Genomic DNA, 115,343 nt, shown 5'->3' on the forward strand with positions numbered 1-115,343 from the left:
GCAGACCGCCTCCGAACTGGCTTCGGCAGAGGCTCGGGCGGAGGCGCTGTCTCTCGGTACCGCCTTGGAAGCCGACCTCGAAGACATCGTCAACGCCGATCTGCCGGGTGTCGGCTCCGCCGTGACTGAACGGCTGAGCGTGGCCAACGGGTTCGAAATGGCCGTGGCGGCAGCCCTGTCGAACACGGTCTCCGGTGTGCTCGTCGACTCCGGTCAGGTGGCACTGACCGTGCTCGACCACCTCGGCGAAGACACCAATGTCCACCTCACGATCCCTGCAGGGGCGAGGGCCGGTGCGAGCACAGCCGCCGGCGCAGGCCAGGGGAAGGGCGCGAACCAGGCGAGTGGAGCAGACTCTGAGACACAGGCACTGCCCACGCTGAGTGGGACTGGCGATGGCGAACCGTTCGTGCGGTGGCTGACCGACGTGGTCAGCAGCGATGTCCCGGAACTGACCGAACTCCTCAACTCCGCACTGGTCTCGGTCGTGTGCGTCGACGACGCTGCCGGCGGGCTGTCCATCATCGACTCCCATCCCGAACTCACGGTGGTCACCCTCGGCGGTGAGATCCTCACCGCGACACGGGTCAGCAGGGCCCGCACAGCCTCGGGCACCCGCCTGGCCTCACAGACCGCGCTTGAGGAGACCCGCTCGGCTATCACCGAACTGGACAAGACCCGCACCCGAATCGAGGCGGACATCGCCCAGATCGAGGCGAAGCTGGCCGCGGCGAAGACAGCGGCGGCCGCAGCCCTCGAGGAACTGCACTCCTCGGACGCGGCGATCATGGCCGCCGGGGAAGAGGTCTCGCGAATCACGGGCGACATCACCACCGCCCAGACCCGCCTGCAACGGGCCAAGGACAACGAGGTGGAGCTCGCGACACGACTGGAGACTGCCGAACGCGAGGCCCACACGGCCGAAGCTGCACTCGCCGGGGCAGACGACGTCGAAGAGGTCGTCGACACCTCCGACCGGGATGAGCTGAGCCGGCAGGTGTCCCAGTCCTCTGAAGACGTCATCGAAACCAGGATCAGCCACAAGGCGGCCACTGACCGGGCACGGTTCCTCTCAGACCGGGTTGACTCCCTGCTTCGCCAGGCGGCGGCAGAGGAGACCGCGCGCGAGCAGACCCAGCGAACGATCTCACGTAAGAACAGGTCAGCCGCTTCGGCGCTGCTCATCGTCGACACTGCACGCAACGCCGCGTCGGCTGCGGAGACGACGGTGACCGAACTCGGCTCCCAGATTCAGGTCCTCGTCGACGAGCGCGGGCAGCTGCGGGAGGAGAAGGGCCACCTCGGCGAAGAACTGGGCACCACACGCACAGAACTGCAGCGGCTCAAAGACGCTGCAGCCGAAGCCGAACTCGCACAGGAGCGGTTCCGACTAAAACTCGAAGAGATCGAGAATCGAGCAGGGGAGGAGACCGGACTCGGACTCGAACGACTGGTCGAGCTCTACGGTCCTCATCTTCCGGTCCCTGCCTTCGACGAAGGCGAGGAGGAGCGCCCCTATGTGCGGGCCGAGGTTGAGAAGCGGCACAAGCAGGCAACCGCTGCCCTCAAGCGCATCGGCACGGTCAATCCTCTGGCACTCGAGGAGTACGAAGCGCTCAAGGAAAGACACCAGTTCCTTGAGAAGCAGATCACCGACATCGAGTCCTCGCGGAAGGACCTGATGACACTCGTCGATGAGGTCGACCGGCACGTCGAACGGGTCTTCGCCGAGGCCTATGCGGACACCGCGCGGGAGTTCGAAGACATCTTCTCCCGCCTGTTCCCCGGCGGTGAGGGCTCTCTGAGCCTGACCGATCCCAACGACATGCTGACGACCGGCGTCGACGTCCACGCCCGGCCTGCAGGCAAGAAGGTCAAACGGCTGTCCCTGCTCTCCGGCGGTGAGAGGTCACTGGTCGCCGTTGCCATGCTGGTGGCGATCTTCAAAGCCCGGCCCAGTCCGTTCTACGTCATGGACGAGGTCGAGGCTGCACTCGACGATCTCAACCTGTCCCGCCTGCTGACCGTGTTCGAGGAGCTGCAGGACTCGTCTCAGCTCATCGTCATCACCCACCAGAAGCGAACAATGGAGATCGCCGACGCGCTCTACGGGGTGACGATGCACGGAGATGGTGTGTCCAAGGTCATTTCGCAGCGGATCCCATGAGCGGCAACCGTGGGCGAAAGGCCGATTCGGCAGAGTTGCCCAGGGGAGTCCCAGGGAATTCTCCAGCAGGCACACGACCCCTGAGCGCAAATGTCGTAGGTGCAGACGATAGACTTGACGACAGGGAAGCATTGTCGAAAAGCTTGAGGAGCGGGACGTCCATGGCCGAGTCGGCGCAATCACGAGGTGACTCGCGAGCATGAATGCAGTACTCGTCGTCATCGTCGGACTCGCCGTATCGTTCGCCCTGGCCCTCATCGTCGTACTCCTCGTCGCACTGCCGGGGCTGAGGGCTGAAGGTCGCCTGAAGTACTCTTCCGATGTGCAGCGGTTTCGACTGCCGGGGCAATGGACCGGATACGACGATGAGGTCCACGAATTCTTCGGACATGATGACGGCACCTCCCATCTGGCGACTCGGGAACAGGCTGCCGTCACCGCGATCCGGGACCATTCCTATGTCCTCAGGCCGCAGCCGCGCCGGCACGCCGCGCCCTCACTGCTGACAGTGAGGCCGCGCACCCGTCATTGGAAGATCCCTGAATCCGGCACAGGGTGGAGAACCACAGCCGGTCTGCTCTTCGGCAGCCGAGGTTCCTGACCGGAGCACACGACACCATCACACGCGCCCCGAGACAGCGGGGTGCTCGGGTGCGGGCCAAAGGAACGCGACAACGGTCTCGAGCCGATGCGCGCAACACGACCGGCACAGCACCCTTGACCGGCGGTCGCCGCGTGAGAGCGTGGGGCCAGCGAAGGTAAACAAAGGAGGACGCACGTCATGGATCAGCCGATCGTATTGCTCATCGTCGCAGCCATCGTCTTCATGCTGGTCGTCGGGCTGGGCTTCACCCTGCGCGTCAACGCCAAGCGGAAGGGGCTGCGCGACCGGCGCAGCATCGACGCCGATGTCACCGGCGAACTCAAGATCGACGACATCTCCGAGGCGGTCGCCAAGGAGAAGGAGGCGACTCGCGGCTCCGAGGTTCCCACCGAACCAGCGAACCGACTCGTTCGCCTCCGCGAACGCCTGGCGAAGTCCAACTCCGGCCTGGGCCGCGGACTGCTCAGTCTGCTCTCGCGTGACAACCTCGACGAATCGACGTGGGAGGAAATCGAAGACACGCTCATCCTCGCCGACGTCGGAGTCGATCCGACCACCGAACTCGTCGACCGGCTGCGCGAACGCGTCAAGGTCCTCGGCACCCGCGAACCCGAAGAGGTCAGAGGGCTGCTGCGCGAGGAGCTCATCAAGCTGGTCGACCCCACCATGGACCGCGAGCTCGCGGTCTCAGGCACCGGCGACGACCCAGCAGTGATGCTCGTGGTCGGCGTCAACGGCGCCGGCAAGACCACAACCGTGGGCAAGATCGCCCGCGTGCTCGTCGCCGAAGACCAGACCGTGCTCCTGGGCGCAGCCGATACGTTCCGCGCCGCGGCTGCAGAGCAGCTGTCGACCTGGGGTGGACGGGTCGGAGTCGAGACCGTCCGCGGTGAGGAGGGCGCAGACCCCGCCTCCGTGGCCTACTCCGCTGTCGAACGCGGCAAGTCGGAGAACACCGACGTCGTGCTCATCGACACGGCCGGACGCCTGCAGAACAAGATCGGCCTGATGGACGAACTCGGCAAGGTCAAACGTGTCGCGACTCGTCCCCTGGGCGAGGGACACGAGATCGACGAGGTGCTCCTGGTCCTCGATGCCACGACCGGTCAGAACGGAATGCAGCAGGCGAAGGTCTTCGCCGAGGCGGTCAACATCACCGGCATCGTGCTTACGAAGCTCGACGGCACGGCCAAGGGCGGAATCGTCGTGGCCGTTCAGCGTGAGCTCGGAGTTCCCGTCAAGCTCATCGGCCTCGGTGAGGGCGCCGATGATCTGGCACCATTCACCGCTGAGGGCTTCGTCGACGCACTCCTCGACTGACTCCGCTTCGTCGCAGAGACTCCGTCGTCGCGGTGACTCAATCGGCACTGCGCAGGCTCCATCATCTCCGCAGGCGAATGCGGCAATATCCCCCTGTGAGAGCGTCCGTGTAACATGTTGGAAACATGATCGACTCTCAGGTGTGACATCCGTCATGGACACTGTCACTGTTCGGTTCTAATCGGAGCCGACAGAGACACGAAAGAGACGACATGGAACTCGACGCAGTGAATGTATGGATGATGGTCGCGGCCGGTCTGGTCCTGCTCATGACCCCCGGTGTGGCCTTCTTCTACGGCGGAATGACCCGAATCACCTCGAGCATCAACATGATGATGATGGTGTTCTCGGCAATGGCGATGGGCGGGCTCGTCTGGGTCCTCTTCGGATATGGGTTGAGCTCCGGTGACTCGGTGCTGGGGATCTTCGGCAATCCGCTGTCCCAGATCGGCCTCGCCGACGCAGTCGCCAACGAACCCGAAGCCCTCATCTCCATCGGCTATGGCTCCACTTTCGCAATGATCGCGATCGCACTCATCGCCGGTGCCGTGGCTGATCGGGCGAAGTTCTCCACCTGGTTGGTCTTCGCCGGGCTGTGGGTCACCCTCGTGTACTGCCCTCTGGCCTTCATGGTCTGGGGTGACGGACTGCTCAGCGAATCGGGTGCGATCGGCAGCGCCTTCGGGCCCGCGATCGACTTCGCCGGTGGCACGGTCGTGCACATCAATGCCGGGATCTCGGCCCTCGTGCTCGTCGTCGTCATGGGCCGCCGGGCCCGCTATTCGACACCGCACAAACCCCACAACATTCCGATCACAGTTCTCGGTGCGGCGCTGCTGTGGTTCGGCTGGTTCGGATTCAACGGGGGAGCCGCTTCGACGATCGAACAGGCCGGACTGATCTGGGTCAACACCCTGGCCGCCCCTGCCGCCGGAATGATCACCTGGATCGCAATCGAGCGGATCCGGGCGACTCGACCCAGCAGCATCGGCAGCGTCTCCGGCGCGATCGCCGGTCTCGTGGCCATCACCCCCGCCTGTGCGAACGTCGAACCGTACGCAGCGATCATCATCGGAATTGCGGCGGGCGCAGGAGCCGTGATCGCTGTGGAGGCGAAGAACCGCCTCCGCTACGACGATGCTCTCGACGTCGTCGGCGTCCACCTCGTCGCCGGTGTCATCGGCACTGTGATGATCGGACTCTTCGCGGTTCCGAGTCCAGATTCGGCCGCCGGCCTCTTCCACGGTGGAGGACTCGGGCTCCTCATGTCGCAGATCGTGGCCACGGTCGTGGCCCTGATCTACGCCGGAGGCGTGACCCTGGTGATCGCTCTGGTCCTGCGGAAGACGATGGGGCTGCGCATCGATCCCAAAGACGAGCTGGCGGGCATCGATGCCTTCGAACACGCGGAGCAGGCCTACTCGTTCCGCTGAATCCCGAAACCTCCCGCCAGGGGGCCGGCCGGTCTCTCCGGCCGCCTCGGTGAGGGGGAGTGCGTGAGCGTACTCACCGATCGCCTCGGTGGGGTGGAAGCAGCCACCCCGCCGAGGCGATCGGTCATTCAGGGCCCATCGACAGGTTCTGGGATGAGACGGTTGTGGGCGCTTTCCCAGCTTTCTCGGTTTCAGTCGGACACCGGTGAGTTGTTAGGCTAGGGAGTCGACCAATTATCGTGAAGAAGGCTTGTACGTGTTTAATTCTCTTTCCGACAGGCTCACCGCGACGTTCAAGAACTTGCGCGGCAAGGGCCGGCTGTCCGAAGCCGATGTGGATGCCACCATCCGCGAGATCCGCCGCGCTCTGCTGGACGCCGATGTCGCCCTGCCAGTCGTCCGTGCATTCACCGGACGCATTCGCGATAGGGCGCTGTCCGAAGAGGTCTCGGGTGCACTGAACCCGGGCCAACAGGTCGTCAAGGTCGTCAATGATGAACTGGTCGGCATCCTCGGCGGTGAGACCCGTCGCCTGAACTATGCGAAACGCCCACCCACTGTCATCATGCTCGCTGGCCTGCAGGGTGCAGGTAAGACCACGTTGGCCGGAAAACTTGCCTACTGGCTGAAGTCCGAAGGCCACCGCCCGATGCTCGTCGCGGCGGACTTGCAGCGGCCGAACGCGGTCAACCAGCTCGAGATCGTCGGCGAACGTGCCGGCGCCTTCGTCTATGCACCAGAACCCGGCAATGGCGTCGGCAATCCAGTGCAGGTGGCCACAGACTCACTCGAGGTCGCGAAGTCCAAGCTCCACGATGTCGTCATCGTCGACACCGCTGGTCGTCTCGGCATCGACGAAGAGCTCATGCAGCAGGCCGCTGACATCCGTTCGGCGGTCAACCCCGATGAGGTTCTGTTCGTCATCGACGCGATGATCGGTCAGGACGCGGTGAAGACTGCGCAGGCGTTCCTCGAGGGCGTCGACTTCACCGGTGTCGTGCTCTCGAAGCTCGATGGTGACTCGCGTGGTGGTGCCGCGCTGTCCGTCGCCGAGGTGACCGGAAAGCCGATCATGTTCGCATCGACCGGTGAGTCGATGAAGGAGTTCGAACAGTTCCATCCCGATCGGATGGCTGACCGGATCCTCGATATGGGCGACATTATGACCCTCATCGAGCAGGCCGAGAAGAACTTCGATGAGAAGGAGACTGCGAAGCTCCAGAAGAAGGTCGAAGCCGGTGAGGACTTCGATCTCAACGACTTCCTGACTCAGATGTCGGGCCTGAAGAAGATGGGCTCGATGAAGAAGATGCTGGGCATGATGCCCGGCATGAGCCAGTACAAGGATCAGCTGGAGAACTTCGACGAACGCGAAGTCGACCGCGTCGAAGCCATTGTGAGATCGATGACACCGGCCGAGCGCACCAACCCGAAGATCCTCAACGGATCACGCCGGGCGCGCATCGCCAAGGGAGCCGGCACCACTGTGACCGCGGTCAACCAGCTGATGGAACGTTTCACTCAGGCGCAGAAGATGATGCGCGGCATGACTCGTGGCGGCGGTATGCCCGGAATGGGTGGAGGCGGCGGCATACAGGGCATGGGCGGTATGCCTGGAATGGGCTCAATGCCCGGCGGCGGCGCCAACCGCAAGAAGAAGGCCGTGACCAAGAAGAAGGGCCGCAAGGGCGGTCAGTCGGGCAACCCCGCCAAGCGCGCGCAGCAGGCTCAGGCACTGGAGGACAAGAAGTCCGGCAAGACGAAGGACCCAGTCGGCTCGGCCTTCGGTGGAGTCGATCTCGACGGTGAAGACGAGTTCGATATGAAGAATCTGCCGAAGGGCTTCGGCGGGATGTTCCCAGGTGGAAAGTAGTAGGGCTTTCTGGCACAATTGAGTCTTGTACTTTTGCTTCCGACGTGGGCCCTCTCTTCCGCGTTGAGGCGATAGTCCAGGTCACAGACTCCGCTAGGTCAACCCCACGATTCTTCTGGAATCTCTGTGCAACAAAAAGACAAAAGGAGACACCACTAAAGTGGCAGTCAAAATTCGCTTGACCCGCATGGGCAAAATCCGTGCACCGCACTACCGCGTCGTCGTGGCCGATTCGCGCACACGTCGCGATGGTAAGGCCATCGAACAGATCGGCATCTACCATCCGACCCGCAACCCTTCGGTCATCGAGATCGACTCAGAGCGTGCGCAGCACTGGCTCTCCGTCGGTGCTCAGCCGACCGATCAGGTTCGCACCCTGCTGAAGCTCACCGGCGACTGGCAGAAGCACACCGGCATCGGCGAAGCAGTGAACACTGTGAAGCCGCAGCCGGAGAAGGAAGCCTACGTGGCTCCCACTGCCGGATCGGTGATCAAGGAGGCTATCACTCCTAAGGGCTCGGACAAGGCTGCTGAGCCTGCTGAGGAAGCAGCTCCTGCTGCTTCCGAAGAGAGCGCTGAAGCCTGACATGTTGGCTGATTCGCTCGAACACCTGGTCCGCGGCATCGTCGATCATCCAGACGATGTTGCTGTTCGATCCCGCTCGTCACAGCGCGGGACCACGCTCGAGGTTCGGGTTCACCCGGAAGACCTCGGTCGTGTCATCGGTCGCGCTGGAAGAACCGCAAAGGCTCTGCGCACCGTGATCAACTCTCTTGCCGGCCGTGAGTCGGTGCGAGTGGACCTCATCGAGGCGTAACACCTTCATTAGGAAAGGGGGACGCGGCGTGTCATCGCCGCGTCCCCCTTTCCTGTATTCACTGATCTGCTTGTATTCACTGTTCTCTTGGTGACGAAGGACGCTGTCATCCGGATGCGGCGCAGATATAACCGAATCAGCCGACTAAACTGTGTGCGTGACGAGAATGCGCACCCGCATCTTCACTTTCACACGGATCGTCACACGCACGAGCCTGAGCACTTTCATGAACACGAGGAGCAGTATGGACACGGTGATCGCCCGGTTGGGCAAACCGCACGGCATCAAAGGCGAATTCACCGTCGAGGTGCGCACCGACAGGCCGGACGAACGGCTCGTGCCTGGTCAGACGTACTCCACCGATCCCGACATCGGTGAGCTGACGCTGACGTCGGCGAGATGGCACCGGGACCGTCTGCTGCTGACCTTCGACGAAGTCCCCGATCGGAATCGGGCTGAGGAGATCCGCAACACCCTCATCCTCAGCGACCAGGAGGAAGACGGCGAGGTTGAGGACGACGCCTGGTACCTCGAAGACCTCATCGGGCTTCGAGTCCTCGAGGGTGAGACACGCGTCGGCGAGATCGTCGACGTCACGAACGGCACCGCCCAGGACCTGCTCCATATGAAGCACGTCGACGGTCACCAGGCGCTCATTCCCTTCGTCACTGAGATTGTGCCCGAGGTCGACGTTGAAGCCGGGTGGATCAGAGTCACGCCTCCGGCTGGTCTCTTCGACGTCTCGTGAGCCCAGGCATGAAGATTGACGTCGTCTCCATCTTTCCGGAGTACCTCGCTGGGCTTCAGCTCTCCCTCATCGGCAAGGCCGTCGATCAGGGGCTGCTTCACATGAACGTCCACGACCTGCGCGACTTCACCTTCGACCGGCACAACACCGTCGATGACTCACCCTACGGTGGGGGCGCTGGAATGGTGATGAAGGCCGAGCCCTGGGCGTTGGCGCTCGAGCACATCCTCGGCGGGGAATCTCTCGGGACGACCGTTGACGAGCAGACGGTGACTGGAAACTCTGTCGACGCGGAATCCGACGCAGCTGTGAAGCCGATTCTCATCGTGCCCAGCCCCGCTGGACCCGTGTTCAATCAGCGCATCGCCGAGGAGCTCTCTGGTGCCGAGCACCTCGTATTCGCGTGCGGGCGATACGAAGGGATCGACCAGCGGGTCATCGACTGGTCAGCCGACCATTTCGACCTGCGGCCTATGAGTATCGGAGACTATGTGCTCAACGGGGGAGAGGTTGCCTCAATGGTGATGATCGAAGCAGTCAGTCGCCTCATTCCCGGAGTCATCGGCAACCCTGAGTCGCTGACAGAGGAGAGCCACGAGGACGGACTCCTCGAATATCCGATCTATACGAAGCCCTCCAGCTGGAGAGACCGGGAGGTGCCCGAGATTCTGCTCAGTGGAAACCACGGCGCGATCGCACGGTGGAGGAGGGATCGGAGGCTCGAACGCACAGCCGAGGTCAGGCCCGATCTGCTTGCAGAACTCCCCAGTCTCGACAAGCATGACCGTGCCGTTGTGGAACGGTTTGAGTCCCGAGATGAATCCATGAAAGAATAGATCGTCGCGTTTGTTGGCATCCACCTGCTTCAGGGGGATGGATGCCCAAGACCGTTCTCCGATGACGACATCGGAGAATTTCGGGGAGTGATCCCGACAGACGATCCAATCACCGGTGAAACCGGTCCGATATGCGTGTCCTCGACCTGAAGCTGGGGACACATGGAGAAACACAATGCAGAAGCTTGATGTTGTTGATGCAGCCTCGTTGAAGACTGACGTTCCTGAGTTCCGTCCAGGCGACACCCTCAACGTTCACGTGCGCGTGATCGAAGGATCGCGTTCGCGTATCCAGGTGTTCAAGGGAATCGTCATTCGTCGCCAGGGCGACGGAATCCGCGAGACCTTCACCGCTCGTAAGATCAGCTTCGGCGTCGGCGTCGAGCGCACCTTCCCAGTGCACTCGCCCATCGTCGAGAAGCTCGAAGTCCTCGCCCGCGGTGACGTTCGTCGCGCCAAGCTGTACTACCTGCGCGAACTGCGCGGCAAGGCTGCACGCATCCGCGAAAAGGCCTGATTATTGCCTGGCACTGTGGGCAATGATCACGCTGTGCCGAAGAATCAAGAAGACGCGACCTTCGGGTCGCGTTTTCTGTATTCGGGCCGCATCTGGAAGATCGTCGCTGTGATCGCGATCCTCATCATCGTCATCGGCGGGTCGGTTCGCGGGTTCGTCATCCAACGGTTCACAATCCCCAGCGCATCGATGGAACCGACTCTGGACGTCGGCGATGACATCACAGTGTGGCGCCCCGACGCGCTGCGTTCACACATTCAGCGCGGAGACATCGTCGTCTTCGACGGTCGTGGCTCCTTCGTCGACGATGCCCTGCCGACCCCGCTGCAGAAGGTGGGATCATGGGTTGGGCTCGGAAGCCGAGACGTCTACTACGTCAAACGCGTTATCGCGGTCGGCGGAGACACACTCCAATGCTGCGACGCGCAGGGACGGCTGTTACTCAACGACGAACCCCTGAACGAGGACTACGCGCCACACCCTGCCTCAGCCATCGAATTCTCGATCGAAATTCCAGCCGACACTATGTGGGTGATGGGTGACAACAGGAACAACTCCGCAGACTCGCGCGCACTGATGGGCAAACCCGGGGGCGGATTCATCCCCTTCGACCGTGTCATCGGACCCGTCATCGGGCATGGTTCCTCGGTCGACTGACCGGTCGACTGACCGGAAGACCGAGATGATCGCTGCCTGAAAGGCGCCGCGACGGGGTGCTGGTACGCTCATTCCAGCCCCTCCGCGGAACCTGTGGCCCGATGCGAAAGCGAACGAATGTCAACCGAATCAGAAGCTTCCCCGCCTTCAGCCTCGAAGAGGTTCCTCCGCGGCCTGCTCGAGACCGCAGCGATCATTCTCGTCGCCATTCTCATCTCCACCGCACTCAAGACCTGGGTCGTCCGCTCGTTCTACATCCCTTCGGGATCGATGATGGAGACCCTGCAGATTGATGACAGGGTCCTTGTCAACCAGCTTGCGCCCCGGTTCGGACCAGCCAATCGCGGGGACATCATCGTCTTCGACGACCCCGACCATTGGCTGAGCCCTGAAGAGGTCTCGGAATATGAGCCCAACCCTCTCCTCGAATTCGTTGGACTGGCTCCCGCTGATGGGGGCAATCAGTTGATCAAACGTGTCATCGGCGTCGGCGGCGACACCGTCGAATGCTGCGACGCGCAGGGACGCATCCTCGTCAACGGTGAACCCATCGATGAGACATACCTCGACGATGGCACTGCTCCCTCAGAGATGGAATTCGATGTCACCGTCCCAGAGGGCCACTACTGGGTGATGGGGGACAACCGCGGCAACTCCGCAGACTCCAGGTACCACGTCGACACACAGCCCTATGTGTCCGAAGACAACGTGGTGGGCACGGTCTTCCTCATCAACTGGCCCTTCAAACACTTCAGCTGGATGTCCACCCCGAAGGCGGTCTTCGCCGACGTCCCCAATCCCGAGGGAATCACCGGCAGCTGATGGCACAGATTGGATTGCACGACCTCAGCCTGGAACGCGCCCTGCTTGCAGAAGGCTACGAATTCGTCATCGGCATCGACGAGGTCGGCCGTGGGGCACTGGCAGGACCGGTCAGCGTGGGCGCAGCGCTCTTCGACCTCAGAGTCCTCACCGCCGCCGAGGTGCCCGAGGGCATTCATGATTCGAAGCAGCTGAGTGCGCTGTCCCGGCAAACCGCGACCGATCGTGTCAATCGATGGGCGCGCGCCACAGCAGTGGGGTCGACGACGCCGAGTGAACTCGACGAACTCGGGATGACCATGGCTCTGAACCTGGCCGGCCGTCGGGCACTGTCTGACCTGCTGATGGCTCTCGTCGGCTCGGCGGTCTTTCCGCCTTCGACGATGGTGCTCCTCGACGGCAAACATGATTGGCTTTCTGCACCACTCACGCTCGACTGCCTGGGGATATTTGGGCCCGCAGCGGACCTGGATCTGCCCCAGGTGCGGACCGTGATCAAAGGTGACGGCAGTGTTCCGGTCATCGCCGCGGCAAGTATTGTGGCAAAAGTGCACCGTGACGAGGCGATGATCGTACTCGCGAAGGCGCACCCCCAGTATGGTTGGGAGTCGAATGTCGGGTACGGAACCATCAGACACCGTCGGGGCATCGCCGACTTCGGCCCCAGCATTCACCACCGGAGAAGCTTCCGCCTGCAAACGACGCACGATGCGAAGGAGGGATCGTCATGAGCACTGATGATCTGGACGATTACGAAGCTCAACTGGAGCTGCAGCTCTACAAGGAGTATCGCGATGTCGTGGGACTCTTCGCCTACGTGGTGGAGACTGAACGACGTTTCTACTTGGCCAACCACGTTGATCTCAAGGCCCACAACGACGCCGGAGACGTCTATTTCGAACTGACGCTGCGCGACGCCTGGGTGTGGGACAGTTACCGATCGGCGCGTTTCATCAAGACGGTGCACGTGCTGACCTTCAAAGACGTCAACATCGAGGAGATCGCCAAGAGCGATCTGGAACCGCCGACATCAATCAGGGGCTGAGAGCAGATCAGGAGCCGTTCGCAGATCAGGGGCTGTCAGCCGGGCAGAGGTTGACAGCAAGCCGGGGTTGACCGTGAGCAGGGGTTGACTGCGATCAGCGGGTGCACAGCGAGAGTTTCTGGTTCACGATAACCACTCACCCACTCCTTACCTGTGGACCGGACCCCGACCCGCGCGTGATCGGCCTGTGGACGAGGAAGCGCCGTCCACAGGCCGGTCGTCTGCTCTTGTCGTGTCTGCAGTGCCGGTGGTGGTCTGTCTGTCATGGGACCAACATCTGGCAAACGGAGCACAATGACACAGGGAATGCGTCAGCGCTCTCTGGGGCAGACAGGGGAGGACCTGGCTGCAGGTTTCCTGCAACGGCAGGGAATGGTCATCATCGAACGCAACTTCAGATGCCCACGGGGAGAGATCGACATCATCGCTCGAGACGGTGACACCATCGTCTTTGTCGAGGTGAAGACCCGCAGAACCCTGGCGTTGGGGTCTCCGCTCGAGGCCGTGACCAGAGCGAAACTGAAGCGGATCAGAATGCTGTCGGGAATCTGGCTGCGTGGGCAGAGTGACTTCTTCGCCGCCATCCGCGTCGATGCCCTCGGCATCGTCATGGAACCCGAACCCGACTACTCTCATCGCTGCAACCTGCAGGTCGACTCGTGAGCGAAGAAGCGAAGCTCAACGTGATCGGACGCTCCTCCGCCGTCGCACTCTGGGGCCTGACAGGCAAGATCGTGTCCATCGAAGCCTGCGTCAGCGCTGGCCTGCCGGGTATCGACATCGTCGGTCTGCCCGATGCCTCCGTGAGCGAATCCCGGAAACGACTTCGCGCCGCACTCGCGTATCTGGGGATCCCCGTTGCCACTCAGCATCTGACGATCAACCTCACTCCTGGAACCGTGCCGAAGATCGGTACGGGTTTCGACCTGGGAATCGCCGTAGCCGTGCTCAAAGCTCAAGGCATCATCACCGAAACGGACACAGAATCGATCATCCACTGCGGCGAACTCGGCCTCGACGGGCGCATCCGCCCCGTCAACGGTGTGCTGCCGAGCCTGCACAGCGGTCTCCAAGCCGGCTTCGAAAGATTCGTCGTGCCTGTGGGCAACAGCCGGGAAGCATCACTGTTGGGTGGGGCCAGGGTCACAACCATCAACTCGTTGGCCGAACTGATCAACATCTATGGTGGAGCACTCAGCGTCCCGATGCTGCCACCGGTCTTCGACTCCGACACTGCCAACCTGGAAATTTCCGAACGCCACGACCTCGCCGAAGTCCAAGGGCAGGCCGAGGCGCGATTCGGACTCGAAGTCGCGGCAGCTGGTGGACACAATCTGCTGATGCGAGGCACACCGGGGGCCGGGAAGACGCTGCTGGCACAGTGCCTGCCGGGAATACTTCCACCATTGGACGACCCGCAAGCCGTCGAGGTAGCGGCGGTGCGCTCACTGCGGGGAGAGCTGAACAGCGGGGACGGGCTTGACCATCGGCCCCCGTTCGAGGCGCCCCACCACCGCAGCACCGCCTCGGCGCTCATCGGCGGGCGCAGGCCGGGGTCGATAGGAATTCTCAGCAGAGCTCATCGTGGCGTCTTGTTCATGGACGAAGCGCCCGAGTTCTCGCGGGATGTTCTCGAAGCACTGCGACAGCCGATGGAGGCTCGACAGGTCCACATCCACCGGGCCTGGGGCTCGATGGTTCTTCCGGCATCGTTCCAACTGGTGATGGCGGCGAACCCATGCCCCTGCGGAGCTGGAATGCGCGGAGCCGAATCCACCTGCCGATGCACGCCGATGGACAAACGTCGCTACCGCAACAGACTCTCCGGACCCTTGCTGGACCGAGTCGACCTGCAACTCGAACTGTTCCCCGTCTCACCTGCCGACATCCGCCTCGGCGGGGTACAGGAGGACAGTGCACCCGTCGCCGAGCGGGTCAGACGCGCCCGACAGCGGCAGGCCGAGCGATACGTCGACTGTGAGTGGACGCTGAACTCCAACGCACCCGGGGCCTGGCTGCGTGAGCACTTCTCCCTGAGTCCGAACAGTCTGCGCGACCTGGACCGCGCGCTCGACACCGGAAGGATCACCATGCGCGGATACGACCGAGTGCTGAGGGTGGCAACGACCCTGGCTGACCTTGAGGGGGCAGCCGCGCCCACTCCCGACAAGATCACGACGGCGCTGGCGCTGAGGACACAGGACTCATGAACGACGTCGGCAGTGGAGACATTCGGGCGGCTGTGGCTGCCCTGCTGAGGATCGGAGAACCCGGGGACGGGCTGCTCACGGGTCTCGTTGACGAGATTGGTCCTATTGCAGTGCTCGAACTGATCCGGGCAGTGGCAGCAGGAACGTCATCAGCAGCCGAGGCCGCCGACAGCCTGTCGTCGATCGTGACTGCGGTCGCCGGCAGTGGGCAGCTTGGAGAGGCATTCGACCGGTGGGCCGTGCGTGGTGCGGATGCACAAGGACACCGTGACCTCGAAGCAGTGCACAGACTGGGCGGGCGACTCGTCATCCCCAGCGACGACGAATGGCCGACTGCCCTGAGAGACCTCGGAACAGCGGCACCACTGGGACTGTGGATCCGAGGCACCGTGGCGCTGAACGCAGCACTGCAGCGGGCGGTCGCCATCGTCGGAGCGCGAGCGGCCAGCAACTACGGCACCAAATGTGCCTCCGATCTTGCCTGGGACCTGGCCGCGAGGGGGCTGACCATCGTCTCCGGTGGAGCCTTCGGGATCGATGCGGCAGCCCACCGGGCAGCCATCGCCCGTGAAGGCACCACGATCGCGTTCATGGCTGGGGGAGTCGACCGTTTCTATCCGGCTGCGAACACCGAGCTGTTCCACCAAGTGCTCGAGTGTGGTGCGATCGTGTCCGAAACCGCTCCCGGGATGACGCCTATGCGGCACCGCTTCCTGCTTCGCAACCGCCTGATCGCCGCCTCATCCCAGGTCACTGTCATCGTCGAAGCCGGCTGGCGCAGCGGAGCCCTCAACACCGCCCGACACGCTCTCGAGCTTTCGCGTGAAGTCGCGGCCTTCCCCGGATCCGTGTATTCGGCTTCGTCGACGGGAACCCACAGACTCATCCGACACCATGAAGCGCAGCTGGTGACCAGCTGCGAGGACGTCATCGCGCTCACCGGTGGTGTGGAACCGGCGCTGTTCAACGATGGGAGCCTCCCCTCCGAAGACCCCCGCCTGCCCTCCGAAGACCCGAACCGCTCATCACCCGATCCGACCGATGACCTGGCCGAACGAGAGAAGATCTGCCTCAATGTGCTCTCAGCGACCAAGGCATTGGCTGTCGGAACCGTGGCAGCACGGGCCGGACTGACGGTGCCGAACACTCTCTCCGCGCTCGCCGTCCTCGAACTTGCCGGAATGAGCGTCCGCCGCGAATCCGGGTGGGTCAAGATGCGCAGACAGGTGTGAGTCTTCGCTCAAGATCCATCGCGAGGCTCAGACGATCGCGTAACCTGGGGTTGTGACCCTTCCGAGAACCATCGCCGAGGTGGTGTCCGGCTATGCCGACCACTTGAGATCGCGTGACGTCTCCGCCCACACATCGCGGGCCTACATCTCCGATGTCACAGACTTCTTTGCCCATGCGGCCCACTCTCCAGCTGCCCGCACCCGGTCCCGCACCGCTGAGCCAGTGGTGGATGACATCGATCTCAACGATCTGCGTTCGTGGCTCATCGCCCTCGACGACGCCGGAGCGGCGAAGTCGACCGTGGCCCGGAAGATCGCAGCTGTGAAGTCCTTCTTCGCCTACTGCGTGAACCACCAGGGGCTGACGAACAATCCGGCGGCACGGCTGCGGACTCCCAAGAAGGACTCTCGTCTTCCCACCGTGCTCAAACCCCAACAGGCCGCCGATCTCGTGTCCCGAGAGCGCACTGCTCCCACCGAGGCTGAGCGCAGCGATCCCATCGAAGCAGCCAAACGGGCCAGGGACTCAGCCATCCTGGAGATGCTCTATGCCACGGCAGTGCGCGTATCGGAGCTGACCGGGCTGAACCGCAGCGACGTTGACCATCAGCGTTCGATGATCACTGTGCTGGGCAAGGGCAACAAGGAACGACGCGTCCCCTTCGGAACACCCGCGCGGTCGGCGTTGCAGCAGTGGCTGAACCTGCGGGAGACGTTCGTCTCAAATAGCAGCGGCGATGCGCTCTTCCTCGGTGTCAGAGGCGGTCGCATCGGAGCCAGGCAGGTGAGGGAACTCGTTCATCGGTACGGGTCCGATGACCCCAGCGCACCTGATATCGGCCCGCACGGACTCCGGCACTCGGCGGCTACACACATGCTCGACGGGGGAGCGGACCTGCGGCAGATCCAGGAGCTTCTGGGGCACTCGACTATGAGCAGCACACAGATCTACACCCACGTCTCGATGCAACGATTGCAGGAGACCTATCGGCAGGCACACCCCCGGGCCTGAACTCACTTCGCCGAGAGTCGTCTTGGCTCCGCCTTCTGGTCGGGTTGTTCATGGGACCAGCAGTGTCATCACCTTCGGAATTCCCAGTGCCACGGCTCAGGCAGAGAACCAGACTGGCGGGCCCAGCCTGGATGGATCCAACCGAACTTCGGTGCGTTTGCGCGCATCCACTGGTGCTCGGCGCTGCCAAACGAGTTGATTCCGCCGCCGAGGTCGACCGCCAGCGCCCAACCGTGGTTCGAGGTTCCGGGCCTCGCTGCCATCCGACCCTTGCGTCTTTTCAGGATGACCTGGGTGTCATAGTCACGGTAGGCATCAGTCACGGAGATTGGAGTCGAGAATCTGGCTTCGTAGGCGTGGGACATTCGGTCGAACGCCGCTTGGGCATCGCAGCGCAGCATCTGTCCGGGTGCCGACTTCACCGGGCACATTGCCGCGGCGGGAATTCGGCCATTGCGATGCCCGCCCCAGGCACCTGCCCCTGATCTCGTGGAGTCGCCGGTGTGTTCATGTGCGGGCTTGCGAGACAGAGGCAAGAGGATCGACTGCTCCTGCCCGAAGAAGACTGCCGGGTCGATGTACTTCTTCACTTCCTCGGACTTCCAGATGCCGACATGCAGGCACGATTCTTCGCAGTGCCCGCCCTGGGCAACTGTTCCGATCTCGGCACCGGCAGGGAACGCTTCACCCGTCTCCAGCGTCGACTCGGCTGGCTGGAAGGAGATGACGTATCCGGATTCCGTCTCGATGCTCATAGTCGGGGTGCTGGCCACAGAGCCTCGGAAGCGAATGGTCCCTCCGGCAGGTGCACGCACCGGTTCACCGCTGACCGTGAGCACATCGATGCCACGGTGTCCCCTCAGCCATGACTCTGTCGGTGGATCGAAGGCCTCGACGATCTCCATTGCGGGGACAGGCGAGACCCACGTCGGCCGCGCTTTGAATGCAGGTTCGGCGGATGCCGTCGAGAACGGTGCCCCCACCTCGGTGAGGGTGAAGGCAAAGACCATCAGGCTCACTGCCACAATGAGACGCACCCGCCGAGACACCGGCGAAGATGGAGTCCAGATGGAACGGACGGTGTTTCGAGAATCGGCGAAGAGGTCCATGAACCTATGGAAGCCCGGTCGGATCCGGATGTCAGGCGCGCGAGCAGTGCCTGTGGACGGCCCGCTGACGTGCACAGGCGATACGAACACGAGTGGTGCGGGGATCCACAGGAAACGACGCGCGAGTGACTGCGTTAGAATGCCTGATCAGACAGGTGCGCACCTTCTGAACCCGAAGGGCCAGTCGCAGATACGGCGCCCAAGAACCAACGTGGGACAGCGATATCCACACATCAGCGCACACGAGTCGAAGGAGCTCACCTCCGCAGGGCAGTCGAAAAACCGTCCAGAGTGTGATGCAGCCCATTTCGCAGGAGCCTGGTCGATTGGAAATGGCTTGGGAATCGGGGATAGACTGGCCTCAGCAGAAGCGTGTCTTCTGACTACGCGTATTCGATTTCTTCTCCATCCCATGGTGCAAATAGCCTGCGAGGGCGAATTTGTGGGGCGGATGAACCGAATACCAGGAATCAACCGAAAAGGTCACTGTTGCCGACGGCTCAACGCCGCCCGGAGAACACTGACGTAAAAGCGCCTGCGGGCGCGAGAGAAAGGAGGGCGTCGGCATGGCCGTCGTCACCATCCGCCAGCTGCTCGACAGCGGCGTTCACTTTGGACACCAGACCCGTCGTTGGAACCCGAAGATGAAGCGTTTCATCTTCACTGAGCGCAACGGCATCTACATCATCGACCTGCAGAAGTCGCTGGGATACATCGACACTGCATTCGAGTTCGTCAAGGAAACCGTGACCCACGGTGGCTCGATCCTCTTCGTCGGCACCAAGAAGCAGGCACAGGAATCGATCGCCGAACAGGCCAAGCGCGTGGGACAGCCCTACGTCAACCAGCGCTGGCTCGGCGGTATGCTCACCAACTTCCAGACCATCTCGCTGCGCCTGCGCCGCCTGAAGGAACTCGAAGAGATCGACTTCGACGACGTTGCAGGTTCCTCGCACACCAAGAAGGAACTGCTCATTCTCCGTCGTGAGAAGGACAAGCTGGAGAAGACCCTCGGCGGTATCCGCGACATGCAGCGGACCCCCTCGGCTGTCTGGATCGTTGACACCAAGAAGGAACACCTCGCTGTCGACGAAGCGCGCAAACTGGGCATCCCGGTCATCGCGATCCTCGACACCAACTGCGACCCTGATGACGTCAACTACCCGATCCCGGGCAACGATGACGCCATCCGCTCGGTGTCCCTGCTGACCCGCGTGATCGCCGACGCAGTGGCAGAGGGCCTCATCGCCCGCCACTCCTCGGACGACAAGGGCGGCGAGAAGAACGTCTCGGCTGTCGAACCGATGCCTGAGTGGGAGCGCGAGCTGCTCGAGGGCAATGCTCCGGCTTCCGAGGAAGCTGCAGCTCCAGCTGCCGACGCTGCCGAGAAGCCGGCCGCTGAAGAAGCCGCCGCTGATGCTGCTGAAGAGGCGACCGACGAGCCCCCAGTCGAGGCTGCTGCCGAGGCCGCTGACAAGGCGACCGAAGCACCCGCCGCAGAAGCTGCCGCAGACTCCACCGAGTCGACAGAGTCCTGATTTCCTTTAACTCCACCAACTTTTAGGAGAAAGAATGGCAAACTACACTGCCGCTGATATCAAGGCATTGCGCGAGAAGACCGGCGCCGGAATGATGGATGTCAAGAAGGCTCTTGACGAAGCAGACGGCGATCAGGCGAAAGCCATCGAGGTCCTCCGTGTGAAAGGCCTCAAGGGCGCCACCAAGCGTGAAGGTCGGTCCACTTCCGACGGTCTCGTGGCTACGCACGTCGAGGGTGGCGTCGGAACGATGATCGAGCTCAACTCGGAGACCGACTTCGTTGCGAAGTCCGATCCCTTCGTCGCACTCGCTGACGAAGTTCTGGGCCTGGCCGTGTCCAGCGACGCCGATTCGGCCGAAGCTGTTCTCGAGTCAACGAAGGACGGCAAGCCCGTTTCGGAGTTCATCACCGAAAGCGGTGCGACTCTGGGCGAGAAGGTTGCCCTTCGTCGCGTCGGGCGTCTCGAAGGCGCAAGCGTCGAGTCCTACCTGCACCGCACGAACAAGGACCTGCCCCCTCAGGTGGGCGTCCTGCTCGCGTACGAAGGTGACGACGCAACCGTCGCACACGATGTCGCAGTGCACATCGCAGCGATGAGCCCGAAGTACTTCTCCCGTGAAGAGGTCCCCGCTGACCTCGTGGAGAACGAACGTCGCATCGCTGAGGACATAGCGAAGAACGAAGGCAAGCCTGAGCAGGCTGTGCCCAAGATCATCGAAGGCCGCGTGAATGGCTTCTTCAAGGAGAACTGCCTGCTGGACCAGGGATTCGCCAAGGATCCCAAGCAGTCCGTGAGCAAGGTCCTCGAAGCTGCCGGTGTCAAAGCCACCGGATTCCTGCGCTTCCGCGTCGGAGCCTGAAGCACCATTGACCGCCGGGTGCGTCTTCACCGACGCGCACGGCAGTCGTCCCGCTTGAGAGTGAACTCATAAGCGGCTGACGGGGTCGGACCATTCGGTCCGGCCCCGTTTTCGCTACACTGACACCGACGACACATCCGGGCTTCAACCTGCCCAGACGGAAGAAGGACTAAATGACATCCACCCCGGTTCACGAATCCAGCTACGCCAGCAGACCCGTCCGCACCCATCGCCGCCGTGTGCTCCTCAAACTCTCGGGCGAGGTGTTCGGCGGAGGAAAGATCGGAGTCGATCCCGATGTCGTCGCCGCTGTAGCCAAAGAAGTAGCCCCCACCGTCGACGAGGTGGAAGTCAGCATCGTCGTCGGCGGCGGAAACTTCTTCCGTGGAGCAGAGCTGTCCCAGCGAGGAATGGATCGTACCCGTGCCGACTACATGGGCATGCTCGGAACAGTGATGAACTGCCTCGCGCTGCAGGACTTCCTCGAACAGCTGGGCGTCGACACCCGGGTGCAGACTGCGATCCCGATGTCCCAGGTGGCCGAGTCCTACATTCCGCGCCGGGCCATGCGCCACATGGAGAAGAACAGGGTTGTCATCTTCGGTGCAGGGGCCGGACTGCCGTACTTCTCCACCGATACCGTCGCCGCGCAGCGTGCGCTGGAAATCCACGCCGACGAAGTCCTCATCGCCAAAAACGGAGTTGACGGTGTCTACACCGCCGACCCGAACATCGACCCCACAGCGGAGAAGATCCGCGAGATCACCTATCAGGAGGCGCTGCAGAAGGGCCTCAAAGTCGTCGACGCAACCGCCTTCTCCCTGTGCATGGACAATAAACTGCCGATGCACGTCTTCGGCATGGAAGGTGAAGGCAATCTGCGCAAAGCGATCGTCGGAGACAAGATCGGCACCGTAGTCAAATAACCCACGTGGTTCATATCCCCGGGCACGCAGCGCCTCGAAACATCTTCGCAGACGAAGTCCAGGACTCTCCCTGGACCAATCGGTTGCGGCATTCGGCAGCTATGACCCATAGAATGAACCCAAAGCTCCCATCGACGAAAAGAGTGAGTCGTGATTGAAGAAACGCTGGCCGAGGCCAGAGAGAAAATGGACAAAGCCGTGGAATTCACGCAGGAGGACTTCTCGTCCATCCGCACCGGCCGCGCCAATCCCGCACTGTTCGCTGCCATCGAGATCGAATACTACGGTGCACCGACGCCTCTTCAGCAGCTGGCCTCGTTCCAGACCCCGGAAGCCCGTACGATCCTTGTGACTCCCTATGATCGTGGTGCGCTGGGTGACATTGAGACCGCTCTGCGCAATTCGGACATCGGCGCCAACCCAGCCAACGACGGCAACGTCATCCGCGTCGTGCTCCCGGAACTCACCGAGGAGCGCCGCAAGGAATACGTGAAGATCGTCAAGAGCAAGGCTGAAGACGGCAAAGTGTCGATCCGCAACATTCGTCGTCACGCCAAAGAGACCCTCGAACGCATCAAAAAGGACGGCGACGCCGGTGAGGACGACGTCGCACGTGGAATCTCCGAACTCGACGACCTGACGAAGCGCAAGGTCGACAGCGTCGACAAGCTGCTGAACCAGAAGGAAGCTGAGCTCCTCGAGGTCTGATGATTTCGTTGACCGGGCCAGGCAGTCCTGCATCCGATCCGGCTCCCCTTGGGGAGCCGGATCCGGTTCCGCATGCATCAAGCTTTGAGACCCCATACCCGAAGCGCAGAGAACTGCGCAACTCCGGTAAGGACTACTCGCCGGAAGATCTGGAGACGAACCCGGCTGCGGAGACCGGGCAGGACGTCCCCGAGGTGGCACAGAAGGACTACGGCAGGGCCGGACGAAATCTGCCCGCTGCGATCGGTATCGGGCTGCTCATCGGCGGCGTCGTCCTGGCCTCGCTAATCGTCTACCCGATCTCCTTCCTCTTCATCATTCTCATCGCCATCGTCGCCGCGATGTGGGAATTGGCCAACGCGCTGTCTCGTTCGGGATCACTCGTGTCGCGGATACCGACCATGGTGTCGGCGGCCTGCATGGTGGTGGCGACCTTCGTCGGCGGCCGCGAAGCACTGTGGGTGACCTTCGCCGCCAGCGCCGGCGCCGTCATGCTCTTCACCATGGTCGAGCGACGTAAGAACGCGGTCAAAGATGTCTCGCTGTCTCTCTTCGCACTGACCTATGTCGGTCTCATGGCCTGCTTCGTCGTGTACCTGCTGACCCAACCCGACGGCAATCTCTACGTCATCCTGTTCCTCGCCAGCGTGGTCGCCTCGGACACCGGCGGCTACGTCTTCGGCGTCCTTTGGGGTAAACATCCGATTGCACCGAGAATCTCCCCGAAGAAGTCGTGGGAAGGCTACATCGGCTCGGTGGTCTTCGCCGCCGCGGTCGCCACCATCCTCGCTGTGACTCTCTTCGACGCCCCGTTCTGGACCGGATTGGTCTTCGGTGCCGTCATCCCGGCCTTCGCCACCCTCGGCGACTTCAGCGAATCGATGATCAAACGCGATCTCGACCTTAAAGACATGGGAACACTGCTGCCTGGACATGGTGGCGTCATGGACCGACTCGATTCGATCCTGCCCACCGCCCCGGTGGCTCTGGTGATGTTCTCGATCCTGCCCGGCTACCTCTGATCCGCAGCGGCCCGGCCGTCAACCGGCCCGGCCGTCAACAGGCCCGGCCGTCAACAGGCGTGGCGGCACACACACCCCAAGAGATTTGCTCTCATGAGACAATAGTCGTGTGAGTTCTCAAGCAGGCAACAGGCAGACCCGTCCCATCGTCGAACACGCAGACGGGACGACATCGAAGACGCCGACGCGTGAGGGTCGTCCGCTGCTCAATTTCAAATCTCCGCGAGCCAGTCAGCCGAAGCAGCATCTGGCTGATATGACGATGGACGAACGCATCGAAGCGGTCAAGGAGATGGGGCTGCCCGCCTTCCGCGCCAAGCAGATCTCGACCCACTACTTCTCGCACTACCAGACCGATGTCGAGTCCATGACCGACCTGCCCAAGGATCTGCGTGCGGACCTGCAGGAACGATTCTTCCCCCACCTTCTGACCGAGGTGCGTCGCCTGCGGACCGCGAATGGCGACACGATCAAATTCCTGTGGCGCCTCTACGACGGTGCGCTCGTCGAATCGGTGCTCATGCGCTACCGCAATCGCGTCACACTGTGTGTCTCCAGCCAGTGCGGCTGCGGAATGAACTGTCCCTTCTGTGCGACGGGACAGCAGGGCTTGACACGCAACATGTCCGCCGCGGAGATCGTCGAACAGGTCATCCGCGCCAACCAGGTCATCGCCGCGGGCGAGCTCGCACCGGCACCCTCGGGCGATATGCCCGCGGAAGGTGAGACCGCTCTCGGCGCCGAATCCGATGAAGACCAGGGTGAAACATCCGAGGCCACGGTCGATGAATCGGAAGCCACCGCCTCGGCGACGGGACCCGAACGCGTCTCCAATATCGTGTTCATGGGAATGGGCGAACCCCTGGCCAACTACAAGCGGGTGATGAACGCGGTGCGCCGATTCGTCGAGCCTGGTCCGCAGGGACTGGGAATGTCGGCCCGTCGGATCACCATCTCCACGGTCGGCCTGGTCCCAGGCATCAACAAGCTGGCGGCCGAGGAGATTCCGGTCACCTTCGCCCTCAGCCTCCACGCACCCGATGATGAACTGCGCGACGAGATGATCCCGGTCAACACCCGCTGGAAGGCTGATGAAGCCATCGATGCCGCGTACAACTACTACCAGGTGACAGGACGTCGGGTGAGCATCGAATACGCGCTCATCAAGGACATGAACGATCACCCCTGGCGTGCGGAGCTGCTGGCGAAGAAGCTCAACGCCCGTGGTCGCGGCTGGGTCCACGTCAATCCGATCCCGCTCAACCCGACGCCCGGCTCCGTGTGGACCGCGTCCGAGCCTGAGGTGGCGGACGAATTCGTGCGCAGGCTCATCGACCAGGGGATCCCCACGACGATCCGCGATACGCGCGGTTCGGACATCGATGGGGCCTGCGGACAGCTCGCTGCCGCTGACTGAGAAGTCGCGAACACGCATTTTCCGCGTCCGCCATTTACCATGGTGGATAAGACACTCACGCACGATTCGCTTCTGGAGGCTACATGGCGGACACGACTTTCCCCCGAATGTCCGGATGGAAGAACGGCTACGACCCGAAACAAGTCGACAGCTTCTTCAAACGTGCGCGCGAATCCTTCGAACGCCCCACCCCGCAGCCCGGTGACCTCGACTCCCGAGCGGTGCGCACCGTCGGCTTCGATCTGGTGCGCAAGGGATACCACGTCGCCGTCGTCGATGCCGCACTCGACCGCCTCGAAGACGCCTTCGCCAAACAGGCACGCGACCGCCTCATCGCACAGTCGGGCCAAGATGCCTGGGTATCCGAACTGACCCGTGTTGCCTCGTCCCTGCGGGGACGCCTGGTCCGCGAACCCGGTGAGCACTTCGACAATCCGGCCCCGGGAGTCATCGGCTACGACATCGATCAGGTTGATGACATGTGCGAGAAGGTCAACGCCTACTTCACGCAGGGTGTGGCGATGAGCGTCGACCAGGTCCGCCGTGTCCTGTTCAAGACGGCCAAGGGCACCAAGGCCTACGACGAGGACCAGGTGGATGCCTTCATCGACCGCGTCGTCGAAGTGATGGCCTCCGTTGACTGACTTCCACTACTTCGAAGCACCCACAGACACCTTCGCCGGAACACTCAACCCGGTGTTCGAGCTGCTCGACTTCCCGATCGTCATGGGCGGCGCCGATGACATCGTCCTGACCGGACCGACCCCGGAGTCACCACTGGTCGATGGCCGCGAAGTCACCGACCCGCGGCTGGTCAAGGCGCTGTCGAAGCCCGTGGAACTCGATCGCGCCGAGGTGCTGGACCGAAGCGCGAAACTCGGCGGAATCCTCCGCGCCATGGGGGTCGTGGGCACTGAGAGCGAACGAGTAGTCATCGCCGAGGATGTTCCACCGATCTCTCGGGCACTGAGCATCCTCGGTGCCGTCCGCATCGGAGCCAGCGTCGACGTGCGCTCCGGCGCCGCGTCAACCCTGGACACGTCGTCAGCGAAGTCTTCCTCCGCTCAGGCCGGAGCCGAAGGCATCACCACGGTGATCGTCCACACGATCGACGCTCCTCCGATCGAATCGGGACGGGCATCGGTCAAGGTCATCCGTTCCCAGTTCGAGGGTGTCGGCATCACCGTCGCAGGCGAGACTGCGAACATCGACCAAGCGATGAGGGACTCTCGAGTCGAACCAGCCGCAGTGGCCGCGCTGAGACCCGACCGGCCGCTGATCGTCATAGACGAGAAGCTGCTCGACGCGCAGTCGAGCCTGGAATGGCTGTCCCAGGAGATCCTCGCTGAGGTCTGAGGCCACTGGTCCAGAAGAGTCTGAGCAGTTGAGCGCCGCCTCGGTGGCCGCCCATCTGCGCCACGCAGGGTGCGTCTTCGCCGAAGACGAAGCCCGGATTCTGATTCAAGCCGCGCAGGAATCCTCTTCTGACACGGCAGACCGCGAAGCCACCCTGACCGGACTCACGGCTCGGCGCGTGGCGGGCGAACCTCTCGAACAGGTCGTCGGCTGGGTCGAATTCGCAGGTCAGCGGCTCGCCGTAGCTCCAAACGTGTTCGTACCCCGGCAGCGAACCACGCTGCTGGCGAAACAATCGGTGCGTGCCGTCAGAGAAGCGGGGGCCGGAGCACGCTTCCTCGAAGCATTCTGCGGCGTGGGGCCTGTAGCCGCCTCAGTGTTGCGGGCGTCTCCTGAAGCTGAGATCCACATCGGCGATCGGGACGAATCGACCCTTGCCTGTGCGCGGAGAAATATCGGGCCACATGGCGAATACCATCTGCTCAACTGCTTGGACGGTCTGCCGCAGCACCTGGCGGGCAGCTTCGACGTCATCTCAGCAGTTCCGCCCTACGTTCCCGACGCTGCGGCGATGTTTCTGCCCAGGGAGGCACGGGACCACGAGACGTCGGCGGCCCTGTTCGGAGGAGCCGACGGCCTGGACCTGGTCCGGCGCCTCATCGGAGAATCACATCAGTGGTTGTCTCCAGGCGGCGTTGTGCTGATCGAATGCGGGATCGAACAGCAGCACACCGCCGTCGAATTCGCTGCGACCGCGGGATTCTCGGCCAGCATCGTCCTTGGTGATGACGAGCAGACCACGGTGCTGAAGCTGCGGTGACCAGGGTCAGCCGGCAACGCGCCGTCGACTGACCGCCGCGCCGGCACAACGTCGACTGACCGCCGCGCCCGTACAACAACGACAACCGCTTGCCAGAAGTGTGGGAGCACAGCATTTGTGCTCTACGTTCACACTTCTGGCAAGCGGTTGCTATGCGGCGGTCGGAGAGCACCGAGGACGTGGAGGCGCCGCCCGCGCTGCACGCTTGTCGACCGGCGCTGCACGCGAGTCGACCGGCGCTGCACGCGAGTCGATCAGTTCGCGAAGGCGTTGATTCCGGTCAGGCTGCGGCCGAGTGTGAGCTGATGGACCTCGTGGGTGCCTTCGTAGGTGAGCACGGTCTCGAGGTTGACGGCGTGGCGCAGTGGTGGGTATTCGCTGGTGATGCCCGAACCGCCGAACAGCGCGCGCAGGTCCCGACACACGTTCATCGCTGTGTCGACGTTGACCATCTTGCCCAGGCTGATCTGCTCGGGACGCACCCCGTTCTCCGAGTCCTTGAGCTTCCCCAGATGGGCGGCGAGCAGTGTGATCTGCGAGTACTGGCCGAAGGCCTTCGCGAGCTTCTGCTGGCTGATCTGGAACGAGGAGAGCGGGCGGTCGAACTGAACGCGGGTGCCGGTGTAGTCCAGCGCAGACTGGAGGGCGTCGCGTGCTGCGCCGGTGACTCCGAAGACGATTCCGTAGCGGGCTTCGGACAGGCAGGACAACGGTCCCTTCAGACCCTTGGCCTCAGGCAGCATGGCATCTTCGGGCAGGCGCACGTTGTCGAGGACGATCTCGCCGGTGATCGAGGCACGGAGGGAGATCTTGCGGTGGATCTCGGGAGTCTGGACGCCCTCGGTGTCGCTGGGGACGACGAATCCTCGGACAACGGGCTTGCCCTTGGAGTCGGTCTCCTCAGTCTTGGCCCAGACGACCATGACATCGGAGACGGGGGAGTTCGTGATCCACATCTTCGCGCCGTTGAGGATCCAATCGGACCCGTCCTTCTTCGCTGTCGTCTTCATACCCGACGGGTCAGAGCCGACATCCGGTTCGGTCAGACCGAAGCAGCCGATGGCCTTGCCTGCCGCCATCTTCGGCAGCCATTCTTCCTTCTGCGCCTCGGAGCCGAAGTGGTGGATGGCGAACATGGCCAGTGATCCCTGGACCGACACGAGCGAGCGCAGACCCGAGTCCACGGCTTCGAGCTCACGGCAGGCCAGACCGTACTGGGTGGCGGTGGATCCGCCGCAGCCGTAACCGTCGAGGTGCATGCCGAGGAGCCCGAGCTCGCCGAGTCCCTCCGCGAGTTCCCGAGCAGGGATCGTGGCGTCGAGGAAGTAGTCGCCGATCTTGTCGCGGACGTTCTCATCAAGCCATTTCTTCACGATGGATGCGAACTCGAGGTCATCTTCCTCGAAGACCGAATCCAATCCCAGAATGTCGTCGGGGCTCAGCGTTGCACTCATAAAAACCTCTCTCGCCATTGATTCGCATTGCATATCTCACGTCGCCGTTGACACCGATGTCGAGTCATTTCTCAGAGAACTTTGGCATTATCGGTAGGCGTGAGCAAACGTAGAATCATTGTAGTCGGCTCGACCGGTTCGGTCGGCACCCAGGCCCTCGATGTCCTGGCGGAGAATGCGGCGGATTTCGAAGTATTCGGCCTCGCTGCTGGAACCCAGCTCGATGCGCTGGTCGTCCAGGCCCTCGATTTCTCGGTCCCCGTCATCGGCCTCACCCACCCACCTGAGGGTGGTCCGAGTGAGATCCGGCAGCGTCTGGAGCAGGCCGCCGGCGAACGGGGGATCAGTGATCCCGTCCGTGAGATCCACGTGGGCCCCGACGCCGCCGAGGTGGTCGCTGGGCGCATGTGCGACATCGTCCTCAACGCGGTGACCGGAGCCGCCGGCCTCGGTGCGACCCTGGCAGCGCTCGACCGCGGCACCGATGTCGCGCTGGCGAACAAGGAGTCGCTCATCATCGGCGGCTCGATCGTCCTCGATGCCGCGGCCCGCACCGGAGCCGCCCTGATCCCCGTCGACAGTGAGCACTCTGCGATCGCCCAGGCCCTGCGCTCGGGCACACACGGTGAGGTGAGCAAGCTCGTCATCACAGCCTCTGGTGGGCCCTTCCGCGGCATGACTCGTGATGCGCTGCGTCGTGTCACGCCGGCTCAGGCACTCAAACATCCCACCTGGTCGATGGGATCGATGATCACCATCAACTCGGCGACCCTGGTCAACAAGGGCCTCGAAGTCATCGAGGCCCATCTGCTCTTCGACATCGACTTCGACCACATCGAAGTCGTCGTCCATCCACAGTCCCAGATCCATTCGATGGTGGAGTTCAACGACGCTTCCACCCTCGCGCAGATCTCCCCACCGGATATGCGCCTGCCCATCGCCTACGCCCTGGGCACACAGGCAGACGGTCAGACCCGTCGGCTGGCATCCGGGGCGGTGGCGAACAACTGGGGACAGCCGATGCACTGGTCGTTCGAACCCGTCAACCACATCGCCTTCCCAGCGCTGGGTCTGGCCGTTGAAGCAGGACGGAAGCGGAAGAGCTTCCCCGCAGTGTTCAACGCCGCCAACGAGGTCCTCGTCGAAGCCTTCGTCAACGGTGAGATCCCATTCACCGGAATCGACAAGGGAATCGAACGGGCGCTGCAGGCCCACGAACCTGCAGCCGAGCACACGGTCGACACCGTCCTTGCCGCCGACGCCTGGGCCAGGGAGTTCGCCCGCCGGGACTTGGCAGCACAGGGCAAGACCCTCGGCGGCTCCTGATATGACAGTCGTGCTCTACATCGTCGGGATCGTCCTGTTCCTGATCGGGATCTCGATCTCGATCGGACTGCACGAGCTCGGCCATCTGACTCCGGCGAAGAGGTTCGGGGTCAAGGTCACCCATTACATGGTCGGCTTCGGCCCGACGGTGTTCTCCTTCCGCCGCGGCGAGACGGAATACGGAATCAAGGCACTGCCCTTGGGCGGGTTCATCGCCATGCCGGGAATGTATCCTCCGCTGACTGCGACGACACGCCGGGCCGACACAGCCTCAGGCGGCGATGCCCTCCACGCTGAAGACGCGGTCGGGGACGATCACCTCGGCGATGGCACCGCCGAGGGAAACACCGGCGCCGACGTCGTGACCGAGGCCCCTCGCCCGCGGAAGCAGCGGCGCGGTCGCCTGTTCGAGAACACGATGGCCGATGCCCGGGATTTCTCGAACCAGGAGATCGAACCGGGGGAGGAACACCGGACGTTCTACGCCCTGAACGTGCCCAAACGACTCGTCGTGATGTTCTCCGGGCCTCTGGTCAACCTTGTTCTCGGGATCATCATCATGGCGATCTCACTCATCGGCATCGGGATCATGACCCCGACGACCACGGTGCAGACGGTGGTCGAATGCGCGGTACCGGCTTCCGAAGCGGCGCAGCGTCCCGCAGACCAGAAGAAGAGCTGCCAGGACGATGATCCGCTCACTCCCGCGTGGGAAGCCGGGATCAAACCAGGCGATGACATCACCTCGGTGGCCGGAGTCTCCACCGACAGCTGGGACGAACTCTCCGGCGTCATCAAGGAGCATGCCGGTGAGCGAGTCGACGTGGAGTTCACCCGCGATGGTCGCTCTCAGTCCGTCAATGTCCCGATCATCGCGCATGAGAGCGTCCGCGTCGACGACAGCGGACGGCCCGTGATGAATGCCGATGGCACACCACAAACGGTCACGGAGGGCTTCTTCGGCGTCGGGCCCGTCCAAGAGCGTCAGCCGCTGCCGCTGAACGAGTTCCCCGGCGCGGTCTGGGAGCAGGTCAGTGGCGTCTTCCACGCGATCGTGACCCTGCCGGTCAAGCTCATCGACATCGCCGAGGTGGCCACCGGTTCGAAGGAACGCGACGCCGAGGGGCTGGTCGGCATGGTCGGAGTCGGGCGCATCGCCGGTGAGATCGTCTCAACCGATAAGTTCCAGATCATGGAGAAGGCACAGTTGGGGCTGGGCATGCTGGGATCACTCAACATCTTCCTGTTCGCCTTCAACATGATCCCGCTGCTGCCGCTCGACGGTGGACACATCGCAGTGGGCCTCTACGAAGGCGCACGGCGCCAGATCAACAAATTCCGCGGACGCGGACGAATCGGTCCCTTCGATACGGCCCGGCTGCTGCCGCTGACTTACGTCGTCATCGGGCTGATGCTGTGCATGACGGCGCTGCTCGTCTACGTCGACCTCGTCAAACCCGTCACGCTCGACGCGATCTTCAATTCCGGGTAGGCCTCCTCAGCTGCTCAGCGAGATCGTCTGCACCTCGCCGAGGTGGTCCAAGCTGACCGTGATCGTCGCCGTCTGTGTCGTGTGTGCCGTCACCGTCCCCTTCAGCGGGGTCGTCATGGTGACATCCTCATCAGTGAAGGACTGAGTGAGCTGCCGGTCGTCTTTCCACGCGTCGAAGCGCTCACGGCGTTCGGTACGGGGCTCATCGAGGTCCATGTTGACAGTGAAGAGTTCGTTCGCGACCTCCTCGTCGAAGTCGATGACCAGGTTCGCTGCGCGCAGCACAGTCTCTGACTGTTCGGGTGCGACGCGGTGGTGGGGTGCCGGCACCGCGAAGCTTGTGCGTATCAGCTGCCGATCGGGACTGGCCGTGGCGGCGGCCCAACCGGCGTCGATGGCCTCCCTGACGGTGCGTTCAGCCGGGTAGTACGTCGTATTGCCGAACACGACGATGCTCAGTCCCAGGTCCGGGAACCAACGCATGTGCGAGCCGTATCCGGGGTAGCCGCCGGAATGGCAGACGACGCGGCCGAACCGGGAGTCGAGGCGGGGCTGCAGACCGAAGCCGTAGTTGACGGATTCGGCGTGGTGCTCGCTTGTCTGGACCTCGATGAGTCGATGCGACTGCTGATTGTCACTCAGGATCCGCGGCAGTGCTCCCGGCGCATAGGCGTCGAGGCTGTCCAGGGCGTCCATATGGGCGTTCATCCAGGTCCCGATGTCGTTGACCGTGGAGATGACTCCGCCAATGGGGGAGAAGGCTCCGGGGCCGGTGAGTTCGGTCGGGTGGCCCTGGCCGTTTCGGTCGATGCGGATGCCGGGCATCAAGTCTGGGAAGTCGGCGACGTCGAAACCAGTGCGACTGAGGCTCAGAGGCTGAAGCACCTCGGCGGTGACGATGTCGATGAACGGCTTCCCGGTCACGGACTCGGCGACGAGCCCGAGGAGTGCGTAACCGAGGTTGGAGTACTCGTATCCGGTGTCTGCGGGCGCGATGGGGATGGCTCCGCGTTTGAGGTAGTCGATGAGTTCGGCACTCGTCATCGCCTCCACCCGATCAGCCCAGGGATCGTCCTTGGTGAATCCGGTGCCCATCGTCAGCGCCTGTCGGCAGGTGCGGTCGGCAATCGATGTGCCCCTGAGCTCGGGAACGATCTGGCCCAGCGACCTGTCAAGATCCAGGCCGTTGGCCGCGAGGCAGCCTATCGCAGCGGCGGTGAACGACTTCGTCATCGATGCGATCCGGTACGGAACGTCGCCGTGGGCAGCCGTCCCGGTCTCGCCTCGGCGAAAGACTCCCCAGGCGAGTGTTCCGCCCTGGTCCGCGAGAGACTTCGCTGCAGCTTCGAGTCGGCCGATGACGGCCTGGGTATCGGGGTGGGTGAACGGCACGGAAGCAACTCGGCTCACAGACTTCTCCTCTGCACGGACGGCAAGTTTCCTTCACGATACCTGCGAAAGGATGCTGTGGTGAGCGATCACACCGTGGTCGGAGAGGCCGGACACGGTTTGAAGTCCTACAATATGAATGACTCGAACGTTCAGTCTGGTCACCAGTCGTCAATGAAGGGAATGTCTTCGTGACATCGGTCAACCTCGGAATGCCTGCCCCACCACCTCCTGTGCTTTCGCCGCGACGGAAGACGAGACAGATCCAGGTCGGAAAGGTCGGCGTCGGTTCCGATTTCCCCGTCAGCGTCCAGTCGATGACGACGACTCAGACCACAGACATCAACGGGACTCTGCAGCAGATCGCCGAACTCACAGCCTCAGGCTGCGACATCGTGCGCGTGGCCTGTCCATCGCCTGATGATGCTGCGGCACTTCCGGCGATCGCGCAGAAGTCGCAGATCCCGGTCATCGCCGACATCCACTTCCAGCCGAAGTACGTCTACGCTGCGATCGACGCCGGTTGCGCCGCTGTACGCGTCAATCCCGGCAACATCCGCAAGTTCGACGATCAGGTCAAGGAGATCGCCAAGGCTGCGAAGGACGCCGGAACCTCGATCCGGATCGGTGTCAACGCCGGTTCGTTGGACAAGCGGATCATGGAGAAATACGGCAAGGCCACTCCGGAGGCGCTCGTCGAGTCCGCTGTGTGGGAGGCCTCGCTGTTCGAAGAACACGACTTCCACGATTTCAAGATCTCTGTCAAACACAATGACCCCGTGGTCATGGTCCGCGCCTACGAGATGCTCGCCGAGCGCGGTGACTGGCCCCTGCACCTCGGTGTCACCGAGGCTGGGCCCGCCTTCCAGGGCACGATCAAATCCGCCACCGCCTTCGGCGCACTGCTGTCGCAGGGCATCGGCGACACGATTCGCGTCTCACTCTCCGCACCACCCGTGGAGGAGATCAAGGTCGGCAATCAGATCCTCGAGAGCCTCAACCTCAGACCTCGCAAGCTCGAGATCGTCTCGTGCCCGTCCTGTGGACGTGCCCAGGTGGACGTCTACACGCTCGCTGACAAGGTCACCGCCGGGCTTGAAGGCATGGAAGTTCCTCTGCGAGTCGCTGTCATGGGCTGCGTCGTCAATGGTCCCGGCGAAGCCCGTGAGGCCGACCTCGGTGTGGCCAGCGGCAACGGCAAGGGTCAGATCTTCGTCAAGGGGGAGGTCATCAAGACCGTGCCCGAGGACATGATCGTCGAGACCCTCATTGAAGAAGCCAATCGCATCGCAGCGGAGTCCGACGTCCCATCCGGGGCGCCCGACGTCGTCGTCGGCTGAGATCTGACCTGTCCGAAAAGCTGCCTGGTGTGTGAGTATCTGAACAAGGAGGCTCTCTCGTGTTGAGAGTCGCTCGTCTGGGACATCAGCACACCCGTTGGCTGAAGAGCCTGCTCGCGCTCAACCCGTGTGAGAACGTCTACCTCATCGCGCTGCTCGAAGTCACGGGCACAGCGCAGATGGGCTCACCCGCCGGTTCCCTGCTGGGCGTCTTCGACGATGACCGACCGGTCGCAGCCTACTGGGTGGGCGGCAACATCATCCCCGTCGCGGCGACCCCGGGGACCAATCAGGCCCTCGCCGAGAAGCTCAACGCCGATGGCCGCTATTCCTGCTCCCTCATCGGTGCCCGTGAGATCATCCTCGATCTGCACAGCCGCCTGAACTGGGGACGTCCCCGCGGGGTCCGTGATCGGCAGCCGTTGCTGGCGATCAGTTCCGACCCCTTGGTCCAACCCGACGAGTCGGTGGATCTGGTGACGGTGGAACAGTTGCCTGCGGTGTTCTCGGCCAGTGTTGACATGTTCACCAACGAGGTGGGCTTCTCGCCGGTAGAAGGCGGCCAGTCAAGCTATATGGCTCGAGTCCGCAACATCATCAGGGGCAAGAACTGCTTTGCGCGCATCTCGGACACTCTGCCCCAAGGCGGATCGGTGGCACGCTGGCCCGCGACGGACCAACCCGAGCAGGTGCTGTTCAAAGCAGACATCGGCATCCGCGCACCGCGCATTGTTCAGGTTCAGGGCGTCTGGGTTCATCCCGACGTTAGGCAGCAGGGCCTGGGCGCTGCCGGAATGGCGGCAGTCGTGGCGCAGACTCGAGCGGCCGGGCACACCACGGTGAGCCTCTACGCCAATGATTACAACGAGGTGGCCCTACGTATGTACACACGTGTCGGTTTCGAACAGGTGGGCACCTTCGCCACGGTCATGTACTGACCGACCTCAGTCCAGCAACGCGAGGCAGACTCCGCGTCGACAGCAGAGTTGCGCGTCGAGAGCAGAGGCTAGCCTGGAGAGCCGAGGGCCGGGAGTCTGCTCTCGAAGGTGCAATCGTCTCTCGACGACGTCAGCGGCCTCAGGGGTCTCAGCGGCCTCAGGGGTCTCTGCGGCCTCAGCGGTCCCGGTTCCGGGGCTTTGCCAGGTCTCCCAGAAACTTCTCCATCTCCCGGCGGTCCTTCTTCGTCGGCCGGCCCAACCCCTTGTCTCTGCGGGGGACGAAACCGCGCAGAGCAGGATCCGGTTCCGGGGTGAGATCCTCGTAGCACTGCACGGCGATCGATGCCTGCGGACGTGTGGGGACGAAGCCGGTGATCTTCCAGGTGAACTCGGTGCTGGCCTTGCGCACGCGCACCTCCTGGCCGATGGAGACCTTCTGCGCCGCCTTGACACGCTGACCCTCGACCTGGACGTGGCCACCACGGCAGGCCTGAGTCGCTAAGTTCCGGGTCTTGAACATCCGAGTCGTCCATAGCCAGACGTCCACGCGAACGTGCTTGCCCGGCGAACGGTCAATCTCCACAGTCAGCCTCCCTTCTGTCAGTGTGCACCACAGTCAGCCTCTGCTGCGTCGGTGCCCACTATCCTCAGTGTCCACTATCGCCACCATCGTCAGCGCCGGCGGTCGAGGCCACGCTGCCTGCATCGCGATGCAGAGCGATCTCGGTGCGGCGAGTGAATGTCTGGGCGGGGCGGCCACGTCCCTGAGACACAGCCTGCCCGGTGGGTGCGAGCAGCGGCAGCATCGTGCGGCGGAACGTATCTGCCTGCAGATCCTCTCCCGAGACGATCTGATGCAGCTCACGCAGCTGCCGCAGCGAGAACTCGTCCGGCAACAGCCCGAACGGGTCGGGTGTGCGCTCATGCAGGGAACGCAGGCGGTGGACCGCAACCCGGACGATCTCCTGATGCTCGGCGCTGAGCTCACGCACCGAATGCACGGGCGCCAGCTTTCGCCGCCGCGCATCCTGCGGATCGGGCTCGGTCTCTGGAGAACTCGCGTCGCCGAATCCCACATCGGTCGTCGACAGCACATCGAGGTGCGCCACCGAGATCACCCACCCGCGATCATCACGATCGGGCTGGTCGAAGACATGGAGCTGGACGGGGGCGCGATCGACGAGCCGCGCCTTTTCGCGCAGGCACCGTGCAACAGCCTCGGCGAGTCGCTCCTGGGGCCGCAGAATCGATCCCGGCAGCTGCCACGCGCCGTCGCCGGAATGGGTGAGGAGCACGTGCAGACCACGTCGGGGGACTGGGCAGAGGACCGCGGTGTCGACCGCGACCGATGGCCGCGGGAACTGCGTCAGTTGAGTGGAATCAGGCATGCTCTTCGTATCGGTCAGCGAGTCGGTCGGTCAGCGATTCGGCCTGAATCGCTCAGACCCTGGTGGACGTCTGTGCCTACCAGTCTAATTCGCTTCCACCACCTGACGAATCCGACCCTGCCAACTAACGAATCCAACCCCGCCAGCTGACGGTTCTATGATCAGCACACGGCAGATCCGGACCCAGTAGCTGCCTGATCCCGATCGTCACTCTGGTCGGTTCTGAACCGCAATTGCCGTGCGGATACTCGCGTGCGATAGTGTTCGATCTGAGTCCTGACAAGTTGAGGAGTATCACCCATGGCCCTGCGCATGTCGTCCCTGTTTGTGCGAACCCAGAAGGAGGACCCGGTCGGAGCCGAGGTCGCCAGCCACAAACTTCTGCACCGTGCGGGATACATCCGCCGATCGGCCCCGGGGATCTACACATGGCTGCCGCTGGGACTGAGCGTCCTGGGCAAGATCGAAGCCATCGTGCGCGAGGAAATGGCCCGAGCCGGATCACAGGAAGTCCACTTCCCCGGCCTGCTGCCCGCCGACCCGTACAGAAAGTCCGGACGATGGGAGGCCTTCGGCCCCGATCTGTTCCACCTCAAGGACCGCAGAGACAACGACTACATCCTTGCCCCCACCCACGAAGAGGTCTTCACCCTCCTCGTCAAGGACCTGTACTCCTCCTACAAAGATCTCCCACTTTCGATCTACCAGGTCCAGACCAAATACCGTGACGAGGCCAGGCCCCGCGCGGGTCTGCTGCGCGGACGCGAATTCATCATGAAGGACGCCTACTCCTTCGATATCGACGACGCCGGTCTCGACGCCTCCTACGAAGCGATGCGCGTGGCCTACCTGCGCGCCTTCGCCCGCCTCGGCCTGCCCTGCCTGCCGGTCAAGGCCACCCCCGGCGCCATGGGTGGATCGGGCACTGAGGAATTCATCTACCCCTCCGAGGTCGGTGAAGACACCTTCGTGCGCTCACCCGGCGGGTACGCCGCCAATGTTGAGGCCGTGACCTCGATCGTGCCCCAGCCGATCGACTTCTCACTCTCACCCGCAGCCCACGTCGAGGACACGCCCGAGACATCCACGATCGAGACTCTCGTCGCCGCCGCCAACGAGAACCATCCTCGCGAGGATCGGGCCTGGACGGCAGCAGACACGCTCAAGAACGTCGTCTGCGCCGTCACTCACCCCGACGGTACCCGCGAGATCATCGTCATCGGTCTGCCCGGTGACCGTGCCGTCGACCTCGACCGAGCCGCCGGCACCGGAATGCTGGGCAACGGCGAAGTCGATCTCGAAGCGGCCACGAGCGACGACCTCGTCGCCCACCCGGAGCTCGTCAGGGGCTACATCGGACCGGGCCTCGACCTCGACAATCAGGTTCTTGGCCTCGAGGGCACCTCGAAGGTCCGCTTCCTCCTCGACCCGCGCGTCGTCGACGGCACCCGCTGGATCACCGGGGCCAACGAGCCCGGGCGGCACGTCTTCGATCTCGTCGCCGGTCGCGACTTCACCTCCGATGGCAGCATCGAAGCCGCCGAGGTGGTCCTCGGTGACCCCGCACCCGACGGTTCGGGCCCGCTCGAGTTGGCTCGTGGTGTCGAGATCGGTCAGATCTTCAAGCTCGGCCGCAAGTACGCCGAGTCTCTTGACCTCAAGGTCCTTGACCAGAACGGCAAGGCCACGACCGTGACGATGGGCTCCTACGGCCTCGGCGTCACCCGTGTCATGGCCTGCATCGCGGAGGAGTACCACAGCGAATCCGGTCTCCTCTGGCCTCAGCACCTGGCCCCGGCCGATGTGCACGTCATCGCCGCGGGCAAGGGCGAGGACATCGCCGAGGCTGCCGAGAAGCTGACAGGCGAGCTTGAATCCGAGGGCGTCACCGTCCTCCTCGACGACCGCCTCAAGGTCTCACCCGGCTTCAAGTTCGCCGATGCCGAACTCATCGGCATCCCGACCGTGATCGTCGTCGGTCGCGGCCTGGCCGAGGGAGTGGTGGAAGTCCGCAACCGTCTGGCCGATGAGAAATCGGAGGTGCCCGTCGCCGAGGTGGTCGCCTCCACTGTGGCCACGATCCGCGCCGCTTACGCCACGGCGTCTGCCGCGGCAGACGCTGCAATCGCACACACATCTGCACGTTGAACCGACGCAGGTGATGGAGGCGCTCACCGCCGGCATCGATGTCACCCTTGGCATGCTTCTGTGGCTGTTGGCCGCGGGCGTGCTGGCTGGGTGGATCGATGCCGTTGTCGGTGGTGGCGGCCTGATCCAGCTGCCGGCCCTGCTATTGGTGCCGGGCATGACGCCGGTCCAAGCGGTCGCGACGAACAAGGTGGGATCGATCGCGGGCACGACCGCCTCGGCGGTGACCTATCTGCGCAAGATCACCCCTGACCGATCGGCGACGATCCCCGCCGCTGCCACGGCCTTCCTCGGAGCCGTGTTCGGTGCCAAACTCGCGACCCTGGTCCCTGGTACACTCTTCACTCCGATCATTCTCGCCGCACTCATCGGGGTCGGACTCTTCACGGTCCTCAACCCCAGCCTCGGCGCCGATGCGAGTCTGCGGTTCGGGGAGTCCTCGAAACGCCACCATGGGCTGTCATGGCTGATCGGACTCACGATCGGTGTCTACGACGGAGTGCTCGGTCCAGGCACTGGATCCTTCCTCGTCATCGCGTTCGTCACGGTCATCGGGTTCTCATTCCTCCAGGCCTCGGCCACAGCGAAGGTCATCAACTGGGCGACGAACTTCGGAGCTTTGGTCTACTTCATTCCCGACGGCCAAGTCGTCTGGGCACTCGGCCTCGTTGTGGCTGTGGGCAATGTGCTCGGCGGAATCTTCGGCGCGCGCACGGCATTGAAGAAGGGGTCCGGCTTCGTCCGGGTCATCTTCGTCGTCGTGGTCTCCGCGATGATCCTCAAACTCGGCTACGACGTGATCTCCGGCCTGATCCACTGACTGCTACCTGACGGCGGCCCAGCAACCTCGCGCGAGGTAGCTGGGCCGCCGTCAGGTAGTTCGAGAGCGGTCAGCCGATGGGTTTGAGAGCGTGGGCATTGACGCCGGCGACGTCTGCCCCTGACAGCGCGCGCGCCACCCACAAGGACCTCGCGGCATCGGCCAGTGCCCCGGACGATCCGCTGCGGGCGGACCTGAGGTACCAGAACATGTTCGTGACCTCCCGCGCGACGGCGGCACCCATCCCGTACTGCGGGTCCATGCCCGCGCACAGAGCGAGGTCGGTGGCGAACCCGCGCAGCCAAGCGGCTTGAGCCTGCGAATGCTGGGACGGGATCTCCACGAGACGGTTCCACAGCACCGGTGCCAGTGTGTAGGCGGTGGGCCCCGACAGCGGCTGCGGGTCGATGGCCTTCCACGTCGAGATGCCGGCGGCATCGGGGTTGCCAGCGAGGATGTTGTAGTAATGCAGATCGGCGTGGATGAGCCATTTCTCCTCAGATGCGGCAAGAGTGTGCATCCAGTTGCGTGCGAACGAGAGCAGGCGTGAATCATCTGGACCTGCCTCGGACCAGCCGCTGAGCAGACCCGCATCGGCATCGAAGGTGCTCAGCCATCCTGCGGCCACATCCTGGACACGCAGAAACTCCGAATCCGCGGGAATCTCGAGCGACCGCTGCAGGGCACCCCAGACCGGGGGCACATCAGCTAAGGGCAACACGGAGAGATTATCCGTCGTCCGCAACCGCTCCTGCAGCGTCACCCTGAAGCTGCGATCGTCCCTGATCACCCGGACGGCGCCGTGCCCGTTCCACATCTTCAGCGCCCGCAGAGCCTGCGCATGCGCGGCTGTGTGCGCCGAGGTGGGGGCCGCGAACCGCAGCACGCCTTGATAGTTCTCCTGGGTCAGGACCGGGATGACGAGGCTCTCACAGCCGGCCCACGGTGAGCCGGGGGCATCGTCGAAGCTCAGCTGCCACCGATCGGCGAGCTCATTGGCCATGAAATCCAGTGCGGCGACCCAGGAAGTGGTGCGGAAGTCGCCGATGATGTCGGCAGTGGCGTTGAACAGAACCGGTGGGACCTTCACTTTCTCGCCTCCGCCTCTCCCGAGCCTCCGGAATAGGAGTAGCGCAGAACCTGTGGGCTCGCGAAGACCGTGCGCGTTCGGGCCGATTCCCACAGTCGCACAGCGGCTCGCGGATCGGAGTGCAGCCACGGCAGGAGGGCCGCTGCGAGATTGTCCTCGAGGGAACCAGCCAGCTCCTTGGCGGCCTCCGGGTCGGTGGGGCTGGGGTTAAGCGTCCATGCCGGGGCACCTGGATCTGCGTTCTTCTCACCGAGGTTTTCGAGCATTTCTCCTGCCAGTAAGCCCAACGACTCCAGCCGGGCCACAGCACGACTGCGCTCGCGCGACTTCGCATCGAAATTCACGGCGAGTCGCTCATACCCGTAAGACGCGGCCCTGGCCTGGTCGAGGATCGCATTCCACATCGAGACAGCAGTGGAATCCTCGGCCCTCGGGGACCCTGCATCGGACGAGCCCGAGGCCGTCGCGGATTCCGGTTCACCGGAAACGTCGTCGCGGCCGGACCTGCGTGAGTCCTGGATCAGAGCGTCTGCGCTGCGAATGATCTCGGCGTGCTCTGCCCCTGCCGTCAGAGCCAGGCCGGTCGCCACGTCGACCAGCACGGGGATGAGGCCCGAGCCCAGTGTCGGCACAGCTGTGAACACGGCAGTGGACACCGCCTCGGAGGCGGCGATGTAGGTGCGGGGCTCCTCGGCCGGTGGGGACTCGGTGGCGATTTCGGTGGGTGGTGACCACACCGGACCGATGGCATCCCGGAGTTTCTGCAGGTCCTCACCTGCGGTCTCTGGGTCGTCGTCTCCTGCGGTGGTGGCGGCAAGGATTCTGGCGACGCGGTTGCGCAGCTGGTTCGTCTCATCGAGGGTCGGCACGTCCGGGGGAGTATCGAGTCTCACACCGCACCCGGACAGCAGGCTCAGGCTCGCCCCGCTCGCACCGACGAGGAGAAGAGCGCGACGGCTGACGGGAAAACGCATAGGCCAATCCTAGCGGATGCTTAGCCTCACCCGGGGGAGTCGCTTAGGGTTGGGCATAGGCAATCAGCAGGGGCAGAAACGACGTATCCGCGCGGGGCACACCTCGGGCGCGGGACGAGGACTGGAGGACACATGGATGAGGACGTGGCGCAGATCGAGGAACTCCTGCGGGAGCCGCTGAAGACCTCCGGGTTCTACCTGGAATCGGTGAAGGCCGTCGCTGCCGGCCAACGGCGGGCGCTGACGGTTGTCGTCGACCTGGACGAGTCCAGTACGGAACCGATGTCGATGGACAAAATCGCCGAGTCCAGCCGACTTGTCGGTGACACCCTCGACGAGGTCGAGATCTTCCGCGACAAGCCCTATCAGCTCGAGGTCACGAGTCCGGGAGCGACGAGGAAGCTCGAGTCCCCGCGGCACTTCAAGCGAGTGCTCGGCCGTCGACTCGAAATCAGCACGAAGAAGGGCAATTTCAAGCTCGATCTCGATGATGTGGGCGAGAACTCAATTTCCGGAATGGATCCCGCCAGCCATGAGAAGCGGACAGTCTCGCTGCGCGACATCGTCAAAGCGCAGGTCGAACTCAAATTTCGGTGAGCGCAATCTGAGATAGAATGTCACGCCTGCATAAATGAAGACCGACAATTCAATGCTCGAGGGAGCCGGAGAGGATATAGGCCATGGATATCGACCTCAGTGTTCTGCGCATTATCGAGCGAGAGCGGGAGATTCCGCTCGACACTCTGATCGAACTGATCGAACAAGCGCTCTACCTTGCCTATCAGAAGACCGAGGGTGCGTGGCCAGATTCCCGTGCCGAACTGGACAAGACCTCAGGCGAAGTCCGCATCCTTGCGGTCGAGTTCGACAACGATGACAATCCGATCGGCGAATTCGACGACACTCCCACCGGCTTCGGACGCATCGCTGCGCAGACGGCTCGCCAGGTCATCTACCAGCGTCTGCGCGATGTCGAAGACGAAACGTTGCTCGGCAGCTTCAAGGGCCGCGAGGGTGAGATCGTCTCCGGCACCATTCAGCAGGGCAGAGATCCGCAGATGGTGCAGGTCGACCTCGGAGATGTCGAAGCAGTCCTGCCTCCGCACGAACAGGTTCCCGGTGAGTCCTACCGCCACGGAAGACGCCTCCGCGTCTACATCGCCGACGTCCACAAGGGACTCAAGGGAACATCCGTCACCGTCTCGCGCACGCACCCGAACCTCGTGCGCAGGCTGTTCGCGCACGAAGCACCGGAGATCGCAGACGGCACCGTAGAGATCGTCTCTCTGGCCCGCGAGGCCGGCCACCGAACCAAACTGGCAGTGCGCGCCACAAAGCCCGGAGTGAATGCGAAGGGCTCATGCATCGGCGAGCTCGGTTCCCGCGTGCGGGCCGTGATGAACGAACTGGGCCAGGAGAAGATCGACATCATCGACTACAGCGACGACCCGGCCAAGTTCATCGGCCATGCACTCTCACCCGCGAAGACGACGAAGGTCGACATCCTCGATCCCGACCTGCAGGAATCACGTGCCATCGTGCCCAGGGACCAGCTCTCCCTGGCCATCGGCAAGGAAGGGCAGAACGCGCGCTTGGCGGCCAAGCTCACCGGCTGGAAGATCGACATCGTCCCTGGCGAGTAGGCATCGGGCGTGATCTGAGCCACTCGGGGCGTGGCACTGGTGGGGATGGAAGTGCTGTAGAATTGTGTACTGTGATTGTAGGCGCGGCACCCCGAAGGACGTGCATCGCCTGCAGGCAAAAGGCAGACCGGGGCGAACTCACACGATTCGTGATTCGACCCGATCAGCATCCGGCGATCGTCCATGACGTGTCAGCGACACTTCCGGGACGAGGAGCCTGGGTGCACCCGGACGCCATATGCCTGAAGAAGGCATTGACGGCTGCATCCTTCGCTCGAGCCTTTCGAACGAAGGTCACCGCCTCGGACCTGCCGAGGATGGATACCGAACCCAAGAAGAGCGGGTAGCCCGAATGGACAACAAGTTGTGAGTGTCGTGCGATGACACCGCTATCGGAATTCGAGAGAGCAGTGAAATGAGAACTGCTCTTCATTGATGAGGTTCTTTCCTGACCGGGAAAGAACCCGGACAGGAGAACTGTGGCAAAGCCCCGTGTTCATGAGCTCGCGAAAGAGCTCGGCACTACAAGTAAGAACGTCCTCGAGAAACTCCAGGGCCTGGGCGAATTCGTTCGCTCCGCTTCCTCGACCCTCGAGGCACCCGTTGTGCGTAAGGTGAAGGAAGCATTCGCCGATTCCGCTCCGGAGACCTCCAGCGCAGACAAGGCATCCGGCGCATCCGCCGATTCGAAGTCGGCCGCCAAGCCGGGCGCAAAGCCCGCGGCGAAGCCCGGTGCTCCCAAGCCCGGTGCAAAAACTGCGGCCAAGCCAGCAGCCAAGCCAGCAGCCAAGCCCGGTGCCAAGGCAGCATCGGCGCCGACCGATGCAGCTGAATCCACACCCGCAGAGACGACACCCGCAGCCAAGTCAACCGGGGCGAAGCCGGGCGCTAAGCCTGCCGCGGATGCGAAGTCTGCCGCAGACGCGAAGCCTGCCGCAGATGACAAGCCCGCTGCAGATGACAAGCCCGCCGCAGACGCGAAGCCTGCTGAGGCTGATGCGTCCGCTGCTGCGCCCGCTGAGGCCGCAGCAGGCTCCTCCGCCGAGGAAGCCAAGCCCGCGGCGCGTTCGAACGCGCCGAAGCCAGGTGCGGCTCCGAAGCCGGCTGCTGCTCCCAAGCCGGGTTCGGCGCCAAAGCCGGGCTCTGCTCCGAAGCCGGGCGGCCGCTCGCCGGCCCGTCCCGGAAACAACCCCTTCGCTCCAGCGCAGGGCATGCCCAAAGCAGCCGGACGCGGTGGACCGAAGTCCGGTAATCGCCCCGGCGGCCAGGGTGGTCAGAGCGGTCAGGGCGGTCCAGGAGCGCGCCCGGGCAACAACCCGTTCGCGAATTCGCAAGGGATGCCGAAGCCAGGGCAGAAGCCGCCTCGTGCATCCGGTGAAGAGGGCGCTGCGGGTCCGCGTCCGGCACCACGTCCGGGCGCACCTCGCCCCAACCCATCGATGATGAAGAACTCTGCGCTGAACAAGCCGGCCCCAGGCCGCGGTCGCGGCGGAGGACGCGGTAACGCGCCTGCCGGCGGACCAGGCGCAGCACCGGGAGCAGCTCCGGGAGGCGCACCCGCAGGTCGTCGCGGACCCGGAGGTGGCCCAGGCGGTCGTGGCTCAGGTCGCGGTCGCGGAAGCACTCAGGGCGCATTCGGCCGTGGTGGCGGTCCTCGTCAGAAGGGACGCAAGTCGAAGCGGGCCAAGCGCGCCGAGTTCGAACAGATGCAGACACCGTCGGTCGGTGGCGTCTCTGTTCCACGCGGCAACGGCACCACTCCGCTGCGTCTGCGTCGCGGATCCTCTCTGGCTGACTTCGCCGAGAAGATCAACACCGATCCGACGAACCTCGTGACGGTGCTTTTCCACCTCGGCGAGATGGCGACGATCACCCAGTCTTTGGACGAGGGCACTTTCGAGGTCCTCGGTGACGAGCTCGGCTACAAGATCGAGATCGTCTCACCCGAGGACGAGGACCGTGAGCTGCTGGGAACCTTCGGCCTCGACCTTGACGCGGAAGCCGCGGACGAGGACGACGAGGATCTCGCAGCACGTCCACCGGTCGTCACCGTCATGGGTCACGTCGACCACGGTAAGACCAAGCTTCTCGATGCCATTCGCTCAGCGAATGTGGCGGCCCGCGAAGCCGGCGGAATCACACAGCACATCGGTGCCTACCAGGCCGAGGTTGAACATGATGGCCTCGATCGCAAGATCACCTTCCTCGATACCCCAGGTCACGAGGCGTTCACCGCCATGCGTGCCCGTGGTGCGAAGTCGACCGACCTTGCGATCCTCGTGGTCGCGGCCGATGACGGCGTGATGCCGCAGACAGTTGAAGCACTCAACCACGCACAGGCGGCGAATGTGCCGATCGTGGTCGCAGTGAACAAGACCGATAAGGAAGGCGCGAACCCTTCCAAGGTGATGCAGCAGCTGACCGAGTACAACCTGGTAGCCGAGGAATACGGCGGCGAGACCATGTTCGTTCCGATCTCTGCGCTCAAGCGCGAGGGCATCGACCAGCTGCTGGAATCCGTGCTGCTGACCACCGATGCTGCGCTGGACCTCCGGGCCAACCCGGACAAGTCCGCTCGCGGCATCGCGATCGAAGCCAAGCTGGACAAGGGCCGTGGCGCGGTTGCGACCGTGCTCGTCGAATCAGGGACTCTGCGTCAGGGAGATGCCATCGTGTGTGGCACCGCCTATGGACGTGTGCGTGCGATGTTCGATGAGAACGGCAACCTCGTCGAGGAAGCGGGACCATCGCGTCCAGTCCAGGTGCTGGGTCTGTCCTCCGTGCCGCGCGCCGGTGACACGTTCATCTCCACAGATGACGACCGCACCGCACGCCAGATCGCTGAGAAGCGTGACGCCATCGAACGCAATGCCGCTCAGGCTCGCGGTCGCAAGCGCATCAGCCTCGAGGACTTCACCAAGGCACTCGCCGAGGGCAAGGTCGACATGCTCAACCTCATCCTCAAGGGCGACGTGTCCGGTGCTGTCGAAGCACTGGAGGATTCGCTGCTCAAGATCGATGTGGGCGACGACGTCGACCTGCGAATCATCCACCGCGGTGTGGGTGCGATCACGGAGAACGACATCAACCTGGCGACGGTCGACAACGCGATCGTCCTCGGCTTCAATGTCCGTCCGGAAGCGAAGGCTCGCGACCTGGCCGAACGCGAAGGCGTCGACGTCAGGTACTACTCGGTCATCTACCAGGCGATCGACGACATCGAGAGCTCGCTCAAGGGCATGCTCAAGCCGGAGTACGAAGAAGTCCAGACAGGCACCGCGGAGATCCGCGAAGTCTTCCGGTCCTCCAAGTTCGGCAACATCGCCGGCTCCATTGTTCGCGATGGTCACATCACCAGGAACGCGTCTGCTCGCGTCACCCGTGATGGCGTGGTCGTCGGGGACAAGGTCAAGATCGAGTCCCTGCGTCGCTTCAAGGACGATGCCACAGAGGTCCGCGAAGGCTACGAGTGCGGTATCGGCCTGGGCAGCTTCAACGATCTGCGAACCGGTGACATCATCGAGACCGTCGAGATGCGCGAGAAGCCTCGCGACTGATCAGCGCATCGCTTTCCCATACCGGGTTCTGAACGGGGAGTGTGCGAGCGGGTGGCATGAGTCCACCCGCCTGCACACGGCCCGGGCAGGACCCGGTCTGCGGTTTGCGGGCCTCCGCACGGTTCCGCGCTGGGCACTGTTCCGCAGAGAGCACTCCTCCGCACTGGCGTTCCTGGTGATGAGAGAATGTGGCGGAGAAGTTCCCTCATGGACGCAGCAACAACCCCAGATACTCACGTGGCAGTTCCAGCCGAACTCGGTCACTGTCACAGCTCAGACTAAGAAGGAAGACACCATGGCAGATTCAACTCGGGCGCGTAAGATCGCCGACCAGATCAAGGTCATCGTCGCCAGCACGATAGAACGCAGACTCAAAGATCCCCGTCTCGGTTTCGTCACGGTCACCGATGTGCGCGTGACCGGAGATCTGCAGCACGCATCGATCTTCTACACGGTATTCGGCGACGGACAGGACCTCGAAGCCACCGGCAAGGCACTGGAGTCAGCGAACGGCTTCATCCGGTCAGAGGTCGGCAAAGGCCTCACGATCCGACTGACTCCCAGCCTCGAATTCATTGCCGATGCCGTGCCGGAAGCTGCCGCCCACCTGGACGGCCTTCTCGCTCAAGCCGCAGCCGATGACGCCCGGGTGGCCGGACTGGCCCAGGACGCTAAACCTGCCGGTGATGAAGATCCGTACAAGAAGACCGACGACCAAGACTGACTCGTCACACCGCCGCGACAGAGCACAAACGCGGCAGTGGCGCGCGTCGGGTCCCGTTGCCGCGATCGCGATGTCAGTCACTCTCAGGAAAAAACATCACGTAACAGTTTTGTTATCTTTCACTTCTGGTTTAGACTTTTTCCGGTAACGAAATGATTACGACTCTGTTAAGGGATTTCTGTATTGGGTAAGCACTCTTCGCCAAAGCCTAGCTTTGCCAAGCAGCTGGTCCGGGATCTGACCCCCGCCAGCAAGCGCTCTGCCGGTCGGCACTCCTCGGATGCGCCGTCGACTGCCACCTCGGTGCTGGCAACCGTCAGGCAGCGTCCCGTCGTTGCCGCGATCGCGGTTCCGGCCGCAGCCACCGCTGCCGTTGTCGGCTCCACCGTGGTCATGGGCCCGCCTGAGGCCGGCAATGTCACGACGGAGGCCGCTGACACCTCTGTCCAGCACCAGAAGTCGAGCCCCTCGGCTGTCAGTCAGGATGAGATCGACGCCCAGCGGCAGAAGGCCGGCGAAGAGTACCTCAAGGACGTCAAGGACGATCCCAAGTACAAGAACAAGACCTCGAAGACGAAACTCGACGTCAAGGCTCCCAAGCCCAAGCCATCCCCGACGACGGAGAAGGCCGATACGGAGTCCAGCAGTGCGCAGTCCTCCGACAAGAAGCCTTCGGGCTCCGAGGAGAAGTCTTCGGGCTCCGAGGAGAAGTCCTCCAAGGGTGGGGCCACGCCCGACGGTGTGTCCAACGCTCCCTGCTCGGTCTCGTCCTCAATCGAATCCGGGCTGCAGGCCAACGCGGTCAACGGCTACCGTGCCGTGTGTGCGAAGTTCCCCGAAGTCAAGACCTACGGTGGCCGTCGGCCGGGCTCCGGCAGCTCCGACCACTACACCGGCGGGGCCGTCGACATCATGATCACCGGCGCCTCCGGCGACCGCATCGCCGAGTACCTGATCCAGAATCGCGGCGCTCTCAACGTCAAGTACGTGATCTGGAAACAGCGCATCTGGAACCCGGGCAGCGGTTGGTCCAGCATGGCAGACCGCGGTTCACCCACGGACAATCACTTCGACCACGTGCACGTATCGTTCAACTGATCGCATCTGCCACGTGAGCGATACCTCGCCGCAGGGTGTCCTTGTCTGCGACAAGCCCCAAGGCCTGACTTCCCACGGCGTCGTCTCTCGGATTCGGCGCTGGTACGGCACCCGCAAGGTCGGGCATGCCGGAACCCTCGACCCGATGGCCACGGGTGTGCTCGTGCTCGGACTGGGTCGCGGGACCAAGCTTCTGGGCTACATCACCGGCGTGTCCAAGACCTATCTGGCCACGGTCCGCCTCGGCTCGGCCACGCCGACCGATGACGCGGACTCCGAGCCAGATCTCTTCGCCGAGCCTGTGGCGCTGTCGGCAGTCACCGATGATGGGATCGCCCAAGCCGTCTCAGCGCTGACGGGCTCTATCGACCAGGTTCCCAGCGCGGTCTCCGCGATCAAGGTCAACGGCCAACGCTCTTATGCCCGCGTGCGTGCGGGCGAAGACGTTGAGCTCAAGGCGCGCAGAGTCGAGATCTCGAACTTCACCATCCTCGATACGCGGTACTCCGTTTCTCAGGGCCACATCGATGTCGACGTCGAAGTCGACTGCTCTTCGGGAACCTATGTTCGTGCTCTGGCGCGAGATCTCGGCAGCAGCCTCGGCGTCCATGGTCATCTCACCGCTCTGCGGCGCACTCGTGTGGGCGCCTTCGGTCTTGATGATGCCGTGACGATCCCCGATGATCTCGATACCGAAGCACCTGCTCTGACTTCTCTCGCCGAGGTGGCCCGGACCCTGCTTCCGACCGTGCGCGTGGACTCCGGGCAGGCCACAGCGCTGATGCAGGGCAAGACGGTCAGCACCGATCGGAGCCCGGATCAGGGCAATGAGGTCGCCGTGATCGTCGGCGACGAGCTCGTATCGATCGCCGAGGTGCGAGCTGGGGGAGTGCTGAAGTCCCAGACGGCCTTCGCGATCGACCTCGCCTGACACTACAAGTTGCTTGCTTGTATTCGATAAATACAACTGAAAAGGTTGTATATTGCGGTAGGGTTTGGTGTACTTGAGTCATGTACGTCATGACCATCGATCAGCGGGGATCTCGTGACCGCACCGATGAGGTGCCCGGACTGCTCGACATCCTGGCTCGTGTTGAGACACGACGGGGCTTCGAGCGCACGATCGGCGATGAGGTGCAGGGCGTCCTCGACTCACCCGACCAGGTGACTCTGGCCGTGCGTCTGCTGGCTGCGCAGACTGGTTGGCACATCGGAATCGGAGTCGGCTCGGTCGACACTCCATTGCCGGCCTCCACTGTCGAAGGCAGGGGAGAGGCCTTCTATGCGGCCAGGCGCGCGGTCGAAGCCGCGAAGGGTGCGCCCGCTCATCTTGTCGTGGATCCGGCGACAGACCACTCGCGTCTGGCCGAAAGCGCGCTGCGCCTGATGGTCTGGACGTTCGAGACCATCAGGTCCCAAGCTCGTCGCTACATCGACCGCAGGCTCGACCACCCCGAATCCACTCAGCACGACATCGCTGAACACTTCGATGTCTCCCAGCAGGCTGTGTCACGGGTGCTCTCTCCCGGCGGTGTGGAACTCATCGAGGGGGCCTGCGCGCTGTCGACCTTTCACCTCGCCCATGCTGGAGAGGCCCGGGACAGCGACTCTCAGGCAGGTGACCATGTGGTTTGATGTTCTCGTCGCAGTCCTCGCGGCGATCGTGGCCGCAGCGGGTGGTTACCCGCTCGTTCCGTTGTTTCTGCGCATGACCCACGACGGGTCCGGTTCGAAGCCGGGTCGCACCGGCAGCGAGGACATCGAGGTCTTGCGGGGCGGAATGTGGATCGGCATCGTCGAGCGCGCACTCGTGGCCGGAGCCATCGTGCTGGGACGGCCCGAGCTCATGGCCGTCGTCGTCGCGGTCAAAGGACTCGGACGCTTCGCGGAGATCAAATCCTCTGCCGCCGCAGGCGAGCGATTCATCATCGGAACGTTCGTCTCCATTGCGATCGCATCCTTGGCCGGTGTGATCGGCTGGGCCGTCATCTCCTGAGGCGCGCGTGGGTTAGCACGTGGGAACATCTCTGCGATAACCTGATTCGGTGCACGGAAGGAGCAAGCGTCGAGTGGAGCTTTATCACGGACTGAATGAGGTCGGGGCCGATGATGTCGGCACCGTCGTGACCCTGGGCAACTTCGACGGGGTCCACCGCGGTCATCAAACCGTTCTCCGAGCCGTAGCAGCACTGGCCGCTAAGCGATCTCTGCGCTCCGTGGCCATGACCTTCGATCCGCATCCGCGCACGGTCCACCGCCCGGATGAGCCCACGTTGATGATCACGAGCACCGATCAGAAGGCCGACTTCATTGCGGACACGGGCATCGACGCCCTGTTCGTCCAGCACTATGACCTCGACTTCGCGGCCCAGTCTGCTGAGGAGTTCGTCCGCACGTACTTCGTTGAGGCACTGCACTGCGAGATCGTCGTCGTCGGTGATGATGTGCGATTCGGCAAAGACAACGAGGGCACCATCGAGACTCTGCGCCACCTCGGCGAGAAATACGGGTTCCGGACCGAGACGATCGAGGAGGTCGGACGTGGGGGACGGTACTCCTCCTCGCGGATCCGTGAGCAGATCGTCGGCGGTGACGTCGCCGAGGCTGCTGACCAGCTGGGTCGCTACCACCGGGTTGAAGGGACTGTCGTCCACGGCGACGCCCGCGGTCGCGACCTCGGATTCCCGACCGCGAACCTGTCCGAGGATGCGGCAGGCCTGATTCCCGCCGATGGCGTCTATGCCGGATGGGCGACGTTCTCGGATGAGGACCAGGCTTACCCCGCAGCCATCTCGGTGGGTACCAATCCCACGTTCGAAGGTTGTGTCCGACGGGTCGAAGCGCATGTGCTCGATAAGGAATTCGGCGAATTCGACGTCTACGGCAGGCACATGACTCTCGAGTTCGTGTCGCGGATTCGTGGACAGGTGACATTCACCGGCATGGACGAACTCGTCGTGAAGATGCACGAGGATATTGCCGATGTGCGCGAGGTGCTCCACACCTGATAAACTGAACTCTGCCGTTTTCACCGGCCGCGGTTCGATAGTGCTGAGACTGACAGGTCTGAGCGCCGCGCAACGATCACAAGGAGAAGTCCATGGCTCTCAGTACTGCTGAAAAGCAAGAAGTCATCAAGGAATATGCAACTCACGAGGGCGACACCGGTTCTCCCGAGGTTCAGGTTGCGCTGCTGACCCGCCGGATCATCGAGCTCACCGAGCACTTCAAGGATCACAAGCACGACCATCACTCGCGCCGTGGCCTGCTGCTCCTCGTCGGTCAGCGTCGCCGGATGCTCAAGTACTTGCAGCGCGTCGAGATCGAGCGCTACCGTTCGCTCATCAAGCGCCTGGGCCTGCGTCGCTGAGACCAGCCCCCTCATGTTGAGCACGACTCGGACGAGCTGACACAGACTCGAACGAGACACCTCAGACGATATGAAGCGTCCTGCATCATGCAGGGCGCTTCTTCGTCTTCGCCTGCCGACCACACCTCTTTCCGAGTACACCGTCTTCAGGCCAGACCTCGTTCTGACCAGACCTCGTTTGGACCGGCGATTTCTTCTCGGCATGCCCGGGTGGTACGCGTCTCGATGGCCCAAGGGGGCAACTGCGGTAGACTTCAAAGTGGACAATCATGCCATGGACGTTTCGGTCCTCGGTAGTGGCCTCCGGAAGAACGGGCAAACAGTTGCCGGTTCCGTGGGCCCCGATCGATGACCGGCTTGGATCCATGGGATGTCCAAGTCAATATCCACCGGATTGACGCGGGCTTTCCGCCTTCGGGCTTCGAAGGTGTCCGCGCGCCGGTTACGAACAAGGAGAATACGTGGGACTCAACCCTGAATCCGCCGTAGCGCACATTGACAATGGCAGCTACGGTTCACACACCATCCGCTTCGAAACAGGACGGCTCGCACAGCAGGCCGCCGGTTCGGCCGTCGCCTACCTCGACGATGAAACCATGCTCCTCTCGGCCACCTCGGCCGGCAAGCACCCCCGTGAGGGCTTCGACTTCTTCCCCCTGACCGTCGACGTCGAAGAACGCATGTACGCCGCGGGTCGCATCCCCGGATCGTTCTTCCGCCGTGAAGGACGTCCCTCGACCGACGCGGTTCTCACCTGCCGACTCATCGACCGCCCGCTGCGCCCCTCCTTCGTGAAGGGACTGCGCAACGAGGTCCAGGTGGTCGTCACTGTGATGTCGATCCACCCTGACCACATCTACGACGCCCTGGCCATCAACGCGGCCTCGATGTCGACCCAGCTCTCCGGGCTGCCCTTCTCCGGTCCCATCGGCGGCGTGCGCATCGCACTCATCGACGACCAGTGGGTCGCCTTCCCGAACCATTCGCAGCTCGACGACGCCGTCTTCAATATGGTTGTCGCCGGCCGTGTCGTCGGTGACGACGTTGCCATCATGATGGTCGAGGCAGAAGCCACGGACAACGCCATCGACCGCATCAAGACCGGTGCCACCGCACCGACCGAAGAGGTCGTGGCCGAAGGCCTGGAAGCCGCCAAGCCTTTCATCAGCGAACTCTGCCGTGCACAGCAGGAGCTGGCCGACAGCGCTGCCAAGCCCACCGTCGAATTCCCAGTCTTCCGCGACTACCAGGACGACGTCTACGAGGCTGTGCGCGAACTCGCCGAAGCCAAGCAGACTGAGAACTTCCAGATCGCTGACAAGCAGGAACGTGAAGCAGCAGGAGAAGTCCTGCTGTCTGAACTCTTCGACAAGCTCGGTGAGCGCTTCGCGGGCCGCGAAAAGGAAATCGCCGGTGCCCTCAACGCCCTGACCAAGCAGGTAGTGCGCAAGCGCATCCTCACCGATCAGATCCGCATCGACGGTCGCGGTCTCAAGGACATCCGTCCGCTGACTGCAGAGACCAACGTGATCCCACGGGCTCACGGCTCGGCCATCTTCGAGCGCGGAGAGACCCAGATCCTCGGTGTCACCACGCTGAACATGCTCAAGCTCGAACAGCACATCGACTCGCTGTCGCCTGTGACTACGAAGCGCTACATGCACCACTACAACTTCCCGCCCTACTCGGTCGGAGAAACCGGCCGTGTGGGCAGCCCGAAGCGTCGCGAGATCGGACACGGTGCACTGGCTGAACGTGCGCTCGTGCCGGTTCTGCCCAAGCGCGAGGACTTCCCCTACGCCATCCGTGAGGTCTCAGAGGCACTCGGGTCCAACGGCTCGACCTCGATGGGCTCGGTCTGCGCCTCGACTCTGGCCATGCTCTCGGCCGGTGTGCCGCTGCAGGCTCCTGTCGCAGGCATTGCCATGGGCCTCGTCTCCGACGTCATCTCCACCGACACCGGTGACCAGACCGCATACGCGGCACTGACCGACATCCTCGGTGCCGAAGACGCCTTCGGCGACATGGACTTCAAGGTCGCCGGTACGCGCGACTTCATCACCGCGATCCAGCTCGACACCAAGCTCGACGGCCTTCCCGCCTCGGTCCTCGGTGCCGCGCTCAAGCAGGCTTATGAAGCACGCATGGTCATCCTCGACGTCATCGCCGAGGCCATCGACGCTCCGGCAGAGATGGCTCCGACTGCTCCACGCATCATCTCGGTGAACATCCCCGTCGACAAGATCGGCGAGGTCATCGGACCCAAGGGCAAGATGATCAACCAGATGCAGGAAGACACCGGCGCTGATATCAGCATCGAAGATGACGGAACCGTTCTCATCGGTGCCACCGACGGACAGTCCGCTGAGGCAGCCCGCTCGATGATCAACGCCATTGCCAACCCGCAGGTGCCCGAGGTCGGCGAACGCTACCTCGGAACCGTCGTGAAGACGATGAGCTTCGGCGCGTTCGTCTCCCTGACACCGGGCAAGGACGGCTTGCTGCACATCTCTGAGCTGCGCAAGCTCAACGATGGCAAGCGCGTCGAGGACGTCGAAAACGTCGTCGGAGTCGGCCAGAAGGTTCAGGTCGAGATCACGAAGATCGACGACCGCGGCAAGCTGTCGCTCTCGCCTGTCGGCGACGATGATGAAGAAGCAGAAGAGGAATCAGACAACTGATACTCAAGGATTCTCACACCGGGGAGGACAGCCGAATCGATCGGTCTGTCCTCCCCGGTGGTTTGACAGTGACCACTGAACACATGCCCGGACTGGCGTCGGAGACCATCGGCATCTGGGTCGCGGCAGGTTCGCGCGACGAATCGAGAGAGACCGCCGGATCGACCCATTTCCTCGAGCACATGCTCTTCAAGGGAACGCCGACGAAGGATGCGAAGACGATCGCAGCGGCCTTCGACCGGACAGGGGGAGACTCCAACGCCATCACGGCCAAGGAACTCACCTGCTACTACTCTCGCTGCCTGGTCACGGACCTGTCGGACATCACCGCTCTGCTCGTCGACATGGTCTCGAACTCGAACCTGGACGCCGAGGAGTTCGAACGTGAACGCGGAGTCATCATCGAAGAGTTGGCGATGTCCGCCGATGACCCCGGTGATGTCCTGTTCGACGACTTCGACGAGCTCATCTTCGGCGATCACCCCCTGGCGCGTCCGGTGGGTGCGACCAAAGACCAGATCCGTGTGCTGGATCATCACACACTCCTCGATCACCATTCGACGACCTATGTTCCCCCACGTCTGGTCATCGCCGCTGCCGGCGGCGCCACCCACGACGAGGTCCTGGGCATGGTGGAAGACGCATTGGCTCAGGCCGGCGTCGGCTCCGAGGCCGGGTCTCATCCCTGGGACAGCGGTTCCGCGACTGCAGGCACCGGGCATGGCCGCGGCGCACGCGAGGTGCCGGCGTTCCAATCGGGTCGCTCACACACGGTCAAAGACACTGAACAGCTGGGAATCCTGCTCGGCGGCGAAGGCCTTGAGGAGGGGCATCCGGATCGCTTCGTCTATTCGGTGCTGCTGACGATGCTCGGTGGAGGCATGTCCTCGCGACTCTTCCAGAGCGTGCGAGAAGACCGCGGTCTGGCCTACGCCGTCAATTGTGTGGCAAGCCAGTTCACCGACTTCGGCACGTTCGGCATCTACGCCGGCTGCACACCGGAGAACGGGCAGGCCGTCGTCGACCTGGCACTGGCCGAATGGGACCGTTTGGCAACTGAGGCGCCAAAGCGCTCGGAGCTGGACGCGATCGTCTCCCAGCTCTCGGGCTCGATGGTTCTCGGGCTCGAATCCTCGGCCGCGCGCATGAATCGCCTGGCCAGATCCGAGCTCTTCGGCATCTCCCTCGAATCTCCTCTCGACCTCATCGAACGCGTCCGGTCGGTCACTGCTGAGCAGGTATCGACGATGGCAGGAGACCTCATGAGTCGCCCGACGTCGCTGTCCCTCGTGGGACCGCAAACCGACGTCGCACTGCCCTGAGGCTGAGATGACGCTGCCCCGACGTTGCTTGAAGGCAATGGTCGGGGGCTCGGCAGAGTGAGCATCTAGAATGGCTGTACAACAAGAATCTTGTTGTACAGCCATTTCTGTCTGTGTGGGGGAGAGGTTCATGCCCAGGAAGAGCGCATCGGTCCGTCGGGAGGAGATCCTGGCCGCGACCGTGGAGGAGATCGAGAGCACCGGCCTGCGCACCCTGCGAGTCGCCGATGTCGCCGCCCGGCTGGGGCTGAGTCCGAGCCTCGTCATCTACCACTTCGTGACGAAGGAGGCGCTCGTCGCCGCAGCCTTCGCACATGCCGGGGAGAACGACCTCTATCGCGCGCGTCGACTGGCAGCGGCGCGGAAGCCGGCGCGTCAGAGGTTGAGAGATGTCGTCCGGTGGTACATGCCGGCCGGGTCGACGAGAAGCTGGAAGATCTGGATCGACGGCTGGTCGGCCGGTCTCTTCGACGCGGATGTGAGGTCGACGTTCGCGGCCCTCGATCGAGAGTGGAAGACGATTCTGGCGGGCCTCATCGTCGATGGGCTCGAGACTGGGGAGTTCCTCTGCCGCAACGCGGACGAGGTCCGAGGCGACGACGCGGACGAGGTTCGGTCCGATGCCGCGCAGGATGAGGCCGGTACCGCAGTCGCCAGGGCGGCCGAGGACTGTGCGACGAGGATCCTCGCCTACCTGGATGGGCTGGCGGTCCAGCTCATCTTCAACCCCGATTCCGTGTCCACGACGACTCTGTCCCACTGGGTCGAGACGTTCGTCGCACGTGAACTGGAATGAACCTCGCCCAGTTGCTGAGCCGGTCTTGACGGACCTGCCCTCGGACGGTCAGAATGAGAGTCTGATCTCTACTGAATGGCTATTCAGTTAAACCCTTTGGAGCGATATGTTCACGGACATCACCTGGCAGGATCCGGTCACCGGAACACACGGGTTCGTCGTCATCGACACGCTGGTGAGGGGAACGGCCTCGGGCGGACTGCGAATGCGTCAGGGGTGCACTCTCGACGAGGTTCGGGGTCTGGCTCAGGGGATGACGCGCAAGGAAGCGATTCATCTGCGACCGGGCCGGCGCTACGTTCCCGTCGGCGGTGCGAAGGGCGGCATCGACTTCGACCCACGCGCCCCCGGGGCCACAGACGTCCTCGAACGGTTCCTCGTCGCCGTGAACCCGATCATGCGTGCCTATTGGGCCCTCGGTGAGGACCTGGGCGTGCGCCAGAACGATATCGACGACATCCTTGCCAAGCGTGGACTCGGGAGCGGACTGGCAGCCGTTCAGAAGCTGCTGACGGACCCGACGGCGGCCGAGGCGCGGGCTGAGATGGCCTTCTCCACGATCGTTGACGGTCTGGCTCAGGACGAACTCGTCGGCGGGCTCGGGGTGGCCACCTCGGCGATCGCAGCGCTCGAAGCCGACGGGCGCGAACCGGCAACCGCGGCCGCAGTGATCCAAGGATTCGGATCGATGGGCGGGGCGAGCGCCCGATTCCTCGCCGAGGCGGGAGTGCGCATCGTCGGCATCGCCGATGCCGACGGGTTCGTGTCCAACCCGTCGGGCCTCGACGTTGAGGCCCTGCTGGCTACGCGTGATCCCTTCGGCGGCATCGACCGGGGCGCACTGCGTCCCGAAGATCTGGTCAGTGATCGCGGAGACTGGCTGGCCGCTGACTGCGATATCTTGGTTCCCGCCGCCGTCAGCTATGCAATCACGAGCGAGAACTGTGGGCAGATCAATGCCAAGTACATCGTCGAGGCCGCGAACATGCCGGTGCTGCCCGAAGCCGAAGCCGAACTCGCAGCGCGTGGGGTCATCGTCGTTCCCGACTTCCTCGCCAACTCGGCCACCAATGCGTGGTGGTGGTGGGTGACCTTCGGCGACATCGATGGCAGCTGGGAGTCCAGCCGCGACATCATCTCGGAGACGCTTGGCACCCTCACGACTGAGGTGCTGGCGACGGCGAAGGCCAAGGACATCAGTCCCCGTGCAGCAGCGCAGGCCACAGTCGATGACAACCGCGTCGCCCTGTCCTCGAACGACCCCACAAGGTAGCAGAACAGTGAAGCAATTCTTCGATCCCGCCAGCGTCGCTATCCTCGGGGCCTCGAACGACCCATCCAAATGGGGGTTCTGGCTCTCCGCCGGTGCCCTGAAGGGGGCAGACAGGCGCCGGGTCCATCTCATCAACTCCCGCGTCGCCTCGATTCAGGCACAGCCGACCTATCCGACGCTCAGCGACCTGCCGGAGACTCCGGAGCTCCTGGTCATCTCGATTCCGGGAGCCGCGGTCCCTGCCGTGGTCGACGAAGCGCTGACGGCCGGAGTCAGGGCGTTCCTCATCATCTCCGCGCGGGTGCCCCACGCGGCAGACTTGGCTCAGCGAATCGTCTCCGCCGGAGCCCGCCTCATCGGCCCCTCGTCACTGGGGCTGGTGGATTCGAGCAACGACCTGCTTCTGGCCTGGGGCAACTTCACCCCGGGGTCACTGGCCGTCGTGACACAGAGCGGCCAACTGGGCACGGAGATCGCCACACTCTCGGCACGCAGCGGTCTCGGGATCTCACGATTTGCCTCGATCGGCGGTCAATCGGACGTGCGAGCCGCAGAGATCCTGAGGACCCTCGTCGATGATCCCGACACCACGCAGGTCGTGCTCTATCTCGAGTCCTTCACCGGCGGTGCGGCACTCGTCGCGGCCATGCAGGCCCTTCGTGCGGCGGGCAAACCCACGATGATCCTCACCACGGGCCAGTCGAACGCGGGTGCCAGGCTTGCGAAATCGCATACGGGATCGCTCACCTCGGCGATCGACACCGTCGACGCTGCCTGTCGCGCAGCCGGTGCGATTCGCCTGTCCACGCCCGGCGAAGCGGTCGAACTCGCTGGCTTCTTCGCCACCTCCTGGCTGCCTGCGGCCAGACGGGTCGCGATCATCTCCGACTCCGGCGGGCAGGGCGCCATCGCTGCCGACAGGGCCGTCAGTCACCGTCTGGGCGTGGAGGTCCTCGAGGCCACGACTCGTCAGCAGGTGAAGCAGCACCTTCCGGAAGCCGCGCACATCGACAATCCCATCGACCTCGATGGGGCGGGGGAGGCAGACCTGGGGGTCTATTCCCGTCTCGTCGACGCGCTCCTGGGCGATGACACGATCGACGCCGTCGTCCTCAGCGGATACTTCGGCTGCTACGGCGAGGACATTCCCGATCTGCTTGAGGCGGAGCTGGCCGAGGTCCAACAGCTGGGCCGGACAGTTCGCACCCACCGCAAACCCCTCGTCGTCCACTCGATGAGTGCCGATTCTTCGGCGGTCGCGGCGCTGTGGGAGAACTCGATTCCCGCATACGCCTCGATCGAATCGGCCATGCGGGTCATAGCCGGGGCAGGTTTCTACGCCTCCCACTCGGGGCGCATCACCGAGGCCCTGGAACAGTCGGGACCGGTCACCCCCTGGGGGACCGGCTACGGGGCTGCCCGGGAGACGATTATGGCCGCAGGGGTGCCGGTGCCGCGGGCAACGACCTTCGGCCGCGGCACCGGGCTCGCCGAGGCGATGGCGGACTCACCTCTGACACCACCGTTCGTGCTCAAGGCCGGCTGGCCCACGCACAAGACCGAAGTCGGAGCTATCGCCCTGGGGCTGGGCGACACCGTCGCGCTCGAGACCGCCTATGCGGAGATGGCCGGCCGCCTCGGCGACGGCGAATACATCGTCGAGGAGATGGACACTCGCGGTGAGGTCGTCGAAATCCTCGTCGGCGGCAGACAGGACGAGAACTTCGGCCCCATCGTGATGGTGGGAGCAGGAGGAACCGAGACCGAACTCTACGGCGACACCTGGCTCGAGCTGGCACCGGTCTCGCACGCTGAAGCACTCGACATGGTCTCGAGGCTCACGTGTTATCGGCTGCTCACCGGGTGGCGGGGCAGGCCCGCCGCGGATCTGGATGGACTGGCCGAGGTCATCGTCTCCGTGTCCCGCCTGATCGCGGCTAACAATGAGATCCAGGAGATCGAGATCAACCCGGTGCGCGTGACGCCCGAAGGAGCACTTGCGGTGGACGCCCTCGTCGTCACGAACCGCGACGACGACAGCGACAGTGACAGCGACGAGGGCAATAGCAACGGCGACGGCAACGGCGACAGCAACAGCAACGGCAACAGCGACAAGGAGTCACCATGACAGAAGAGACGTCACAGATCACCGGTGGTGCACACCTGGCTCGTGCGCTGAGCGCTGAGGGCATCACGCGGGTCTTCGGGATCCCCGGGACACACAACCTCGAGATCTTCGCGCAGCTGGCGGCCCACGGCATCGAGATCGTCTCGCCGCGGCACGAACAGGGTGCCGGATTCATGGCTGATGGCGCAGCCCGCGTCTCCGGCGAGGTCCAGGTCGTCGTCACGACCACCGGACCTGCGGTGCTCAACGCCCTCACCGCGCTGCTGCAGTCATTCACCGACTCGGTTCCGGTTCTGCTCGTCAGTCCCGGGATGCCGCTGACCCACCCCGGTCGCGGCAACGGTCTCCTCCATGAGGTGCGCAACCAGAGTCAGGCCCTTGAAGCAGTCCTGGGCGACAGCCACCGAGTGACAAGCCCGGGTGAGGTGTCCTTGGCGGTCGGACAGGCGCTGTCGACGATGCGATCGGGTCGCACGCGGCCGGCATTCATCGAGATCCCACTCGACCTCATCGAGACCTCCGGGCCCGGGTGGCTCCATCCGGCGGTGACCCGGCCGCTTCCGGCACCCGAGGCGGATGCGATCACCTCCGCCGCCGAGGCACTGGCGGGATCTCAGCGTCCGCTCCTCATCGTCGGGGCAGGGGCCCGTGACGCAGGGACCGAGGTCGAAGAGCTCTCCGACGCGCTCGGAGCCGGCATCGTTCTGTCCTCGAACGCCAAGGGAGCAATCGACGACGAGTTCGCGAACAGCCTCGGCGCCATCGGGGTCCTGGAGCAGCTGCCTGATCTGCTCACCGCGGCCGATGCCGTCGTGGCGATCGGCACAGAGCTGGCGCCCAGCGACTTCTGGCCTGAGCCGCTGCCGCTGCCGGACACCGTGGTCCGCATCGACATCGATGAGGTGCAGATGCTGCGCAATGCCCGTGTCACTCATCCGATCCCGGCACAGGCCAAGGCGTCGACGATCGCGCTGGCACAGGAGCTGCGAGAGATCAGACCCTCGCAGCTAACCGAATCGGCAACCGCATGGCTGCGCGGATGGCAGAAGACGATCACCGCGGCAGCCGCGGACGACGGGGCACCGTGGGCGCAGCTCAGCGCCGCGCTCAACGACTTCACCGTCTCGGGCACTGCCCCCGTCATCGTGGCCGCGGACTCGACGATGTGCTGCTACTACGGTGTGCAGACCGGGTGGAAGGCTCGCCGCGGCGACCACTTCCTCTATCCGGCCGGCGCCGGGACGCTGGGCTACGGTCTGCCGGCAGGGATCGGCGCGAAGCTCGCTGTGCCTGCGGCGCGGGTCGTGGCGATCGAAGGCGACGGCGGTGCGATGTTCACGATTGCCGAACTCGCCGCCGCGGTGCAGGCACAGGTGTCGATGTCGCTCATCATCGTCGACAACGGCGGCTACGGGGAGATCAGAAACGAAATGGCCGACCGCGGCGACACCCCGGCCGGCGTGGCACTGCTGGGACCGGATTTCCCCGCGTTGGCGACATCGCTGGGCGCACGCGGCCTCCACGTCGACACGCAGGACCAACTGCTGAGCGCGCTGAAAGAGGCCGAGGACTGCGCCGGCCCGACCCTCATCCATCTTACCGAGAACTCCCGTGCAGCTGCGGACATGCTGGGCTCCTCCAGCCCTCCGCGGCTGCCCGAACACACCGCTCCGATCGATCAGAAGGACTTGACATGAGCTACACACCCTGGCCGCTGTCCGATGAACAGAACGACATCATCGAGCTGTGTCGATCGTTTGCGAAGGACCGGATCCGTCCCGCCGGTCGCGGCGTCGACGAAGCGGACACCGAATCGCCTGTCGAACTGTTCCGCGAAGCCGCACGCGTGGGCATCACGGACTTCATGATCCCCGAGGAATATGGGGGAGGCGGCTTCACCGACGTCTTCACCCAATGCCTCGTCCAGGAGCAGCTGTGCTTCGGCGACCCCGGCATCGGCAACTTCGTGTGCTCGAACGGCTTCTTCGCCGACCCGATCATGGCTCTGGGCACCGCGGAACAGAAGGAGACCTGGCTGCGCCCGCTGACCGGAACCTCCCCGCAATTCACTGCCTTGGCGACGACGGAGCCCGGGTCCGGGTCCGACTCCGCGGCCATCATCACCCGGGCCGACAAGGTCGACGGGGGGTACCGTCTCAACGGGCAGAAGGCCTGGATCTCCAATGCTGGACTGGCCGACTCCTACGTCGTCTTCGCCAAGACAGATACCTCGCAGCGATCGCGCGGTGTCAGCGCCTTCCTCCTCCCGCGCGATACCGAAGGGATGGAATTCGGGGCGCCGATGAAGAAGATGGGACAGCGGGCGATCGTCTGCCGCGAGGTCTTCTTCTCCGATGCATTCGTTCCCGCCCATAACCTCCTCGGTGAGGAGGGACAGGGCTTCTACGGCCTCATGCGCACCTTCGACATCTCTCGTGTGGTCCTCGGCGCAGCGGCCCTGGGGACAGCCAGAGCCGCCTACGAATACGCCCGTGACTATGCCAGGGAGCGGAGTCAGTTCGGCAAGCCGATCATCGACCACCAGGCCGTGGCATTCCGGCTCGCCGACATGTCCGCGCGCATCGACGCGGCCTGGCTCCAGGTCCTCAACGCGGCCCGGATGATCGACGCGGGTGAGGCCGTGCCGCGGGAGAAGGTCACCGCCTCGGCGGCGATGGCGAAGCTGAATGCCTCGGAGACTGCGATGTTCTGCACCTGGGCGGGAGTCCAGACCCTGGGCGGATGGGGCTATTCGCGTGAGCACCCGGTCGAACAGTGGATGCGCGATGCGAAGCTCGAAGAGATCGAGGAAGGCACCTCGGACATCATGCGTCTGCTCATCTCGCGCAATCTCACATGAGCTGAGGCAGGCTTTTCCGAGGTCACCGAGCTCTATCTGGAATAGTCCTTACTATTACCGTGTTGTTCGAGATGAGACCCTGCTATAGGGTCGAAATGAAGCCGCCGACTTGGGCGGACATCAATTCTCTTCAGGAGGAATTTCATGGCTGAGCAGTATGTCCTTCCGGAACTGCCCTACGACTACTCCGCACTTGAGCCGCACATCTCGGCTCGCATCATGGAGCTGCACCACGACAAGCACCACGCAACCTACGTCAAGGGTGCCAACACTGCTGTTGAACAGCTGGCCGAAGCCCGCGAGAGCGGCAACCTCGCCAGCGTGCCGAAGCTGACCCGCGATCTCGCGTTCAACCTCGGCGGACACGTCAACCACTCGATCTTCTGGAACAACATGTCTCCAGACGGTGGCGACAAGCCCGTCGGTGAGCTCGCAGCAGCCATCGACGACCAGTTCGGCTCCTTCGACAAGTTCCGTGAGCACTTCACCACGGCAGCCACCACGATCCAGGGCTCCGGCTGGGCCGTGCTCGTCTACGATCAGCTCGGTGGAAACCTCTTCATCGAACAGCTCAAGGACCAGCAGTCGGACATCCAGCTCGGCGGAACCCCGGTTCTCCAGCTCGATATGTGGGAGCACGCCTTCTACCTCGACTACCAGAACGTCAAGCCTGACTACGTCAAGGCCTGGTGGAACATCGTGAACTGGGCAGATGCAGGCGCCCGCTTCGACCGCGCCGTGACTCAGACCAAGGGACTCCTGCTCGGCTGATAGCCGTACAGACCCCACAACGGCGGCTCCGACCCATAGCGGCGGGGCCGCCGTTGTCGTGTCCGCGCGTGCGGCGTGTGCCGTCAAGGAAGTCAGCAACCTGGCGGGCGCGCAGCAACCTGGCGCAAGGTTGCGGCGCGCCCGCCAGGTTGCTTAGAGTGCCGATACGCTGAGCGCATGGCCGAATTCCTCCGACACTGGCACCGCGATGATGCGGACGCTCTCGCCGACATCTATGCCCGGGCGGACACAGACCTCCTCAGCAACATCCCCGACGATCGCTCGCTTGCTGGCGCCCACACATGGATCGACTGGATCCGTGCCGCCGAGGGTGAGGGGGCGGCGGTGGCTTTCGCGATCATGCGCGATGAGCCGACAACAGCAGGCAATGTCCCGGTCGGCAACGTCATGGCAACAGCCATCGATCGGCGCCATTCGACCGCCTGGATCTCCTATTGGCTCGACTCGACCGTTCGCGGTCACGGTCTGGCCGCAGCCGGACTGCGCAGTCTCGTCGACCACCTCCACGATGAGCTTGACGTCTATCGCCTCGAATTGGGATACCGCATAAACAATCCGGCATCGGGCGGAGTTGCCAAGAGCGCCGGATTCTTAGTCGAGGGCAGAGAACGCGAACGCCTGCTCTACGACGGTCTCCGGTTCGACACCGAGGCGTGTGCCCGACTGAGCGGGGATCAACGAGCTTCGGGCCCTCGACTGCCGATTCTGACGACTGCCGATTACGTCACCAGATGACGGGCGCGGCAACGGGAGTCGTTAGACTGGCTTGCGGAGATCGTCGAGCAAGGAGTTACGAATTTATGAATGCGATTCGGGTAGCCGTCATCGGAGCGCAGGGCCGCATGGGTGCCCAAGCTGTCGACGCCATCACCGAGGCCGAGGGCCTCGAACTCGTAGCGACCCTGGGCAGCAGCGACTCCCTGGAGAGCCTGCTCGAGAAGAACGTCGACGTTGCGGTCGAACTCACGGTTCCCGCCTCGACCGAAACGAACGTGGCCTTCCTCGTCGACCACGACATCGACACCGTGGTCGGTACGACCGGTTGGGATGCTGACAAGCTGTCCGGGCTCAAAGAACTCCTTGCCGAGCATGCGGACACGGCAGTGCTCATCGCTCCGAACTTCTCGATCGGCGCGGTCCTGGCGATGCGCTTTGCTGAGCTGGCTGCACCCTACTTCGATTCCGCCGAGGTGGTCGAGATCCACCACCCGCGCAAGCTCGATGCGCCATCGGGAACTGCCAACCACACCGCGCAGCGGATCGCGGCAGCCCGGAATGACGCGGGCCTGCCCCCGGTTCCCGACGCCACCGAAATCGATCCGAACGGTGCCCGCGGCGCTGTCGTCGACGGCATCCACGTGCACGCGATCCGCCAACAGGGCATGACCGCCTCGGAGGAGATCCACTTCGGCTCCAGCGGCGAGGCCCTGACGATCCGCACGGACTCACACTCCACCTCGGCGTTCATGCCGGGAATTGTCACCGCGGTGCGGTCGATCTCCGACTACACCGGTCTGGTGCACGGCCTCGAGAATATGCTCGACCTCTGATGTCCAAAGGCAAAATCGGGGCGATCGTCGTCTCCATACTGCTCGTCTTCTACTTCGTCCTCATGGGACAGCGGGCGTGGATTTTGGTCCGAGAACCCGATCTCGTTCCCCGTCTGATGGGTATCGCCCTCTTCGTCCTGCCACTCGTCGGCGCGTGGACTCTGGTCGTCGAACTCATGTTCGGTGCACGGACCGAGAAGCTGGCACGCATCCTCAAATCTGAGGGCGGTCTTCCTGTCGATGATCTGCCGCGAACTCCGGGTGGAAGGATCATCCGGGAATCCGCTGACGAGGCTTTCGGCCAATACCAGTCTGAGGCCGAAGCTGCACCCGAGGACTGGCGCTCATGGTTCCGCCTCTCCTGCGCCTATGATGCGTGCGGGGACCGCAAGCGCGCCCGTTCAATGATGCGCAAGTCGGTCAATATGTATCGGGCGGGCGCGAAGCAGACTTCCTAGTCGACTCTGACTCTGACTCTGACTCGGCCCCGGGCACGGGTTCTGACGTCTCCAGCCCAGGCGCCGGAACAGGCGACGCGGACCGGATGATAGCTGCGACGCCCGCTTCAAGTGGGCCGTGCGCACCGATCGCCAGCTTCCACATCAGCGCAAACCCGACGAACACGAGAGCATGCAGACCGAACTCGACGGTCGGCGGTGTCATCGCCTCACCGCCGAGCATCGGGTTGGCCTCGATCCAGCGCCGGGTGATCTCGAGCAGGACGACGTGGGCTGAGTACACGCTTAAGGGCATTGAACCGGGAGCCGTCAGCGGCGCCAGCAGCCAGGTTTGTCGCCCCAGGAGCATGGCCAGTGACTGGCAGCCGACGATGGTCACCAGCGCGGTCCCGGCTGTGGAGAGCAGGTCGAAGGGCGTACCTGAGTGCGGGCCCGCGATCGCCAGCCACCACCACGACGTTGTCGGCGTCACTCCATAGCTTCCAGTGAACAGCGCCGCATTGAGATCGGTCCCATACAGCTGGGAGACCCGGACCAGTCCAGGACCTCCTCCGGCGACGTTGATGAGCAGCCAGGAGACTCCCTTGCCGACGAGGAACAGCCCGAGTCCCGCGGCGAAGAGGGACATCAGGTGCTTGCCGATATCGATCTTCGCGACCGCCATCCCCAACAGGATGTAGGACAGCCATTGCAGGATCGGGTAATAGCCGGTCAGCACCAGATCGTTCAGCATCGTCAGCGGACTCGCCAGGTCGAACCATGACATGGAGGAGTACATCGGCTCGAGCCCGAACTGACTGCGGATGAGTGTCGAGAGCACAGGGCTGAGGATCATCCACACCACGGCGATGATGAACAGGGTGCGGGCGCGCAGGCGCAGGAACAGCATCGCAATGGCGAACATGACCCCGTAGTTGACGAGGATGACGGCCAGCAGTGACGATACCGACCCCAGACAGAGGCCGATGATGACGATCGCTCCCGCGCGGATGAGCACACTGGGCACCGCATCGCGCAGACGGCCAGATGCTGCCATTCGCGACCGTGTCGAGAGGACAAGAGAACAGCCGGCAAGGACCGCGAACAGAGCCGACGCTCGGCCCGCAAACACGGCGGCCCAGGTCGGGAAGCCCGCAGGGTCGGACAGGGCGAAGATGTGCGTGACCATCATTGCGAACAGGGCGATCCCACGCGCGGCATCAAGTCCGATGAGACGGCCGGCGGGGCTCAGTCGGTCACGGACCGTTGAACCAGATGGCGACGCCGAGGTGGGGGAGCGGTGAGTGCTCATGCCTCGATTCTCACATGGTCGTGTCCACCCCCGGTGTTAAACATCGAACAGTGGGGCCTTCCACTGTTATTAATATCGTGATATGAATTATGCGTCAGGCCGTAACCGCATGGATCAAGGATGATCATGTCTTCACTGTTCCCTCGCCTCTTCGAGCCCATCACGCTGGGTCGGCGAACCATCCGCAACCGCATCGTGTCCTCGGGCCACGACACCGTCCTCGACGAGAACGGGATGATCGGCGACGATCTCGTCGCCTATCACGAGGCACGAGCCGAAGGCGGCTGCGGACTCATCGTCCTCCAGGTCTCCGGGGTCCACGAGACCGCCCGCTACACCAACCACGTGCTCATGGCCACCGACGATTCCTCGGTGCCCGGATACCGAGCCGTCGCCGAGGCGGTCCACCGTCACGGTGCCACCATCTTCGCCCAGCTCTTCCACCCCGGCCGTGAGGTCATGGACGGCGAGGCCGGCATGGCACCGCGTGCCGTGGCTCCCAGCGACGAACCGCAGGAGAGGTTCAAGGTCGTCCCCGAGGCGTTGAGCACCTCCAAGATCAAGGAGATCATCGCCGGGTATGCGAGCGCGGCGAAGCGAATCGCCGACAGCGGCATCGACGGGGTCGAGATCGTGGCCAGCCACGGTTACCTGCCCATCCAGTTCTTCAACCCGCGAGTGAACACGCGCACCGATGAATACGGCGGCAGCCCGGCCAATCGTCGCCGCTTCCTCACCGAGGTCGTCGCCGGAGTGCGCGAAGCGGTGGGCCCCGATGTTGTGGTCGGCCTGAGGATCTCGGGGGAGGAGAAGACCGAGGACGGTCTGGTCGCCACCGAAGTTCTTGACCTCATCGGTCACCTCGACGCGCTGAAGACGGGCAGTGGTGACGAATACGCACGCAACAGCGTCGACGGCTCTGGCGGGCAGGTGGACTGCCTCGACTACTTCTCGATCACGGCAGGGGACTCCTCGACGCTGCAGGGTGCAGTGCACATCGTGCCCTCGATGCAGATCGACCCAGCTTATGCCGCGACCCTGTCCGAGCAGGTCAAGAAGATCACCGACAAGCCGGTCATGGTCGCCGGACGGATCAACCAGCCCCACGAAGCGGAGACAGCCATCGCAGAGGGCCGCACCGACATGGCGATCATGACCCGGGCGATGATCTGTGACCCGGCGATCGCCAGCAAGGCAGACCGCGACGCCGTGGACGAGATCCGAGCCTGCATCGGCTGCAACCAGGCCTGCATCGGCTGCAACCAGGCCTGCATCGGTCACTTCCAGATGGGTGTGCCCATCTCCTGCATCCAGTACCCCGAATCGGGCAGGGAGCTGACATTCCTGCCCCGGCCACGGGTGAGGACCCGACGTCGTGTGCTCGTCATCGGCGGCGGACCTGCCGGCCTCAAGGCGGCAGCAGTGGCAGCCGAACAGGGCGATGACGTCGTACTCTGCGAACGCGAGCCCCACCTCGGCGGGGCCGTGCTGCTGGCACAGGAGCTGCCCTATCGATCTGAATTCGGGGGAGCGGCGACGAACCTCAGCGCCGAGGCCAGGCGCGCAGGAGTCGACCTCCGCACCTCGACTCCGGTGACCCAGCAGGTCTTTGACGAGTTGGCAACCGATCACGTGATCGTCGCGACGGGTGCGAAGCAGCGCATGCCGCACCTCGAGGTCGACGATGAGGCTCTCGTCATCGGTGCCCGCGACTATCTGCGCACCCAGCCGAGCCTGCCTGCCGGCCGTGTGCTTGTGAGCGACTGGAAGGGTGATTGGATCGGCCTGGGCATCGCTCTGCGCCTGGCCGAGGCTCGGGTGCCGGTGACCTTGGCGACCGCCGCGAACTTCGCCGGAGCCGCGATCCAGCAGTACACACGCACACTGCTCATGTCCCAGGCCCTGCGGGCAGGAGTCGACTTCGTCAACGATGCCCGCCTGGTCGGAGTCGACGCGACGACCGGCTACCTGCAGTCGACGCTGTGCGAGATCGTCCACGAGGTCGACGGTGTCGCCGCGACCATCGTCTCCGGTGCGCCGCAATCCGTGGTCCCCGATCTCGACTTCGGGTCCGCCAGCGTTCGCACCATCGGCGATGCCGTGGCACCGCGAACCGTGGAGGAAGCCGTCTTTGAGGGCCTGCAGGCCGCGAGCAGTCTGGCTGCAGTCTCGTGAGCGACGTAAGGGCGGCAGCAGCGTGAGCCCGCGTCCCCAGTATTCCGCGGTCGAGGTCGCAGCCAGGCGCGGGATCATCCTCGAATCCGTCCTTGACCAGATCGCGAAGCGCGGCCCGGAAGCAGTGCGGATGAGCGACATCGCCGAGGCGGCGGGATTCTCCGTGGGCACCGTGCAGTACTATTTCGGGTCGCGTGAGGATCTGCTCGTCCGCGCGTTCTCAGCCCACACCAGCTCGGTGGTCGAAGCCATCGCGGGTCTGACTCAGGAGCAGGGGACAGCGTGGGAGAGGCTGCAGTCAAGTCTGCGGGCCGTCCCGATGATCGGTGACCTGCAACGACGCTCACAGGTATGGATCGAACTCGTCGCTGCCTCGTCGCGCAATGACTATCTGGCAGACTCGGTCGACGCAGTCTTCGACACATGGAGTGCCCACTTCCGCGCGCTCATCGCGATCGGCATCGACGACGGGAGCTTCTTACCGCATGCCGGTGTGGATCTCATCGTCGACACCCTCATCGCAGCCATTGACGGCTTCGACATTGCGGCGGCCACCGGTCGCAGTTCCGCCACGTCCGATCGGATCGCTGCCTCCCTTGAGCTCACTGCTGGGAGTCTGCTGGGTGTCGCTGACATCGCCGCCGACATCGCCGCAGGCAACGCAGAGGCCAGGTTCCGGTCCGTGTGATCTGTCTCTCGTGGTCTCAACGCCAAGGATCACCCCAGATGAACGCCTGGTAAGCCGCCGATGAGCGGCATGCAGCGACGGGTGGCAGGCGGTGATGGGAAAACGCACCCGTGGCGCGCGGACGGCCGCTGCCGCAGTCGTTGGCTCTGCGCGGTATCCTTTTCGTATGGCGATTCTCGGTGACAGCGCAGCAGCCGCTGCAATTGATGCGTTCGGTACGGTCGGTACGGCGATGGTGACGCCGTTCAAGGACGACGGAACCATCGATTATCCTGCCGTGGAGAAGGTGGCGAACCACCTCGTCGACTTGGGCAACAATATGCTCGTCGTGTCCGGCACCACCGGCGAATCACCGACGACGACCGATGATGAGAAGATCGAGCTGCTCAAGGTCGTCCGCGGTGTCATCGGCACTCGCGCGAAGATCATTGCAGGCACCGGCAACAACGTCACCTCACACACCATTGATCTGTCCAAGCGCTCGGCGGCCGCTGGTGCGGACGGCATCCTCATCGTCACGCCCTACTACTCGAAGCCGACACAGCCGGCCATCGCCGCCCACATGCGCGCGGCCGCGGACTCCACTGATCTTCCCGTCATGCTCTACGACATCCCGGGACGATCGGGCGTGCCCATCAGAACGGAGACCCTCCTCGGGTTGGCCGATCACCCCAACATCCTCGCGGTCAAGGACGCCAAGGGCGACCTCTTCGCCTCGGCGCAGGTGATGAACCGCAGCTCCCTCGTCTACTACTCGGGCGAGGACTCGCTCAACCTTCCGCTGCTGGCCCTCGGTGCCCTGGGCGTCGTGTCAGTAGCGGGCCATGTCTGCACAACGCGGTTCGCGGACATGGTGCAGGCTGTGGCGAACAATGACCTCACCACCGCTCGCGCAATCTCCCTCGGTACCGGGGACATGGTCGACGCGCTCATGAATCACATGCCGGGAGTCATCTCGGCCAAGGCCGCATTGCAGGCCCAAGGAATACTCGACAACCGCGGAACGCGAATGCCGCTGCTCCCAGCAGACGAAGAGCAGATGGCGCTCGTGACCGCCCAATTGACCAGGAGTGGTTACCTCAGTGAATAATGCATTGACCCAAGAATTGAAGCTTCCGCCGAAGATGGACGCAGAAGCCGTCCGCATCGTCGCGCTCGGCGGCCTCGGCGAAGTCGGACGCAACATGACCGTGTTCGAGTACCACGGCAAGCTGCTCATCGTTGACTGCGGCGTCCTCTTCCCCGAAGAGGACCAGCCCGGCGTCGACCTTATTCTCCCCGACTTCGCCTACCTCGATGATCGCCTCGACGACATCGTCGGCCTCGTGCTGACCCACGGCCACGAAGACCATATCGGTGCCGTTCCCTACCTGCTGCGCCGGCGGGCCGACATCCCGATCCTCGGCTCGAAGCTGACGATCGCGCTCATCGAGGCCAAGCTCAAGGAACACCGGATCAAGCCGATCACCCGTGTGGTCAAGGAAGACGACGTCGATCAGCTCGGTCCCTTCGACCTCGAGTTCGTCGCCGTCAACCACTCGATCCCCGACGCCCTCGCGGTCTTCATCCGCACCGGCGCCGGAAATATCCTCCACACCGGCGACTTCAAGATGGACCAGCTCCCTCTCGACGGCCGGATCACTGACCTGCGCGCCTTCGCCCGCCTCGGCGAAGAAGGCGTGGACCTGTTCATGACGGACTCGACGAACGCCGAGGTCCCCGGGTTCACCGCCCTGGAGAAGGACATCGGACCGGTTCTCGAGAACCTCTTCGGTCACGCCGAGCGTCGCATCATCGTCGCCTCGTTCTCCTCGCACATCCACCGCGTCCAGCAGGTGCTCAACGCCGCAGACGCGCACGGCCGCAAGGTTGCCCTCGTCGGTCGCTCGATGGTGCGCAACATGAAGATCGCCGAAGACCTCGGCTACCTCGAGGTTCCGCGCGGTGCCCTCATCGACATCAAAGAGGTCGACAAACTCCCCGATGACCAGGTCGTGCTCATGTGCACCGGTTCGCAGGGTGAGCCGATGGCCGCGCTCTCACGCATGGCCAACCGCAGCCACCGCGTCGAGGTGGGCGACGGCGACACCGTCATCCTCGCCTCCTCGCTCATCCCCGGCAACGAGAACTCAGTGTTCAAGGTCATCAACGGGCTGATGAAGCTGGGCGCCAACGTCATCTCGAAGGCAGACGCCAAGATCCACGTCTCCGGACACGCTTCCGGCGGCGAGCTGCTCTACTGCTACAACATCGTCAAGCCGCGCGGCGTCATGCCCGTCCACGGTGAATGGCGACACATGCTGGCCAACGCCAGGCACGCCGAGGCGACCGGAGTGAACCCGGACAACATCGTCCTGGCCGATGACGGTTGGGTCGTCGACCTCAAGGACGGCCACGCCGAGGTTGTGGGTGCAGTGGACTGCAACTTCGTCTTCGTCGACGGCTCCTCGGTCGGTGAGATCACCGAGGCGGACCTCAAGGACCGTCTCGTGCTCTCCGGCGAAGGCTTCGTCACGATCTTCATGGCCATCAACAGCCAGACCAAGTCCCTCATCGCCGGGCCCGAGATCCATGCCCGCGGTGTGGCCGAATCCGATTCGGTCTTCGACTCGATCATGCCGAAGGTCACCAAGGCCGTCGAAGACGCCCTCAAGGACGGAACGACGGACCAGTACCAGCTGCAGCAGGTCGTACGCCGCACGGTGGGACGCTGGGCGTCCTCGAAGCTGCGTCGCAAGCCGATGATCGTCCCCATGGTCGTCATCGTCTGAGTTCGTTCGACCACGCACATACAGTTCGCCCGCGGTAGCCCTCACAGGAGGGTCCACCGCGGGCGAAGTGCATCTCAGGGCCCGGCCGGAGGTCGTCGCCTCAGTCCTCGACTGCCTTCTCCTTGGGTCGTGGCGTCTCGGCCACGAGTTCCTTGCCAGGTGACTTCCGGGCGAGGACGACGGCAACGATGAGTCCCACAAGGACTGCACCGAAGACGATCGTTCCCGAATTGAACCCGAGTCCGTTGATGCCGATGAAGGCCAGAGCACCGGCGGTCAGGGAGTAGACGAGCATCGGAATGGAGGTGCGCCTGATGAGCTCTCCTTCACGCCCGACCAGACCGACCGTCGCCGAGGCGGCGACGACATTGTGGACGGCGACCATGTTTCCGGCCGCTCCGCCCACGGCCTGCGCGGCGACGACCGTTTCGGGACTGGCAGCCCCGATCGCCGATCCGGTGGAGAACTGGAACTGCGAGAACATGATGTTCGAGACCGTGTTCGAACCGGCGACGAAGGCGCCCAGGGCACCGACGAACGGAGCCAACAGCGGCCAGCCGCTGCCGACGGTACTCGCGGCCGCCTCGGCGAGGGTCACCGGCATCGAGTCCAAACCGGAGGCGTTGTAGTCGCTGCCGGAGTTGATGAACACGCGCACCAAGGGCAGTGAACACAGCAGCGCCACGGCGGCGCCGGCGATCTGCGAACCCGCGATCTTCCACGAACCGGCGATCTGCGAACCGGTCATCCGGTGGATGAGATAGGTGCAGAGGCAGGCGATGACGAAGATGAAGCCCGGGGACCACAGGAGGTCCATATCCGAACTGATCGCGGTGCCGAAGATCTCCTTGACCTTGATGACGGCAGGCCCGGTGAGGAATTCCTTGACCGGGGGCACGTTGCGAGTGAAGAGCAGGAGCGCGACGACGATGAGGTAGGGCGACCACGCGCGGATCATCGACATCTTCTTCGTCAGCTCCGCTGCCTCATCGGCCGGGTCCACGGTGCCCATCCAGTGTTTGGGCCACATCTCACGCGGGGCGAAGTCCCAGGTCTTCTTCGGCATGAGGAATCCGGCTTTGCTGGCCGAGACCACGATCGCCAAACCGACGAGGCCGCCGATGAGCGAGGGGAATTCAGGCCCGAGCAGGTTGGCCACGAGGAGGTAGGGCACGATCATGGCCAGGGCCGAGAAGATAGCGAACGGCGCGATCGCCAGACCGTCGGCGAAGCGCCTGTTGCGGCCGAAGAATCCGGTCATCAGGCAGGACAGCAGAAGCGGGATGAGGATTCCGCAGATGCCGTGCATGAGGGCGACCTGGGCGGCAGTGTGGGCGATGAATTCGGATTGGCTGAGACCGAGTTCGGACGCTCTTGCCGCGACATCGGCAGACATGCTGCCGTCTTCCTTCGACAGCCCGGTGCCGATTCCGACGATCATGGGTGTTCCCACAGCACCGAAGCTCACCGGTGTGGACTGGATGATGAGACCGGCGAGGACCGCTGCGATGGCGGGGAAGCCGAGGGCGAGCAGCAGCGGTGCAACCACTGCGGCGGGTGTGCCGAAGCCGGCTGCGCCTTCGATGAAGGAACCGAAGAGCCAGGCGATGATGATGACCTGGACACGTCGATCCGGAGAGATCGAGACGAAGCCGGCGCGAATCGTCTGGATTGCTCCCGATCGTGTGACGGTGGCCAGGAGCAGGAGGGCGCCGAAGACGATCCACAGCAGCCCGATCGCGGTGAGCAGGCCTTGGACCACCGAAGCGCTGATCGTCACCCAGTCGATCTGCCACGCGAAGTTCGCGACGAGTGCGGCAGCGACCAGGCCGATCGGCATGGCATATTTCGCGGGCCAGCGAAACCCGATGAGCAGGATTCCTGCCAGGAGGATGGGGGCGAGCGCAAGAAGCGCCGCGACAGCGAGGTTGTCCATCGTGAATCCGATCCGCGGCATCGTTGCCGCTTGGTCGAGGAGTCCGCCCATCTCTGATCGGTTGATCAGCAGACGATGTGGTGCCGACTCCGCAAACGAAGTACCTGGGTTCATCATGCCTGGTGGATTGTTGTACCGTCAAGGGAATCCTGCGTCTCACCTCGAGGGAAGCGTTTGACGAGATGTGCATCACCTCCTATTCTTTTCGGTGTGTGAACAATAGATTTCACGATGTGAAAGTTTCGCAGGCTAAACCCCGTTGCCAGCGACAAGCGATGCACTAGTGAATGTGCCGACTAAGGAGAACGACCGATGACTGCTCATATTGAGAATCTGGACATTCCAGCAGGCATGGAGATCACCGGCGAACTGCCGGACGGGGCAGAGAAGGTGCTCACCCCGAAGGCCCTCGAACTCATCGTCGAGCTGAACCGGAAGTTCAATGGGGACCGCCTCGAACGGCTGGAGGCCCGCAAGGAGCGCCAGGCTCAGATTGCCGCCGGCGCCGACCTCGACTTCCTCCCCGAGACCGCCGAGATCCGCAATGATCCCAGCTGGCAGGTCGCACCGCCGGCACCGGGCCTCGAGGACCGGCGCGTGGAGATGACCGGGCCGACGTACAAGAAGATGACGATCAATGCCCTGAACTCCGGGGCCAAGGTGTGGCTGGCCGACCAGGAGGATGCGAACACCCCGGAGTGGGGCTCGGTCATCGGCGGACAGGTCAACCTGCTTGACTCGTTGAACCGTGAGATCGACTTCACCTCACCTGAGGGCAAGTCCTACACCCTGGCTCCCGACGAGGAGCTGCCGACCATCGTCGTCCGCCCCCGCGGCTGGCACATGCCAGAGAAGCACATCCTCGTCGACGGTGAGGAGTCCTCGGGTTCCCTCGTGGATTTCGCGCTCTACTTCGCCACCGCCGGGCAGCTCCAGATCGAGAAGGGCAAGGGCCCCTACTTCTACCTGCCGAAGATGGAGTCCCACCTCGAGGCGCGCCTGTGGAACCAGGTCTTCGACCATGCCGAGGACTCCTTCGACCTGGCGCGGGGCACCATCCGTGCCACCGTGCTCATCGAAACCTACCCCGCGGCCTTCGAGATGGAGGAGATCCTCTACGAACTGCGTGAGCACTCCTCGGGACTCAACGCCGGCCGCTGGGACTACATCTTCTCCGTAATCAAGAACTTCCGCGCCCGCGGCTCCGACTTCCTGCTGCCCGACCGCTCGGATGTCACGATGACGGTGCCGTTCATGCGCGCCTACACCGAGCTCCTCGTGCACACCTGCCACAAGCGCGGCGCACACGCGATCGGCGGCATGTCCGCCTTCGTTCCCTCGAAGGATCCTGACGAGAACGAAGCCGCTTTCAACAAGGTCCGCGAGGACAAGTCCCGCGAGGCCGGCAAGGGCTTCGACGGTTCCTGGGTGGCTCACCCCGGCATGGTCGCCCTGTGCAAGGAGGTCTTCACCGAGACGCTGGGAGACAACGCGAACCAGATTGAGAACAAGCGCGATGACGTCTCCGTGTCCGCCGCTGAGCTCCTCGACGTGAAGTCGACCCCGGGGTCGAGCACGGAGAAGGGTCTGCGGACCAATGTCTCAGTGGGCATCCAGTACCTGCGCGCCTGGCTCGAAGGCAATGGTGCTGTGGCCATCAACGGACTCATGGAGGACGCCGCGACCGCGGAGATCTCACGCTCCCAGGTCTGGCAGTGGATGGACGCGGGAGTCGAACTCGACACCGGAGTCACCGTCACCGCTGATTTCGTGCGCCAGGTCGTGACCGAAGAGGTTGCGAAGCTCCCGGGCGAGGAGTCGGACTGGAAGGATGCCACTGACACGTTCCTGTCCGTGGCCGTCGCCGATGAGTACGTCGACTTCCTGACACTGCCGGCCTACGCCCGCATGCCCTGAGCCCGCATGCCCTGAGCCCGCATGGTCCTGAGCCTGCACGGTTCAGGAGTCTCACCACGTAAGAACGCCGTCGAAAATGTGTCTAAGTCCACATTTTCGGCGGCGTTCTTCGCTAAGCTCGACATCATTGACGCAGGGAAGCGGGAGTGGGCATGAGCAGAATCGACTCGGTTCTCACACGGATCGAACCACATTTGCCACCAAAGGCGATCGTCACCGACGAGAACGAACGCAAAACGTATGAGTGCGACGGTCTGGCCGTGCACAGAACCGTCCCAGCGCTGGTCATCCGCGTCACCTCCACCGCCGAGGTGGCCCTGACCGTGCGTGCCTGCCATGAGTTCGACGTCCCCTTCGTCGCCCGCGGTTCGGGCACCGGGCTCTCCGGTGGGGCCCAACCGCACGCAGAGGGTGTGCTCATCGTCATGTCGACGATGCGAGACATCCTCGACATCGACCCGCTGGCCCAGCGCGCGATCGTGCAGCCAGGGGTCATCAACCTCACGCTCTCCGATGAGGCCAACCCGCACGGCTACTACTTCGCCCCGGACCCCTCGAGTCAGAGCGTGTGCTCGATCGGCGGGAATGTCGCTGAGAACTCCGGCGGTGCCCACTGCCTGAAATACGGGTTCACCACCAATCACGTCACCGGTCTCACCCTCGTCACCGCCCAGGGTGACATCGTCGAGATCGGGGGACAGGCTCCCGAATACCCCGGCTACGACCTCCTCGGCGTGCTCTGCGGATCCGAAGGGACTCTTGGCATCGTCACCGAGGTGACCGTGCGGCTGACCCGGCTGCCCGAAGCCGTGGAGACGCTGCTCATCGGGTTCGAGTCGACCGATGCGGCGGGGGAGGCGGTCAGTGACATCATCTCTGCGGGAATCATGCCCGCCGCCATCGAGATGATGGACGCGCTGGCCATCGAGGCCGCAGAGAAGGCCGTGGCCTGCAACTATCCCGACGGTGCCGGTGCCGTCCTCGTCGTCGAACTCGATGGGCCGGCCATTGACGTCGATCTCGAGCGGGAGACGGTCATCGCCCGGGCGAAGGACCACGGTGCTGGTGAGGTTCGCGTCGCCGTCGACGATGTCGAACGCGGTCTGATCTGGAAGGGCCGGAAATCGGCCTTCGCTGCCGTCGGCCGGATCAGCCCCGACTACATCGTCCAGGACGGAGTGATCCCACGGTCTCGGCTCGGGCCCGTGCTGGCTTCGATCTCGACGATCGCGGAGGAATGCGGCGTGCGAGTCGCCAACGTTTTCCACGCCGGAGACGGCAATCTGCATCCGCTTGTGCTCTTCGACGGCAGTGTCGAGGGCCAGACCGAATTGGCGGAGACCGCCTCGGGTCGGATCCTCGACCTGTGCCTGAGTGAAGGTGGTTCGATCACCGGGGAGCATGGGGTCGGATCCGACAAAGCCAAATTCATGCCGCGCATGTTCACGCATGAGGACTTGGACACGATGCAGATTCTGCGCTGCGCGTTCGACCCGGACTATCTGTCCAACCCGGGAAAGATCTTCCCGACACCACGGCTGTGCGGGGAACCGCCTCGGCGAACTTCGGGGGAGCACCCACTCCAAGCAGCAGGAAAGGCGGAGCTGTTTTGACGCAGGAACTTCCCAGGATCGCCCGACCAGACAGTGTCGAAGAACTGTCCGAACTCGTCTCCCGCGCGCACCGCGACTCACGCACCATCGCCGTCTTCGGTGGTGGGACCGCGCTCGATGATCACCCGCCGGGGCACACCCCTGGCCTCCTCATCGACATGGGCGGGCTCAACCAGGTCACCGAACACTCTCCCGGCGACCTCATCGTCGTGGCCGAGGCAGGAACCACGATCTCCGAACTGAACCGTGTCGCCGACACCGGAGACCAGGAGCTCCTCCCGGACTTTCCTGCCGATCGCACCGACTCCGGCTCAACCTTGGGCGGAGCCATCGCCACCCGCGCCGTGGGCCCGCGGCGCATCGGCCGCCTGCCGCTGCGTGAGGTCGTCCTCGGGGTCACCGTCGTCCTCGCCGACGGCACGATCGCGAAGGCCGGAGGCAAGGTCGTGAAGAACGTCGCGGGCTACGACCTCGCCAAGCTCATGACCGGGTCCTGGGGGACGTTGGGGATCATCACCAGCGCCGCACTCCGGCTGTACCCGAAACCCCAGGCCCAGGGATTCGTCGAGATCCCGGGCGCCGATTCCGCCCTCTGGGCCATCGGCTCCCAGGTGGCTCCGGCGGCCGTCGAGATCAACCGTTCACCGGGTGAGCAGGCCTCGACCGTGGTCATGGTCGACGGACTCCCGGAATCGGTCGAGTCCCGAACCGGCACCATCGTCGACACCTTCCCCGGGGCGGCGCACAGTGTCCGCCCCAGCTGGTGGTCACGGCGAGCCCAGGCACCGGTGACCATCCGGACTGCAGTCTCACCGGCACTGGTCCCGCAGCTGGTTGCCGAAATCTCGCGCCTCGAAGACGCCATCGGCCATCCGATCCAACTGCGCGGGTCCGCCATGGGGGTCTTCGATCTTGGCATCGGTGCCCTTGACTCGGATCCCACGATCGCGACCCGAGTGGTTCTCGAACACCTGCGCTCATGGGGCCAGAAGCAGCTGAGCGCGACCGTTCTGTGTGCCCCCGCCTCGGTGTGGGGCGACGTCGATGCCTGGGGTGACATCCCCGGGTTCGGCCTCATGGCCACCATCAAGGACCGGTTCGATCCCGACGGTCTGCTCTCACCCGGACGTGGAATAGGAGGACTGTGATGTCATGCGATTGCGGTGGCGCAGGAGGCTGCCAGGGCGGCGGAACGCCAAGCGAAGGGACCGGGCCGACATCTCTGGAGGCGACGATGGCCACCGCGGGTCATGCCACGATGGAAATGGCGCCGCCGACCTTGGACCATTCGGCCTTCGATGTCTTCAACCCGCCGGATCCGAGCCTCATCGCCGACTGCGTCCACTGCGGCTTCTGCCTTCCCGCCTGTCCCACCTACCAACTGTGGGGAAACGAGGAGGACTCACCGCGCGGACGCATCTACCTCATGCAGGAGGGTCTGGAGAACGGGCCGATGAGCGCATCCATGGTCGAACACTTCGACGCCTGCCTGGGCTGCATGGCCTGTGTCACCGCCTGCCCGTCGGGAGTTCAGTACGACAAGCTCATCGAAGCCACCCGCGGACAGGTCGAGCGCAACGGAAAAGAGCATCGCAGCCGCGCCGAGGTGGCGCTGCGGGCCGCGATCTTCCAACTGTTCCCATACCCGGGCCGTCTGGCCACCCTGCTGGCACCGCTCAAGGCCTACCAGCGGACGGGACTGTCCTCGCTCATCCGCAAGTCCAAGATCCTCGAGAAGCTCTCACCGACCCTGGCCACGATGGAGGCCATCGCACCGCCGGTGACCAAGCGAGTCACCATTCCAGCGTCGAACCCGCCACGCAGCGCCGAAGGCGACAGCCTGCCGGTCAGGTCGCGAGTGGGGATGCTGCTGGGATGTGTGCAGCGAACCTTCTACCCCCAGGTCAACGCCGCGACGGTGCGCGTGCTCAATATGGAAGGCTGCGAGGTCGTGGTGCCCCAGTCACAGGGATGCTGCGGTGCTCTGTCGGTCCACGCCGGGCGCAGTGAGGAGGGTGAGGACTTCGCACGAAAAATCGTGGACACTTTCACCCTCGCCGAGGTCGACTATCTGGTCGTCAACTCCGCTGGCTGCGGATCGACGATGAAGGAGTACGCCGACATCCTTGCCGATGATCCCGCCTATGCCGAGCGCGCAAAGGTGTTGGCGGACAAGGTCAGAGACGTGACCGAGATCCTCGTCGAACTCGGACCCAGTGCTCCTCGGCATCCGGTGGCCAACGGTGGGCTGCGCGTGGCCTACCACGACGCCTGCCACCTTTCCCATGCCCAAGGAGTGCGCAATCCGCCACGTGAACTGCTGGGTCAGATCCCCGGGGTGGAGCTGGCTGCGATCAAGGACGCCGACACCTGCTGCGGCTCGGCCGGCATCTACAATCTGGTGCGCCCGGAGGCAGCCCGCGAGCTGGGGGACAAGAAGGCCACGAACATCGCCGCCACCGGAGCCGACATCGTCGTCACCGGCAACCCGGGTTGTCTGCTGCAGGTCACTGATGCACTCCGCAGGCGGGGAGAGGCGACCCTGCCGAGCGCACACACGATCGAACTCCTCGATGCCTCACTCACCGGTGCGGGTGCCGAGCTGCTGCTGGCCAGGTGAGGTTGCGGCAGAAGGTGTCGTGGCCCATGCCCGACGTCATTGCCGCCTCGGCGCCTTTTGCGCATTTCGCTCATGCCTGGATAGTGTGAGCCGGTGCCACGCCCGACCCGATCGTTCTCCCGCCGTGTGCTGCTCAGTCAGCTCGCGGTCATCGTGGTGACTCTGGCGCTGGTGACGGGGGTCTTCGCCTGGATGGGTGCCCGCTCGGTCACCGAGGTCACCGAGACCAAGGCTCTGGCGACAGCACGTACGCTGGCGATCGATCCTGAGGTGAGGAAGGGCGCCACCCAGGCCTCGGCCGAACCTGCGGGGGAGGCCGACGATGCGATCACCTCTGCGCTGCTTGAGATCACCGGCAACCTGCGCAGCTCCTCGGGCATTGAGTTCGCGGTCATCACCGACGACCGGGGCATCCGCCTGACCCACCCGAACCGGGACAACATCGGCAGACGGGTATCCACCTCCCCGGATGAGGCACTGGCCGGCAGAGAGTCCGTGACGCATGAGAGAGGCACTCTGGGAGAGACGGTGCGCGCCAAGGTGCCGATCTATTCCGCCGCTGATGACGAGACCGTCGTCGGGGAGGTCTCCGTGGGCATCCACGCTTCGGTGCTCGACGCGGACCTGCGACGTGAATTCCTCGCCCTCGGCTCTGTCGCCGTCTTCGCCCTGGTCATCGGTGTGATCGCCTCGCTCGCTCTGGGACGCAGGCTGCGCCGCGAGACTCTGGGCGTGGGTCCCGAGGAGCTGGCGGAGATGGCACGTGATCAGGGTGCGGTCCTCCGCGGCCTCGACGACGGTGTTCTGGCCTTCAGCTCCTCCGGAGTCCCGACCCTGAGCAACTCCACGGCGGAGCAGCTGCTGGGGATCGCCCATGTCGATACCGGCAGGGACACGACGGTTTCGGTGCCGGAGGACACCTCGACCAGCTCACGCGCGGATGTGCCCGAGGTGATCCGCAGCATGATGCTTCAGGCCCCCGATCACGGTGCCCTCCGGCGGCGAGTCAACGTCGGCGATCGGATCCTGTTGGCCACCGCTGTTCGTGTGAGTCGTGATGGAGTCTCGGTCGGCGGAGTCGTCACCCTGCGCGATGAGACCCAGGTGCTGACCATGGCACGACAGCTCGAATCGGTGACGTCGATGGCGCGTGCCCTGCGCACCCAGCGCCACGAATTCGCCAACCGTCTGCACACGGTCCTCGGCCTCGTCGATACGGGGGCCACCGAGGAGGCACGGAACTACCTGGCCACAATTCTGCGGACCGGACCGATCGCGACGCCCGTCGAAGGCATCGAGGTGATCACCGACCCATATCTTTCTGCCCTGCTCGAAGCGAAGGGGACCACCGCCGCCGAGGTGGGTGTGGCCCTTGCCGTCACCGCGGATTCCCTGGTGCTGGGCCGGGTGAAGGAGCCCGAGGACGTCACACTCATCCTCGGCAACCTCATCGACAATGCGGTGCGTGCAGTGGTGATGAATGCAAGCGGCAGCGGTGCTGAGAGTGCCGCTCGGACCGACGAGGTGTTCGGCAGAGTCGAGGTGACGCTGCTGGGTTCGGGTCCGGAGCTGCATGCCGTTGTCACAGACTCCGGTGGGGGAGTGGAGGATGAGGATGCGCCGTCCGTCTTCGACGAGGGGATCAGCAGCGCCGATGGCCTCGATCCCGAGCATGGCCATGGCCCGGAGCATGGCCACGGCATCGGCCTGGTTCTGTGCCGAAGGACTGCACGGCGACACGGCGGCAGGGTGTGGCTGCTGGCAGGTCACGATCCTCAGCTCGGCGGTGCCGGCTTCGCCATGCGCCTGCCCGATGTGCTCAGCGACGACGCGGACGACAAGGAGAGATGATGGTCAACGTTCTGGTTCTCGACGACGACTTCTATGTGGGGCAGATCCACTGCCGGTACGTCAACGAGGTTGCGGGATTCCACGCTCTGGAACCGGTCAGAGATCTCCGCACCGCACGCACGATCATCGCCGAAGAAGACGTGGACCTGTTGTTGGTCGACTACGTTCTGCCCGAAGGCAATGGTGTTGACCTGATTCGTGAGAGTGATGTCGATGCCATCGTGCTTTCGGCGGTGGCCGATCCCGACGTGGTGCGCTCGGCTCTGCGGGCGGGAGCGATGACCTATATTCTCAAACCCTTCGCTGCGAAGGAGCTGCAGGACTTCCTTCGGCGCTATGCCCGCTTCCGGCGTTACTGGGAACGCGAGAAGGTGAGCCAGCCGGAACTCGAACGTCAGCTGCGCAGTCTGCATGACGTCTCTTCGCCCGGGAGCGCCCCGGCCCGGGGATCGGGCTCGTCGACCAGCGGTCGGATCCTTGAGGCGCTTCAAGGTGCGGATCGTGCGCTGACGGCCACGGAGGTCTCCGATGTCGTCGGCGCCTCCCGCGCGACAGCTCAGCGCCACCTGGCCAGGCTGGCCGAGTCCCGAGCCGTCACCGTCTCACTCCAGTACGGAAGCACCGGCCGGCCCGAACACCTCTATGGGGTGGGCTGAACCCACGATGCTCGTGGTGGTCTCAGGTATTGGTTGCCGATCTCACCATTGTCTTCAGCCCGACACGCCCTCGTGAACTGGCCCTCGCCGGTCCGTTCGGCGCGCCGAACCCTGCGGATTTACTGGGCAGGCGCGCAAAATCACCCTAAGATGAGAAGCATGGCGACCAGAACGACTTCCCCCGCTTCTGGTACCGGAAAAGGCTCAGCGCGCAAAACTGCTGGTCGGACCGGGCAAGCGGGGACCAAGGACCCCGGGACAAACGTTGTCACCGGTGCGTGGAGGGGAGTGTCCCACATGGCCGGAAACCGTGCGCGAAAGATCCTCAGTGACGAACCGAGTGATTCACCGACGAAGCGAGACGGCACTGCCTTCTTCCTGATCGGTCTCTCCATCGTCATTGCGGCCTTCGAATGGTGGAACATTCCCGGTGCGATCAGCGAAGCCGTCCGAGGCGTCGTCGAAGGCACCTTCGGCCGAGTGGCCCTGGCCCTGCCGGTGATCTTCACCGGCTATGCGATCCGACTGTTCCTCAAAGGTGACGACAACAGGGGCAACAACCGGATCCTCATCGGCATCATCTTCTTGCTTCTCTCCGCCTCGAGCCTGGCCCACATCGCCGCAGGCAACCCAACATTCACCAACTCCAGTGAGGCCATGGCCAACGGCGGCGGCGCGCTCGGATTCGTCATCTCTTCGCCCCTCGTCGTGGCGACCACCAACTATGTGGCGGTGCCGCTGCTGATCCTGCTCGGACTCTTCTCGGTCCTGGTCATCACCGCGACACCAGTGCGATCGATTCCCCAACGTCTGACAGCCCTCTACCTGCGTCTGACCGGGGGAGCGCGCCCGGAGAAGTCCGCCGAGGTGGACGCCGACGGCAACCGGACCGACCTGGTCGCCGACAATGCGCGCACCTCCACCCTCAAGCCCGTCATGGGGACCAAGCGTCGGAGCCGGAAGAAGAAGACCGAGGTCCCCGATGCCGATGCACCGATCTCGGCCGACGATGACACTGCGACCAAGGCCTACGACAAGGCCTACATCCACGAAGACGACGTCAGCGACGAAGATGCTGACACCACGGTCATCGAGCGGCCGCAGTTCAAGCCCGGTGAACGTCGCCCGACGAAGGCTGAGCGTGAAACTGCCGCGCTGAAGAAGACCATCGGCATGGACGATGACGCTGCCATGGTGGCGAACAAGACCACGCCAGGCGACACCTCGGCGCCGGTGCCGTTGACGAACAACCCGGCACCCCCACCCACGGAACAGCTGCCCGAACGCGTCGAGCAGCTCACCCTGGCCGGCGACGTCACCTACACCCTGCCGGCATCGGACAACCTCCTGCCCGGACCTCCTGCGAAGGAGCGGTCCGAGGCCAACGACCGCGTCGTCGAAGCACTGCGCGACGTTCTCGAGCAGTTCAAGATCGACGCGGCGGTCACCGGATTCTCCCGCGGCCCCACGGTCACCCGCTACGAGGTCGAACTCGGCGCGGGCACCAAGGTCGAGAAGGTCACGGCGCTGTCGAAGAACATCGCCTACGCGGTGGCCAGCGCCGATGTCCGTATCCTCTCGCCGATTCCCGGCAAGAAGGCGATCGGCATCGAGATCCCCAACTCCGACCGTGAGAACGTCGCCCTCGGCGATGTGCTGCGCTCGAAGGCCGCCCGCAAGACCGAGAACTCACTGGTCATGGGCGTGGGCAAGGACGTCGAAGGCGGCTTCGTCGTCGCCGACCTGTCGAAGATGCCTCACCTGCTTGTCGCCGGTGCCACCGGTGCCGGTAAGTCGAGCTTCGTGAACTCCATGATCACCTCGATCATGATGCGTGCGACCCCCGACGAGGTGCGCATGATCCTCGTCGACCCCAAGCGCGTGGAGCTCACGATCTACGAGGGCATCCCACACCTCATCACCCCGATCATCACGAACCCCAAGAAGGCCGCCGAGGCGCTCGAATGGGTCGTGCGCGAAATGGACGCTCGCTACGACGACCTCGCGAACTTCGGGTTCAAACACATCAACGAATTCAACAAGGCCGTCCGAGAGGGCCGCGTCGAAGTTCCCGCAGGATCGGAACGGGTGCTCCAGCCCTACCCCTACCTGCTGGTCGTCGTCGACGAGCTCGCCGACCTGATGATGGTCGCCCCACGCGACGTCGAAGCCTCGATTCAGCGCATCACCCAGCTGGCGCGTGCGGCCGGCATCCACCTGGTCCTGGCCACACAGCGACCCAGCGTCGACGTCGTCACCGGCCTCATCAAGGCCAACGTGCCCTCACGTCTGGCATTCGCGACCTCATCCCTGGCTGACTCCCGCGTCGTGCTCGACCAGCCAGGTGCGGAGAAGCTCATCGGACAGGGCGACGCACTGTTCCTGCCCATGGGTGCCGCCAAGCCGATGCGTGTCCAGGGTGCCTGGGTCAATGAGTCGGAGATCGAAAAGGTCGTCAACCATGTCAAGGGCGAACTCAAACCGAACTACCGTGAAGACGTTGCGGTCGAGAAGCCGACGAAGCAGATCGACGAGGAGATCGGCGACGACCTCGAACTGCTGCTTCAGGCGGCCGAGCAGGTTGTGACCACACAGTTCGGCTCGACCTCGATGCTGCAGCGCAAACTGCGCGTCGGCTTCGCCAAGGCCGGGCGCCTCATGGACCTCATGGAATCACGCGGAATCGTCGGACCCTCCGAGGGGTCGAAGGCCCGCGACGTCCTCGTCCGGCCCGAGGATCTGCCGGGAACACTGGCGATTATCAAGGGCGAGACCCCTCCGGATGAGGAACCGAACCCGGCGACAGGCGGCGACGGCGGTGCGGACGGCGACGGCTCCGGCTACGGCTCTGGTGCGAGCAACCGAACGCATGGTGCGAACGGGCAGTCGGCGGCCGCAGACTACGACGAGAAATTCGACGACTTCGGAGACTCGGGGGCGAGCTCACCGGCGGCGTCATCAGGTTCCGGTGCCAACGATCGTTACGCGACAGGAGTCGGACATGCCGGCGACCTGCATGTCGGCGAGGTCGACCCCGAGACAGGATTGGAAGTCGTCGAGACCAGCGGTGAGGACGCTTGGTCACTGACAGGTCGCTGAAACGAGCGGTCGGCTCCACACCATTCACATGTCACTCCGATAGGGTTAGTCTGTGAATGATCGACCAGAGAACAGCGCCCCGGGACACGCACCGGCAGAGCCCAGCCCGTGGAATGTTCCCAATGCCCTGACCGTACTGCGGATCCTGCTCGTACCCGTCTTCCTCGTCCTTCTCCTGGCCGATGCAGGCCAGGACACGAGCATGCGGTGGTGGGCGCTGGTCGTCTTCCTGCTGGCGATGGCCACTGACAAGATCGACGGAGATCTGGCACGCAAATACAACCTCGTCACGAACTTCGGCAAGATCGCCGACCCGATCGCCGACAAATCTCTCATGGCGGCGGCACTCATCGGCCTGGCCGCGATCGCGGAGATTCCCTGGTGGGTTCCCATCATCATCCTCATCCGGGAACTGGGCATCACCGTGCTGCGCTTCTTCATGATCCGCATCGCCGTCATGCCCGCGTCCAGAGGCGGCAAGATCAAAACGGTGCTCCAGACCGTCGCCATCGGACTCTTCCTCCTGCTGCGCCCCGTGGCGCAATTCGTACCCGAGGGCGTGACATTCGCCTTGTTGATCCTGGCCTGGCTGGTCATGGTCGCGGCGATCGTCGTGACCGTCGTGACTGGAATCGACTACTGTCTCCAAGCCGCGAAACTCGCCAAGGACTCACGTGGGGGCAACGCGGCTGCAGGCGATGATCCCGCCGGTACGAACCCGAAGTGAGCCTGTGAACGACACCGAGCTCTTCTCCCGAAGTCAGCACCTCATCGCCACTTGTACGCAGGTGGGACTCTCGGTCGCTGCGGCGGAATCGCTGACCGGCGGCCGTTTCGTGGCAACGCTCGTCGACGTCCCGGGCGCCTCCGCTGTGGTGCGCGGCGGACTCATCACCTATGCCACCGACCTCAAGGCGAGTCTGGCCGGGGTCGACGCCGATCAACTCGAAGACAAAGGCCCCATTGATGAGGTTGTCGCCGCGCAGATGGCGGCCGGCGCAGCCAGAGAGTGTGTCGCCGACATCGGTGTCGCCTGCACTGGTGTAGCCGGGCCCGAACCGCAGGATGGCAAGCCGGTCGGACTCGTCTACACTGCCATCGCCTTCGCCGGAAAGGCACAGGTCAGCGAGCATCATTTCGCCGGGGGCCGAGACACGGTTCGCAGCCTGACAGTTGCGGCCATGGTGGCAGATCTCGATGACTTCGTCACGCAATTGGCGTTCGGGCCGGCGGCGGACGCCCACGACCGATCATGATCGCGCAGTCGTGGAATAAGTTCAGCCTCGGCGCAGTTGAACAGGTAATGGCACTTGGACGAATATGCACCAGTACCTTCGAATGGACTGGCAAAACCATCAGGTCACGCACCCAGGTTGGCGCTCGGCAGCGACCGGGCTGTAAAGTCGAGTACATCATCAGGACTGCTCGCGGAGACAAGGGGAGGGACGCACAATGTTACTGAGAGTTGAAATCGGTGACGCACTGCGTTCCGTTCGTCGGCGCCAGGGGCGGACCCTGCGCGATGTCTCCACAGGAGCCAGCGTATCGCTGGGGTACCTCAGCGAGATCGAACGCGGACAGAAGGAAGCCTCCTCGGAGCTCCTCTCCGCGATCTGTGAAGCTCTCGACCTGCCGTTGTCGGCTCTGCTGTCATCGGTCTCCGGTCGTTTCGCACTCGAAGAGGGCGTCGAAATCCCCGACACCATTCCACAGGAACTCTCCGATACGATCCTCGGTCGCCCCGGCGGATACCCGGTGCCACGACTGGCAGCCAAACCGTAATGCGTCACACCCTCTACTGGGTCCTGATGAATGAGGAATTCGGGGAGGCTCGTGCTGCATCGCTGCACACCGACCTTGCGCTCAGCAGCCTGGGCTCCCGAACCGCCGAAGAGGCGTTCCGCGCAGGCATCGAACCCCGCGACATCTGGATTGCAGTATGTGATGCCTCGGGCGTGCCCGAATCACACCGGTTGGGTAAAGAAAAACCGCGCTCACGTCCCTTCTAGGGCAGTCCTTCCCGGACTGTCTGTCGTCTCAGACATCCTGCCTCGTGCTGACTCACTCCCTGGCCCCTGTCGTTGCGAGATCGCAGCTGCGCGGTGACGAAGCCATTGCTGATGGCGGATCGCTTGCACGAGGCAATCACTCGAACGCACAGGGATCGTCTTCCATGCGGTGGAGAAGCCTCGGATACAAAATAGTGCGACACGCTCCGACATATAGAACACTTGTTCCCATGTCGGTTATGCTGGTAATGAATCACGGGACCTGTGACCATGAGTGGCTGATTATCCACGGGGGAATTCGTTCCTCTGTTGTTATGTCAGTGCCACCTTCTAGCCTTGGTCTCAACGGGAAACGAAATTTTTAGGAGAGACCATGGCTCGTACACCGAAGAACCTGCAGATCCCAACCGGCGGAGATAAGTCGAAGGCGCTTGACGCCGCGCTGGGCCAGATCGACCGCAACTACGGCAAGGGCGCGATCATGCGTCTGGGTGAAGGGGTCCGTGAACCGATCGCCTGCATTCCCACCGGTTCCATCGCACTCGACATCGCTTTGGGCATCGGCGGCCTCCCACGCGGTCGTGTCGTCGAGATCTACGGCCCGGAATCCTCGGGTAAGACCACAGTGGCACTGCACGCTGTCGCCAATGCACAGAAGACGGGCGGAATCGCGGCATTCATCGATGCTGAGCACGCCCTTGACCCGGAATACGCGAAGAAGCTCGGCGTCGACACCGACCAGCTGCTCGTGTCTCAGCCGGACACCGGTGAGCAGGCGCTCGAGATCGCCGACATGCTCATCCGTTCCGGAGCACTCGACGTCATCGTCATCGACTCCGTCGCGGCACTTGTGCCGAAGGCCGAGATCGAAGGCGAGATGGGCGACAGCCACGTGGGTCTCCAGGCGCGACTGATGTCGCAGGCACTGCGCAAGATCGCTGGTGCACTGTCCCAGTCGAAGACCACCGCAATCTTCATCAACCAGCTGCGTGAGAAGGTCGGCGTCTTCTTCGGCTCACCAGAGACCACCTCCGGTGGTAAGGCTCTGAAGTTCTACGCCTCCGTGCGCATCGATGTGCGACGCATCGAGACTCTGAAAGAGGGCCAGGACGCGGTGGGCAACCGTACCCGCGCCAAGATCGTCAAGAACAAAATCGCTCCACCATTCAAACAGGCCGAATTCGACATCATCTACGGTCAAGGGATCTCCCGTGAAGGCAGCCTCATCGATATGGGTGTGGAGAACGGAATCGTCCGCAAATCCGGGTCCTGGTTCACCTACGACGGTGATCAGCTCGGTCAGGGCAAGGAGAATGTTCGTAACTTCCTGCGCGACAATCCGGGACTTGCGGAAGAGATCGAACTCAAGATCAAACACAAGATGGGTCTGATCAAGGTCGACGAGCCCGAACCCGAGGCCGAGGCCGAGGCCGGAGCCGACCAGGCTGAAGACACTGCAGCAGAGAGCTCGAAATCGGATGACGTCGAAGTCTCCTGACCCGATCGATCGCGACAGCGATCTCGCCGAGTCGAGACCCCGCGTGGGCGACTCGGCGAGATCATCTGCGCCGACCACAAAGCTGGCCAAACTGCGCGAGGCCATCACCGAGATCGACCAACGTCATGCCGAGGGGGAGTCCGAGTACTTCGGCGAAACCACCTCGGCCCCGGAATCTCCGGTGGCCCCGGATCTCGCATCAGCGAAGGACGTTCCCTCGTTCGCCGACGCGCTGTCGTTCGATGACGATGGTGATGGGCCGGAGGACTTCGATGCCTCCTATGCGAAGGCGAAGAAGACGGCCATGAACATGCTGGCCATGCGTGACCATGCCAGCGGCGAACTGCGGGACAAACTGCTCAAGCGCGACTTTCTGCCCGAAGCAGTCGACGAACTCATTGCCAAACTGCAGAAGTCCCGGCTCCTTGATGACGAGGAATTCGCTCACCGCTACGTGCGCGCTCACAGGGAGCGAAGAAAACTGTCTCGAACCGCTCTCAAACGAGAACTGAGCAAGAAGGGGTTGGCCGCCGAGATCGTCTCCGGCGCCGTCGAAGACGTGGACGGGGAAGATGACCTCGCCCGTCAAGTTGCCGAGAAGAAGGCCGCATCGACGCGCGGACTCGACTACGAAGTCCGCGAACGTCGAATCCTGGGGATGCTCGCCCGACGCGGATTCGCATCCTCGGTCTGTCTCAAGGTGACACGCGAAGTCCTCGACGAGGACTGAGCATCGCCGATGACAGACAACGGCTACAATAGTTCCGCCATGACTGAACTGATTGATGCACCTGCCACCACCGAGAAATCACCGCGCAGCTACGAGGTGAAGACCTACGGCTGTCAGATGAATGTCCACGACTCCGAACGGCTCTCCGGACTTCTCGACGATGCGGGCTATGTTCCTGCAAACACCGATGACCAAGCCGACGTCATCGTCTTCAACACCTGCGCGGTGCGGGAAAATGCGGACAATCGACTCTACGGAAACCTGGGTCAGCTGGCCCACGTCAAGGAACGCAACCCCGGTTTCCAGATCGCAGTCGGCGGCTGCATGGCACAGAAGGATCGGGACACGATCGTCAAGAAGGCCCCATGGGTCGACGTTGTCTTCGGCACCCACAACATGGGTTCACTGCCAGCGCTGCTCGAACGAGCCCGACACAACCAGGAAGCCCAAGTCGAGATCCTTGAGAGTCTCGACGTCTTCCCGTCGACCCTGCCCAGCCGACGCGAGTCGCAGCATTCCGGGTGGGTGTCGATCTCGGTCGGATGCAACAACTCCTGCACGTTCTGCATCGTTCCGAGCCTGCGCGGCAAGGAGAAAGACCGCAGGCCCGGCGACATCTTGGCAGAAGTCGAGGCACTCGTCGCCGATGGAGTCGTCGAAGTCACGCTTCTGGGCCAGAACGTGAACTCCTACGGCGCAGAATTCCGAGACAAGGGCGCATTCGCGAAACTGCTGCGGGCCGTAGGCAAGGTGGAGGGCATCGAGCGTGTCCGTTTCACCAGTCCGCATCCTGCTGCATTCTCCGACGACGTGATCGATGCTATGGCAGAGACACCGACCGTGATGCCGCAGCTTCACATGCCGCTGCAGTCCGGGTCCGACTCGATCCTCAAATCGATGCGCCGCTCCTACCGCACCAGCAGATTCATGCGCATCCTCGACTCCGTGCGCGAGAAGATCCCGCACGCAGCGATCACCACCGACATCATCGTCGGTTTCCCCGGGGAGACCGAAGAGGACTTCCTGGGAACCATGGACATCGTCCGACGCGCGCGTTTTTCGCAGGCCTTCACCTTCCAATACTCCATACGACCCGGCACCCCCGCCGCCACGATGGACGATCAGGTACCCAAGCACGTCGTGCAGGAACGCTTCGAGCGGTTGACTGCCCTCCAGGATGAAATCTCCTGGGAGGAGAACACAGCACAGATCGGGCGCGAGGTCGAAGTGCTCGTCACTACCAGACCGCACGATGACTCGCCACGACTCAGCGGCCGTGCCGCGGACAACAGACTCGTCCACGTCGGCATCCCCGAAGGAGCGGACATGCCGCGTCCGGGTGACTTCGTCACTGCGACCGTGACCGAGGCCAAGCCCTACTTCCTCCTGGCCGATTCGGGCTACGCAGTTCGTCCCTCATCAGCAGGCGACGCCTATGATCGTGCTCAGGCCGAGAGCTGCGGGGCACCAACACAGGGTCAGTCGAGCACCGCTTCCACGAATCTGGGCATGCCGACCATTCGCGCCCGCAGCTGAGATGCCCTCATTTGCGATCATCCCGGCAGCACCGATCCTGGTAGCCGACGTGAATCTGGCCGAGAGTGCGAGGATTTCGGAGTTGAGAGCGTCGATCGAATCCCAACTGGCAGCACGCGCGAACTGGGCCCTACCGGTGCGTGAGCTGCCTCCTTTGGCCGGCCTCGGCGGCTTGGGGATCGATCGCGGCATCGATACCCGAACAGGTGAACTGCTTGAGGGCCAGGAATGGGTTGAGGCGGTGGCCGCGCTTGACGTGCTCGACCGTGCAGCCTGCGAATCTGCCCATCCGGCCACCGGCGTGGCGCTCCTGCATGCGCATGCCACCGGAGTCCAGGTCGGACCGCTGGGCAGCAGTGAGCATCTGCTCATCCCCGTCGACCTGTCTGTCGCTGCCTCCGAAGACGCACCATTGGCCCCCGTGCCAGGTGCTGCAGAGGTTGATGAGCAGCTCGTCCAGGCAATCACCGCCGGCGATGCCCCTGCAGTGGCCGCGACGATCGCCGTCAGCGATGATGCTCACGCCGATCTTGAACTCCTCGACGCCGCGGTCACATGCATGATGGCCCAGGGGATCAGCGAGTACTCGTTCACCACCACCTTCGATGAGGCGGTTCACGACGTGCGTTCGCTGTGTGGGGCTGGGACGTACTGAGATGAGTGTGCTGTGAGCGCAGACGCACCTGTAGTCACCATTGCCGGGGCCACAGCCACCGGCAAATCGGATCTTGCCCTGAACCTTGCCGAACACCTCGGCGGGGAGATCATCAACACCGATTCCATGCAGTTTTACCGGGGCATGGATATCGGCACCGCGAAACTGCCGGTCAGCCAGCGGCGTGGGGTCCAGCATCACCTCATCGACATACTCGATGTTCGGGAGGGCGCGAACGTACAGACCTTCCAACAGCAGGCACGTGAGGCCATCGTCGATATTCGTAGCAGAGGGAAGCGACCCATCCTCGTCGGTGGATCAGGGCTTTATGTGCGAGCCGCGACCGATCGGATGGAATTCCCCGGCACCGACCCCCACGTGCGGGCACGGCTCGAGTCCGAAGTCGATGCAGACCGCTGGGGCCGACACCGGCACCTGCAGGAACTTGACCCGGCTGCAGCTGCGAAGATCACGCCCAATGACTCACGGCGCATCGTGCGTGCTCTTGAAGTCATCGAACTGACAGGCCGACCCTTCAGCGCTCAGCTGCCTGACTATCAGGCGATCGAACCGACCATCCACCTCGGACTGGCAGTCGAACGAGAGGCTCTGCACAAACGGATCGCGGCTCGCGTGGGTCTCATGTGGGAGCAGGGATGGGTTGATGAGGTCCGTTGCCTGCTCGAGCGTGGCCTTGCCGAGGGTCGAACCGCATCTCGAGCGATCGGATATGCGCAGATCCAACAGTATCTGGCCGACGAACTCGACCGAGAAGCCGCTCAGGAGCAGACGACCATCAGGACTCGCCAGTTCGCGCGCAGACAGGACACATGGTTCCGCCGGGACCCGCGAATCGTCTGGATCGACTCAACCGCCGGAGACCATGAGGCCAACACGGCCCGCGCGCTCGAGGCCATCACGGACGGCAGGCTCCTCGAGAGCTGACACCCATTGCGGGCAAGCTGAAGCCCACACTGCGAGAACTGAATGCCGACTGTGCCGCTAGGGGATCCCACGCGGATAGGATGAGTTCATGAGCTCCTCCCATGCACCATTCGCCGATATCGCAGGCACCGCCTTCACCAAGGGTCACGGCACACAGAACGACTTCGTCCTCTTGGCCGACGACGACAGCGCCTTGGAGATGCATCCCGAAACGATCGCACTCTTGGCCGATCGCAGGTCCGGTCTGGGAGCCGACGGTGTCATCCGCATCGTACGCTCGGCCAGCAGCGGGATTCCCGGGGCGCTCGACCAGGCCGAGGCCGGTGCCGAATGGTTCATGGACTACTACAACCACGACGGCAGTCTTTCTGAGATGTGCGGCAACGGAGTTCGGGTCTTCGCCCATGTGCTTGCGACGACCGGTCGCGTCGCCGCTGATGCGCGAGAGATCCTCATCGGCACACGTGACGGAATCAAGACCGTGCGCACTGTCCTCAAACCGGCACTGGGCATGCAGACCGGTGACGCGACAGCGGCCGCGTCGGCAGGACCGACGCCTCCCGGCTCCGCAGCTGATGCCTGGTACACGATCGACATGGGCGAATGGTCTCTCGATGACAGCGACGACGTTCTCGTTTCGACATCTGGCATCGAGGTGCCCCGCCCGGGCGTGCGCGTCGAGACTGGAAACCCTCACACCGTGGTCGCACTCGCAGAATCGGCTGAACTTGAGAGCGCCGAACTGCGGGACGCACCAGTCCTCGACCCCGTACCGCCACAGGGCTCGAATGTCGAATACATCGTCATGGAACCGATGCGCAGCGATGTGGCCGGGGGAGAGGGCGCACTGCGCATGCGCGTGTTCGAACGCGGCGTCGGCGAGACCCGCTCATGCGGGACAGGAGCCTGCGCCGCAGCCATTGCCGCCCACCATTGGGCCGGCCCAGCCTCGCCCCTGCAATGGCGCGTGGACGTTCCCGGCGGTCAGCTGCGCATCGGCATCACCCCGAACGAGGACGGAACACGAGGACGTGTCGCGCTGTCGGGACCCGCCGTGCTGGTGGCCAGCGGAACGATCAGCTGAGTAGCGGCGCCTGAGCCGTAAGTCGCCCGGTGTCTGAGCGTCACAGGTGCTCCAACGTGTCTCACAGCTGACGTGTCTCACAGCTGACGATAGGTGCGCCGATTCGCCGGTGAGGCTGCAGGACATGGGAATAAGAATCCCGCACCTGTGGGAGTGGTGCCGACCTTGTATCGTCTGCTTTGGCGGTTTTCAGCCGGTTTGGGCGCTATTGAGCTCTGTACCAGTCCTCCGTGCTGTCGTGGCTGACCTCTTGTCCCACTGTTTGGGTGGACTAATTTGACAAAACACTAGGGGCGCAGTAGGGGTCTGCTATGGTAAGAGCCAGGGGATGGGGCGATCCGGTTCTTGTGCCGGAGACCCTGACCCACCTCGTCTCGCACCTTTGAGGGTGTCGCCATCAGGTTGCATGCTGGTGGCAGATACTTCGCAGAGCAGGTCGGGATGGGTTCAGTCTTCGATGGTGCCCTTGGTGCACCGGAGGTGGTGAACGAGGCATGGCAACACAAACAGTCGTGGTCGGTGTCGATGGATCTGAGAACTCAAAGGAAGCCCTGCGGTGGGCTGTCGAATTCGCACACAAGTATGACTCCGTGGTGGAAGCGACCGCCGTCTGGCAGATTCCAGTGGCATATTCAAGCATGATCGCCTATCTTGAACCGGAACAGAAAGTCGCGAAACGGACCAGCGAGATGTTGGCCGAAACGGTGCGTGACGCCGTAGGTGAGGATTCCGGAGTGATCGAGAAGGTGCTTCGCGGCATTCCGGCAGAGACGCTGGTCGATCTTTCGAAGTCCGCGCAGCTGCTGGTGCTGGGCACCCGCGGTCACGGTGCCTTCGCCGGAATGCTCTTGGGCTCGGTCAGTCAGCACTGTGTGGCCCATTCCAAATGTCCCTTCGTCGTCATCCCAGACCACAAGGACAAGAAGAAGTAGGCGTGCTCTGTCCCGCAACGGCAGCGGGTCAGGAAGGATAGGTTCGGAACCGGACGGATGCAGGGTCTGATGTCATCGAAACTGGATCCACGTCGTCAGTGGAGTGTGTCATAACGTACCCGTCGCTAAACGCATGGGTTTTAAAGCACTTCAATTGCGAGACAGCATGACGGGTCATTGAGCCGGAGTTCCGCGACCGCGAGTGAATCGTTGTGAGCTTCGATCGGTGTGAACCTAAAAGTCGGACCGAAGGGGAGGAACGACTTAAGGAAGTCTCGTCTCACGCGACCTTCACCAGCCAGGAGATTGCCGGGCTGCCGGAACCTGTACAACGGCATCTCCGATGTGCAATATGTGTTGGTGTCCGCTGACGAGGACCATAAAACTGAAGATGCGCGGCAGCATCAAGCTGGGTCGATGGTTGCCGTTTCAAGCCACGCAGATACTCAACCCACACAGAGGTTTCGTCTGGGCAGCTCGTGTTGCCGGAGTTATTGTTGGATCCGATCAGTACCTTGACGGTATCGGTGGCATGGATTGGAAACTCTTCGGGTTGTTCACCGTCGCGTCCGCTGCTGGCCCAGATGTGTCTCGTAGCGCTGCTGGTCGTGGTGGAGTAGAGGCCGTCTGGGTTCCGACAGCACTGCTGCCTCGATTTGTAAGTGACGTGGTCCGCTACCGATGAGTCGCACATTTGGTGGGTTGAACATACCCAGCTCAGGGCGACTCGGCTGGAACTTCGGTATCGATCGTTGGCCGGATCAAGAATTCTTCCGATACGAGATAACCGAGCTCCAGACGATTTGAATGACCCGGACGACTGCCTGCAAGCCAGCTGGTGACTGGACACCCATATGGGGTCACGGACTTCCATTGGCAGACAAAGCTGACTGTGTCGGTTGGTCCGCTCGTCGAAGGTTCGCGCTCAGGCGCCTTTCACATGACACCAATTCGGTGCTTTCAAATATCTTGTATCCATGTGAGACGAGACATGTGGGAGTCGAACCATTTTTTCTGTGCCCTTTCAACCCAGAAAGGATGCCGCAATGCCCCCATCAGACCCGACTCGGCGCCAGCATGCGCGAGTTGCGCGCCCGACGATTAGCACCTTGGAACGCTCCAACTTCGCCCGAAACAAAGATGGAAATGCTGAAAGTTGAGTTGGCTCGGGGCCCTGTGCCTGGGCGGCGAAGCGTGATCGCGGTCTGCCGGCACGAGGCAGCCAAATCTAAACAGTGTCCGGGTTGAAATTGTTGCTTCCAAACGTGGCTTTCGATGGCAGACTGGAGAAATATGATTTGAAGGGGCGTTGCATTCGCTCGCCCTAACCCCACGCGGTGCGCGTGGTGAAGGAGGCTCAGCTCTATGGAGATGTTCCAGAACGTCTTTGACAGCGTCGACACTGTCTTCACATACGTTCTCGTCGCTGTTTTGATTCCCACCGGGTTGTACTTCACGATTCGCACGGGTGCAGTCCAGATACGGCTGCTTCCCGAAATGTTCCGCACGCTCACGCAGCCCGGGGGCCGGGATGCCGAAGGCAAGAAGAACATTTCACCGTTCCGGGCTTTCTCTATATCCGCAGCCTCGCGCGTAGGCACCGCGAATATCGCCGGTGTGGCACTTGCCATCTCCTTGGGCGGTCCCGGCGCGATGTTCTGGATGTGGTTGACCGCCATCGTCGGCGGGGCGACGGCGTTCGCCGAGTCCGCACTCGGTCAGCTCTACAAGGTCAAGGACGGCCCCAACTTCCGAGGAGGCCCGGCCTACTACATCACGCACGGGCTGAAGATGAAATGGCTCGGGTTGATCTTCGCTGTGATCGTTGCCATCACCTATGGCATCGTATTCAACACGGTGCAGTCCAACTCCATCGTCGATGCGGTCGGAGCGTCGTTCGACATCGATGGCTCCAACAACTTCATGTTCTCCGCGATCGGCGGACTGGTCATCGCCGTCGGCGCCTACGCGATCTTCGTCGGTGGTGCCAAGCGCATCTCAAATGTTTCCGCGTACCTCGTGCCGATCATGGCCGGACTGTACCTGATCGTGGGGATCATCGTCGTGGTGATGAACATCGGTGCTGTCCCCGGGATGATCGGCACCATCTTCTCCGACGCCTTCAGCATGCATTCGATCGCCGGCGGATCGATCGGTTCGATCATGCTGGTGGGCGTCCAGCGCGGGTTGTTCTCCAACGAGGCAGGCATCGGCTCTGTCCCGAACGCCGCCGCGACGGCATCCGCCTCGCACCCTGCCAAACAGGGCTTCGTGCAATCCCTGGGCGTGTACTTCGACACGATCCTTGTCTGCTCGATCACTGCTTTCATCATCCTGCTCTCCAACCCCGAATACGGCAGCTCGGCCGAAGGGGTCCAGCTGACGCAGACCGCGTTGAGCGGACAACTCGGCCAGTGGGCGATCCACTTCCTCACCTTCGCGATCTTCCTCTTCGCGTTCTCATCGATTCTGGGCAATTACTACTACGGTGAGGCCAATATCGAGCATCTGACCCGCAGCAGGGTGGCACTGCGCATCTATCAGGTGATTGTGATGGTCGCCGTGTTCGTCGGCGCGATTGCCGCCCTGGACATTGTCTGGACTGCCGCAAACATCTTCATGGCGATCATGGCGCTGATCAACCTGTTCGCCTTGCTGATGCTCTCTCCGCTCGTGTTCAGTCTGTTGAAGAACTATATGAATCAGCGCCGTGCCGGACAGGAGCCCATCTTCCGCCGTGACGATCTGCCCAGTTTCAAGCACATCAATACAGAGGTCGAAGCTTGGGACGATACGGACGAGGTCACCACGACCGCGTTCTGGGAGAGTCGCGGCAAGAATGTGCGCCAAGATCCCGTGCGGGCAGACGGCGGCACCGAGGAGGATGCCGGCGGTTCGGGCAGGCCACCACAGCAGTAGCCGGCACAGCTCGAATCAGAGGGCAGTGGAGTTGCAGACACGAAGCGAGAAGACGTGTTTGGGTCACGGGGTTGAGGTCGAACTCGCGGAGGCCGCTCCCAGGGTGGCCGACCCTCAGTCTGTGAACGCCTCGCAGAAGCTCGGGTTCAAGGAACTGGCTCAGATCGTGTGGAATTCAGAACCGAACAATGGCTCGGCGTTGATTCTCTCAGTGCCTCATCGCTTGCCGATGAGGCACTGGTCCAAGCCGGTCGACGAGACCGTCAGTCGCGGTCGACGGTGAGGACCCGGTAACCCTTCGACGATCCAGTTCGTACGACGTTGAATCCCTCACCCAGAGTTTCGATGAGCCATTTTTGGAGCGAATCCGCACCGAGGTTCTTCGAGACGACGAGATCAGCGCGCCCACCTGGAGCCAGCCGTGGCAGCCAGGTGGTCAGCAGGTCATGCAGAGCGTCCTTGCCAACCCGGATCGGCGGATTCGAACGGATCGCAGTGAACTGCATGTCGGACGGAATCTCGTCAGCGGTGACGGGACGAATCGAAGTCAGCCCGTGGCGCTGCGCATTCTTTCGAGTCGCGTCAAGGGACCGGGAGTTGACGTCGAGCGCCCACACCCGGATATCCGCCTCGGCGTCCTTGGCTCTGAGGGCTGCGTCTAAGGAGATAGGGCCCCAGCCGCACCCCAGATCAAGAATGTCGCCAGGCTCTGGCGCCGGCAGATGCCGCAGCAGGACCGCGGTTCCCAGATCCAAACGGGTGGGGGAGAAGGTCCCCGAGACGGTCTCGACCGTGACTTCCCGGCCCGCGATATCGAGTGTGAGCTCGCGTGTTTTGGCCTCGCTGCTAGGCGATTGCGTGAAATAGTGCTCTGACACTGCTCCAGTCTAGACGGCTGTGGGAGAATTGAAGGACACCTCTCTCATCTGAGAGGAAACTCTCCGCACGGCAGCAGCGCCGCCGAGAGTGGAAACGAACAAAGGAATGAATGACGTCTACTGACAAAGAACGTCGGGACGCGATGCTCGACCGCGTTCTCGCACGAGGCGCCCAGGCGTTGGGCACCAAGGAATCAAACGTCGACGACACCTCGCAGTTCGATCTGGCTGAGAGGGCGGCACTCAAACGAGTCGCTGGCCTGTCCACCGAACTCGAAGACATCACCGAGGTCGAATACCGTCAGGTTCGCCTGGAGAAGGTCGTCCTCGCAGGACTGTGGAACACGACACAGGCCGACGCCGAGAACTCGATCAGGGAACTCGCGGCACTCGCAGAGACCGCCGGATCGGAGGTCCTCGACGCCATCATCCAACGACGTGAGACGCCGGACCCCGGCACCTACCTCGGCAAGGGCAAGGCCGCCGAGCTGGCCGAGATCGTTGCCTCCGTGGGCGCTGACACCGTGATCATCGACTCCGAACTCGCACCCAGCCAACGACGCGGCCTCGAAGACGTCATCAAGGTCAAGGTCGTCGATCGTGTTGCTCTCATCCTCGACATCTTCGCTCAGCACGCGAAGTCCCGCGAGGGCAAGGCCCAGGTTGAACTGGCTCAGCTCGAATACCTTCTGCCACGCCTGCGCGGTTGGGGCGAGTCACTGTCGCGTCAGGCGGGTGGCCGAGTTGCTGGGGGCGCCGGCATCGGTTCGCGCGGCCCCGGTGAGACGAAGATCGAACTCGACCGCCGCCGGATCAGGGCCAGAATGTCGAAGCTGCGCCGACAGATCGCTGGGATGGCACCCTCGAGATCGACGAAGCGGAAGAATCGCGCGCGCAATCACATCCCTTCGGTGGCAATCGTCGGCTACACCAACGCCGGCAAGTCCTCACTGCTCAACCACCTCACCGACGCCGAGGTGATGGTGCAGAATGCGCTCTTCGCCACCCTGGATCCGACTGTCAGGCAGTCCCGGACCGCGGACGGCATCACCTTCACCTACACGGATACCGTCGGTTTCGTCCGGAACCTTCCGCACCAATTGGTCGAAGCATTCCGGTCGACATTGGAGGAGGCCTCCGATTCGGATCTGCTCCTCCACATCGTTGATGCCTCGCATCCAGATCCGCACGGTCAGATTCACGCCGTTCGGGAAGTGCTGAAAGACGTCGATACGGGAGACATCCCCGAACTCCTCGTCTTCAACAAGGCCGACATCGCCGATGAAGCAGTGGTGACAGGACTCCATGCAGAGTACCCGGAAGCACGCTTCGTCTCCGCCGTGACCACGGAAGGAATTGCCGAGCTCGTCGAAACGATCGAGGCGATGCTGCCTTCGCCGAACATCGACGTCACAGTGCTCATTCCCTATGAACGCGGCGACCTCGTGTCGAAGATCTATGCCCTGGGCATGGTCGAGCATGAAGAGCACGGTGGTGAGGGAACCGCTATGCAGGCGAAGGTTCCAGCAGACCTGGCCGCGGAACTCGCAGACTTCCGACGTCCGGACTTGGTCATCGGAGAGTGAGCAGCGTCGAAGATCTGCTCGAGTCCGCCGTAGGGGCCATCGGCGGCTCGACCAGGAAGGGTCAGACAGAGATGGCCGAGGCAGTCGCCTCATCGGTGGACAAGGGCATCCATCTGTTGGTTCAGGCAGGCACCGGCACAGGAAAGTCTTTGGCGTACCTGGTTCCTGCGGCCGAGTACTCCAGCCGGACAGGCAAGCGCGTCATCGTGTCGACGGCGACCTTGGCCCTGCAGACACAGATCATCCACAGGGATCTGCCGCGATTGTTCAAAGCGGTGAAGAAGACCCTCGACCCGCTGCCACGGGCCGCCCTGCTCAAGGGCCGGCGCAACTATGTCTGCAAACACAAACTCTCCGGCGGTTATCCCGATGAGGGTGAAGGCATGCTCTTCGACCTCGGCGCCGATGCAGAGGCCGGTCGAAAGCCGAACGACCGGTCCGGCCTGGGAGAGGAGATCCAGCGGATCCGGACGTGGGAGAAGACCACGGACACCGGCGATCGCGACGATCTGCTGCCCGGAGTCAGTGACAGGGCCTGGTCAGAGGTCTCTGTCAACGCCTTCGACTGCCTCGGTTCGAACTGCCCCCTGTACACGGAGTGCTTCGCAGAGCTGGCCCGCAATAACGCGGCCGAGGCTGACATCGTCGTGACCAACCACGCCCTGCTGGCCATCGACGCATTCGGTGAGAACACCGTGCTTCCCGAACACGATGTCATCATCATCGATGAGGCCCACGAACTCAAGGATCGGGTCACGAACGCCCTGTCCGGTCAGATCAACACAAACATGCTCTCGGCCGCCACGAGCTCCGTGCGCAAACACACCATCGTGCAGGATGGTGTTGTCGCACTGCTCGATTCTGCCGCTGCAGCACTGGAGAGGGCCCAAAGCGGTGTCAGCGAGGGCCTGATCATGAATATGAGCGAGGCGCTGTCCCTCGCGCTGGCCCAGATTCGTGACTCCACACGACAGATCATCAACGACATCGGCGGCAAGACCGAAGAGTCCGACGCCGGTCGACAGATGGCCAAGGCCCGCTGCCAGGAGATCTTCGACCTCGCCGAGCGCTTCTGCTCACCGGGTAAGAACGACGTCGTGTGGCTGTCTCGAAGCACCTTCCGCGAGCGCGAGACCACCAATCTCGTCGTCGCGCCGCTGAGCGTTGCCGGCACCATGCGGTCAGGAATCTTTGAAGATTCGACGGTGGTGGCCACCTCGGCGACTCTGTCACTGGGTGGCAACTTCGACGCGGTCGCAGCCTCGTTGGGGCTGTTCGGCCCCGACGCACCCAAATGGGACAGCCTCGACGTCGGATCACCCTTCGATTACGGCAAACAGAGCATCCTCTATGTCGCCGCCCATCTCCCGCGCCCGGGCCGCAGCGGCCTGAGCGAACAGGCACTGGATGAGCTTGAAGCACTGGTCACCGCATCTAAGGGTGGGGCGCTGGGACTGTTCTCCTCACGTGCGGCCGCGAACGCCGCAGCGGAACATCTGAGAGCGAAACTGGACATCCCGATCCTGCTCCAAGGCGATGACGGACTGCCGTCTCTCGTCTCTCAATTCACCGCAGATGACCGCGCCTGCCTGTTCGGCACCATGTCACTGTGGCAGGGAGTGGACGTACCGGGCCGGACCAATCGTCTCGTCATCATCGACAGACTTCCGTTCCCACGACCCGATGACCCTCTGATGCAGGCGAGGTCGAGAGATGCCGACGATCGGGGAGTCAACGGGTTCATGGCCGTCAGCGCCACACATGCCGCACTGCGCCTGGCCCAGGGCGCGGGCCGCCTCATCCGGTCGACCTCTGACAGGGGAGTCGTGGCGGTCCTCGACTCACGCCTGCGCTCGGCTCGATACGGCGGCTACCTGGTGAATTCGATGCCAACGATGTGGCCGACGACGGATGCGGCACTCGTGAAGTCCAGCCTGGGACGTCTGGCAGCCACCGACGACTGATTTGAGCCCGAGACGCACTGTGCCCCCGACCGTCATCGGTCGGGGGCACAGTCATCGGAACCTCAGTGGTCGAAGACCTGGGGAGAAAAGTCAGAGGCGACGGATCACTGACACGACGAGACCCATGATCTGGGCATAGGTGCCGTCGATCGGTTCATAGTCCTTGTTCTGGGGGAGCAGCCACTGGTGGCCGGCCTTGCGCTTGAGGGTCTTCACAGTCGCCTCACCATCGAGCAGGGCGGCGACGATCTGACCGTTGTCAGCGGTGTGCTGCTTGCGCACGACCACCCAGTCGTCGTGACAGATCGCGGCTTCGATCATCGAGTCACCGACGACCTTGAGCAGGAACATGTCGCCCGAGCCCACGACCTGTGTCGGCAGGGAGAAGACATCGTCGACCTCCTGCTCAGCCAAGATGGGCCCACCGGCGGCGATGCGGCCGACGACGGGGACCTGGACGGTGTTGTTGGCCAGCTCTTCGTACTTGGCCCGCTCTGCCTCTTCTTCCTCGAAGGGATTGACCACTTCGATGGCGCGCGGGCGCTTCGGGTCTCGACGGACATAGCCGAGGCGTTCGAGCTGGGATAGCTGGTGAGCCACGCTGGAGAGCGAGGCCAGCCCGGCAGCCTTGCCGATCTCGCGCATGCTCGGCGGGTAGCCGTTGGTCACGACTGCGCGTTCGATGGTCTCGAGGACCAGACGCTGTCGTGGGGTCAGACGAAAATCGCCCTCGCCGGTGGAGCCTTCCGGAATCGAGACGTCCTCGTCATCGCTGCGGGCGGCTGCGATTTCGCTGGCGACGTCCTCGTTGCGGGGACGGCCCCTCCCTCGTTTGTTCTGAACCATTGCTCGTTCCCCTTCGTTCTATTCCCGCCAGCCTCACCGCTTGATCCTCACGTCGAGAATTCTCGTGTCAGTGCCGCCTGAGATGGTTCTTTCAGATCAATCAACAACGCTGGTTCTCTCTCATTGTCGCATAAATGTTCGAGTTGGACTGGACATATGTTCGATTGGCATGTTGAATAGAACAGACGTTCTACCTATTACGGGTGGAATCGTACGAAGGAAAGAGGTTAAGCGATGTCTGCACTGAACCAGGAACTGCGTTTCACCACTCGTGGACGCCAGGCCATGCGCCTGCTTCGGACCATGGTGTGCGCTCTCGTCATCGTCGGCGGAGCATTCTTCGTCGCCACACAGTCGTTCTCGGCAGCCGCCGGAGCAGAGACTGAGGACATCGGAATCGACGCCGAGGCAGTCGTCGTCGGTGAAGGGGAGTCACTGTGGGCAGTGGCCGTGGATCTCGGGATCGACCGCGACACCCGCGATGTCGTCGCTGACATCGTCGACATCAACCACCTGTCCTCGCCTGTGGTGCACCCGGGGCAGACCTTGGATGTGCCCAAACGCTAGACTGATGCGGTGGGAAATAACGAGTCATTGCCAGTGCGTTCGGACCTAGTCGGCCTCAAGCCCTACGGCGCTCCGCATCTGGATGTGCCAGTGCAGCTGAACGTCAACGAGAACGCCTATCCGATCCCCGATGTGGTCGTCGAGAGTATGCGCGCAGCCGTCGACGGACACTTCGCCGGACTCAACCGCTATCCCGACCGTGAGTTCGAGGACCTGCGCGAGCATCTCGTCACCTATCTGCAGGGCGTCAATGACCGCGCCGGACAGTCCGTCGAGCTCAGCTCCGACATGATCTGGGCGGCAAACGGGTCGAACGAGGTCCTCTCCCATATTGTGCAGGCCTTCGGCGGACCCGGGCGCACTGTCCTCGGATTCACCCCCAGCTACTCCATGCACCCCCTGATCACAACTGGCACCGGTGCCACCTGGCAGGCCTCGGCGCGCAACGACGACTTCACGCTTGATGCGGAAACCGTCGCCGCCGAGGTGGCCGCATTGAACCCGGACATCGTCTTCCTGTGCACCCCCAACAACCCGACAGGCACCTCGATCGACCTCGACGTCATCGAAGCCGCCTACGACAACTGCTCAGGCATTGTCATCGTCGATGAGGCCTACGCCGAATTCTCCCGACCTGCACGCGCCTCTGCCATGACGCTGCTGGACGGCCGTCCCCGGTTGGTCGTGTCACGGACGATGAGTAAGGCCTTCGCCTGCGCCGGACTGCGTCTCGGTTACGCCATTGCGTCACCGGACCTCATCGATGTTCTGCGCCTCGTGCGACTGCCCTACCACCTCTCGGAAATCACGCAGGTGCTTGCGTCCACCGCTTTGGAGCACGCCGACCTCCTCCTGGAGAACGTGGACAGGCTCATCGACTCCCGCGACCGAATCTCGCAACACCTGGATGCGGCGGGGTTCACCGTCTACCCCAGCGATTCGAACTTCGTTCTCTTCGGCAGCATCGCCTCACCTCATGATCTGTGGCAGAAGCTGCTCGATCGCGGAATTCTCATCCGCGACATCGGCATCGACCATCACGCACGGGTCAATGCCGGCACGGATGAGGAAACCACCGCGTTCCTCACCGCAGTCGACGAGATATTGGCCGAGGACCCGGCCATCGTGCTGTCCGCCAACTGAGTCGACATCGCTGAGATGCGCACACCCCGACATACCGCTTCGCTTGAGTCAGAGGACAATGGTCTTCAGACGGCACTTACCCTTCCTACGAAAGGCCATCCATGAGGCAGGCACAACGCTCCCGTACGACCTCGGAATCCTCGGTCAACGTTTCCATCAACCTCGACGGAACCGGTCAGTCCGACATTTCGACGAGTGTTCCCTTCTTCGACCACATGCTCACGGCGCTGTCGAAGCACTCACTCATCGACATGGAGATCAAGGCCGACGGCGATACACACATCGACGTCCACCACACGGTTGAGGACACCTCCATCGTCCTGGGCCAGGCACTGCTCGAAGCTCTGGGCGACAAGTCCGGCATCCGCCGCTACGGTCTGGCCGCCGTGCCGTTGGATGAGGCTCTGGCTCGCTGCGTCGTCGATGTGGCCGGCCGACCTTACTTCGTGCACGAAGGTGAGCCCGAAGGCCAGCAGTACCACCTCATCGGCGGTCACTTCACCGGGTCGATGACCTCACACTCGCTTGAGTCGATCGCCTTCCACGCCGGCCTCACCGTGCACCTCGACCTGCTGCGCGGCCGGGATCCGCACCACATCGCCGAAGCAGAGTTCAAGGCCTTCGCCCGTGCTCTGCGTGAGGCAGTCGAACCCGATGAGCGCAACAACTCGGTACCCAGCACCAAGGGAGTCTTGTGAGCACCACCGTCGTCGTGACCCCGTTCGGTGTAGCCGAGCAGCTGGCCGCTGCCTGCGTGCTGTCGAACATCAAGGGAACCATCGTTCCCATCGGAGACTTCACCGGAATCGTCCTGGCCGACACCGATGTGCAGGCGGGCAACGAGGCGGCCGCAGCGATCTCCAAACTCTCGGGCAAACACGAGGTTCTCCTCCTTGCCCGCAGCGAAGAGCAGATCGATGCCGGTCATTTCCGCCACGGTGCCCGCGAATCGGATGTGCCGGCAGGGCTGGCGCTGAAGAACCTTCCAGACGTCCTCGAGCAGCTCCTGCTCGAAATCAAGTCGGCCGACGAGGTGGAGGGCAACATCCCCACCTCCTCCATGACGAAGCTGCAGGCCAGCGCCGCCACAATGTCTCCTGGCCGGGCCGCCGTGGCCCGAACTGCACTGCTGTGGATCGTCGTGGCAGTACTCGCCGGACTCATCACTGCCTTCGGCATCACCATTGGGCTCACCGGGAACACGATGGCCTGGGTCGTCGCCGTCTTCGGCGCGATCGTCCTCGGCTTCTCCCTGTGGAGGATCTACAGCGTCCTGACCAAGGGAGCAAAGCAATGAGCACGGTCGCTGTCCTTGACTACGGGGCAGGAAACGTCCGTTCAGCCGTACGCGCGGTGGAAGCAGCCGGCGCCGAGGTCGTTCTCACAGCTGACCGGTCCGCCATCGATGCCGCCGACGGTCTGCTCGTCCCCGGCGTCGGTGCCTATTCGGCCGTGATGGCCGGATTGACGCGAATCGGCGGAGACGAACTGATCCGCTCCTGGCACGAGAGCCAGCGACCTCTGCTCGGCATCTGCGTCGGGTTGCAGGTCTTCTTCGCCAGCGGAGAAGAGCACGGTGTGAAGACCGAAGGCATCGGACTCTGGCCCGGCGCCGTCACCGCGCTCGAGGCTCCGGTCGTTCCCCATATGGGATGGTCGCAGGTCAGCGCGCCGACGTCGTCGCGGATGTTCGACGGTGTGGCCGAGGAACGTTTCTACTTCGTCCACTCCTATGCGGCGACCGAAACCCCGCCGGACACGGTGGTGACCACAGCAACCCATGGCAGCAGCTTCATCGCAGCAGTCGAGGACGGCACCACCTGGGCATCCCAGTTCCACCCCGAGAAGTCAGCCGACGCAGGTGCACGTCTGCTGCGCAACTGGATCGGCTCCTTCCCAGAAGCGGGCGCGGCCCGCCACTAGGATTGTCCGAACCCTCCAGGTTCATCTGCTCCAACTCGTTCACATCAGTCTCGACAGCCTCTTGAGAAAGGTCACAATGACTCAAACCCCCAACAAGCTCGTCCTCCTTCCCGCCGTTGACGTCGCCGATGGCAAAGCCGTCCGCCTCGTCCAGGGCGAAGCCGGCACGGAGACCGACTACGGTTCACCCATCGACGCAGCCCAGGACTTCGAAAACCGGGGAGCGGAGTGGATCCACCTCGTCGACCTCGACGCCGCATTCGGTCGCGGATCGAACTCAGATCTGCTCAACCAGGTCGTCAAGGCCGTCGGCATCAAGGTCGAACTCTCCGGAGGCATCCGCGACACCGAGAGCCTCGAACGAGCACTCGACACGGGAGCTGAGCGGGTGAACATCGGCACCGCCGCCTTGGAGAACCCGGAATGGACCGCTGATATGATCTCTCGCTTCGGCGATCAGGTCGCCATCGGCCTCGACGTTCGCGGCACCACTCTCGCAGCCCGCGGCTGGACCAAGGACGGGGGAGACCTCTACGAGGTCCTCTCGACACTCGAGAAGGCAGGCTGCGCCCGCTATGTCGTCACCGACGTCCGCAAGGACGGCACGCTGCAGGGACCCAATGTGGAGCTGCTGAAGTCGATGGCGGAGAAGACCGACAAGCCGATCGTGGCATCGGGCGGAGTCTCGAGCCTCGACGATCTGCGCAACCTGCGCGAGCTGGTTCCCTATGGCGTGGACTCGGCGATCGTAGGCAAGGCCCTCTACGCCGGAAAGTTCACCTTGGAAGAAGCCCTCGAAGTCGCTGGAGGCTGAAGAAGTGGCATCGGATACGGGCGATCGCTCGGACTCGGCCGGACAATCATGGTCCGGCCGTGATCTGCGGCCGAACCCGTTCTCAGGCGACTCCGGGCTCGCCGATGCCGGTCTGATCGAAGCACTGAACCAGGTGCGCCAGGAGCCGTTGAACCCGACGCTGCACAGCAAGGTGCTCTCCGCACTGTCGGGGGCCAGGCTGTACGCACCGATCGTTCCGATGGCAGTCGACCAGGAGGTCGGCGAGAACGGACTGATGGTCGACAACTCCTCGGAGATGGCCATGGTTCGGCTGCAGGCCGAAGACGGCCGCGAGTGCACACCCGGTTTCTGCTCGATTCCACCGTTGACTGCGTGGCATCCCGACGCTCGGCCCGTGCCGATCGAATCGGAGCGGCTCGTCCTCGGGGCGATTGAAGCCGATTCGCAGCTCGTTGTCCTCGACCCCGGGGCCGAGACCTCGTTCCTGCTGCGTCGTACCGCAATGTTCGCATTTGCCCAGGGACAGCCCTGGACTCCGTCCTGGGCCGACGCCGAGGTGGGCCAGGCGTTGGTCGCCATCGCCGAGGATTTTCCTTGGCTGGCGCAGATCAGTCTGAGTCCCGGCAGTGCCCGAGTCCATGTCGAGGGGCCCGAGGTCGGCATCCGACTTGGAGTACGCTCTCAAGTCTCCGCCGAGGAGATGAAGCGATTCCAACTAGCTCTGGCCGCCGATGAGACGATCGTGGAGAAGGTGGACTCATTGGCTCTGCAGATCGCCGAGTCGTAGACTCCCGAACCGCAGCGCACCCAATACTTCGGGTCGAGTCCCGAATACAGGGAAAAGGCATGTGCACTTGCCCGAAGTCTCCTATGCTTGATCTCCATGAGTGAGATTCGCGACCTGAGCCAACCGACCGTCCCGAACGCGAGCTATCTCGACCAGATCGCCGCCGAGACTCAAACACGCAGCGAGCGAGCAGGCGAGTGGAGCTCCGAGTTCAGCGGGGCTCCCGAGTCAAGCACGGCAGGCCTCGCCGCAGCTCTCGCAGCAGCAAGATCTGATCTCGACAGGCTGCTGCATACCATCCACAAATTGGCAGAGACCGCGTTCGTCGAATACGAGTCTGTCAGTGCGATCGCCTCGCTGCTGCGCTCACGAGGCGTCGAGGTCGAGACCGGACTTTTCGGTGTCGAGACGAGTCTGCGCGCGACCACGGGAAATGGTGACGGACGCACGATCGCGATCCTCGCCGAATACGACGCACTGCCGGAGATCGGTCATGCCTGCGGGCACAACCTCATCGCCGCCTCCGGAGTCGGAGCATTCCTCGCCCTGCATGCCCTCTGGGAACGGGACCCCAGCACTGTTCCCGGCAGCGTGGTGCTGCTCGGTACGCCTGCGGAAGAGGGCCACTCGGGCAAAGAGGTCATGGCCCGCGGCGGCGCATTCGAGGGGATCGACGCAGCCATTATGGTTCACGGCTACGGGTACGACTGCGCGGAACAGGTGTGGTTGGGCAGGCGTCTGCTGACCGTCAACTACTCAGGGATCGCCGCCCACGCCTCGGCGCAGCCGTTCATGGGCCGCAACGCACTCGACGCCGCGAACCTCTTCTACCAGGGTCTTGGCCTTATTCGCCAGCAGATGCCGCCGATCTCCCGATTGCACGCCGTCATCGCTGACGGCGGGACCCGGCCCTCGATCATCACGGAAGCCGCCACAGTGCAGTGCTATGTGCGGTCGAAGTTCCCCGAAACGCTCAAGGAGCTGTCCGACAGGGTCGAGGACGCGGCCAAGGGCGCGGCCCTTATGACCGGCACCGGAGTAGAAGTCGACTGGGACGAGCATCCGCCTTCGCTTCCGGTGCGTACGAACTCCGCTCTCACACAGCGCTGGGCCGTGCATGAGGAGACGCAGGGGCGAACACCGCTGCCCGGTGGGGTGCTCGATGAGTCGATTGCAGCGTCGACCGACTTCGGCAATGTCTCCTATCGGATACCGGGCATCCACCCACTCATCAAAACCGCCGACGCCGAGGTGGCGCTGCATACCCGCGAGTTCGCGGCAGCCTCGATCACGCCCGCCGCCGAAGCTGCCGCCCATGATGCCGGCTACGGGCTGGCGTGTACTGCTTTGGACTTCCTCGTCGACGATGACCTGGCCTCCGAGGTGGTTGCAGAATTCGAACGCGACGGAGGAGCAGTAGACGTGGAGAACTACTTCAACTAGTCCGGGGAGTCCGCTCGGATCGCGACCATCGAAGAGAAGGAAGACACATGTCAACGACGACATCAGCGAAAATCGGTATCGGCCAGCGTCTGCTGGACGGGATTGAACGGATAGGCAACAAACTGCCCGAGCCGTTCACCCTCTTTCTCGGACTGTTCCTCATCACAGGAGCAATCTCAACCGGCATGGCTATAGCAGACGTGTCGGTCTCAATTCCCGGCAGCGACGAGACCGTGGCGATCAAGGGACTGTTCACCGGCGAAGGGCTGTCGTGGCTGACGACGACGATGGGCGACAACTACATCGGATTCCCGCCCTTGGCCACCGTACTGCCGATCCTCCTGGCCGTGGGCGTGGCCGAGAAGTCGGGCATGCTCGCCGCGGCTGTGCGAATCGCCTTCGGCAAGAGCCCGCGCTGGCTGCTGCCCTATGCCGTCGGCTTCGTCGGCGTGGTCGGGTCGATCATGGCCGATTCCGCCTTCATCATCATCCCGCCGCTGGCTGCGCTCGTGTTCAAGGCCGCCGGTCGACACCCGATGGCCGGCCTCATCGGCGGATTTGCCGCCACCGGCGCCGGGTATTCGACCTCGATCGTGCCGACCAGCCTCGATGCGCTCTTCGCCGGAATCACCACCTCGGTGATGGAGACGTTGCCAGACACTGACTATACGGCCGTCAACCCGGTGTCGAACTACTTCTTCAACATCGTCGCCTCGATCGTGCTGGCGGTTATCGCCGGATTCATCATCGACAAGCTCATCGAACCGAACATGGTTCGCAAAGGCGTTCCGCGCGAATACGCCGATGCCAAGGGTTCGGGCCTGGCCAAGGAATACCAGGCGAAGGACAACCCCTACGGCGAGAACTCCGTGTCTGCCGAAGAGGTCGAGGAATCGCAGAAGGAGGTCAAAGCCGAACTCGAACCCGAGGAGAAGCGGGGCCTGGTGTGGTCCCTGGCTTCGGCACTGCTGCTGACTGCGGTACTGCTCTTCGCAGTGCTCATTCCCGACTCACCCTGGCGCAATGAGGACGGCGGGTTCCTGCCGAAGTCCCCGTTGCTGTCCTCAATTGTCTTCATCGTCTTCGCCTACTTCATGCTCATGGGCGTGGTCTACGGTTTCGTCGTGCGCACCGTGCGGTCGATGAACGATCTCGTGCGTATGATGAGCCAGTCGATCGTCGACATGATGTCCTTCCTCATTCTCGCCTTCATCCTCGGTCAGTTCATCGCGCTGTTCAATTGGACGGGGATCGGTTCCTGGATCGCCGTGGCCGGTGCCTCCGGCCTCGAAGCGATAGGCCTCACCGGCTTCGCAGCGGTCATCGGGTTCATGCTCCTGGCCAGTGTGCTCAACCTCTTCATCGTCTCCGGGTCCTCGATGTGGACGCTCATGGCCGCGGTGTTCGTTCCGCTGTTCGCGCTGCTCGGCTACGAACCGGCCTTCATCCAGGCCGGATTCCGAGTCGGCGACTCGGCGACCCAGGTCATCACCCCACTCAACCCCTACATGATCGTGCTTCTGGGTCTCGTGCGCCGGTATGAGCCCAATGCCGGACTGGGTACCATCATCTCCAGGATGTTCCCGTTCGTCATACCCTTTTGGCTGGCGTGGGCTGCGCTCCTGGCGATCTGGTTCTTCTTCGACCTGCCGCTGGGCCCCGGCAACGGCATCTTCCTCAAATAGGCCGGCAGCGAGGACCTGTTCGTCCGAGCTCGGCGCACGCCACGTCTTCCACGCCGAGGCAGCATCACAGCATCTGTGTGACGCCTTCACGCCAATCTGTGGTGCCCAGATCCTTCGCAAACTCTCCGGTCTCGATCACGCAGGGGGAGTACCAGATCGGGGCGAGCTGGTTGAGTTCGTACATCGACCTCTCGAAGACTCCGGCGACGCGAGTCGTCCAGCGGGGGAGGGACAGTGGCCTCCGCGGTCTCGTTCCCAGATGCTCGTGAGTGAACTCCGCGATCTCGCCGAGTGTCGGATTCGAAGACGGTGCGATGAGCCGGCGATGCGTCCCCGCGGGGACGTCTTCGAGCAGCTGTGCCGCGCGGATCATCGCGGCAGCGAGGTCTTCGATCACGGTGATGCCGTGGGCGACATCGGAGCGTGCGGGCACAATGGCCCGATGCCATTTGGCGATCGGAGTGGTAATGCACATCTTCACCACTGAGGACCACGGCTGTGCGCTTCGGCCGAGCAGGTCTCCTGCAATGATGCTCGCCGAGGTGGCCGGGTGTTCCAGCCTCGCCTCCATGAGCTGCTGCCTGATCCGTCCCTTCTCCTCGACCGGGGCAAACGGAGAGGACTCCGTCACCGCGCTGTGGAGGCCAGCGAAGGCGTAGACCGATTCGGGGAAGATGACCGGCATGCCCAGTTCCGCGGCGACATCCATGATCGTCTTCTCCATCTGCGGCAGTACCTGTGCCCACACTCGGCTGTCATAGGGAGCATGAACGCAGGCGAAGATGACTTCGCTGCCAGCGGCGGCCTCGCGCAACTGCTCTGAGTCGGTTGCGTCCGCGCGGATACGGTCGATCCTGGCGTGGTCGGTGTAGGGCGAGTCTGCCGATCCTGAGCCGGCGGCGACAACTGGGACAGCGGCTGGAGCCGAACGGGTTGCAACTGCAACGTGTGCCCCTGCTGCTGCGAGCTGGGAGGCGATTTCGTTGCCGATCTGTCCGTAGCCGATGACGAGTGCAGATTTCATGATGATCATCCTTCGTGATGTCGTGCGGACCTCTGAGTCCACGATTAACGAGAGCACTGCTCTCTGAAATCAGAGTAGGCCGATCCTATCGGCAATTCAAGATCAGTGCTCACTATTGTTATCTTCGCTCTCTCGTTTTAGGGTTGAGGCATGACGAACTCGACTCCGCGACAGCGGGCCCGGCTGGAAACCGAAGCCCAGATCACCCGGATCGGGAACCGTATGCTCGACGACGATGGGCTCGAGGGAGTCTCACTTCGCGCCATTGCTCGAGAACTCGGAATCGTCTCAAGCGCCATCTACCGATACGTGAAGAACCGCGATGAGCTGCTGACAATACTCATCCGTGACGCGTTCACTGCGATCGCCGACGAGGTCGATGAGGCACTGACACGCGACGAGTCCGTTCTCACAGTCGGTGTGACGATGCTTGCCTGGTCGCGCCGGCATCCCAATCGGTGGGCGCTCATCTACGGCACACCCATCCCGGACTATCAGGCCCCAAGGGATGAGACCGTAGTGCCCGGGACCAGGATCATGGTGACGCTGACGAATCTGTTGGAAGAGTCCTCGGCAGGCCAGATTTCCTCTGAGCTTCCGCCATCTCACGCCTTGGACCCATTGCGTGAAGGGCTGCGGGAGCTGGGGTTGGAGCCCGATGATCAGGTGATCGTGCGCTCTGTGACCGTTTGGGCAGCACTCATCGGTCTCATCAATGCACTGCGCTTCGGGCAGTTCGGTCCGGGAGTCGAACTCGTCGAGGACGAGCTCATGCGAGGAGTCGTATCGTCCCTCGGGCACTGAGCCAGCGAACGGCACCGAGCTGGCGTCAGCGGCCGCTACGAGGAGTCCTTCACCCGTCGAGAAGCCCGCGAATGTCCTCACTCGTGATTGCCGAGGAGAAGCCCTCGCCCTCATTGACCAGGGAGTCGAAGAGCTGTGCCTTCCTCTCCTGCAGTGCCAGAACCTTCTCCTCAATGGTCTTCTCAGACACCATTCGATAGACCATGACGTTCTTCGTCTGCCCGATGCGGTGCGCACGATCAACCGCCTGAGCCTCGACCGCCGGATTCCACCAGGGGTCAAGCAAGAAGACATAGTCGGCCTCTGTCAGCGTCAGCCCGAATCCGCCGGCCTTGAGGCTGATCAGGAACACCGGTGCCTCCCCAGCCCTGAAATCATCGATGACCGCGCCGCGGTTCCGAGTGGAGCCGTCGAGGTAGCAGTAGTTGATGTTGCGATGATCGAGCTGTTCGCCGACCCGTGACAGGAACGAGGTGAACTGGCTGAAGATGATGGTGCGGTGCCCCTCGGCGATGATGTCATCGAGGTGGGAGAAGAGCGCGCTGAGCTTGCTCGATCCGATCGCCTCGTACTTCTCATCGATGAGATAGGGGTCGATGGCCAACATCCGCAGCAGTGTCAGTGACCGGAAGATGGCGAAGCGGTTGCGATCCATGTCGTTGATGAGGCCGAGGAGCTTCTTCCTCTCCTTCTGCAGGACCGTGTTGTAGAGATCCCGGTGCTTGGAGCTGAGTTCGACGCTGAGGATCTGTTCCTGCTTCGGCGGGAGGTCGGCTGCCACCAGTTCCTTGTTCCGCCGTTTCATGAACGGTCTGATCCGCCGCCGCAGCAGCGCCATGCCCTCCGGACTCTCTCCCGATTCGATGGGTAAGACGATCTCGCGACGGAACTTCTCGATGCCCGGCAGCAGCCCCGGTGAGGTGATCGAGTACAGCGACCACAGGTCGGTCAGCGAGTTCTCCATCGGAGTGCCTGTGATGGCCAGGCGGAATCGCGCCTGGATCCCCTTCGCCGCAGTGTGGACCTTGGCCGTCCGGTTCTTGACGAACTGCGCCTCGTCGAGGACGAAGGTGTCCCACACGATCGACCTGAAGGCCTGAGCGTCGAGGCGCAGAATCGCATAGGAGGTGATGACGAGGTCGGCATCCTCGATCTCCTCGGCCAGGGCAGTCTTCCGCTTCTTCTCTGTGGCCGAGATAGTGGTGACTCGCAGACCAGGTGCGAACTTCTCGGCCTCCGCACGCCACGTCGACATCACCGATGTGGGTGCGACGACGAGAATGGGGGAGGCATTCGCCGTCGTGTTCTT

The 115,343-nt window shown here is 63.3% G+C and carries 104 protein-coding genes (2 of these 104 only partly in view); 91 read left to right on the forward strand and 13 right to left on the reverse strand.

From position 1 onward, the window contains the following. From smc to BANT918_RS07760, 18 genes are all read left to right on the forward strand, one after another. Positions 1-2,167: the 3' portion of a chromosome segregation protein SMC gene (smc, locus tag BANT918_RS07675; protein ID WP_101619693.1), read on the forward strand. 1,433 nt of this gene lie to the left of the window's left edge; 2,167 of the gene's 3,600 nt are visible here — the last part of the coding sequence; its start codon lies off the left edge, out of view; the stop codon is at positions 2,165-2,167. A gap of 199 nt (positions 2,168-2,366) precedes the next feature. Next, positions 2,367-2,768, forward strand: a complete 402-nt coding sequence (locus tag BANT918_RS07680; RefSeq protein ID WP_009885107.1) for a hypothetical protein — start codon at positions 2,367-2,369, stop codon at positions 2,766-2,768. A gap of 180 nt (positions 2,769-2,948) precedes the next feature. Beyond that, complete coding sequence (ftsY, locus tag BANT918_RS07685; protein ID WP_009885106.1) at positions 2,949-4,091, forward strand: signal recognition particle-docking protein FtsY; 1,143 nt, start codon at positions 2,949-2,951, stop codon at positions 4,089-4,091. Positions 4,092-4,303: 212 nt separating this feature from the next. After that, the gene (locus tag BANT918_RS07690; RefSeq protein ID WP_101619694.1) at positions 4,304-5,524 is read left to right on the forward strand and encodes an ammonium transporter; all 1,221 of its coding nucleotides are present in this window, start codon (positions 4,304-4,306) and stop codon (positions 5,522-5,524) included. A 256-nt stretch (positions 5,525-5,780) separates the two neighbouring features. Then, positions 5,781-7,397, forward strand: a complete 1,617-nt coding sequence (ffh, locus tag BANT918_RS07695) for a signal recognition particle protein (RefSeq protein WP_101619798.1) — start codon at positions 5,781-5,783, stop codon at positions 7,395-7,397. A gap of 160 nt (positions 7,398-7,557) precedes the next feature. Next, positions 7,558-7,983, forward strand: a complete 426-nt coding sequence (rpsP, locus tag BANT918_RS07700; protein WP_101619695.1) for a 30S ribosomal protein S16 — start codon at positions 7,558-7,560, stop codon at positions 7,981-7,983. 1 nt (position 7,984) lies between these two features. After that, complete coding sequence (locus BANT918_RS07705) at positions 7,985-8,215, forward strand: RNA-binding protein (protein WP_009885102.1); 231 nt, start codon at positions 7,985-7,987, stop codon at positions 8,213-8,215. Positions 8,216-8,459: 244 nt separating this feature from the next. Further along, a complete protein-coding gene (gene rimM / locus BANT918_RS07710) occupies positions 8,460-8,963 on the forward strand; it encodes a ribosome maturation factor RimM (protein ID WP_101619799.1) in 504 nt (167 codons plus the stop codon). Positions 8,964-8,971: 8 nt separating this feature from the next. After that, entirely contained in the window at positions 8,972-9,799 is an 828-nt protein-coding gene (gene trmD / locus BANT918_RS07715) for a tRNA (guanosine(37)-N1)-methyltransferase TrmD (RefSeq protein WP_101619696.1), read from the forward strand. Between the two features lie 175 nt (positions 9,800-9,974). Then, positions 9,975-10,316, forward strand: coding sequence for a 50S ribosomal protein L19 (gene rplS, locus BANT918_RS07720; protein ID WP_101619697.1), 342 nt, complete (start codon positions 9,975-9,977; stop codon positions 10,314-10,316). A 33-nt stretch (positions 10,317-10,349) separates the two neighbouring features. Further along, positions 10,350-10,973: a signal peptidase I gene (lepB, locus tag BANT918_RS07725; protein ID WP_101619698.1), complete on the forward strand. Its 624-nt coding sequence runs from the start codon at positions 10,350-10,352 to the stop codon at positions 10,971-10,973. Between the two features lie 117 nt (positions 10,974-11,090). Continuing rightward, positions 11,091-11,795, forward strand: a complete 705-nt coding sequence (lepB, locus tag BANT918_RS07730; RefSeq protein WP_101619699.1) for a signal peptidase I — start codon at positions 11,091-11,093, stop codon at positions 11,793-11,795. Continuing rightward, entirely contained in the window at positions 11,795-12,526 is a 732-nt protein-coding gene (locus BANT918_RS07735; protein ID WP_101619700.1) for a ribonuclease HII, read from the forward strand. Before lepB (BANT918_RS07730) ends, BANT918_RS07735 begins: the two co-directional genes overlap by 1 nt. Then, entirely contained in the window at positions 12,523-12,840 is a 318-nt protein-coding gene (locus BANT918_RS07740; protein WP_092107263.1) for a DUF2469 domain-containing protein, read from the forward strand. The genes BANT918_RS07735 and BANT918_RS07740 overlap by 4 nt, the downstream gene beginning before the upstream one ends. A 294-nt stretch (positions 12,841-13,134) precedes the next feature. Beyond that, a complete protein-coding gene (locus tag BANT918_RS07745; protein ID WP_233429251.1) occupies positions 13,135-13,503 on the forward strand; it encodes a YraN family protein in 369 nt (122 codons plus the stop codon). After that, entirely contained in the window at positions 13,500-15,050 is a 1,551-nt protein-coding gene (locus tag BANT918_RS07750) for a YifB family Mg chelatase-like AAA ATPase (RefSeq protein ID WP_101619702.1), read from the forward strand. Before BANT918_RS07745 ends, BANT918_RS07750 begins: the two co-directional genes overlap by 4 nt. After that, positions 15,047-16,282 carry a DNA-processing protein DprA gene (dprA, locus tag BANT918_RS07755; protein ID WP_101619703.1) on the forward strand — a complete coding sequence of 412 codons (1,236 nt, stop codon included), beginning with the start codon at positions 15,047-15,049 and terminating at the stop codon, positions 16,280-16,282. Before BANT918_RS07750 ends, dprA begins: the two co-directional genes overlap by 4 nt. 52 nt (positions 16,283-16,334) lie before the next feature. Next, a complete protein-coding gene (locus BANT918_RS07760) occupies positions 16,335-17,294 on the forward strand; it encodes a tyrosine recombinase XerC (protein WP_101619704.1) in 960 nt (319 codons plus the stop codon). A 68-nt stretch (positions 17,295-17,362) separates the two neighbouring features. Here the strand turns inward: BANT918_RS07760 and BANT918_RS07765 are convergent, their stop codons facing one another. Then, positions 17,363-18,304 carry a D-alanyl-D-alanine carboxypeptidase family protein gene (locus tag BANT918_RS07765; RefSeq protein WP_233430402.1) on the reverse strand — a complete coding sequence of 314 codons (942 nt, stop codon included), beginning with the start codon at positions 18,302-18,304 and terminating at the stop codon, positions 17,363-17,365. Positions 18,305-18,969: 665 nt separating this feature from the next. On the opposite strand from BANT918_RS07765, the gene rpsB reads away from it, so the two are divergent. The 9 genes from rpsB to BANT918_RS07810 all read left to right on the forward strand — a co-directional run bounded on the left by rpsB (position 18,970) and on the right by BANT918_RS07810 (position 27,052). After that, positions 18,970-19,941 carry a 30S ribosomal protein S2 gene (gene rpsB / locus BANT918_RS07770; protein ID WP_101619706.1) on the forward strand — a complete coding sequence of 324 codons (972 nt, stop codon included), beginning with the start codon at positions 18,970-18,972 and terminating at the stop codon, positions 19,939-19,941. A gap of 34 nt (positions 19,942-19,975) precedes the next feature. Continuing rightward, complete coding sequence (gene tsf / locus BANT918_RS07775) at positions 19,976-20,803, forward strand: translation elongation factor Ts (RefSeq protein WP_101619707.1); 828 nt, start codon at positions 19,976-19,978, stop codon at positions 20,801-20,803. Positions 20,804-20,976: 173 nt separating this feature from the next. After that, the gene (pyrH, locus tag BANT918_RS07780; protein WP_101619708.1) at positions 20,977-21,729 is read left to right on the forward strand and encodes a UMP kinase; all 753 of its coding nucleotides are present in this window, start codon (positions 20,977-20,979) and stop codon (positions 21,727-21,729) included. Between the two features lie 150 nt (positions 21,730-21,879). Beyond that, positions 21,880-22,437 carry a ribosome recycling factor gene (gene frr, locus BANT918_RS07785; RefSeq protein ID WP_101619709.1) on the forward strand — a complete coding sequence of 186 codons (558 nt, stop codon included), beginning with the start codon at positions 21,880-21,882 and terminating at the stop codon, positions 22,435-22,437. Next, entirely contained in the window at positions 22,437-23,459 is a 1,023-nt protein-coding gene (locus tag BANT918_RS07790; protein ID WP_101619710.1) for a phosphatidate cytidylyltransferase, read from the forward strand. The genes frr and BANT918_RS07790 overlap by 1 nt, the downstream gene beginning before the upstream one ends. A gap of 145 nt (positions 23,460-23,604) precedes the next feature. Further along, positions 23,605-24,876 carry a 23S rRNA (adenine(2503)-C(2))-methyltransferase RlmN gene (rlmN, locus tag BANT918_RS07795; RefSeq protein ID WP_101619800.1) on the forward strand — a complete coding sequence of 424 codons (1,272 nt, stop codon included), beginning with the start codon at positions 23,605-23,607 and terminating at the stop codon, positions 24,874-24,876. 83 nt (positions 24,877-24,959) lie between these two features. Continuing rightward, positions 24,960-25,520 carry a DivIVA domain-containing protein gene (locus BANT918_RS07800; RefSeq protein ID WP_101619711.1) on the forward strand — a complete coding sequence of 187 codons (561 nt, stop codon included), beginning with the start codon at positions 24,960-24,962 and terminating at the stop codon, positions 25,518-25,520. Beyond that, positions 25,513-26,232, forward strand: a complete 720-nt coding sequence (locus tag BANT918_RS07805; protein WP_101619712.1) for a hypothetical protein — start codon at positions 25,513-25,515, stop codon at positions 26,230-26,232. Before BANT918_RS07800 ends, BANT918_RS07805 begins: the two co-directional genes overlap by 8 nt. A 28-nt stretch (positions 26,233-26,260) precedes the next feature. Further along, on the forward strand, positions 26,261-27,052 hold the full coding sequence (locus BANT918_RS07810; protein ID WP_101619713.1) for a methyltransferase: 792 nt from the start codon (positions 26,261-26,263) through the stop codon (positions 27,050-27,052). Positions 27,053-27,306: 254 nt separating this feature from the next. Here the strand turns inward: BANT918_RS07810 and BANT918_RS07815 are convergent, their stop codons facing one another. After that, entirely contained in the window at positions 27,307-28,506 is a 1,200-nt protein-coding gene (locus tag BANT918_RS07815) for an acyl-CoA dehydrogenase family protein (RefSeq protein ID WP_101619714.1), read from the reverse strand. Between the two features lie 99 nt (positions 28,507-28,605). Between BANT918_RS07815 and dxr the strand changes: the two genes are divergently transcribed. Then, positions 28,606-29,832, forward strand: a complete 1,227-nt coding sequence (gene dxr / locus BANT918_RS07820; RefSeq protein ID WP_101619715.1) for a 1-deoxy-D-xylulose-5-phosphate reductoisomerase — start codon at positions 28,606-28,608, stop codon at positions 29,830-29,832. A 1-nt stretch (position 29,833) separates the two neighbouring features. Beyond that, positions 29,834-31,324: a M50 family metallopeptidase gene (locus BANT918_RS07825; protein WP_101619716.1), complete on the forward strand. Its 1,491-nt coding sequence runs from the start codon at positions 29,834-29,836 to the stop codon at positions 31,322-31,324. Positions 31,325-31,330: 6 nt separating this feature from the next. Here BANT918_RS07825 and BANT918_RS07830 read toward each other — a convergent pair whose 3' ends face one another. Continuing rightward, positions 31,331-32,734, reverse strand: coding sequence for a serine hydrolase domain-containing protein (locus BANT918_RS07830; RefSeq protein ID WP_101619717.1), 1,404 nt, complete (start codon positions 32,732-32,734; stop codon positions 31,331-31,333). A 170-nt stretch (positions 32,735-32,904) separates the two neighbouring features. On the opposite strand from BANT918_RS07830, the gene ispG reads away from it, so the two are divergent. Both ispG and BANT918_RS07840 read left to right on the forward strand, forming a co-directional pair. Beyond that, positions 32,905-34,053 (forward strand): flavodoxin-dependent (E)-4-hydroxy-3-methylbut-2-enyl-diphosphate synthase, encoded by a 1,149-nt coding sequence (ispG, locus tag BANT918_RS07835; protein WP_101619718.1) that lies wholly within the window; start codon positions 32,905-32,907, stop codon positions 34,051-34,053. Between the two features lie 59 nt (positions 34,054-34,112). After that, positions 34,113-34,991, forward strand: a complete 879-nt coding sequence (locus BANT918_RS07840) for a DUF4081 domain-containing GNAT family N-acetyltransferase (protein WP_101619719.1) — start codon at positions 34,113-34,115, stop codon at positions 34,989-34,991. A 175-nt stretch (positions 34,992-35,166) separates the two neighbouring features. Here the strand turns inward: BANT918_RS07840 and BANT918_RS07845 are convergent, their stop codons facing one another. Beyond that, on the reverse strand, positions 35,167-35,574 hold the full coding sequence (locus tag BANT918_RS07845) for an RNA-binding S4 domain-containing protein (protein WP_101619720.1): 408 nt from the start codon (positions 35,572-35,574) through the stop codon (positions 35,167-35,169). A 64-nt stretch (positions 35,575-35,638) separates the two neighbouring features. Beyond that, positions 35,639-36,379 carry an NUDIX hydrolase gene (locus tag BANT918_RS07850; RefSeq protein WP_101619721.1) on the reverse strand — a complete coding sequence of 247 codons (741 nt, stop codon included), beginning with the start codon at positions 36,377-36,379 and terminating at the stop codon, positions 35,639-35,641. 300 nt (positions 36,380-36,679) lie between these two features. On the opposite strand from BANT918_RS07850, the gene BANT918_RS07855 reads away from it, so the two are divergent. Both BANT918_RS07855 and BANT918_RS07860 read left to right on the forward strand, forming a co-directional pair. Beyond that, complete coding sequence (locus BANT918_RS07855) at positions 36,680-38,527, forward strand: proline--tRNA ligase (protein WP_101619722.1); 1,848 nt, start codon at positions 36,680-36,682, stop codon at positions 38,525-38,527. A 13-nt stretch (positions 38,528-38,540) separates the two neighbouring features. Next, on the forward strand, positions 38,541-39,347 hold the full coding sequence (locus tag BANT918_RS07860; RefSeq protein WP_101619723.1) for a TSUP family transporter: 807 nt from the start codon (positions 38,541-38,543) through the stop codon (positions 39,345-39,347). A gap of 70 nt (positions 39,348-39,417) precedes the next feature. On the opposite strand, the gene BANT918_RS07865 is transcribed toward BANT918_RS07860, so the two are convergent. Further along, a complete protein-coding gene (locus tag BANT918_RS07865) occupies positions 39,418-40,437 on the reverse strand; it encodes an aminoglycoside phosphotransferase family protein (protein WP_101619724.1) in 1,020 nt (339 codons plus the stop codon). Then, positions 40,434-41,411 carry a hypothetical protein gene (locus tag BANT918_RS07870; protein WP_101619725.1) on the reverse strand — a complete coding sequence of 326 codons (978 nt, stop codon included), beginning with the start codon at positions 41,409-41,411 and terminating at the stop codon, positions 40,434-40,436. The genes BANT918_RS07865 and BANT918_RS07870 overlap by 4 nt, the downstream gene beginning before the upstream one ends. 132 nt (positions 41,412-41,543) lie before the next feature. On the opposite strand from BANT918_RS07870, the gene rimP reads away from it, so the two are divergent. The 22 genes from rimP to BANT918_RS07980 all read left to right on the forward strand — a co-directional run bounded on the left by rimP (position 41,544) and on the right by BANT918_RS07980 (position 65,663). After that, positions 41,544-42,008: a ribosome maturation factor RimP gene (gene rimP, locus BANT918_RS07875; protein WP_101619726.1), complete on the forward strand. Its 465-nt coding sequence runs from the start codon at positions 41,544-41,546 to the stop codon at positions 42,006-42,008. Positions 42,009-42,091: 83 nt separating this feature from the next. Continuing rightward, positions 42,092-43,054 (forward strand): transcription termination factor NusA, encoded by a 963-nt coding sequence (gene nusA / locus BANT918_RS07880; protein ID WP_101619727.1) that lies wholly within the window; start codon positions 42,092-42,094, stop codon positions 43,052-43,054. 71 nt (positions 43,055-43,125) lie between these two features. Next, the gene (locus BANT918_RS07885) at positions 43,126-43,401 is read left to right on the forward strand and encodes a YlxR family protein (protein ID WP_101619728.1); all 276 of its coding nucleotides are present in this window, start codon (positions 43,126-43,128) and stop codon (positions 43,399-43,401) included. A gap of 132 nt (positions 43,402-43,533) precedes the next feature. Further along, entirely contained in the window at positions 43,534-46,611 is a 3,078-nt protein-coding gene (gene infB / locus BANT918_RS07890) for a translation initiation factor IF-2 (RefSeq protein ID WP_101619729.1), read from the forward strand. Between the two features lie 295 nt (positions 46,612-46,906). Continuing rightward, entirely contained in the window at positions 46,907-47,335 is a 429-nt protein-coding gene (rbfA, locus tag BANT918_RS07895; protein WP_101619730.1) for a 30S ribosome-binding factor RbfA, read from the forward strand. A gap of 183 nt (positions 47,336-47,518) precedes the next feature. Next, the gene (locus BANT918_RS07900; RefSeq protein WP_101619731.1) at positions 47,519-48,433 is read left to right on the forward strand and encodes a ligand-binding protein SH3; all 915 of its coding nucleotides are present in this window, start codon (positions 47,519-47,521) and stop codon (positions 48,431-48,433) included. Positions 48,434-48,446: 13 nt separating this feature from the next. Further along, a complete protein-coding gene (gene truB / locus BANT918_RS07905; protein WP_101619732.1) occupies positions 48,447-49,364 on the forward strand; it encodes a tRNA pseudouridine(55) synthase TruB in 918 nt (305 codons plus the stop codon). 80 nt (positions 49,365-49,444) lie between these two features. Next, on the forward strand, positions 49,445-50,068 hold the full coding sequence (locus BANT918_RS07910; protein ID WP_101619733.1) for a hypothetical protein: 624 nt from the start codon (positions 49,445-49,447) through the stop codon (positions 50,066-50,068). Then, complete coding sequence (locus BANT918_RS07915) at positions 50,058-50,429, forward strand: hypothetical protein (protein WP_101619734.1); 372 nt, start codon at positions 50,058-50,060, stop codon at positions 50,427-50,429. Before BANT918_RS07910 ends, BANT918_RS07915 begins: the two co-directional genes overlap by 11 nt. A 73-nt stretch (positions 50,430-50,502) precedes the next feature. Further along, positions 50,503-51,441: a bifunctional riboflavin kinase/FAD synthetase gene (locus BANT918_RS07920; protein ID WP_101619735.1), complete on the forward strand. Its 939-nt coding sequence runs from the start codon at positions 50,503-50,505 to the stop codon at positions 51,439-51,441. 92 nt (positions 51,442-51,533) lie between these two features. After that, positions 51,534-51,803: a 30S ribosomal protein S15 gene (rpsO, locus tag BANT918_RS07925; RefSeq protein WP_101619736.1), complete on the forward strand. Its 270-nt coding sequence runs from the start codon at positions 51,534-51,536 to the stop codon at positions 51,801-51,803. A 461-nt stretch (positions 51,804-52,264) separates the two neighbouring features. Beyond that, a complete protein-coding gene (locus tag BANT918_RS07930) occupies positions 52,265-54,484 on the forward strand; it encodes a polyribonucleotide nucleotidyltransferase (RefSeq protein WP_101619737.1) in 2,220 nt (739 codons plus the stop codon). Between the two features lie 68 nt (positions 54,485-54,552). Further along, complete coding sequence (locus tag BANT918_RS07935; protein WP_101619801.1) at positions 54,553-55,806, forward strand: M16 family metallopeptidase; 1,254 nt, start codon at positions 54,553-54,555, stop codon at positions 55,804-55,806. A gap of 130 nt (positions 55,807-55,936) precedes the next feature. Continuing rightward, the gene (locus BANT918_RS07940) at positions 55,937-56,602 is read left to right on the forward strand and encodes a TetR family transcriptional regulator C-terminal domain-containing protein (RefSeq protein WP_101619738.1); all 666 of its coding nucleotides are present in this window, start codon (positions 55,937-55,939) and stop codon (positions 56,600-56,602) included. Between the two features lie 106 nt (positions 56,603-56,708). Then, positions 56,709-57,875: a Glu/Leu/Phe/Val dehydrogenase dimerization domain-containing protein gene (locus BANT918_RS07945; protein ID WP_101619739.1), complete on the forward strand. Its 1,167-nt coding sequence runs from the start codon at positions 56,709-56,711 to the stop codon at positions 57,873-57,875. 7 nt (positions 57,876-57,882) lie between these two features. After that, positions 57,883-60,003: an acetate--CoA ligase family protein gene (locus BANT918_RS07950; RefSeq protein WP_101619740.1), complete on the forward strand. Its 2,121-nt coding sequence runs from the start codon at positions 57,883-57,885 to the stop codon at positions 60,001-60,003. After that, complete coding sequence (locus BANT918_RS07955) at positions 60,000-61,700, forward strand: thiamine pyrophosphate-binding protein (RefSeq protein WP_101619741.1); 1,701 nt, start codon at positions 60,000-60,002, stop codon at positions 61,698-61,700. Before BANT918_RS07950 ends, BANT918_RS07955 begins: the two co-directional genes overlap by 4 nt. Next, positions 61,697-62,863, forward strand: coding sequence for an acyl-CoA dehydrogenase family protein (locus BANT918_RS07960; protein ID WP_101619742.1), 1,167 nt, complete (start codon positions 61,697-61,699; stop codon positions 62,861-62,863). Before BANT918_RS07955 ends, BANT918_RS07960 begins: the two co-directional genes overlap by 4 nt. Positions 62,864-63,007: 144 nt before the next feature. Continuing rightward, on the forward strand, positions 63,008-63,634 hold the full coding sequence (locus BANT918_RS07965) for a superoxide dismutase (RefSeq protein WP_101619743.1): 627 nt from the start codon (positions 63,008-63,010) through the stop codon (positions 63,632-63,634). Between the two features lie 177 nt (positions 63,635-63,811). Next, positions 63,812-64,390, forward strand: a complete 579-nt coding sequence (locus tag BANT918_RS07970; protein ID WP_101619744.1) for a GNAT family N-acetyltransferase — start codon at positions 63,812-63,814, stop codon at positions 64,388-64,390. Positions 64,391-64,455: 65 nt separating this feature from the next. Further along, positions 64,456-65,205, forward strand: a complete 750-nt coding sequence (gene dapB, locus BANT918_RS07975) for a 4-hydroxy-tetrahydrodipicolinate reductase (RefSeq protein WP_101619745.1) — start codon at positions 64,456-64,458, stop codon at positions 65,203-65,205. Continuing rightward, a complete protein-coding gene (locus tag BANT918_RS07980; protein ID WP_101619746.1) occupies positions 65,205-65,663 on the forward strand; it encodes a hypothetical protein in 459 nt (152 codons plus the stop codon). The genes dapB and BANT918_RS07980 overlap by 1 nt, the downstream gene beginning before the upstream one ends. Here the strand turns inward: BANT918_RS07980 and BANT918_RS07985 are convergent. Further along, positions 65,626-66,954 carry a heparan-alpha-glucosaminide N-acetyltransferase domain-containing protein gene (locus BANT918_RS07985; RefSeq protein ID WP_233430395.1) on the reverse strand — a complete coding sequence of 443 codons (1,329 nt, stop codon included), beginning with the start codon at positions 66,952-66,954 and terminating at the stop codon, positions 65,626-65,628. The genes BANT918_RS07980 and BANT918_RS07985 overlap by 38 nt on opposite strands. A gap of 126 nt (positions 66,955-67,080) precedes the next feature. On the opposite strand from BANT918_RS07985, the gene BANT918_RS07990 reads away from it, so the two are divergent. The 4 genes from BANT918_RS07990 to BANT918_RS08005 all read left to right on the forward strand — a co-directional run bounded on the left by BANT918_RS07990 (position 67,081) and on the right by BANT918_RS08005 (position 72,588). Next, positions 67,081-69,129, forward strand: coding sequence for an FAD-dependent oxidoreductase (locus BANT918_RS07990; protein ID WP_101619802.1), 2,049 nt, complete (start codon positions 67,081-67,083; stop codon positions 69,127-69,129). A 22-nt stretch (positions 69,130-69,151) separates the two neighbouring features. After that, complete coding sequence (locus BANT918_RS07995; RefSeq protein WP_101619747.1) at positions 69,152-69,817, forward strand: TetR/AcrR family transcriptional regulator; 666 nt, start codon at positions 69,152-69,154, stop codon at positions 69,815-69,817. A 166-nt stretch (positions 69,818-69,983) separates the two neighbouring features. Further along, positions 69,984-70,907: a 4-hydroxy-tetrahydrodipicolinate synthase gene (gene dapA / locus BANT918_RS08000; protein WP_101619748.1), complete on the forward strand. Its 924-nt coding sequence runs from the start codon at positions 69,984-69,986 to the stop codon at positions 70,905-70,907. A gap of 34 nt (positions 70,908-70,941) precedes the next feature. Further along, positions 70,942-72,588 (forward strand): ribonuclease J, encoded by a 1,647-nt coding sequence (locus BANT918_RS08005; RefSeq protein ID WP_009882967.1) that lies wholly within the window; start codon positions 70,942-70,944, stop codon positions 72,586-72,588. 100 nt (positions 72,589-72,688) lie between these two features. Here BANT918_RS08005 and BANT918_RS08010 read toward each other — a convergent pair whose 3' ends face one another. Beyond that, a complete protein-coding gene (locus BANT918_RS08010; protein ID WP_324761560.1) occupies positions 72,689-74,641 on the reverse strand; it encodes an L-lactate permease in 1,953 nt (650 codons plus the stop codon). A gap of 195 nt (positions 74,642-74,836) precedes the next feature. Between BANT918_RS08010 and aceB the strand changes: the two genes are divergently transcribed. The 20 genes from aceB (at position 74,837) to BANT918_RS08105 (ending at position 98,588) form a co-directional block, all read left to right on the forward strand. Further along, positions 74,837-76,441 (forward strand): malate synthase A, encoded by a 1,605-nt coding sequence (aceB, locus tag BANT918_RS08015; protein WP_101619749.1) that lies wholly within the window; start codon positions 74,837-74,839, stop codon positions 76,439-76,441. Positions 76,442-76,593: 152 nt separating this feature from the next. After that, complete coding sequence (locus tag BANT918_RS08020; RefSeq protein ID WP_167389416.1) at positions 76,594-78,054, forward strand: FAD-linked oxidase C-terminal domain-containing protein; 1,461 nt, start codon at positions 76,594-76,596, stop codon at positions 78,052-78,054. Beyond that, on the forward strand, positions 78,051-79,202 hold the full coding sequence (locus BANT918_RS08025) for an FAD-binding oxidoreductase (RefSeq protein ID WP_167389417.1): 1,152 nt from the start codon (positions 78,051-78,053) through the stop codon (positions 79,200-79,202). Before BANT918_RS08020 ends, BANT918_RS08025 begins: the two co-directional genes overlap by 4 nt. Then, complete coding sequence (locus BANT918_RS08030) at positions 79,202-80,674, forward strand: (Fe-S)-binding protein (RefSeq protein ID WP_208618054.1); 1,473 nt, start codon at positions 79,202-79,204, stop codon at positions 80,672-80,674. Before BANT918_RS08025 ends, BANT918_RS08030 begins: the two co-directional genes overlap by 1 nt. A 93-nt stretch (positions 80,675-80,767) precedes the next feature. After that, positions 80,768-82,525 carry a sensor histidine kinase gene (locus tag BANT918_RS08035; protein WP_101619752.1) on the forward strand — a complete coding sequence of 586 codons (1,758 nt, stop codon included), beginning with the start codon at positions 80,768-80,770 and terminating at the stop codon, positions 82,523-82,525. Next, the gene (locus BANT918_RS08040) at positions 82,522-83,181 is read left to right on the forward strand and encodes a response regulator (RefSeq protein WP_233430396.1); all 660 of its coding nucleotides are present in this window, start codon (positions 82,522-82,524) and stop codon (positions 83,179-83,181) included. Before BANT918_RS08035 ends, BANT918_RS08040 begins: the two co-directional genes overlap by 4 nt. Positions 83,182-83,340: 159 nt before the next feature. Further along, positions 83,341-86,280: a DNA translocase FtsK gene (locus BANT918_RS08045; protein ID WP_233430397.1), complete on the forward strand. Its 2,940-nt coding sequence runs from the start codon at positions 83,341-83,343 to the stop codon at positions 86,278-86,280. A 52-nt stretch (positions 86,281-86,332) separates the two neighbouring features. Then, positions 86,333-87,007: a CDP-diacylglycerol--glycerol-3-phosphate 3-phosphatidyltransferase gene (gene pgsA, locus BANT918_RS08050; protein ID WP_101619755.1), complete on the forward strand. Its 675-nt coding sequence runs from the start codon at positions 86,333-86,335 to the stop codon at positions 87,005-87,007. A 4-nt stretch (positions 87,008-87,011) separates the two neighbouring features. After that, positions 87,012-87,536: a CinA family protein gene (locus BANT918_RS08055; protein ID WP_233430398.1), complete on the forward strand. Its 525-nt coding sequence runs from the start codon at positions 87,012-87,014 to the stop codon at positions 87,534-87,536. Between the two features lie 196 nt (positions 87,537-87,732). Beyond that, positions 87,733-88,062, forward strand: a complete 330-nt coding sequence (locus tag BANT918_RS08060) for a helix-turn-helix domain-containing protein (RefSeq protein WP_101619757.1) — start codon at positions 87,733-87,735, stop codon at positions 88,060-88,062. After that, a complete protein-coding gene (locus BANT918_RS08065; protein ID WP_101619758.1) occupies positions 88,062-88,289 on the forward strand; it encodes a DUF3046 domain-containing protein in 228 nt (75 codons plus the stop codon). Before BANT918_RS08060 ends, BANT918_RS08065 begins: the two co-directional genes overlap by 1 nt. A 373-nt stretch (positions 88,290-88,662) precedes the next feature. Then, positions 88,663-89,787: a recombinase RecA gene (recA, locus tag BANT918_RS08070; protein WP_101619759.1), complete on the forward strand. Its 1,125-nt coding sequence runs from the start codon at positions 88,663-88,665 to the stop codon at positions 89,785-89,787. Then, on the forward strand, positions 89,768-90,517 hold the full coding sequence (locus BANT918_RS08075; RefSeq protein WP_101619760.1) for a regulatory protein RecX: 750 nt from the start codon (positions 89,768-89,770) through the stop codon (positions 90,515-90,517). Before recA ends, BANT918_RS08075 begins: the two co-directional genes overlap by 20 nt. A 39-nt stretch (positions 90,518-90,556) precedes the next feature. Next, on the forward strand, positions 90,557-92,053 hold the full coding sequence (gene miaB, locus BANT918_RS08080) for a tRNA (N6-isopentenyl adenosine(37)-C2)-methylthiotransferase MiaB (RefSeq protein WP_101619805.1): 1,497 nt from the start codon (positions 90,557-90,559) through the stop codon (positions 92,051-92,053). Positions 92,054-92,135: 82 nt separating this feature from the next. Next, positions 92,136-92,708 (forward strand): hypothetical protein, encoded by a 573-nt coding sequence (locus BANT918_RS08085; protein WP_145996958.1) that lies wholly within the window; start codon positions 92,136-92,138, stop codon positions 92,706-92,708. A gap of 12 nt (positions 92,709-92,720) precedes the next feature. Continuing rightward, on the forward strand, positions 92,721-93,653 hold the full coding sequence (gene miaA, locus BANT918_RS08090; RefSeq protein WP_101619762.1) for a tRNA (adenosine(37)-N6)-dimethylallyltransferase MiaA: 933 nt from the start codon (positions 92,721-92,723) through the stop codon (positions 93,651-93,653). 88 nt (positions 93,654-93,741) lie between these two features. Beyond that, the gene (dapF, locus tag BANT918_RS08095) at positions 93,742-94,737 is read left to right on the forward strand and encodes a diaminopimelate epimerase (protein ID WP_101619763.1); all 996 of its coding nucleotides are present in this window, start codon (positions 93,742-93,744) and stop codon (positions 94,735-94,737) included. Between the two features lie 494 nt (positions 94,738-95,231). Then, complete coding sequence (locus BANT918_RS08100; RefSeq protein WP_101619764.1) at positions 95,232-95,669, forward strand: universal stress protein; 438 nt, start codon at positions 95,232-95,234, stop codon at positions 95,667-95,669. 352 nt (positions 95,670-96,021) lie between these two features. After that, on the forward strand, positions 96,022-96,354 hold the full coding sequence (locus tag BANT918_RS18080; protein WP_366633819.1) for a DUF6920 family protein: 333 nt from the start codon (positions 96,022-96,024) through the stop codon (positions 96,352-96,354). Positions 96,355-97,034: 680 nt separating this feature from the next. Further along, positions 97,035-98,588 (forward strand): alanine/glycine:cation symporter family protein, encoded by a 1,554-nt coding sequence (locus tag BANT918_RS08105; RefSeq protein WP_101619765.1) that lies wholly within the window; start codon positions 97,035-97,037, stop codon positions 98,586-98,588. 263 nt (positions 98,589-98,851) lie between these two features. Here BANT918_RS08105 and BANT918_RS08115 read toward each other — a convergent pair whose 3' ends face one another. Then, the gene (locus BANT918_RS08115) at positions 98,852-99,466 is read right to left on the reverse strand and encodes a class I SAM-dependent methyltransferase (protein WP_101619767.1); all 615 of its coding nucleotides are present in this window, start codon (positions 99,464-99,466) and stop codon (positions 98,852-98,854) included. 110 nt (positions 99,467-99,576) lie between these two features. Between BANT918_RS08115 and hflX the strand changes: the two genes are divergently transcribed. Then, the gene (hflX, locus tag BANT918_RS08120) at positions 99,577-101,052 is read left to right on the forward strand and encodes a GTPase HflX (RefSeq protein WP_101619768.1); all 1,476 of its coding nucleotides are present in this window, start codon (positions 99,577-99,579) and stop codon (positions 101,050-101,052) included. Then, on the forward strand, positions 101,049-103,016 hold the full coding sequence (locus BANT918_RS08125; protein ID WP_101619769.1) for an ATP-dependent DNA helicase: 1,968 nt from the start codon (positions 101,049-101,051) through the stop codon (positions 103,014-103,016). Before hflX ends, BANT918_RS08125 begins: the two co-directional genes overlap by 4 nt. Before the next feature lie 90 nt (positions 103,017-103,106). Here the strand turns inward: BANT918_RS08125 and lexA are convergent, their stop codons facing one another. Further along, positions 103,107-103,862 (reverse strand): transcriptional repressor LexA, encoded by a 756-nt coding sequence (lexA, locus tag BANT918_RS08130; RefSeq protein WP_009885068.1) that lies wholly within the window; start codon positions 103,860-103,862, stop codon positions 103,107-103,109. 234 nt (positions 103,863-104,096) lie between these two features. On the opposite strand from lexA, the gene BANT918_RS08135 reads away from it, so the two are divergent. The 9 genes from BANT918_RS08135 (at position 104,097) to BANT918_RS08175 (ending at position 112,206) form a co-directional block, all read left to right on the forward strand. Continuing rightward, entirely contained in the window at positions 104,097-104,429 is a 333-nt protein-coding gene (locus BANT918_RS08135; RefSeq protein WP_009885067.1) for a LysM peptidoglycan-binding domain-containing protein, read from the forward strand. 9 nt (positions 104,430-104,438) lie between these two features. Further along, complete coding sequence (locus tag BANT918_RS08140) at positions 104,439-105,572, forward strand: histidinol-phosphate transaminase (RefSeq protein ID WP_069600398.1); 1,134 nt, start codon at positions 104,439-104,441, stop codon at positions 105,570-105,572. A gap of 101 nt (positions 105,573-105,673) precedes the next feature. After that, a complete protein-coding gene (gene hisB, locus BANT918_RS08145) occupies positions 105,674-106,270 on the forward strand; it encodes an imidazoleglycerol-phosphate dehydratase HisB (RefSeq protein WP_009885065.1) in 597 nt (198 codons plus the stop codon). Beyond that, positions 106,267-106,869: a hypothetical protein gene (locus tag BANT918_RS08150; protein ID WP_096160569.1), complete on the forward strand. Its 603-nt coding sequence runs from the start codon at positions 106,267-106,269 to the stop codon at positions 106,867-106,869. The genes hisB and BANT918_RS08150 overlap by 4 nt, the downstream gene beginning before the upstream one ends. After that, the gene (gene hisH / locus BANT918_RS08155) at positions 106,866-107,495 is read left to right on the forward strand and encodes an imidazole glycerol phosphate synthase subunit HisH (protein WP_101619770.1); all 630 of its coding nucleotides are present in this window, start codon (positions 106,866-106,868) and stop codon (positions 107,493-107,495) included. The genes BANT918_RS08150 and hisH overlap by 4 nt, the downstream gene beginning before the upstream one ends. Positions 107,496-107,571: 76 nt before the next feature. After that, positions 107,572-108,309, forward strand: a complete 738-nt coding sequence (gene priA / locus BANT918_RS08160) for a bifunctional 1-(5-phosphoribosyl)-5-((5-phosphoribosylamino)methylideneamino)imidazole-4-carboxamide isomerase/phosphoribosylanthranilate isomerase PriA (protein ID WP_009885062.1) — start codon at positions 107,572-107,574, stop codon at positions 108,307-108,309. 4 nt (positions 108,310-108,313) lie between these two features. Further along, positions 108,314-109,078 (forward strand): SseB family protein, encoded by a 765-nt coding sequence (locus BANT918_RS08165; protein ID WP_009885061.1) that lies wholly within the window; start codon positions 108,314-108,316, stop codon positions 109,076-109,078. A 96-nt stretch (positions 109,079-109,174) separates the two neighbouring features. Next, positions 109,175-110,521 (forward strand): M20 family metallopeptidase, encoded by a 1,347-nt coding sequence (locus BANT918_RS08170; protein WP_101619771.1) that lies wholly within the window; start codon positions 109,175-109,177, stop codon positions 110,519-110,521. Positions 110,522-110,568: 47 nt separating this feature from the next. Next, positions 110,569-112,206 carry an AbgT family transporter gene (locus tag BANT918_RS08175; RefSeq protein WP_009885059.1) on the forward strand — a complete coding sequence of 546 codons (1,638 nt, stop codon included), beginning with the start codon at positions 110,569-110,571 and terminating at the stop codon, positions 112,204-112,206. Between the two features lie 64 nt (positions 112,207-112,270). Here BANT918_RS08175 and BANT918_RS08180 read toward each other — a convergent pair whose 3' ends face one another. Then, a complete protein-coding gene (locus BANT918_RS08180) occupies positions 112,271-113,230 on the reverse strand; it encodes an NAD(P)-binding domain-containing protein (protein WP_167389418.1) in 960 nt (319 codons plus the stop codon). A gap of 150 nt (positions 113,231-113,380) precedes the next feature. Here BANT918_RS08180 and BANT918_RS08185 point away from each other — a divergent pair, with 150 nt between their 5' ends. Continuing rightward, entirely contained in the window at positions 113,381-114,034 is a 654-nt protein-coding gene (locus BANT918_RS08185; protein WP_101619773.1) for a TetR/AcrR family transcriptional regulator, read from the forward strand. A gap of 49 nt (positions 114,035-114,083) precedes the next feature. Here the strand turns inward: BANT918_RS08185 and BANT918_RS08190 are convergent, their stop codons facing one another. Next, positions 114,084-115,343 carry the end of a DEAD/DEAH box helicase gene (locus BANT918_RS08190; RefSeq protein WP_167389419.1) on the reverse strand. Its footprint extends 2,139 nt past the window's final position, so 1,260 of the gene's 3,399 nt are visible here — the last part of the coding sequence; its start codon lies beyond the right edge, outside the window — the gene reads right to left on this strand; the stop codon is at positions 114,084-114,086.

Source organism: Brevibacterium antiquum CNRZ 918 (genome assembly GCF_900169145.1).
GTDB classification, from domain to species: Bacteria; Actinomycetota; Actinomycetes; order Actinomycetales; family Brevibacteriaceae; genus Brevibacterium; species Brevibacterium koreense.

What these genes read in the sequence shown, in the direction of transcription:
- BANT918_RS07910 (WP_101619733.1), top strand. Translation starts at nt 49,445, where the DNA reads ATGTACGTCATGACCATCGATCAGCGGGGATCTCGTGACCGCACCGAT.
- dapA (WP_101619748.1), top strand. Translation starts at nt 69,984, where the DNA reads ATGGCGATTCTCGGTGACAGCGCAGCAGCCGCTGCAATTGATGCGTTC.
- BANT918_RS08020 (WP_167389416.1), top strand. Translation starts at nt 76,594, where the DNA reads ATGAGCAGAATCGACTCGGTTCTCACACGGATCGAACCACATTTGCCA.
- BANT918_RS07705 (WP_009885102.1), top strand. Translation starts at nt 7,985, where the DNA reads ATGTTGGCTGATTCGCTCGAACACCTGGTCCGCGGCATCGTCGATCAT.
- BANT918_RS18080 (WP_366633819.1), top strand. Translation starts at nt 96,022, where the DNA reads ATGTGTTGGTGTCCGCTGACGAGGACCATAAAACTGAAGATGCGCGGC.
- BANT918_RS08030 (WP_208618054.1), top strand. Translation starts at nt 79,202, where the DNA reads ATGTCATGCGATTGCGGTGGCGCAGGAGGCTGCCAGGGCGGCGGAACG.
- trmD (WP_101619696.1), top strand. Translation starts at nt 8,972, where the DNA reads ATGAAGATTGACGTCGTCTCCATCTTTCCGGAGTACCTCGCTGGGCTT.
- rbfA (WP_101619730.1), top strand. Translation starts at nt 46,907, where the DNA reads ATGGCAGATTCAACTCGGGCGCGTAAGATCGCCGACCAGATCAAGGTC.
- BANT918_RS07690 (WP_101619694.1), top strand. Translation starts at nt 4,304, where the DNA reads ATGGAACTCGACGCAGTGAATGTATGGATGATGGTCGCGGCCGGTCTG.
- BANT918_RS07680 (WP_009885107.1), top strand. Translation starts at nt 2,367, where the DNA reads ATGAATGCAGTACTCGTCGTCATCGTCGGACTCGCCGTATCGTTCGCC.
- BANT918_RS07825 (WP_101619716.1), top strand. Translation starts at nt 29,834, where the DNA reads ATGACAGTCGTGCTCTACATCGTCGGGATCGTCCTGTTCCTGATCGGG.
- dapF (WP_101619763.1), top strand. Translation starts at nt 93,742, where the DNA reads ATGAGCTCCTCCCATGCACCATTCGCCGATATCGCAGGCACCGCCTTC.
- BANT918_RS07855 (WP_101619722.1), top strand. Translation starts at nt 36,680, where the DNA reads ATGGCCCTGCGCATGTCGTCCCTGTTTGTGCGAACCCAGAAGGAGGAC.
- BANT918_RS07985 (WP_233430395.1), bottom strand. Translation starts at nt 66,954, where the DNA reads ATGAGCACTCACCGCTCCCCCACCTCGGCGTCGCCATCTGGTTCAACG.
- rpsO (WP_101619736.1), top strand. Translation starts at nt 51,534, where the DNA reads ATGGCTCTCAGTACTGCTGAAAAGCAAGAAGTCATCAAGGAATATGCA.
- BANT918_RS08060 (WP_101619757.1), top strand. Translation starts at nt 87,733, where the DNA reads ATGTTACTGAGAGTTGAAATCGGTGACGCACTGCGTTCCGTTCGTCGG.
- BANT918_RS07745 (WP_233429251.1), top strand. Translation starts at nt 13,135, where the DNA reads ATGACACAGGGAATGCGTCAGCGCTCTCTGGGGCAGACAGGGGAGGAC.
- BANT918_RS07870 (WP_101619725.1), bottom strand. Translation starts at nt 41,411, where the DNA reads ATGCGTTTTCCCGTCAGCCGTCGCGCTCTTCTCCTCGTCGGTGCGAGC.
- hflX (WP_101619768.1), top strand. Translation starts at nt 99,577, where the DNA reads ATGACGTCTACTGACAAAGAACGTCGGGACGCGATGCTCGACCGCGTT.
- BANT918_RS07965 (WP_101619743.1), top strand. Translation starts at nt 63,008, where the DNA reads ATGGCTGAGCAGTATGTCCTTCCGGAACTGCCCTACGACTACTCCGCA.
- hisH (WP_101619770.1), top strand. Translation starts at nt 106,866, where the DNA reads ATGAGCACGGTCGCTGTCCTTGACTACGGGGCAGGAAACGTCCGTTCA.
- BANT918_RS07735 (WP_101619700.1), top strand. Translation starts at nt 11,795, where the DNA reads ATGGCACAGATTGGATTGCACGACCTCAGCCTGGAACGCGCCCTGCTT.
- BANT918_RS08185 (WP_101619773.1), top strand. Translation starts at nt 113,381, where the DNA reads ATGACGAACTCGACTCCGCGACAGCGGGCCCGGCTGGAAACCGAAGCC.
- BANT918_RS08175 (WP_009885059.1), top strand. Translation starts at nt 110,569, where the DNA reads ATGTCAACGACGACATCAGCGAAAATCGGTATCGGCCAGCGTCTGCTG.
- BANT918_RS07815 (WP_101619714.1), bottom strand. Translation starts at nt 28,506, where the DNA reads ATGAGTGCAACGCTGAGCCCCGACGACATTCTGGGATTGGATTCGGTC.
- BANT918_RS08045 (WP_233430397.1), top strand. Translation starts at nt 83,341, where the DNA reads ATGGCGACCAGAACGACTTCCCCCGCTTCTGGTACCGGAAAAGGCTCA.
- BANT918_RS07765 (WP_233430402.1), bottom strand. Translation starts at nt 18,304, where the DNA reads ATGGTCTTTGCCTTCACCCTCACCGAGGTGGGGGCACCGTTCTCGACG.
- BANT918_RS08075 (WP_101619760.1), top strand. Translation starts at nt 89,768, where the DNA reads ATGACGTCGAAGTCTCCTGACCCGATCGATCGCGACAGCGATCTCGCC.
- BANT918_RS08010 (WP_324761560.1), bottom strand. Translation starts at nt 74,641, where the DNA reads ATGATGAACCCAGGTACTTCGTTTGCGGAGTCGGCACCACATCGTCTG.
- BANT918_RS08100 (WP_101619764.1), top strand. Translation starts at nt 95,232, where the DNA reads ATGGCAACACAAACAGTCGTGGTCGGTGTCGATGGATCTGAGAACTCA.
- BANT918_RS08040 (WP_233430396.1), top strand. Translation starts at nt 82,522, where the DNA reads ATGATGGTCAACGTTCTGGTTCTCGACGACGACTTCTATGTGGGGCAG.
- dapB (WP_101619745.1), top strand. Translation starts at nt 64,456, where the DNA reads ATGAATGCGATTCGGGTAGCCGTCATCGGAGCGCAGGGCCGCATGGGT.
- BANT918_RS07945 (WP_101619739.1), top strand. Translation starts at nt 56,709, where the DNA reads ATGTTCACGGACATCACCTGGCAGGATCCGGTCACCGGAACACACGGG.
- BANT918_RS08170 (WP_101619771.1), top strand. Translation starts at nt 109,175, where the DNA reads ATGAGTGAGATTCGCGACCTGAGCCAACCGACCGTCCCGAACGCGAGC.
- BANT918_RS07990 (WP_101619802.1), top strand. Translation starts at nt 67,081, where the DNA reads ATGTCTTCACTGTTCCCTCGCCTCTTCGAGCCCATCACGCTGGGTCGG.
- BANT918_RS07960 (WP_101619742.1), top strand. Translation starts at nt 61,697, where the DNA reads ATGAGCTACACACCCTGGCCGCTGTCCGATGAACAGAACGACATCATC.
- BANT918_RS07860 (WP_101619723.1), top strand. Translation starts at nt 38,541, where the DNA reads ATGGAGGCGCTCACCGCCGGCATCGATGTCACCCTTGGCATGCTTCTG.
- ftsY (WP_009885106.1), top strand. Translation starts at nt 2,949, where the DNA reads ATGGATCAGCCGATCGTATTGCTCATCGTCGCAGCCATCGTCTTCATG.
- BANT918_RS07915 (WP_101619734.1), top strand. Translation starts at nt 50,058, where the DNA reads ATGTGGTTTGATGTTCTCGTCGCAGTCCTCGCGGCGATCGTGGCCGCA.
- BANT918_RS08005 (WP_009882967.1), top strand. Translation starts at nt 70,942, where the DNA reads ATGGACGCAGAAGCCGTCCGCATCGTCGCGCTCGGCGGCCTCGGCGAA.
- BANT918_RS07800 (WP_101619711.1), top strand. Translation starts at nt 24,960, where the DNA reads ATGGCGGACACGACTTTCCCCCGAATGTCCGGATGGAAGAACGGCTAC.
- rpsB (WP_101619706.1), top strand. Translation starts at nt 18,970, where the DNA reads ATGGCCGTCGTCACCATCCGCCAGCTGCTCGACAGCGGCGTTCACTTT.
- BANT918_RS07980 (WP_101619746.1), top strand. Translation starts at nt 65,205, where the DNA reads ATGTCCAAAGGCAAAATCGGGGCGATCGTCGTCTCCATACTGCTCGTC.
- nusA (WP_101619727.1), top strand. Translation starts at nt 42,092, where the DNA reads ATGGATATCGACCTCAGTGTTCTGCGCATTATCGAGCGAGAGCGGGAG.
- BANT918_RS08105 (WP_101619765.1), top strand. Translation starts at nt 97,035, where the DNA reads ATGGAGATGTTCCAGAACGTCTTTGACAGCGTCGACACTGTCTTCACA.
- rimM (WP_101619799.1), top strand. Translation starts at nt 8,460, where the DNA reads ATGGACACGGTGATCGCCCGGTTGGGCAAACCGCACGGCATCAAAGGC.
- pyrH (WP_101619708.1), top strand. Translation starts at nt 20,977, where the DNA reads ATGACATCCACCCCGGTTCACGAATCCAGCTACGCCAGCAGACCCGTC.
- BANT918_RS07850 (WP_101619721.1), bottom strand. Translation starts at nt 36,379, where the DNA reads ATGCCTGATTCCACTCAACTGACGCAGTTCCCGCGGCCATCGGTCGCG.
- lexA (WP_009885068.1), bottom strand. Translation starts at nt 103,862, where the DNA reads ATGGTTCAGAACAAACGAGGGAGGGGCCGTCCCCGCAACGAGGACGTC.
- BANT918_RS07940 (WP_101619738.1), top strand. Translation starts at nt 55,937, where the DNA reads ATGCCCAGGAAGAGCGCATCGGTCCGTCGGGAGGAGATCCTGGCCGCG.
- BANT918_RS08180 (WP_167389418.1), bottom strand. Translation starts at nt 113,230, where the DNA reads ATGAAATCTGCACTCGTCATCGGCTACGGACAGATCGGCAACGAAATC.
- lepB (WP_101619699.1), top strand. Translation starts at nt 11,091, where the DNA reads ATGTCAACCGAATCAGAAGCTTCCCCGCCTTCAGCCTCGAAGAGGTTC.
- rimP (WP_101619726.1), top strand. Translation starts at nt 41,544, where the DNA reads ATGGATGAGGACGTGGCGCAGATCGAGGAACTCCTGCGGGAGCCGCTG.
- rplS (WP_101619697.1), top strand. Translation starts at nt 9,975, where the DNA reads ATGCAGAAGCTTGATGTTGTTGATGCAGCCTCGTTGAAGACTGACGTT.
- recA (WP_101619759.1), top strand. Translation starts at nt 88,663, where the DNA reads ATGGCTCGTACACCGAAGAACCTGCAGATCCCAACCGGCGGAGATAAG.
- hisB (WP_009885065.1), top strand. Translation starts at nt 105,674, where the DNA reads ATGAGGCAGGCACAACGCTCCCGTACGACCTCGGAATCCTCGGTCAAC.
- BANT918_RS08065 (WP_101619758.1), top strand. Translation starts at nt 88,062, where the DNA reads ATGCGTCACACCCTCTACTGGGTCCTGATGAATGAGGAATTCGGGGAG.
- miaB (WP_101619805.1), top strand. Translation starts at nt 90,557, where the DNA reads ATGACTGAACTGATTGATGCACCTGCCACCACCGAGAAATCACCGCGC.
- BANT918_RS07970 (WP_101619744.1), top strand. Translation starts at nt 63,812, where the DNA reads ATGGCCGAATTCCTCCGACACTGGCACCGCGATGATGCGGACGCTCTC.
- BANT918_RS07955 (WP_101619741.1), top strand. Translation starts at nt 60,000, where the DNA reads ATGACAGAAGAGACGTCACAGATCACCGGTGGTGCACACCTGGCTCGT.
- priA (WP_009885062.1), top strand. Translation starts at nt 107,572, where the DNA reads ATGACTCAAACCCCCAACAAGCTCGTCCTCCTTCCCGCCGTTGACGTC.
- BANT918_RS07740 (WP_092107263.1), top strand. Translation starts at nt 12,523, where the DNA reads ATGAGCACTGATGATCTGGACGATTACGAAGCTCAACTGGAGCTGCAG.
- BANT918_RS08135 (WP_009885067.1), top strand. Translation starts at nt 104,097, where the DNA reads ATGTCTGCACTGAACCAGGAACTGCGTTTCACCACTCGTGGACGCCAG.
- dprA (WP_101619703.1), top strand. Translation starts at nt 15,047, where the DNA reads ATGAACGACGTCGGCAGTGGAGACATTCGGGCGGCTGTGGCTGCCCTG.
- aceB (WP_101619749.1), top strand. Translation starts at nt 74,837, where the DNA reads ATGACTGCTCATATTGAGAATCTGGACATTCCAGCAGGCATGGAGATC.
- BANT918_RS07790 (WP_101619710.1), top strand. Translation starts at nt 22,437, where the DNA reads ATGATTTCGTTGACCGGGCCAGGCAGTCCTGCATCCGATCCGGCTCCC.
- tsf (WP_101619707.1), top strand. Translation starts at nt 19,976, where the DNA reads ATGGCAAACTACACTGCCGCTGATATCAAGGCATTGCGCGAGAAGACC.